The 111,380-nt window shown below is 70.8% G+C and carries 109 protein-coding genes and 4 tRNA genes (2 of these 113 running past the window's edge); 74 read left to right on the forward strand and 39 right to left on the reverse strand.

The window, feature by feature from the left end:
• A protein-coding gene (locus tag IM770_RS05975) for an FAD-dependent oxidoreductase (RefSeq protein ID WP_203580219.1) crosses the window boundary here: on the forward strand, positions 1-681 show its 3' end. Its footprint begins 693 nt before the window's first position; 681 of the gene's 1,374 nt are visible here — the last part of the coding sequence; its start codon lies beyond the left edge, outside the window; the stop codon is at positions 679-681.
• Positions 682-720: 39 nt separating this feature from the next.
• Positions 721-1,737: an alpha/beta hydrolase gene (locus tag IM770_RS05980; RefSeq protein ID WP_203580220.1), complete on the forward strand. Its 1,017-nt coding sequence runs from the start codon at positions 721-723 to the stop codon at positions 1,735-1,737.
• A 282-nt stretch (positions 1,738-2,019) separates the two neighbouring features.
• On the opposite strand, the gene IM770_RS05985 is transcribed toward IM770_RS05980, so the two are convergent.
• On the reverse strand, positions 2,020-2,499 hold the full coding sequence (locus IM770_RS05985) for a hypothetical protein (protein WP_203580221.1): 480 nt from the start codon (positions 2,497-2,499) through the stop codon (positions 2,020-2,022).
• Positions 2,500-2,626: 127 nt separating this feature from the next.
• On the opposite strand from IM770_RS05985, the gene IM770_RS05990 reads away from it, so the two are divergent.
• A complete protein-coding gene (locus tag IM770_RS05990; protein ID WP_203580222.1) occupies positions 2,627-3,376 on the forward strand; it encodes an EAL domain-containing protein in 750 nt (249 codons plus the stop codon).
• A 57-nt stretch (positions 3,377-3,433) separates the two neighbouring features.
• Here the strand turns inward: IM770_RS05990 and IM770_RS05995 are convergent, their stop codons facing one another.
• Positions 3,434-4,159, reverse strand: coding sequence for a TetR/AcrR family transcriptional regulator (locus IM770_RS05995; protein WP_203580223.1), 726 nt, complete (start codon positions 4,157-4,159; stop codon positions 3,434-3,436).
• A gap of 271 nt (positions 4,160-4,430) precedes the next feature.
• Between IM770_RS05995 and IM770_RS06000 the strand changes: the two genes are divergently transcribed.
• Both IM770_RS06000 and IM770_RS06005 read left to right on the forward strand, forming a co-directional pair.
• Positions 4,431-5,165 (forward strand): alpha/beta fold hydrolase, encoded by a 735-nt coding sequence (locus IM770_RS06000; RefSeq protein WP_203580395.1) that lies wholly within the window; start codon positions 4,431-4,433, stop codon positions 5,163-5,165.
• Positions 5,162-6,529, forward strand: a complete 1,368-nt coding sequence (locus IM770_RS06005) for a GGDEF domain-containing protein (protein ID WP_203580224.1) — start codon at positions 5,162-5,164, stop codon at positions 6,527-6,529. Before IM770_RS06000 ends, IM770_RS06005 begins: the two co-directional genes overlap by 4 nt.
• Positions 6,530-6,583: 54 nt before the next feature.
• Here IM770_RS06005 and IM770_RS06010 read toward each other — a convergent pair whose 3' ends face one another.
• Positions 6,584-7,072 (reverse strand): YajQ family cyclic di-GMP-binding protein, encoded by a 489-nt coding sequence (locus IM770_RS06010; RefSeq protein ID WP_203580225.1) that lies wholly within the window; start codon positions 7,070-7,072, stop codon positions 6,584-6,586.
• A 252-nt stretch (positions 7,073-7,324) separates the two neighbouring features.
• Between IM770_RS06010 and IM770_RS06015 the strand changes: the two genes are divergently transcribed.
• The 8 genes from IM770_RS06015 to IM770_RS06050 all read left to right on the forward strand — a co-directional run bounded on the left by IM770_RS06015 (position 7,325) and on the right by IM770_RS06050 (position 15,307).
• On the forward strand, positions 7,325-8,557 hold the full coding sequence (locus IM770_RS06015) for a sugar ABC transporter substrate-binding protein (RefSeq protein WP_203580226.1): 1,233 nt from the start codon (positions 7,325-7,327) through the stop codon (positions 8,555-8,557).
• Positions 8,558-8,638: 81 nt separating this feature from the next.
• Entirely contained in the window at positions 8,639-10,255 is a 1,617-nt protein-coding gene (gene malF, locus IM770_RS06020) for a maltose ABC transporter permease MalF (RefSeq protein WP_203580227.1), read from the forward strand.
• Between the two features lie 115 nt (positions 10,256-10,370).
• Entirely contained in the window at positions 10,371-11,267 is an 897-nt protein-coding gene (locus tag IM770_RS06025) for a sugar ABC transporter permease (protein WP_203580396.1), read from the forward strand.
• 138 nt (positions 11,268-11,405) lie between these two features.
• Positions 11,406-12,317 (forward strand): bile acid:sodium symporter family protein, encoded by a 912-nt coding sequence (locus IM770_RS06030; RefSeq protein ID WP_239065800.1) that lies wholly within the window; start codon positions 11,406-11,408, stop codon positions 12,315-12,317.
• A gap of 86 nt (positions 12,318-12,403) precedes the next feature.
• Positions 12,404-12,904, forward strand: coding sequence for an FBP domain-containing protein (locus IM770_RS06035; protein WP_203580228.1), 501 nt, complete (start codon positions 12,404-12,406; stop codon positions 12,902-12,904).
• Positions 12,901-13,812, forward strand: coding sequence for a PfkB family carbohydrate kinase (locus IM770_RS06040; protein ID WP_203580229.1), 912 nt, complete (start codon positions 12,901-12,903; stop codon positions 13,810-13,812). The genes IM770_RS06035 and IM770_RS06040 overlap by 4 nt, the downstream gene beginning before the upstream one ends.
• Positions 13,813-14,036: 224 nt before the next feature.
• Positions 14,037-14,121: transfer RNA gene (locus IM770_RS06045), tRNA-Tyr, on the forward strand.
• A gap of 130 nt (positions 14,122-14,251) precedes the next feature.
• Positions 14,252-15,307 (forward strand): hypothetical protein, encoded by a 1,056-nt coding sequence (locus IM770_RS06050; RefSeq protein WP_203580230.1) that lies wholly within the window; start codon positions 14,252-14,254, stop codon positions 15,305-15,307.
• Between the two features lie 150 nt (positions 15,308-15,457).
• On the opposite strand, the gene IM770_RS06055 is transcribed toward IM770_RS06050, so the two are convergent.
• Positions 15,458-17,056, reverse strand: a complete 1,599-nt coding sequence (locus IM770_RS06055; protein ID WP_203580231.1) for a phytoene desaturase family protein — start codon at positions 17,054-17,056, stop codon at positions 15,458-15,460.
• Positions 17,057-17,153: 97 nt separating this feature from the next.
• On the opposite strand from IM770_RS06055, the gene IM770_RS06060 reads away from it, so the two are divergent.
• The 5 genes from IM770_RS06060 (at position 17,154) to IM770_RS06080 (ending at position 21,362) form a co-directional block, all read left to right on the forward strand.
• Complete coding sequence (locus tag IM770_RS06060; RefSeq protein WP_203580232.1) at positions 17,154-17,957, forward strand: inositol monophosphatase family protein; 804 nt, start codon at positions 17,154-17,156, stop codon at positions 17,955-17,957.
• 349 nt (positions 17,958-18,306) lie between these two features.
• Positions 18,307-20,211, forward strand: a complete 1,905-nt coding sequence (locus IM770_RS06065; RefSeq protein ID WP_307785384.1) for a M23 family metallopeptidase — start codon at positions 18,307-18,309, stop codon at positions 20,209-20,211.
• 64 nt (positions 20,212-20,275) lie between these two features.
• A tRNA-Thr gene (locus tag IM770_RS06070) sits at positions 20,276-20,347 on the forward strand.
• Between the two features lie 23 nt (positions 20,348-20,370).
• Positions 20,371-20,444 (forward strand) — tRNA-Met (locus IM770_RS06075).
• Between the two features lie 96 nt (positions 20,445-20,540).
• Positions 20,541-21,362, forward strand: coding sequence for an alpha/beta fold hydrolase (locus tag IM770_RS06080; protein WP_203580233.1), 822 nt, complete (start codon positions 20,541-20,543; stop codon positions 21,360-21,362).
• 58 nt (positions 21,363-21,420) lie between these two features.
• On the opposite strand, the gene IM770_RS06085 is transcribed toward IM770_RS06080, so the two are convergent.
• Positions 21,421-21,972 carry an AAA family ATPase gene (locus IM770_RS06085; RefSeq protein WP_203580234.1) on the reverse strand — a complete coding sequence of 184 codons (552 nt, stop codon included), beginning with the start codon at positions 21,970-21,972 and terminating at the stop codon, positions 21,421-21,423.
• Between the two features lie 94 nt (positions 21,973-22,066).
• Complete coding sequence (locus IM770_RS06090) at positions 22,067-22,486, reverse strand: Lrp/AsnC family transcriptional regulator (protein ID WP_203580235.1); 420 nt, start codon at positions 22,484-22,486, stop codon at positions 22,067-22,069.
• A 70-nt stretch (positions 22,487-22,556) separates the two neighbouring features.
• Between IM770_RS06090 and IM770_RS06095 the strand changes: the two genes are divergently transcribed.
• Positions 22,557-23,189, forward strand: a complete 633-nt coding sequence (locus IM770_RS06095) for a LysE family transporter (protein ID WP_203580236.1) — start codon at positions 22,557-22,559, stop codon at positions 23,187-23,189.
• A 221-nt stretch (positions 23,190-23,410) separates the two neighbouring features.
• On the opposite strand, the gene IM770_RS06100 is transcribed toward IM770_RS06095, so the two are convergent.
• The 5 genes from IM770_RS06100 to IM770_RS06120 all read right to left on the reverse strand — a co-directional run bounded on the left by IM770_RS06100 (position 23,411) and on the right by IM770_RS06120 (position 28,371).
• Positions 23,411-24,298, reverse strand: a complete 888-nt coding sequence (locus IM770_RS06100; RefSeq protein ID WP_239065876.1) for a nucleoside hydrolase — start codon at positions 24,296-24,298, stop codon at positions 23,411-23,413.
• 15 nt (positions 24,299-24,313) lie between these two features.
• Entirely contained in the window at positions 24,314-25,168 is an 855-nt protein-coding gene (locus tag IM770_RS06105) for a carbohydrate ABC transporter permease (RefSeq protein ID WP_203580238.1), read from the reverse strand.
• Positions 25,165-26,019: a carbohydrate ABC transporter permease gene (locus tag IM770_RS06110; RefSeq protein ID WP_203580239.1), complete on the reverse strand. Its 855-nt coding sequence runs from the start codon at positions 26,017-26,019 to the stop codon at positions 25,165-25,167. Before IM770_RS06110 ends, IM770_RS06105 begins: the two co-directional genes overlap by 4 nt.
• Positions 26,020-26,096: 77 nt before the next feature.
• Positions 26,097-27,392, reverse strand: coding sequence for a sugar ABC transporter substrate-binding protein (locus IM770_RS06115; RefSeq protein WP_203580240.1), 1,296 nt, complete (start codon positions 27,390-27,392; stop codon positions 26,097-26,099).
• 37 nt (positions 27,393-27,429) lie between these two features.
• Entirely contained in the window at positions 27,430-28,371 is a 942-nt protein-coding gene (locus IM770_RS06120; RefSeq protein ID WP_203580241.1) for a ribokinase, read from the reverse strand.
• Positions 28,372-28,501: 130 nt separating this feature from the next.
• On the opposite strand from IM770_RS06120, the gene IM770_RS06125 reads away from it, so the two are divergent.
• Complete coding sequence (locus IM770_RS06125; RefSeq protein ID WP_239065878.1) at positions 28,502-29,497, forward strand: LacI family DNA-binding transcriptional regulator; 996 nt, start codon at positions 28,502-28,504, stop codon at positions 29,495-29,497.
• Positions 29,498-29,553: 56 nt separating this feature from the next.
• On the opposite strand, the gene IM770_RS06130 is transcribed toward IM770_RS06125, so the two are convergent.
• The 11 genes from IM770_RS06130 to IM770_RS06180 form a co-directional block, all read right to left on the reverse strand.
• Positions 29,554-31,764 carry a S9 family peptidase gene (locus tag IM770_RS06130; protein WP_203580243.1) on the reverse strand — a complete coding sequence of 737 codons (2,211 nt, stop codon included), beginning with the start codon at positions 31,762-31,764 and terminating at the stop codon, positions 29,554-29,556.
• Positions 31,761-33,479 carry a DUF885 domain-containing protein gene (locus IM770_RS06135; RefSeq protein ID WP_203580244.1) on the reverse strand — a complete coding sequence of 573 codons (1,719 nt, stop codon included), beginning with the start codon at positions 33,477-33,479 and terminating at the stop codon, positions 31,761-31,763. The genes IM770_RS06130 and IM770_RS06135 overlap by 4 nt, the downstream gene beginning before the upstream one ends.
• Positions 33,480-33,566: 87 nt before the next feature.
• A complete protein-coding gene (locus tag IM770_RS06140) occupies positions 33,567-34,778 on the reverse strand; it encodes a PucR family transcriptional regulator (RefSeq protein WP_203580245.1) in 1,212 nt (403 codons plus the stop codon).
• A 38-nt stretch (positions 34,779-34,816) separates the two neighbouring features.
• Positions 34,817-36,781, reverse strand: coding sequence for a S9 family peptidase (locus IM770_RS06145; protein WP_203580246.1), 1,965 nt, complete (start codon positions 36,779-36,781; stop codon positions 34,817-34,819).
• An 11-nt stretch (positions 36,782-36,792) separates the two neighbouring features.
• Complete coding sequence (gene solA, locus IM770_RS06150) at positions 36,793-37,998, reverse strand: N-methyl-L-tryptophan oxidase (RefSeq protein ID WP_203580247.1); 1,206 nt, start codon at positions 37,996-37,998, stop codon at positions 36,793-36,795.
• The gene (locus IM770_RS06155) at positions 37,995-38,870 is read right to left on the reverse strand and encodes an alpha/beta fold hydrolase (RefSeq protein WP_203580248.1); all 876 of its coding nucleotides are present in this window, start codon (positions 38,868-38,870) and stop codon (positions 37,995-37,997) included. Before IM770_RS06155 ends, solA begins: the two co-directional genes overlap by 4 nt.
• A complete protein-coding gene (locus IM770_RS06160; protein ID WP_203580249.1) occupies positions 38,867-40,345 on the reverse strand; it encodes an MFS transporter in 1,479 nt (492 codons plus the stop codon). The genes IM770_RS06155 and IM770_RS06160 overlap by 4 nt, the downstream gene beginning before the upstream one ends.
• 124 nt (positions 40,346-40,469) lie before the next feature.
• The gene (locus IM770_RS06165; protein WP_203580250.1) at positions 40,470-42,449 is read right to left on the reverse strand and encodes a prolyl oligopeptidase family serine peptidase; all 1,980 of its coding nucleotides are present in this window, start codon (positions 42,447-42,449) and stop codon (positions 40,470-40,472) included.
• Entirely contained in the window at positions 42,446-42,940 is a 495-nt protein-coding gene (locus IM770_RS06170; protein WP_203580251.1) for a GbsR/MarR family transcriptional regulator, read from the reverse strand. Before IM770_RS06170 ends, IM770_RS06165 begins: the two co-directional genes overlap by 4 nt.
• Before the next feature lie 171 nt (positions 42,941-43,111).
• Positions 43,112-43,393 carry a helix-turn-helix domain-containing protein gene (locus IM770_RS06175; protein WP_203580252.1) on the reverse strand — a complete coding sequence of 94 codons (282 nt, stop codon included), beginning with the start codon at positions 43,391-43,393 and terminating at the stop codon, positions 43,112-43,114.
• Positions 43,393-43,878, reverse strand: coding sequence for a DUF2975 domain-containing protein (locus IM770_RS06180; protein WP_203580253.1), 486 nt, complete (start codon positions 43,876-43,878; stop codon positions 43,393-43,395). Before IM770_RS06180 ends, IM770_RS06175 begins: the two co-directional genes overlap by 1 nt.
• A 250-nt stretch (positions 43,879-44,128) precedes the next feature.
• On the opposite strand from IM770_RS06180, the gene IM770_RS06185 reads away from it, so the two are divergent.
• The 4 genes from IM770_RS06185 to IM770_RS06200 are packed head-to-tail and all read left to right on the forward strand — an operon-like array spanning position 44,129 to position 47,845.
• Positions 44,129-45,040, forward strand: a complete 912-nt coding sequence (locus IM770_RS06185) for an ABC transporter ATP-binding protein (RefSeq protein ID WP_203580254.1) — start codon at positions 44,129-44,131, stop codon at positions 45,038-45,040.
• Positions 45,037-45,846 carry an ABC transporter permease subunit gene (locus IM770_RS06190; RefSeq protein ID WP_203580255.1) on the forward strand — a complete coding sequence of 270 codons (810 nt, stop codon included), beginning with the start codon at positions 45,037-45,039 and terminating at the stop codon, positions 45,844-45,846. The genes IM770_RS06185 and IM770_RS06190 overlap by 4 nt, the downstream gene beginning before the upstream one ends.
• A gap of 17 nt (positions 45,847-45,863) precedes the next feature.
• A complete protein-coding gene (locus IM770_RS06195; RefSeq protein WP_203580256.1) occupies positions 45,864-47,150 on the forward strand; it encodes a sensor histidine kinase in 1,287 nt (428 codons plus the stop codon).
• Positions 47,147-47,845 (forward strand): response regulator transcription factor, encoded by a 699-nt coding sequence (locus IM770_RS06200; RefSeq protein WP_203580257.1) that lies wholly within the window; start codon positions 47,147-47,149, stop codon positions 47,843-47,845. The genes IM770_RS06195 and IM770_RS06200 overlap by 4 nt, the downstream gene beginning before the upstream one ends.
• 18 nt (positions 47,846-47,863) lie before the next feature.
• Here the strand turns inward: IM770_RS06200 and IM770_RS06205 are convergent, their stop codons facing one another.
• Positions 47,864-48,058, reverse strand: coding sequence for a hypothetical protein (locus tag IM770_RS06205; protein WP_203580258.1), 195 nt, complete (start codon positions 48,056-48,058; stop codon positions 47,864-47,866).
• A 113-nt stretch (positions 48,059-48,171) separates the two neighbouring features.
• A complete protein-coding gene (locus IM770_RS06210; RefSeq protein ID WP_203580259.1) occupies positions 48,172-48,648 on the reverse strand; it encodes a winged helix-turn-helix transcriptional regulator in 477 nt (158 codons plus the stop codon).
• A gap of 95 nt (positions 48,649-48,743) precedes the next feature.
• On the opposite strand from IM770_RS06210, the gene IM770_RS06215 reads away from it, so the two are divergent.
• From IM770_RS06215 to IM770_RS06235, 5 genes are all read left to right on the forward strand, one after another.
• Positions 48,744-49,265 (forward strand): SRPBCC domain-containing protein, encoded by a 522-nt coding sequence (locus tag IM770_RS06215; RefSeq protein WP_203580260.1) that lies wholly within the window; start codon positions 48,744-48,746, stop codon positions 49,263-49,265.
• Between the two features lie 130 nt (positions 49,266-49,395).
• A complete protein-coding gene (locus IM770_RS06220; protein WP_203580261.1) occupies positions 49,396-50,301 on the forward strand; it encodes a zinc-ribbon domain-containing protein in 906 nt (301 codons plus the stop codon).
• 50 nt (positions 50,302-50,351) lie between these two features.
• On the forward strand, positions 50,352-50,552 hold the full coding sequence (locus IM770_RS06225; RefSeq protein ID WP_203580262.1) for a hypothetical protein: 201 nt from the start codon (positions 50,352-50,354) through the stop codon (positions 50,550-50,552).
• 72 nt (positions 50,553-50,624) lie between these two features.
• Positions 50,625-50,858 (forward strand): hypothetical protein, encoded by a 234-nt coding sequence (locus tag IM770_RS06230; protein ID WP_203580263.1) that lies wholly within the window; start codon positions 50,625-50,627, stop codon positions 50,856-50,858.
• Positions 50,859-51,010: 152 nt separating this feature from the next.
• Positions 51,011-52,384, forward strand: a complete 1,374-nt coding sequence (locus IM770_RS06235; RefSeq protein WP_203580264.1) for an MFS transporter — start codon at positions 51,011-51,013, stop codon at positions 52,382-52,384.
• 80 nt (positions 52,385-52,464) lie between these two features.
• Here IM770_RS06235 and IM770_RS06240 read toward each other — a convergent pair whose 3' ends face one another.
• Positions 52,465-52,881: a hypothetical protein gene (locus tag IM770_RS06240; protein WP_203580265.1), complete on the reverse strand. Its 417-nt coding sequence runs from the start codon at positions 52,879-52,881 to the stop codon at positions 52,465-52,467.
• 4 nt (positions 52,882-52,885) lie between these two features.
• Positions 52,886-53,638: a CDP-alcohol phosphatidyltransferase family protein gene (locus IM770_RS06245; RefSeq protein WP_203580266.1), complete on the reverse strand. Its 753-nt coding sequence runs from the start codon at positions 53,636-53,638 to the stop codon at positions 52,886-52,888.
• A 20-nt stretch (positions 53,639-53,658) separates the two neighbouring features.
• Between IM770_RS06245 and IM770_RS06250 the strand changes: the two genes are divergently transcribed.
• From IM770_RS06250 to IM770_RS06285, 8 genes are read left to right on the forward strand one after another with little or no spacing between them, the layout of a single operon-like run.
• Positions 53,659-54,690, forward strand: coding sequence for a zinc-dependent alcohol dehydrogenase (locus IM770_RS06250; protein ID WP_203580267.1), 1,032 nt, complete (start codon positions 53,659-53,661; stop codon positions 54,688-54,690).
• Positions 54,687-55,082, forward strand: a complete 396-nt coding sequence (locus tag IM770_RS06255; protein WP_203580268.1) for a 6-pyruvoyl trahydropterin synthase family protein — start codon at positions 54,687-54,689, stop codon at positions 55,080-55,082. Before IM770_RS06250 ends, IM770_RS06255 begins: the two co-directional genes overlap by 4 nt.
• On the forward strand, positions 55,079-56,089 hold the full coding sequence (locus tag IM770_RS06260; protein ID WP_203580269.1) for a glycosyltransferase family 4 protein: 1,011 nt from the start codon (positions 55,079-55,081) through the stop codon (positions 56,087-56,089). The genes IM770_RS06255 and IM770_RS06260 overlap by 4 nt, the downstream gene beginning before the upstream one ends.
• A complete protein-coding gene (locus IM770_RS06265) occupies positions 56,086-56,922 on the forward strand; it encodes an SAM-dependent methyltransferase (protein ID WP_203580270.1) in 837 nt (278 codons plus the stop codon). The genes IM770_RS06260 and IM770_RS06265 overlap by 4 nt, the downstream gene beginning before the upstream one ends.
• Positions 56,910-57,863 carry a lysylphosphatidylglycerol synthase domain-containing protein gene (locus IM770_RS06270; protein ID WP_203580271.1) on the forward strand — a complete coding sequence of 318 codons (954 nt, stop codon included), beginning with the start codon at positions 56,910-56,912 and terminating at the stop codon, positions 57,861-57,863. Before IM770_RS06265 ends, IM770_RS06270 begins: the two co-directional genes overlap by 13 nt.
• Positions 57,860-58,615 (forward strand): RibD family protein, encoded by a 756-nt coding sequence (locus IM770_RS06275; protein WP_203580272.1) that lies wholly within the window; start codon positions 57,860-57,862, stop codon positions 58,613-58,615. The genes IM770_RS06270 and IM770_RS06275 overlap by 4 nt, the downstream gene beginning before the upstream one ends.
• Positions 58,612-60,246, forward strand: coding sequence for an alkaline phosphatase family protein (locus IM770_RS06280; protein WP_203580273.1), 1,635 nt, complete (start codon positions 58,612-58,614; stop codon positions 60,244-60,246). Before IM770_RS06275 ends, IM770_RS06280 begins: the two co-directional genes overlap by 4 nt.
• Positions 60,247-60,269: 23 nt before the next feature.
• Complete coding sequence (locus IM770_RS06285; protein ID WP_203580274.1) at positions 60,270-60,761, forward strand: GNAT family N-acetyltransferase; 492 nt, start codon at positions 60,270-60,272, stop codon at positions 60,759-60,761.
• A gap of 2 nt (positions 60,762-60,763) precedes the next feature.
• On the opposite strand, the gene IM770_RS18160 is transcribed toward IM770_RS06285, so the two are convergent.
• Entirely contained in the window at positions 60,764-62,146 is a 1,383-nt protein-coding gene (locus IM770_RS18160) for an alpha/beta fold hydrolase (RefSeq protein WP_307785385.1), read from the reverse strand.
• 154 nt (positions 62,147-62,300) lie between these two features.
• Between IM770_RS18160 and IM770_RS06300 the strand changes: the two genes are divergently transcribed.
• The 6 genes from IM770_RS06300 to IM770_RS06325 all read left to right on the forward strand — a co-directional run bounded on the left by IM770_RS06300 (position 62,301) and on the right by IM770_RS06325 (position 68,329).
• Positions 62,301-64,538, forward strand: coding sequence for a heavy metal translocating P-type ATPase (locus tag IM770_RS06300; RefSeq protein WP_203580275.1), 2,238 nt, complete (start codon positions 62,301-62,303; stop codon positions 64,536-64,538).
• Between the two features lie 64 nt (positions 64,539-64,602).
• A complete protein-coding gene (locus IM770_RS06305) occupies positions 64,603-65,430 on the forward strand; it encodes a DUF2510 domain-containing protein (protein WP_203580276.1) in 828 nt (275 codons plus the stop codon).
• Positions 65,427-66,302 (forward strand): sulfite exporter TauE/SafE family protein, encoded by an 876-nt coding sequence (locus IM770_RS06310; protein ID WP_203580277.1) that lies wholly within the window; start codon positions 65,427-65,429, stop codon positions 66,300-66,302. The genes IM770_RS06305 and IM770_RS06310 overlap by 4 nt, the downstream gene beginning before the upstream one ends.
• Before the next feature lie 9 nt (positions 66,303-66,311).
• Positions 66,312-66,761 (forward strand): FAS1-like dehydratase domain-containing protein, encoded by a 450-nt coding sequence (locus IM770_RS06315; protein ID WP_203580278.1) that lies wholly within the window; start codon positions 66,312-66,314, stop codon positions 66,759-66,761.
• On the forward strand, positions 66,758-67,189 hold the full coding sequence (locus tag IM770_RS06320; RefSeq protein ID WP_203580279.1) for a MaoC/PaaZ C-terminal domain-containing protein: 432 nt from the start codon (positions 66,758-66,760) through the stop codon (positions 67,187-67,189). The genes IM770_RS06315 and IM770_RS06320 overlap by 4 nt, the downstream gene beginning before the upstream one ends.
• Positions 67,190-67,192: 3 nt before the next feature.
• Positions 67,193-68,329: a UDP-N-acetylmuramate dehydrogenase gene (locus IM770_RS06325; protein WP_203580280.1), complete on the forward strand. Its 1,137-nt coding sequence runs from the start codon at positions 67,193-67,195 to the stop codon at positions 68,327-68,329.
• Positions 68,330-68,353: 24 nt separating this feature from the next.
• Here the strand turns inward: IM770_RS06325 and IM770_RS06330 are convergent, their stop codons facing one another.
• Positions 68,354-68,530 carry a hypothetical protein gene (locus tag IM770_RS06330; protein WP_203580281.1) on the reverse strand — a complete coding sequence of 59 codons (177 nt, stop codon included), beginning with the start codon at positions 68,528-68,530 and terminating at the stop codon, positions 68,354-68,356.
• A gap of 117 nt (positions 68,531-68,647) precedes the next feature.
• On the reverse strand, positions 68,648-69,850 hold the full coding sequence (locus IM770_RS06335; protein ID WP_203580282.1) for a pyridoxal phosphate-dependent aminotransferase: 1,203 nt from the start codon (positions 69,848-69,850) through the stop codon (positions 68,648-68,650).
• A gap of 149 nt (positions 69,851-69,999) precedes the next feature.
• On the opposite strand from IM770_RS06335, the gene IM770_RS06340 reads away from it, so the two are divergent.
• The 5 genes from IM770_RS06340 to IM770_RS06360 all read left to right on the forward strand — a co-directional run bounded on the left by IM770_RS06340 (position 70,000) and on the right by IM770_RS06360 (position 74,276).
• A complete protein-coding gene (locus IM770_RS06340) occupies positions 70,000-70,350 on the forward strand; it encodes a hypothetical protein (protein ID WP_203580283.1) in 351 nt (116 codons plus the stop codon).
• Between the two features lie 109 nt (positions 70,351-70,459).
• Positions 70,460-71,392 (forward strand): ABC transporter ATP-binding protein, encoded by a 933-nt coding sequence (locus IM770_RS06345; RefSeq protein WP_203580284.1) that lies wholly within the window; start codon positions 70,460-70,462, stop codon positions 71,390-71,392.
• The gene (locus IM770_RS06350) at positions 71,389-72,276 is read left to right on the forward strand and encodes an ABC transporter permease (protein WP_203580285.1); all 888 of its coding nucleotides are present in this window, start codon (positions 71,389-71,391) and stop codon (positions 72,274-72,276) included. The genes IM770_RS06345 and IM770_RS06350 overlap by 4 nt, the downstream gene beginning before the upstream one ends.
• Before the next feature lie 102 nt (positions 72,277-72,378).
• Positions 72,379-73,647: a sensor histidine kinase gene (locus IM770_RS06355; protein ID WP_203580286.1), complete on the forward strand. Its 1,269-nt coding sequence runs from the start codon at positions 72,379-72,381 to the stop codon at positions 73,645-73,647.
• Positions 73,644-74,276 (forward strand): response regulator, encoded by a 633-nt coding sequence (locus tag IM770_RS06360; protein WP_203580287.1) that lies wholly within the window; start codon positions 73,644-73,646, stop codon positions 74,274-74,276. Before IM770_RS06355 ends, IM770_RS06360 begins: the two co-directional genes overlap by 4 nt.
• 10 nt (positions 74,277-74,286) lie before the next feature.
• On the opposite strand, the gene IM770_RS06365 is transcribed toward IM770_RS06360, so the two are convergent.
• The 3 genes from IM770_RS06365 to aceB all read right to left on the reverse strand — a co-directional run bounded on the left by IM770_RS06365 (position 74,287) and on the right by aceB (position 78,065).
• On the reverse strand, positions 74,287-74,607 hold the full coding sequence (locus tag IM770_RS06365; protein ID WP_203580288.1) for a hypothetical protein: 321 nt from the start codon (positions 74,605-74,607) through the stop codon (positions 74,287-74,289).
• A gap of 101 nt (positions 74,608-74,708) precedes the next feature.
• A complete protein-coding gene (locus IM770_RS06370) occupies positions 74,709-76,304 on the reverse strand; it encodes an isocitrate lyase (protein WP_203580289.1) in 1,596 nt (531 codons plus the stop codon).
• A gap of 120 nt (positions 76,305-76,424) precedes the next feature.
• Positions 76,425-78,065, reverse strand: coding sequence for a malate synthase A (gene aceB, locus IM770_RS06375; RefSeq protein WP_203580399.1), 1,641 nt, complete (start codon positions 78,063-78,065; stop codon positions 76,425-76,427).
• A 229-nt stretch (positions 78,066-78,294) separates the two neighbouring features.
• Here aceB and IM770_RS06380 point away from each other — a divergent pair, with 229 nt between their 5' ends.
• Positions 78,295-79,773, forward strand: a complete 1,479-nt coding sequence (locus tag IM770_RS06380) for a helix-turn-helix transcriptional regulator (RefSeq protein WP_239065801.1) — start codon at positions 78,295-78,297, stop codon at positions 79,771-79,773.
• 280 nt (positions 79,774-80,053) lie between these two features.
• On the opposite strand, the gene IM770_RS06385 is transcribed toward IM770_RS06380, so the two are convergent.
• Positions 80,054-81,469, reverse strand: coding sequence for an NAD(P)/FAD-dependent oxidoreductase (locus IM770_RS06385; protein WP_203580290.1), 1,416 nt, complete (start codon positions 81,467-81,469; stop codon positions 80,054-80,056).
• Between the two features lie 242 nt (positions 81,470-81,711).
• On the reverse strand, positions 81,712-83,253 hold the full coding sequence (locus tag IM770_RS06390; RefSeq protein ID WP_203580291.1) for a PucR family transcriptional regulator: 1,542 nt from the start codon (positions 83,251-83,253) through the stop codon (positions 81,712-81,714).
• A 92-nt stretch (positions 83,254-83,345) separates the two neighbouring features.
• On the opposite strand from IM770_RS06390, the gene gabT reads away from it, so the two are divergent.
• Genes gabT through IM770_RS06420 form a run of 6 tightly spaced genes read left to right on the forward strand, consistent with a single transcriptional unit; the run spans position 83,346 to position 90,080 of the window.
• Positions 83,346-84,707, forward strand: a complete 1,362-nt coding sequence (gabT, locus tag IM770_RS06395) for a 4-aminobutyrate--2-oxoglutarate transaminase (RefSeq protein ID WP_203580292.1) — start codon at positions 83,346-83,348, stop codon at positions 84,705-84,707.
• Positions 84,707-84,853 carry a hypothetical protein gene (locus IM770_RS06400; RefSeq protein WP_203580293.1) on the forward strand — a complete coding sequence of 49 codons (147 nt, stop codon included), beginning with the start codon at positions 84,707-84,709 and terminating at the stop codon, positions 84,851-84,853. Before gabT ends, IM770_RS06400 begins: the two co-directional genes overlap by 1 nt.
• Positions 84,850-86,229, forward strand: a complete 1,380-nt coding sequence (locus IM770_RS06405; protein ID WP_203580294.1) for a flavin monoamine oxidase family protein — start codon at positions 84,850-84,852, stop codon at positions 86,227-86,229. Before IM770_RS06400 ends, IM770_RS06405 begins: the two co-directional genes overlap by 4 nt.
• Positions 86,226-87,110, forward strand: coding sequence for a universal stress protein (locus tag IM770_RS06410; RefSeq protein ID WP_203580295.1), 885 nt, complete (start codon positions 86,226-86,228; stop codon positions 87,108-87,110). Before IM770_RS06405 ends, IM770_RS06410 begins: the two co-directional genes overlap by 4 nt.
• Positions 87,107-88,675 carry an APC family permease gene (locus IM770_RS06415; RefSeq protein ID WP_239065802.1) on the forward strand — a complete coding sequence of 523 codons (1,569 nt, stop codon included), beginning with the start codon at positions 87,107-87,109 and terminating at the stop codon, positions 88,673-88,675. The genes IM770_RS06410 and IM770_RS06415 overlap by 4 nt, the downstream gene beginning before the upstream one ends.
• A gap of 40 nt (positions 88,676-88,715) precedes the next feature.
• Positions 88,716-90,080, forward strand: coding sequence for an NAD-dependent succinate-semialdehyde dehydrogenase (locus IM770_RS06420; RefSeq protein ID WP_203580296.1), 1,365 nt, complete (start codon positions 88,716-88,718; stop codon positions 90,078-90,080).
• Positions 90,081-90,263: 183 nt separating this feature from the next.
• Here IM770_RS06420 and IM770_RS06425 read toward each other — a convergent pair whose 3' ends face one another.
• Positions 90,264-90,872: a hypothetical protein gene (locus IM770_RS06425; protein WP_203580297.1), complete on the reverse strand. Its 609-nt coding sequence runs from the start codon at positions 90,870-90,872 to the stop codon at positions 90,264-90,266.
• A 64-nt stretch (positions 90,873-90,936) separates the two neighbouring features.
• Here IM770_RS06425 and IM770_RS06430 point away from each other — a divergent pair, with 64 nt between their 5' ends.
• From IM770_RS06430 to IM770_RS06475, 10 genes are all read left to right on the forward strand, one after another.
• Positions 90,937-91,374: a pyridoxamine 5'-phosphate oxidase family protein gene (locus tag IM770_RS06430; RefSeq protein WP_203580298.1), complete on the forward strand. Its 438-nt coding sequence runs from the start codon at positions 90,937-90,939 to the stop codon at positions 91,372-91,374.
• A gap of 188 nt (positions 91,375-91,562) precedes the next feature.
• A tRNA-Trp gene (locus IM770_RS06435) sits at positions 91,563-91,635 on the forward strand.
• Positions 91,636-91,725: 90 nt separating this feature from the next.
• On the forward strand, positions 91,726-91,998 hold the full coding sequence (gene secE / locus IM770_RS06440) for a preprotein translocase subunit SecE (RefSeq protein ID WP_045300625.1): 273 nt from the start codon (positions 91,726-91,728) through the stop codon (positions 91,996-91,998).
• An 83-nt stretch (positions 91,999-92,081) separates the two neighbouring features.
• Positions 92,082-93,203, forward strand: coding sequence for a transcription termination/antitermination protein NusG (gene nusG, locus IM770_RS06445; RefSeq protein ID WP_203580299.1), 1,122 nt, complete (start codon positions 92,082-92,084; stop codon positions 93,201-93,203).
• A gap of 216 nt (positions 93,204-93,419) precedes the next feature.
• On the forward strand, positions 93,420-93,851 hold the full coding sequence (gene rplK, locus IM770_RS06450; protein WP_076679785.1) for a 50S ribosomal protein L11: 432 nt from the start codon (positions 93,420-93,422) through the stop codon (positions 93,849-93,851).
• Between the two features lie 14 nt (positions 93,852-93,865).
• Entirely contained in the window at positions 93,866-94,558 is a 693-nt protein-coding gene (gene rplA / locus IM770_RS06455) for a 50S ribosomal protein L1 (protein ID WP_203580300.1), read from the forward strand.
• A 221-nt stretch (positions 94,559-94,779) separates the two neighbouring features.
• Entirely contained in the window at positions 94,780-95,826 is a 1,047-nt protein-coding gene (locus IM770_RS06460) for an NAD(P)H-dependent flavin oxidoreductase (protein ID WP_203580301.1), read from the forward strand.
• A gap of 145 nt (positions 95,827-95,971) precedes the next feature.
• Positions 95,972-96,778, forward strand: a complete 807-nt coding sequence (locus IM770_RS06465; protein WP_203580302.1) for an amino acid ABC transporter substrate-binding protein — start codon at positions 95,972-95,974, stop codon at positions 96,776-96,778.
• A gap of 72 nt (positions 96,779-96,850) precedes the next feature.
• Entirely contained in the window at positions 96,851-97,582 is a 732-nt protein-coding gene (locus tag IM770_RS06470) for an amino acid ABC transporter permease (protein ID WP_203580303.1), read from the forward strand.
• Complete coding sequence (locus IM770_RS06475; protein ID WP_307785386.1) at positions 97,569-98,513, forward strand: amino acid ABC transporter ATP-binding protein; 945 nt, start codon at positions 97,569-97,571, stop codon at positions 98,511-98,513. The genes IM770_RS06470 and IM770_RS06475 overlap by 14 nt, the downstream gene beginning before the upstream one ends.
• A gap of 23 nt (positions 98,514-98,536) precedes the next feature.
• On the opposite strand, the gene IM770_RS06480 is transcribed toward IM770_RS06475, so the two are convergent.
• Positions 98,537-98,812, reverse strand: a complete 276-nt coding sequence (locus tag IM770_RS06480) for an acylphosphatase (protein ID WP_203580304.1) — start codon at positions 98,810-98,812, stop codon at positions 98,537-98,539.
• Positions 98,813-98,871: 59 nt separating this feature from the next.
• Between IM770_RS06480 and IM770_RS06485 the strand changes: the two genes are divergently transcribed.
• Positions 98,872-99,225, forward strand: a complete 354-nt coding sequence (locus IM770_RS06485; protein WP_203580305.1) for an iron chaperone — start codon at positions 98,872-98,874, stop codon at positions 99,223-99,225.
• A 69-nt stretch (positions 99,226-99,294) separates the two neighbouring features.
• Here the strand turns inward: IM770_RS06485 and IM770_RS06490 are convergent, their stop codons facing one another.
• Complete coding sequence (locus IM770_RS06490; protein WP_203580306.1) at positions 99,295-100,029, reverse strand: LysE/ArgO family amino acid transporter; 735 nt, start codon at positions 100,027-100,029, stop codon at positions 99,295-99,297.
• A 71-nt stretch (positions 100,030-100,100) separates the two neighbouring features.
• Here IM770_RS06490 and IM770_RS06495 point away from each other — a divergent pair, with 71 nt between their 5' ends.
• Positions 100,101-100,991 carry a LysR family transcriptional regulator ArgP gene (locus IM770_RS06495; RefSeq protein ID WP_203580307.1) on the forward strand — a complete coding sequence of 297 codons (891 nt, stop codon included), beginning with the start codon at positions 100,101-100,103 and terminating at the stop codon, positions 100,989-100,991.
• Positions 100,992-101,017: 26 nt separating this feature from the next.
• On the opposite strand, the gene IM770_RS06500 is transcribed toward IM770_RS06495, so the two are convergent.
• The gene (locus IM770_RS06500) at positions 101,018-102,043 is read right to left on the reverse strand and encodes an NADP-dependent oxidoreductase (protein WP_203580308.1); all 1,026 of its coding nucleotides are present in this window, start codon (positions 102,041-102,043) and stop codon (positions 101,018-101,020) included.
• A 250-nt stretch (positions 102,044-102,293) separates the two neighbouring features.
• Positions 102,294-103,487, reverse strand: coding sequence for an ROK family transcriptional regulator (locus tag IM770_RS06505; RefSeq protein ID WP_203580309.1), 1,194 nt, complete (start codon positions 103,485-103,487; stop codon positions 102,294-102,296).
• Positions 103,488-103,601: 114 nt separating this feature from the next.
• On the opposite strand from IM770_RS06505, the gene IM770_RS06510 reads away from it, so the two are divergent.
• The 7 genes from IM770_RS06510 to IM770_RS06540 form a co-directional block, all read left to right on the forward strand.
• Complete coding sequence (locus tag IM770_RS06510) at positions 103,602-104,708, forward strand: Gfo/Idh/MocA family protein (protein ID WP_203580310.1); 1,107 nt, start codon at positions 103,602-103,604, stop codon at positions 104,706-104,708.
• The gene (locus tag IM770_RS06515) at positions 104,705-106,450 is read left to right on the forward strand and encodes a sugar ABC transporter ATP-binding protein (protein WP_239065804.1); all 1,746 of its coding nucleotides are present in this window, start codon (positions 104,705-104,707) and stop codon (positions 106,448-106,450) included. The genes IM770_RS06510 and IM770_RS06515 overlap by 4 nt, the downstream gene beginning before the upstream one ends.
• A complete protein-coding gene (locus tag IM770_RS06520) occupies positions 106,447-107,547 on the forward strand; it encodes an ABC transporter permease (protein ID WP_203580311.1) in 1,101 nt (366 codons plus the stop codon). The genes IM770_RS06515 and IM770_RS06520 overlap by 4 nt, the downstream gene beginning before the upstream one ends.
• Complete coding sequence (locus IM770_RS06525) at positions 107,544-108,623, forward strand: ABC transporter permease (RefSeq protein WP_203580312.1); 1,080 nt, start codon at positions 107,544-107,546, stop codon at positions 108,621-108,623. Before IM770_RS06520 ends, IM770_RS06525 begins: the two co-directional genes overlap by 4 nt.
• A gap of 2 nt (positions 108,624-108,625) precedes the next feature.
• On the forward strand, positions 108,626-109,837 hold the full coding sequence (locus IM770_RS06530) for a substrate-binding domain-containing protein (RefSeq protein WP_203580313.1): 1,212 nt from the start codon (positions 108,626-108,628) through the stop codon (positions 109,835-109,837).
• 103 nt (positions 109,838-109,940) lie between these two features.
• Positions 109,941-110,798: a sugar phosphate isomerase/epimerase family protein gene (locus IM770_RS06535; RefSeq protein WP_203580314.1), complete on the forward strand. Its 858-nt coding sequence runs from the start codon at positions 109,941-109,943 to the stop codon at positions 110,796-110,798.
• 132 nt (positions 110,799-110,930) lie between these two features.
• On the forward strand, positions 110,931-111,380 hold the 5' end (the start) of the coding sequence (locus IM770_RS06540) for a sugar phosphate isomerase/epimerase family protein (RefSeq protein WP_203580315.1). It continues 558 nt past the right edge of the window; only the first 450 of its 1,008 coding nucleotides appear in the window; its start codon is at positions 110,931-110,933; the stop codon falls past the right edge of the window.

Here is a 111,380-nt window from a genome sequence, read left to right on the forward strand (position 1 = left end):
GCCCGCGCCGCGATCACGAGCAACAAGCAGGTCATGGTCATCGACCGCGTGCTGCAGTCGTGGCGCAAGCGCGACTCGGTGAACAACGCCGGCGGCACGGCCTCTCGACGTCTGCACCTGCATTTCTACGCCAAGCCCGTGGAGGTGAAGACGGATGCCGAGGGCCGGGTGTCGGCTCTCGTCTACGAGCGCACCCGTCCGGACGGCGAGGGCGGGGTCGTCGGCACCGGCGAGCTCCGCGAGGTGCCGATCCAGGCGCTGTACCGCGCCGTCGGCTACTTCGGCTCGCCGCTGCCGGGCGTGCCCTTCGACAAGCGGCACGGGGTGATCCCCAACCGCGAGGGACAGGTGCTGAGCAAGGACTCCAACCAGCGCGTCAACGGCGTGTACGCGACCGGCTGGATCAAGCGCGGTCCGGTGGGACTCATCGGCCACACCAAGTCCGACGCGATGGAGACCGTGCGTCACCTCATCAACGACCAGGGCACCTGGTGGCAGCCGGTCGACCCGTCCGAGGCGGCGATCCCGGAACTGCTCGCGTCGCGCGGTGTGCGCTGGACCGACCTCGACGGCTGGCACCGGCTCGACCAGCACGAGATGGCGCTGGGCGCACCGCACGAGCGCGCCCGTGTCAAGGTGGTACCTCGCGACGAGATGGTGACGATCTCGCGCGGCGAGTGAGCCCGCGGGTTCGGGGGTCTGCGCGCATAGGCTGAGGGCATGGCCGGGCCATCCCTCACGTGGGTCCCCGACATCCTCGGGAAGCCGTTCGAGCAGCTGACGCTGCCGCTCGGGGTCGCGGGCCAGCACGGACCGCTCGTCGCGACGCTGGTGCGCAGCATCCCGAACCCGGTCGCCACGCTTCTCGCCCCGCTGCGCGACGTGGACGTGCTGTACGTGCACGGCTGGTCGGACTACTTCTTCCAGCGTGACGAGGCGCGGTTCTGGACGAAGCGCGGAGCCCGCTTCTACGCGCTCGATCTGCGGCGGTACGGTCGCAGCCTGCGCGACGGTCAGGCCCCCGGGTACGTCGATGCGCTCGACGACTACGACGTCGACATCGAGGCCGCGCTGCACGCGATGGGCCACAGTGCCGAGGCGGCCCCGCCCGACAGGCCCGCGCGGCGCCGTCTCGTACTCGTCGGGCATTCGACCGGCGGGCTCACGCTGGCGCTGTGGGCTGCGCGGCACCCGGGCGTCGCCCACGCGATGGTGCTCAACAGCCCGTGGCTCGAGCTGCAGCTCGGGACGCTGGGGCGTCAGGCGCTCGCGCCCCTGGTCGACATGAGGGCACGGCTGGATCCCCGGGGCACACAGCCTGCCGTCGACTTCGGCTTCTACACGCGCGCGCAGGAAGAGATCGGAAGCCTTCCCGCGGGGGACCAGCGCGCGATCTGGCGACCGGACCGCGGCTTTCCGACGGCGCCCGGCTGGCTCTCCGCGGTGATGGAGGGCCATAGGCGTGTCGCGGCCGGGATCGACGTCGGCTGCCCGGCCGTGGTGCTCCTGTCGACCACCTCGACCGTGCCGCTGTCGTGGAAGGAGTCGATGACGTCGTCGGACTCGGTGCTGGTCGTCGACGACATCGCGAGGGCCGCCACCAAGATCGGCAGGCTGGTGACGATCGCCCGCATCCCCGGCGCGGTGCACGACGTGTTCCTGTCGCGACCCGCCCCCCGCGCCCTGGCGTACCATGCCCTGGACCGCTGGGTAAGCGGGTACATCGCCGGTTCCTGAGCGGGAGAAGGCTGTCCCCCGAAGAGGGGACAGCGCATTTCTCGGCAGTCGGGTTAACCTTTAAGGGAGATGTCCCCAGCATCTCCGGGAAGGCCCTCCCCAAGAATCCTTCCCATCCGTCGTCGAGCCGCGCTGACCGGGGGGTTGGTCGCGAGAGCAGACGACGCCAGGCCCCGGGTGTCCCCAGCACCCGGGGCCTTCACCCGTCTCGGGCCCGGCCCACCCGGCGCAGTGGTCGCCGGGGAGTCGGTCGCCGGTGGGCTCGGCCAGTCGGTGGGCGAGTCAGTCGGTCGTCTTGCGCGCGAGCACCCGGATGAGGAGCACGTACGTCGCGGCCGAGAGCACGTAGCCGAGCACGTAGACGACGAGCTCCGGCGCGAGGAACCGGGCGTAGGAGAACTCGCCGTCGACCACCGCCGGCGCGCTCTGGGCGAGGAGATACGCTGCGGTCTGGCCTGCGGCGAAGATCGCCAGCAGCGCCAGCACGGCGAGGAGGGCGAGCCACAGACGCTTGCGCCACACGCGCGCGGTGGTCGCCATCGCGGTTGCCGAGGTCCACGCCGGAACCTCGGGGTCGAGCCGGCCGTTGAACTTCGGGATCAGGATGATCCCGGCGAGGAACGCCGCATTGAGCAGGGTGCCGCCGATGCCGATGAGCGAGACCGGACTGGAGTCGGCTCGCACGAAAGCGGGGATCAGCAGGACCACGAGCACCGGCAGCGTCGCGACGACGGCCGAGAGCACCGCCCGGAGAAAGCGCATGGCCCGAGTGTAGGGGCCTACCGCGACCACCGCGTCTCGTCAAGATGCCGGGGTCGGCCGCGACCCCTGCCAAGATATCTCCAGCGGGCGTTCTCTGGTCACGTCCGCTGTGAGGTGGAATCCGGCGATGGTCGAGCTCGCGGAGATGGCGCGCGCGCTGCGTGGCGCGTCCAGCCGCGGCGAGCTCTCGGCGTGGTTCCAGCCGCAGATCGATCTGCAGACCAACCGCCTCGTCGCCGCCGAGGCGCTGTGCCGCTGGCATCACCCCGCGTGGGGGATCGTGCCGCCGAACGAGTTCATCCCCATCGCCGAAGAAGACGGAACGATCGGCGAGATCGGCGTCTTCATGGCGACGCAGGCGATGTCGGCCATGACGGCGTGGAACATCGACATCTCGGTGAACGTCTCGCCGGCGCAGCTAGAGGACTCCGGCTTCACCAGGTGGCTGGAGCGGATGATCCGCCGCATCCGTCGGCCCGCGCGGCGGCTGACCCTCGAGATCACGGAGGGGCGGCACCTCGGCGACGTGCCCGCACTCGTCGCCCGCTTGGACCGTTTGCGGGGGCTCGGCGTCGGCATCGCGATCGACGACTTCGGCTCGGGTCAGGCGTCGCTCCTGCAGGCGCGACGACTCCACGCCACCGAGCTGAAGATCGACCGAGCCCTCATCGGCGACGACTCGCCGGAGACCACCCAGGTGGTGGCCGAAGCCGTCGAGCTGGCACATGACGCGCACCTGCGCGTGGTGGCCGAGGGCATCGAGACGGCCGAGCAGCTTGCGAAGGTCACGCGGCTCGGCTGCGATCGCGCCCAGGGGTACCTGCTCAGTCGGCCGGTGCCGCGAGGCGACATGGCGCGCCTCGCAGCCACGGCATGACATCGCTATCCAGCCGCCGGTCCACCGGCTGAGTTCGCGGTCGAGTGCCCGGGCCCGCTACCGGCTGAGTTCGCGGTCGAGCCGGTCCATCAGTTCTTCCAGCGACACCTCGAACTCCTCGTCGCTGCGATCTTCGCTGAGGAGCGGGCGGAGCCGGCGCACCTCGGGTGCGTCATCAAGCGTGGGGCCCGCCGCCGCGGTGGAGCCAGGCGAGTCGCCCTCGTCGATCGGCGCCTCCACCGGCCCGGTCGGTGCCCCCCGGGTCGCCGACTCGAGGAGCAGCTGACCGAGCAGGAAGCTGGTGAAGGATCGGTAGGTGTCGACGGCCTGCTGATCGGTGAAGCCGAATCCGATCAGCGTCGACAGGAACGCATTCACGGCCTCCACGCTGCGCAGCGGCGGACGCAGCCAAGGTGCGGCCGGATGCCGGGTGGCCACGAGGGGAAAGACCCGCGGGTGGTCGACGGCGATGCGCCGGATCTCGTGTGCCGTCGTCTGCAGATACCCCTGCCAGTGGTCGGCAGGATCGGCTTGCAGATTCGACATCAAGTCGCCCATCAGCAGGGCGACGACTCCCTCGAGGAGGTCCTCCTTGCCCTTCACATAGCGATAGAGCGACATCGCCTCGACGCCCAGCTCGTGGGCCAGCGAGCGCATCGACAAGGCGCCCACATCTGCGGCATCGATCTGCTCCAAAGCGGTTGCGACGATGAGCTCCCGGCTCAGCCGGTGCGTCGAGGGCCCCGCTGCCGGCGCCGTGTCATCTTCAGCGCGTCGTGCCATGGCGGCAATCTTCCTCTGCGGAGCGTCGGCACACGAGGGGTTTCCCCATGCGGGGGATGGCACGGTATGATCGCCAGAGGCTTACGCTGTAAGCGGTTGTTCGCGGTTCAGCCCTTCTGCATCGCCTGCTCGAGAGGCCCCCCACCATGCTCGTTCCCCAGATCCGCGACTCGTGACGATCGACTCCGCGGCCGTTTCGGCAGCAGGAGCGGCTGACGTGCTGCGTCGCAACAATGTGACGCTATCAGGTGACCCTTTCGGCCCCGTGGTGATGTTCGCGCATGGGTTCGGGTGCAGCCAGGAGACCTGGAGCCTGATCGCGCCGCGCTTCGAAGCGGACCACCGGGTGGTGCTGTTCGACCACGTCGGTGCCGGTGGCTCGGACTGGTCCGCCTACGACCGCACCCGGTACGGCGAGCTCGACGGCTACGCGCGCGATGTCGAAGAGATCCTCGACGCCATCGGGGCACAGGACGTGGTGTTCGTCGGCCATTCCGTCAGCGCGATGATCGGCGTGCTGGCCGCCAACCTCAACCCCGACCGGTACCGCGGGCTGGTCCTGGTCAGTCCGTCTCCCCGCTACATCAACGACGGGGACTACGCCGGTGGCTTCGAGCACGCCGACATCGACGCGCTCCTGGACTCGCTGGACGCCAACTACCTGGGGTGGTCGCGGCAGACCGCGCCGATGATCATGGGAACGCCGGACCGGCCGACGCTCGGAGACCGTCTCAGCGACAGCTTCTGCAGCGTCGATCCCGAGATCGCCCGCCATTTCGCACGGGTCACGTTCACCTCCGACAATCGACGGGACCTCGGCCGCGTGTCCGTCCCGACGCTGGTCCTGCAGTGCCGCGACGACGTGATCGCGCCGGTCGCTGTCGGCAGGTACGTGCACGCCGCGATTGCGGGCAGCCGGTTCGAGATGCTCGACACGACCGGCCACGTCCCGATCCTGTCCGCGCCCGATGACGTCGCGTTCCACGTGCGGCGGTTCCTCTCGTGAGTCCCTCCGCCGACAGCGCATGGTTCCAGTTGGCGCCGTGCGGTCTCATCGCGACGTCGCCGGACGGCGCGATCCTCGACGCGAACGACACCTTCCTCTCCTGGACCGGCCACACGCGCGGCGAGCTGCTCGGAGCCTCATTCGTCAGCCTGCTCGACGGCGGCAGCCGACTGTTCTTCGAGACGCGTCACCGCCAGGTCCTCCACCTGCAGGGCGCCGTCCACGAGATCGCCCTCACCCTGCGCACGCGGGACGGCGCCGAGCTGCCCGTCCTGCTGAACGCCTCGCAGGACGACGAGGCCGGTGTCGTCCGCTTCGCGATCTTCAATGCGACCGAACGCGTCCGGTACGAGCGGGAGATCCTCGCGGCACGGCGCGCGGCCGAACAGTCGGAGCAGCGGGTGCGCGTGCTGCAGGAGGTGTCGACCATGTTCGGTGTCAGCGCCACCGACGAGGAGGTCGCCCAGTCGTTCGCGGCCGTGGCCGGCGATGCCTTCGCGGCGAGCCACACCGCCGTGCTGCTGCGGCAGGAAGACGGCCAGCTCCTGCTGACCGGCGGCACCAATCCGCTGGAAGGGCGGGTGGCGCCCGTGCCGCAGCTGCGGGAGACCGCCGATGTGACGGTCGTGCGGGACGACGACACCGAGTACCCGGACCTGAGCGCCGCGATGCGCGCGAACGGCATTACCGCGCTGAGTGTGACCCCGCTCATCGCGGATGGCGAGCGGCTGGGCGTGCTCGTGTGCTTCTTCTCCGAGCGCGTCGAGTTCGACTTCCACTTCTTCGATCTGCAGCAGGCGCTCGGGCGGCAGGCGTCCCAGACCCTCGTCCGCGTGCGGCTGCAGCGCCGCCTGGCGCTTCTGGCCTTGCACGATCAGCTCACGGGCGTCGCGAACCGGCAGCTGCTGCAGATGACCCTGGACGATGCCATCACGGTCGCCGCGACGGCGGGCGAGCCCTTGGCGGTGCTGTTCCTCGACGTCGACGACTTCAAGAGCATCAACGACGCGTTCGGTCACGCCGCGGGTGACACCGTTCTCGTGGAGCTCGCATCGCGTCTGCACGGGGGTGTGCGCGCGGGCGACATCGTCGGCCGGATCGGCGGCGACGAGTTCGTCGCGATCTGCCCGGGAGCCGACGCGCACGCCGCGGAGAGCATCGCCGACCGCACCCTCGAGCTGTGCCGCGTGCCGGTCGCCGTGCCGGACGGCGTCGTCTCCGCGTCGGTGAGCGTCGGGATCTCGCTCTACCGTCCCGACGTCGACCCCCACCCGTCGGCGCAGCAGCTGCTCGTCCGCGCCGACGCCGCCATGTACGACGCCAAGCGCGCCGGCAAGGACCGCGCCACGCTCGACGTGCACTGAGCGTGACTCCGCGCTGGCCAGAGCGGATGCCGCGGGCCGCGGCATCCGTCCGCGTCAGCGGTAGTTGACGAACTGCAGGTCGACGTCCAGGTCGGCAGCCTTCAGCAGGCGCTGGACCTCCTGGAGGTCGTCGCGCGACTTCGACTGCACGCGCAGCTCATCGCCCTGGATCTGCGACTTGACCGACTTGGGGCCCTCGTCGCGGATGATCTTCGAGATCTTCTTCGCGTTCTCGGACGAGATGCCGTCCTTGATCGTCGAGACGATCCGGTACTCCTTGCCGCTGGCGAAGGGCTCGCCCGATTCGAGGCTCTTCAGCGAGATGCCGCGCTTGATCAGCTTGGACTGGAAGACGTCCAGCACGGCCTTCGCGCGCTCCTCGGTGCTGGCCTTGATCAGCACGGACTCGCCACTCCACTCGACCGAGGCGCCGGTGCCCTTGAAGTCGTAGCGCTGCTCGATCTCTTTGCGCGCCTGGTTGAGGGCGTTCTCCGCCTCCTGGTGATCAACCTTCGAAACGATGTCAAAACTCGAGTCCGCCATGGCAGGCAGTCTATCGGCGGCTCCCCTCGGAGGACGAGAAGCGGATGCCGCGGCCGCGGGCCTGCGCTTGCAAGCGGTTCCATAACGACCGTGATAGTCACGGGCAGATATCGATCATCGCGCCCGTGTTGCCATACAACGTCTGCCGATGCAGAATGTAAGCGCTTGCAATCGCAGGCGAGAGTCGACCCGCACCGTCGCGACGACAGGTGCGGTCGGACTCACTACGCACTCCAGAGAGGCACTGCACCGATGAAGGTGAACAAGAAGAGCTGGATCGCCCTCGGCGGTCTCGCCGTGGCGTCGATCGTCCTCGCCGGCTGCGCGGGCAGCGGCAACGACACCGCTGAGAACGAAGAAGGCGGCGACGCCAGCACGACCCTGACCGTCTGGGTCGACACCGAGCGCGTGGACGCCCTGCAGGGCGCCGCCGACGCGTACAGCGAGAAGACCGGTGTGGAGGTCGACCTTGTCGGCAAGGACGTCGCCGACATCAAGGACGACTTCATCCAGCAGGCGCCGACCGGCAAGGGCCCCGACGTGGTCATGGGCGCGCACGACTGGCTGGGCGAGCTGTCGACCAACGGCGTCGTCGCTCCCATCGAGCTCGGCGACACCTCGGGCGACTACCTCCCCGTCGCGCTGCAGGCCTCGACGTACGAGGGCACGACCTACATGCTCCCGTACGCGGTCGAGAACATCGCGATCCTCCGCAACGCCGACCTCATCCCCGAGCCGGCCGCCAGCTTCGACGACATGATCGCCAAGGGCCAGGCCGCGGGCCTCACCACGCCGTTCGTCGTGGAGCAGGGCGCCGAGGGCAACCCGTACCACCTGTACCCGTTCCAGACGGCGTTCGGCGCCCCGGTGTTCGGCACGGACGCCGAGGGCAACTACGACCCGACCGACCTGCAGCTCGGCAGCGAGGGCGGCTTCGAGTTCGCCAGCTGGCTCGGCGCGCAGGGCGCGGCCGGCAACTTCAACACCGACATCGACGGCGACATCGCCAAGACGATGTTCCTCGACGGCGAGGCGGCCTTCTGGCTCACCGGTCCGTGGAACGTCGGCGTCGCCACCGACGCGGGCGTCAACGTCGTGATCGACCAGATCCCCAGCCCGACCGACGCTGTCGCGTCGCCGTTCGCCGGCGTCAAGGGCTTCTTCGTGAGCTCGGAGTCCGACAACAAGGTCGCCGCGAACGACTTCCTCGTCAACTACATCGGCACCGAGGACGTGCAGCTCGAGCTGTTCGAGGCGGGCAACGTCCTTCCCGCCCTGACCGCCGCCGCTGACACCGCGGCATCCGACCCGATCATCGCCGGCTTCCAGGCCGTCGGCGCCGACGCGGTGCCGATGCCCGCGATCCCCGCGATGGGCTCGGTGTGGCAGTTCTGGGGCGTCGCCGAGGCCGCCATCATCAACGGCGCCGACCCGGCCGCCACGTGGCAGAAGCTCGTCGACGACGTGACCTCCGCCATCCAGTAACACCCTGCGGTCCGACGACCGCGACCGCGACCGGGACGGATGCCGAGGCATCCGTCCCGGTCCCGATGATGAGGACGACCCATGACAGACACTGTCCACGCCGACACCGCTGAGGCGCCGCCGCAGACGCCGCGTCAGCGCAGCGCAGCGCGCATCGCGGATGCCGCGTCCGGCCGGACCCGCTGGCTCCTGCTGAAGATCGCGCTGCTCGCGATCGTCGACGCGATCGCGCTCTACGCCGTCTTCGTCCTCTTCCTCAACAACGAGTGGATCGTGCTGGCGCTCGTCGCGGCGGTGACGATCCTCGTCAACTGGATCTACTTCTCGCGCAAGCAGATCCCCGGCAAGTACCTCGCGCCCGGCATCATCCTTCTTGTCGCGTTCCAGATCTTCACGCTCATCTACACCGCCTACATCGGGTTCACGAACTACGGCACCGGCCACAACGGCAGCAAGGACCAGGCGATCGCCTCGCTCATGCGGTCGTCGCTGGTGCGCGTCGAGGACTCGCCGACGTACGACGTCACCGTGATCGAGCGCTTCAACGAGCTGGGCCTCCTCGTCACCGATCCCACCGACGGCGAGGCCTCGCTGGGCACCAACACGCAGCCGCTCGAGCCCGTCGACGCCACGATGGAAGGCGGCAAGGCCGTCGCGGTGGAGGGCTGGACCACCCTCACCTTCGCCGACGTCCTGTCGCGCAGCAACGAGGTCGAGCAGCTCGCCGTGCCCTACAGCGACGACCCCAACGACGGGGCGATCCGCACGCAGGACGGCCAGAAGGGCTACCTCTACACTTCGACGCTGGAGTACGACCCCGCGGCCGACACGATGACCGACACCACGACGGGCACCGTCTACGCCGACAACGGCGACGGCGCGTTCACGTCGGAGTCCGGCGAGCAGCTGATGCCCGGCTGGCAAGTGTTCGTCGGATTCGACAACTTCGTGCGGGCGCTGACCGATGCCTCGATCCGCGGCCCGCTGCTCGCGGTGACGGCGTGGACCTTCGTCTTCGCCACGCTCTCGGTCGCGTCGACGTTCTTCCTCGGCCTGCTGCTCGCGCTGGTCTTCCAGAACAAGCGGATGCGGTTCAAGAACGGCTACCGGATCATGCTGATCCTGCCGTACGCGTTCCCCGCGTTCCTGTCGGCGCTCATCTGGGCCGGCATGATGAACGAGAGCTTCGGGTTCATCAACCAGGTGCTCTTCAACGGGGCGTCGATCCCGTGGCTCACCGATCCCTGGCTGGCCAAGCTGTCGGTGCTGATCGTGAACCTGTGGCTCGGTTTCCCCTACATGTTCCTCGTCTGCATGGGCGCCCTGCAGGGCATCCCGGAGGAGGTCAACGAGGCCGGCGTCATGGACGGCGCCAACCCCTGGCAGATCTTCCGGCGCATCAAGCTTCCGCTGCTCCTCGTGACCGTGACCCCGCTGCTGATCGCCTCGTTCGCGTTCAACTTCAACAACTTCAACCTGATCTACATGCTCACCGACGGCGGCCCCCGCTTCGCGGATGTCTCGCTGCCGGTCGGGCACACCGACATCCTCATCTCGATGGTCTACAAGGTGGCGTTCACCGGGCAGAACCGCGATTACGGACTCGCGTCGGCGTTCACGATCCTGATCTTCATCGTGGTCGCCACCATCGCGATCATCAGTTTCCGCAAGACCAAGGCACTCGAGGAGCTGAACTGACATGGCTGAGCCCCAGGACCGCCTCCCTCACCCTGAGAAGACGATCGCGCAGAACACGACGCTGGCGCTGTTCGCCGGCGGAACCGCCGAGCAGTTCGAGTCCGCCGCGTCGGGCATGGGCGCATCGCCCCGCCCCGAGAAGCCGGCCCGGCGCCGGTCGTTCGGGCGCTGGTTCGCCGACACCGGCTGGCGTCACCTCGTCGCGATCGTGGTGTCGATCTTCGCGATCTTCCCGCTCCTGTACGTGCTGTCGGCCTCGCTCAACCCGCGCGGCACGCTCACGGGCAGCAACCAGCTGTTCTCGCAGATCGGCTTCGACGCGTACGTGCGCATCCTGACCGATCCCAAGGTGCCTTACCCGCTGTGGTTCCTGAACACGCTCATCGTGGCCACGGTGACGGGCTTCGTGATGGTGTTCATCGGCGCGCTGGCCGCGTACGCGTTCTCGCGCATGCGCTTCACCGGGCGCCGTGTGGGCCTCGTGACGATCGTCGTCGTGCAGATGTTCCCGCAGCTGCTGGCGGTCGTGGCGATCTTCCTGATGTTCAGCGCGATCGGCGACTGGTTCCCCGCGATCGGTCTCAACACACTGAGCGGCCTCATCCTGATCTACCTCGGCGGTGCGCTCGGGGTGAACACGTACCTCATGTACGGCTTCTTCAACACCATCCCGAAGGAGCTCGACGAGGCCGCCAAGATCGACGGCGCCGGCCACGCCCGCATCTTCTTCACGATCATCCTGCGTCTGGTCGCGCCGATCCTGGCCGTCGTGGGCCTGCTGTCGTTCATCGGCATCGTCAACGAGTTCGTGATCGCGAGCGTGATGCTCATCGATCCCGAGAAGCAGACGCTGGTCGTCGGACTCACGAAGCTCGTCTCCAACCCGCGCTACGCGGACTGGGCGGCCTTCTCGGCGGGCGCCGTCATGGCGGCCATCCCGGTCGTCGTGCTGTTCCTCTTCCTCCAGAAGTACATCGTCGGCGGGCTCACCGCGGGCGCCACGAAGGGCTGAGGCCAGCGTTTCGAATGGGCGGAGCGGATGCCGTGGCATCCGCTCCGCCCTTTCGCGCTGTTCGGCCCACCCGATGCCGTGGGGCGCGCTGTGGAGAACGGGTGACACGCGGTCGCACCATCCTGCACACTGAGTCCCATGTCAGAGTTGACCACCATCGGCCTGCCCGTGGCCCTCGGAATCATCATGTTCGGGCTCGGCCTGAGCCTCACCCTCGGCGACTTCGCCCGCGTCCTCAAGCAGCCCAAGGCGGTGATCGTCGCGCTGGCCTGCCAGCTCGTGCTGCTGCCGCTCGTCTGCTTCGGCCTGGTCCTGGCGTTCCAGCTGCCGCCGATCCTCGCGGTGGGCATGATGATGCTCGCGGCGTCGCCGGGCGGCACCACCGCCAACCTCTACAGCCACCTGTTCCGGGGCGATGTGGCCCTGAACATCTCGCTCACGGCGGTGAACTCGGTGATCGCCGTGTTCACCCTGCCGCTCATCACGAACCTCGCGATCCTCTACTTCAACCCGTTCGACGACCAGCTGGGGCTGCAGTGGGCGAAGACGCTCGAGGTCTTCGCGATCGTGCTGCTGCCGGTCGCGCTCGGCATGATCGTGCGGCGCTTCTGGCCGAAGTTCGCCGACGCCATGGACAAGCCCGTCCGCATCGCGTCGGTCATCATCCTCGTCGTCGTGATCGCCGGTGCCGTCGCGCAGAACTGGACGCTCCTGCTCGAGAACTTCGGCCGCCTGTCGCTCATCACGATCGTGTTCTGCCTCATCAGCCTGACGATCGGCTACTTCGCGCCGCGCCTGGTGAAGGTGGGCAAGCGGCAGTCGATCGCGTCGTCGTTCGAGATCGGCATCCACAACGCCACCCTGGCGATCGTGATCGCGCAGAGCGTGCTCGGGTCGGAAGAGCTATCGCTGCCGGCGGCGGTGTACGGCGTGCTGATGTTCTTCATCGCCTACGGCTTCGGGTTCCTCATCCGCGATCGCTCGCGCGCGGCCGGGGACGCGGCATCCGATCCGGCCGAAGACTCCGCCACGCCCGCGGCCTCCGCCTGATCCGGGGCCGATGCCTCCGCCACCCGCCGCGCAAGCGGGTGGCGGAGGCATCCGTCATTCGTAGACTGGGCGGGCGAGGAGGTGCCATGCGCCCGCTGACCGAAGAAGACGTGCGTTCGTCATTCGTGAACGCTTCCCCCGATGAGCTGCGGCTCGTCACCCTGCCGGCCGATTTCGTCCTCACCGACTGGGATCACCTCGACTTCCTGGCGTGGCGCGACCCGCGCACGCGGGGTCGCGGCTACCTGGTCGCCGAGATCGACGGCGAACCCGCCGGCATCGTGCTGCGTGGCGCCGAGGGCTCGTCGCGCGCCCGCGCGGCGCTGTGCAACCTGTGCCACACGATGCAGCCCGCCGATCAGGTCGTGATGTACACAGCCCGCAAGGCGGGCGACGCGGGTGCACAGGGCGACAGCGTCGGCACCTACATCTGCGCCGACCTGTCGTGCCACGAGAACGTGCGCCTGGCGCCGCCCCTCGCGCCGAACGAGGTGCGGGCGAGCGTCGACCTCAAGATCGACGGCACGCGCCGGCGCACCGAGGCCTTCGTCGGTCGGGTGCTCGAGACCGCGGGCGTCTCGCGATGAGCGTCGTGGTGGTGGGCGACGCCCTCATCGACGAGCTGCGCGACGACCACGGCGTGCGCGAATTCGTCGGCGGCGCGGCGCTGAACGTCGCCGTAGGTCTCGGACGCCTCGGAGTGCCGACGACGCTCATCGCGATGCTCGGCGACGACGAGCCGGCGTCGCGCGTCCGCCACTATCTCGCCGATTTCGGCGTCGACCTCATCGCCACCCCGTCGCTGCTCGGCACCGCCCGGGCCGTCAGCACGCGGTCGGGCGCGGGGGAGCCGGTCTACGAGTTCAACGAGGCGTCGCAGCAGCGGCGGATCAGGTTCGGCGACGCCGAGCGTCAGGCGATGACGGATGCCGACCTCGTCGTCGTCAGCTGCTTCGCGTTCGACGACCCCGAGCAGGCGGCCGAGCTCGCCGAGGCCATCGAGGCGACCGGCGCACCGGTCGCGATCGACCCGAACCCGCGGACGGGCATGATGCGCGACACGGCGGAGTTCGTGCGCGGCTTCGAGCGGCTCGCCGCGGAGGCCGTGCTCGTCAAGATCGGCGAGGACGACGCCTCGCTGCTCTACGACGACCGGCTCGATGCGCTCCGTGCGCGTCTCGTCGACCTCGGCGCCCGGGCGGTACTGGCGACCGAAGGCGCCGCCGGAGCGACGATCGAGGCGGGCGACGTGGTCGTGACGCGGCCGATCTCGAACCTGCCCGGACGCATCGTCGACACGATGGGCGCCGGGGACGCGGCCTTCGCCGCGACTGTCGCGGGGATCGTGGCCGGCCCGCCGCTCGCTGCCGAGGAGTGGGAAGAGGTGCTGCGCACCGCGATGGACACCGCGGCGGCGACGTGCCGATTCGAGGGCGCGCTGCTGCGTACCCCAGACGCCCTCGGCGGGCTCGACCTCGACCGCATCGGCACCTGAGGTCGGGCGTCGCCGGTGCAGTCGGGCCCCGGGCGCGTGGCGGCCGCGCATCGTCGTTCGTGTGTCACGACACGCGGGATCGCGGCGCGGATTCCGCGTGTTGCGACCACCGACGGCGGGCGCCGGGGTGGCATGCGTGGCGCCGATTTCTGACCTCGGCGATGTACGCGTAAGATGGTGGATCGCGCCTCCGGTCGTCTGGAAAAGTCGGACGGGCGCGCACTGGCGAGTTACCCAAGCGGCCAAAGGGATCTGACTGTAAATCAGCCGTCTTAGACTTCGGGGGTTCGAATCCCTCACTCGCCACCATGCGAAAGCGCCCCGCACTGCGGGGCGCTTCGTGGTTTCGGGGGTCTGGCGGCGCTTCGTCACGGCCCACACGGGCCGCCGGTCGCGTGTCAGGATGGGCGTGCAGGCACCCCGCCACGAGAGGACCGCCATGACCGCGCCCGACCCGCATGCGACGCCCGACTCGTACCCGCCGGCGGCCCCGTATGGGACGCCTCAGCAGGCGCGGGCGGATGCCTCGACCTCGCCGCTGCTGCGCGCCGCGATCTGGGTGGCGATCGGGGCGCTGATCGCCGCCGCCATCGTGTGCGTGGTGTGGGTGCTGATCGGCAGCCAGAACGGCCTCATCGGCCGCGCGTTCCTGACGATCCTGCTGCTCGTCGCGTTCGCCGGTGTCGCGATCCTCGATGCTCACCTGGCCCCGCGCCGGCCGGCCTGGTTCGCCCTGGCCAGCATGGCCTCGTGGATCATCGCGCTGCTGCTCGGCGCCGTCATGATCTGGATGCCGGAGCGGTACCACTGGCTCGGGTTCTCGCGCTTCATCAGCTTCCTGCTCATCGTGCTCATCCTCCAGTTGGTGCTGCTGCACGTGCGCTTCTACCTCAAAGCGCTCCAGCGCTACGACACGCCCTTCACCCGCACCGTCGCGATCGTCACCATCGTGCTGGTGCTCGCACTCGCGACCCTCCTCATCATCCCGCTCGCGTTCTGGGAGTGGCTCTACCTCACCGACCTCTACTGGCGGATCGTGGTCGCGGTCGCGATCCTCGCCGCGGTGGGTACCGCGCTCCTTCCCCTCGTCAACGTGCTCTTCGCGCCCAAGAAGGTCCGCTCGCACGCGCCGCTCGCTGCCGGTGCGGCGGCACCGGCGTCGGCGCGGGCGCTGCCCGCGTCGCCCACCCAGGAGCTGCTGCCCTGGCCGACGTTCGTGGACGGCGTCACGCCGCTGCCGATGCTCCCGGACGGGTCGCCGGACTGGAACGCCTACTACACCGGCTACCCGTCGCCCGGCGCCCACGTCTTCACGCCCACCGCCGCTCACGCTGCAGCGCCTACCACCCCGCACGTCCCGGCGCCCCCCGCTCCGCACGCTGAGGCGTCGGCCGCTCCCACGCCCCCGGTACCGCCCGCGACCCCGCAGACACCGTCGTCGGCTCCCGGCTACGAGGGCTACCCGCCGCCCCCGCCCCTGCCGCCGCGTCACTGATTCCGGGGCCTGTGCTCCCGGCATCCGCCGACCCCTTCCACAGGAGATCCGGGCGTGTGCAGGAGGTTCTCGGCCTGGGGCGATCCGGTAGATCCGGGGTTCTCCTGTGCGGGCCTCGGCGCGGGCCGCGCAGCGGGCGCCGGGGCCGGGTCAGCGGGCGAGCAGCTCGAGCGCGGCCATCGCCGCGTTGTGACCACCGAGCCCGCTGACGGCTCCACCTCGTCGCGCGCCCGACCCGCACAGCAGCACGTTCGCGTGCGCCGTGGCGACGCCCCAGCGCTGCGCGGGCGTACCGAGCGGCTCGTCGGCGGTCGCCCACGGCCACGACAGCGCGCCGTGGAAGATGTCGCCGCCGATCATGCCGAGCGACCGCTCGAGGTCGGCCGTCGTCCGCGCCTCCACGCACGGGCTGCCGTCGGGCGCGACGTACAGGCAGTCGGCGAGCGGCTCGGCGAGCACGCTGTCAAGCGAACGCTGGGCCGCCTGGAGCAGAGTCGTGCGCGCGGCATCCGTCTCCTGTCCTTCGACCAGACGGTGCGGCACCTGCAGGCCGAAGAGCGTCAGCGTGTGCGCGCCGGACGCGCGCAGCTCGGGCCCGAGGATCGACGGATCCGTGAGCGAGTGGCAGTAGATCTCGGCGGGGAGCGGGTCGGGGATGCCGCCGGCGCCGGCCGTCGTGAACGCCCGGTCGAGCTGCGACATGGTCTCGTTGACGTGGAAGGTGCCCGCGAACGCCGCCTCGGGCGCCACACGGTCGTCGCGCAGGCGGGGGAGGCGTCGCAGCAGCATGTTGACCTTGAGCTGCGCGCCCTCCGGCGCCTCCGAGGAGGCGCCTGAGTCATCCGCCGGTGCTCCGCCGGCGGCCAGCAGGCGGGCCAGCAACGCCGGACCCACGCCGCTCAGCACCAGTCGGGCGTGGACGACTCCGCCGTCGCCCAGCGTGGCCTCGCCGTCCGGGCTCACCGCCACGACTTCGGCGTCGGTGCGCAGCTCGGCGCCCGCGTCGGACGCGGCTCGAGCGAGCTCGGCGGTCACTCGGCCCATACCGCCGACCGGCACGTCCCAGTCGCCGGTGCCGCCCCCGATGACGTGGTACAGGAAGCAGCGGTTCTGCCGCAGGCTCTCGTCGTCGGCCGAGGCGAAGGTGCCGATGAGCCCGTCCGTGAGCGCGATGCCGCGCGCGATGTCGGTGTCGAGGGAGGACCGCAGCAGCTGCCCCAGCGGCCGCTCGACGAGGTCCGCCCACAGCCGGTCGTCGCCGACGGCACCCCGCAGCTCGCGGTCGCGCTGGAGGGGCGCGGTCATCGAAGGAAACAGCAGCCGGGCGACGGGGGCGATCCGCTCGTAGAGGTCGGCGAGCCGCACCGCCTCCGCCCGGGATCCCGTCACTCGGGCGAAGGAGTCGGCGGTGGTGGCGGCATCCGCCGTGTCGATGAGGAGCCCGCGCGACGGATCGGCCGGATCGGGCGTGTAGGAGGAGTAGCGCCGGCGGGCGAGACGGATGCCGAGCCCCAGGTCGTCGATGATGCGCCGGGGCAGCAGGCTCACGAGGTAGGAGTAGCGCGAGAGGCGCGCGTCGACGCCCGGCCACGGCCGCTCCGACACCGCCGCACCGCCCACGTGGTCGAGTCGCTCGAGCACGACGACCGAATGGCCCGCCTTCGCCAGGTAGGCGGCAGCGACGAGCGCGTTGTGTCCGCCGCCCACGATGACGACGTCGTAGGCGGGGGAGGGGACTGCGGCGGCCATGGGTTCACGCTACCCACCTTCGCCATGACGGCCTTCCCGCCCTGTGCCGATCGCCGTCCATCGCTCGGCGCGCCGCCCGACGGATAGCGTGGGAGTCATGAGCCTCGAGCACGATCTCGTCACCCTGGCCATCGACATCGCGCGCGAAGCGGGTGAGCTCGCGCGCACGCGCCGCGACGCGGGGGTCGCGATCGCGGCGACCAAGTCGGCGCTCGCCGACATCGTCACCGAGGCCGACCGCGAGGTCGAGGCCCTGATCCGCACGCGCCTGAAGGAGGCGCGGCCCGACGACGGCTTCCTCGGCGAGGAGACCGGCGGCGGGGACGGCGCGTCCGAGATCACCTGGGTCGTGGACCCGATCGACGGCACCGTCAACTACGCGTACGGCATCCCGACCTACGCCGTGAGCATCGCCGCCGTCCGGGGCGAGCCGACGCCCGGCGCCTGGGAGGCCCTGGCCGGCGTCGTCTACACGCCCGTCGTCGGCGAGCTGTTCCACGCCGCCCGCGGCGAGGGCGCATGGCTCGGCGAGAACCGTCTGGCCGTCAACGCCGAAGTGGGGCCCGCGGGTGCGCTCCTGGCCACCGGATTCGGCTACGACCCGGCGACTCGACCCGGCGACCTCGAGATGATCGCCCGGGTGATGCCCGGCCTCGCCCGTGACCTTCGTCGCGGCGGGTCGGCGGCCCTCGATCTGTCGTACGTCGCCGCGGGTCGATTCGACGGGTATTTCGAGCGAGGCCTCGCCCCCTGGGACCTCGCCGCCGGCTCTCTGCTGGTGACCGAGGCCGGCGGCCGGTTCGGCCGCGCCGAGCCCGGTGACTCGCCGCGCGCGCCGCTGATCGTGGCCGCCACCCCGGCGATCTTCGACCGTCTCGCGACCGCGGCCGGGCTCGTCTGAGCGCGCTCTCATCGAATTTTCACGAAACGATCCCCCCGAAATGCGAGCCGCACATGGCATTCCCAGGACGCTCGGGATAGTGTTTACCCGATCGTTACCTTCGCCGCCCGAACGGCGAGGGTGGTCATAGCCCGAACGACCGCCTTGCCGCGTACACCCCCCTCGCGGCACGACCCGAGAGCCTTCTTCCGCTTTGCCTTTCGACGCCCCCCAGGCTGAATCTGCGCCCACGCGCCGCTCCAGTCGCACCTCCGCCACGCCTGTCCAGGCGACGCCGGAGACCACGGGGGCCGGCCGTGCCACGGCGCGGCGGCAGGCGGCGAGCACCGCTCCCGAGCGTCCCGCGGTCGTGTGGGGTCGTTCCGCAGAGCTGAAGCGGACGGATGCCGCGCCCGCCCCGTCGGCGAAGCCCGAGGCATCCGCGTACCTGACGCCGATGGCGTCGTCGACGCAGCCCTCCACGCCGGCCGCCGATCCTGCGATCCCCGCTGCCACCTCCTCTCTCCCGGAGACGTCCGCACCCGCACCCGTTGCTTCCGCACCGGCGGAACCCGTCGCCCCGGCTCCCTCGTCGGTCGCGCTCCCCGCGGCCGCCGCCGTGCCAGTCGTCGAGCCCGTCATGCCCCGTGTGCGCGCCCGCGGCGGGGCTGCGGCATCCGTCACCCCTCCGGCGCCGTCCGCGGAACCGGTGAGCCGTCGCTCCCGGCGTGCGCAGACCGCCGAACAGCCCGTCGTGGTCGTTCCGCCCATCGCGCCGGTCGCTCCCGCCGAACCCGAGCGGCCTGCGGCCGCCTTCGCGGCCCACCTGCCGCAGGAGGAGCCGGCACCGCTGCTCGACACCGTGCTCGCTCCCGCCGAGCCGTTCGAGCTGCTCGAGCCCGTCGTCGCCGACGACGCCTCCGCGATCAGCACCGTGGCACCCGCCGCCGCTCCCACCGCGTCGCCCACCGCCTCGACGTGGATGGCCGACACGTTCGCCAAGATCATCGCCGCCGAGGCAGCCGCCGCCGCCGCGACGACCGCGCCGCTGGTCGAGACCGGCGCTTCTCAGCCGGTCGCGCCGCGCGCGGTCGAGGCGGAGGGCGCCGTCCCCGCGGTCACGGACGAGACCGCTGCGGCGGCGCGCACGAACGCGCGACGGGCTGCCGCGGCTCGCGCCGCTGCCGCGCGCGCGGCAGAGGTGGAGGCGCCGGTCGCCGCCGAGCCGGCTGTCGCTGAGGAGCCGGCTGCGGCTGACACCGCGACGTCGCGCCCTGCCGAGGAGTGGACGGCGAGCGAGCACGCAGGGCGTCCCCGCACCGAGCGGGTCGAACCCCTGACCGGCCCGATTCCGGCGCCCGCGGCATCCGGTGTCGACGAATTCGAGGCCGCGGCGCGCCTCTTCGCCTTCACGGGCGAGACCCCCGTCCAGCAGGCGGCCACCGCCGAGCAGGCGACCGCGCCCGAGACGGATGCCGAGGCCGAGGCTCAGCCCACACACACCGCTCCGCGCCGTTCGCAGTCCCGCCGTGGTGCCTCGTTCAAGCGGGCCGCGACGGCGTCGTTCTCCGTCGGCGTCTTCGGCATCGTCGGACTCATGGCCGTCGGCATGACCACCTCGGCCGAGGCCGTCGCCGCCGTCACCGGCGGCGAGCCGCCACTGGCTGTCATCGCAGCGGCGGATGCGGCATCCGTCATCGACGAGGACGAGATCCAGGCGTACGTCGCTCCCGGCGACGCGCAGAGCGACAGCCTGCAGCGCACCGAGAGCTACTCGACCGCGAGCACGGCACAGCTCGCATCCGAGGCCGGCATCAAGAACTTCTCGAACCTCTTCCGCAACAACCCGAACTCGAACATCCAGTGGCCCTTCACTGTGGGTGTCACGATGTCGTACGGGTTCGGCATGCGCTCCGGCCGCATGCACGAGGGCATCGACTTCACGCCCGGCACCGGTGCGCCGATCCAGGCGATCGCCGACGGCACCGTCCGCATCGCCTCCGAAGCCGGCGGCGCCTACGGCGTGCACGTGATCATCGACCACATCGTCGACGGCGAGCTCGTGTCCAGCCACTACGCGCACATGCAGTACGGCTCGATGCAGGTCGTGCCGGGTCAGCACGTCACCGTCGGCACCGTGATCGGGCACACCGGCAACACCGGACGCTCGTACGGCGCCCACACGCACTTCGAGATCCTGGCGAACGGGACCACGGCGATCGACCCGTGGCCGTGGCTGCAGGAGCACACCGACGGAACCCACACCGTGGGGTGACCTCGGTTCGGAAGGATGCCGCGCCTCTGGTATCCTCTTCTAGTTGCCTGTTCGCAGGCGGCACGCCCCGATAGCTCAGTGGCAGAGCACTTCCATGGTAAGGAAGGGGTCGTCAGTTCAATCCTGACTCGGGGCTCGCAGCATCGTCAGATGCGACGCGGCAGGGTAGCTCAGTTGGTGAGAGCGCACGACTCATAATCGTGAGGTCGCGGGTTCAAGCCCCGCTCCTGCTACAGATCAAAAGCCCCGGTGAGCCGGGGCTTTTGTGTTGCCGCCATCCCGCCACTCCGGCCTAGTGAGTCGCGCGCTGGGCTTGGCATCATTGGGACATGACGCGAACAGTTCAGCTGAGCGAGACGGCGTCGCTCGGATACGACGCTGTCGGATCCGGCATTCCCCTCATCGCGCTCCACGGCGCATACTCCGCGCGGGGCGAGGTGAGGGGGTTCCTCGAGCCGATGATCGACGCGCGTGCGGTGCGTCGGGTCTACGTCGATCTGCCCGGTCACGGCGACTCCCGCCCCTCGTCCGGGGTTCGGCGACCAGATGACGTGCTGGACCTCATCGACCGCCTCCTTGACGTGGAGGCAGCGGATGCCAGGTTTCTCGTGCTCGGGCATTCGTATGGTGGACACATCGCGCGCGCGATCGCGGCACGGCATCCTGAGCGGGTCGCTGGGATCGCACTGATCTGCCCGGCCGTTCCCGGTGAGCGAAGTGCCCCCGCGCCGGCGGTGGTTCGGGACGATGACGTGTCCACCGCGCTGGAGCCTGGTGAGCAAGCGGAGTACGAGGGGTACTTCGTCGTCCGAACCGCGGAGACCCTCGAGCGATTTCGCCGCGCGGTGGTGCCCGCCACCGGAGAGGTCGACGAGGAGACGCTGGAGACAGCGATCACTCTCGGTCCGCATGCCGCGGATCCCGACGCGGTGGCTGTCGGCTCACCCGTGCTGGTGATCTCGGGCAGACACGACCACTGGGTCGGGTGGGAACCGCAGCAGCGCCTCGGTGATCGATACGCGCGCGCCACCGTGGTCACCGCCGCCGACGCCGGGCATGCACTTCCTCACGAGCGTCCCAATCTCCTGGCAGCACTTCTCTCCGATTGGCTGGACGAGATCTGCATCCCCGCATCCGACGCCAACCGATGATCCCTGCGCGCTCGCTCGCGCATCGGTTCGGGCGCGGCCGCCGCTCCCCAGGGACGTGTCAGCGGACCTGATCGTTGGCGAAAGACTCGAGGAGAGCCAAGCGCTCGTTCCTCTCGCCGGTGATCTCTACGACGCGCGCACGTTCACCCACGATCTCGGGGTCGTCGATGAGCTCGACGAGGACGTCGTTCATCGCCTCCCTCAAGGCCAGGTGCTCGTCGACATCGGCCATGATTCCATCGGTCTTCGAGAGCGGCAGTACGACGAGAAGGTCCACGTGCTCCAGCGCCCGCCGGGTGATCGCCGTCGAACGCTCCAGGAATTCCGGTGGGATCGATGCTCCCGTCAGATCGTCCAGTGCCAAGAGGTAGGCGAGAAAGTCGATCGGGCCACGCTCGGCGATGAGGTGCTGAGCAGACTGGCTCGGATCGAGGCGGGCTGCGGAGATGCGAAGCTGCGCGGCGAACAAGGCCGCCGTCGGGCTGTCCCACGCCTCGTCCACCAGCTCGAACGGGTCGGTCAGCACCACGAACTCCGGGTGGCGTCGAGCGAAATCTGAGATGAGGGTGCTCTTCCCGCTCGCGTGGGTTCCCGAGACGACGATCCGCATGACGCGACTCTAGATCCCCGACCGAACGAAGCCTCGACCGGCAGGCACCTGGCGTTCGAGTGCGCGGCCGGGTGGCGATGACGGTCGGGGATCGCTAGCGCAGTGCGAGCCGCGTCTGCGTCTGCCCGGCACCGCCCTCGGCCTTGAGGGTCTGCAGCAGCCGGTTGAGCGACTGCGTGTCCTGGACGCGCACGTGCAGGAGGTAGTCGTACGGACCTGTCACGTGGGCCGCATCCCAGATCTCGGGCACCGTGCGCGACCATGACAGGAAGCGCTCGGAGTCGTGGGCCTGCTCCAGCCGGACATCGATGAAGGCTTCGAGGCCGGCTGTATCTTCCGCAACCTCTGCGGCCAGGACGACTCGGTAGCCGAGGATCACCCCGGCCTGCTCCATGCGTCTCACCCGGGCGGCCGCGGCATTCGTGCTCAGGCCGACCCGGCGACCCACTTCACTGAACGATGCGCGCCCGTCCGCGCGAAGTACGTCCAGGATCTTGTCGTCCACAGCGTCCATGCTGCGAATTCTGTCAGTCTGACTGAGGAAACGCACAGGAGCCGACGATCAGGTTCCGCATCATCGACGGATGGATGTCCTGCTCACTTTCCCGGTCGGTGTTCTCGCCGGACTGGCTTTGGCGGCCCCGCTCGGTGCGATCGGAGTGCTGCTGATCCAAGAGGGGCTCGGCTGCGGTCTGCGCAACGGGCTGTCGGCCGCCGCAGCGGTGGCCACGGTCGACACCGTCTACTGCACCGTCGCCGTCAGCGCCGGCACTCTGGCAGCTCCCGTCGTCGCTGGGTGGGCGCCATGGCCGCAGCTGGCCGGCGGCGCGATCCTGGTCGTGATCGGCGCTCGTGCGTTGGCGAAGCGCAGGAGATCGCCGGCTGCGGAAGCGCCGGGGCTCGCGCCGTCGACCCGAGGTCGATTTCTGCTCTTCCTCACCCTGACCGCGATCAACCCGGCGACGCTCCTCTATTTCGTCGCGATCCTCCCAGCGCTGCATGACGTCGCGACGTCGATTCCGGCGCAGGTCGCTTTCGTCGCGGGCGTGGCCGCAGCGTCGTTCGGCTGGCAGGCTGCGCTCGTCGCGGTCGGATCGGTTCTGCGGCGCGGCACCGGCCCGAAGTTCCACGTCTGGACGGCGATCATCGGCAACGGCGCGGTGATCGTCTTCGGCATTGCGATCATCGTCCAGGCCGTGTGGTCGCAGCGCGGGTGACCCAGCCGGCAGCCGGACGCACGCTGTCGGACGCTGCGGGCGATCTCGCCGGGCAGCAGCCGGATCTGCACGCCCTCGGCGGTGTCGGTCACCGTGAGCTGGGTGAGGACGGGTGCGATCGCGTCCGCGGTGCCCAGGTCGCCGGGATCGTGGGAGCCGGCGCGAGGCAGTCGGGGCTGTGGCCGCTCCGCGAGGTGAGGTGTCGCGCTGGGAACCGGCGATCAAACCCTGAGGCCGGTGATGCTCTCGGCTCCCGCGCACACTCGCCGCATCAGCTCGTCCTTCACCACGTCGATGCGCTCCGCGTCGAGGATGAGCACGTTGCCCGCCGGATCGACGGTTTCGCTCGTCATGCCGTCGTCGTCGACCTCGACCGTGGCACGGGTGGCCGTGAACAGGTCGGGGCGCGCGAGGTACAGCGCCAGAAGCGGGTCGTGAGGGGTGTTGCCGTCCGCTTCGGTGAAATTCCACCATGACGTCATCTCTCGGGCGAGCACCGCACCGAGAGCGCCGGCGCCCTCGATGACATCGACGTCCCGCGAGTCGAGCCAGAACCTGGTCGTGAGCTCCAGCCCTCCTACGTGGATGTCGAGTCCCGACGCGAAGACACGACGCGCGGAGTCCACGTCGCTCTTGATGTTGTGCTCAGGTATACGTCGGTGCGGGCGGAAGTCTGCTCCCATGATGACCAGCCGACGCACGTTCGATTCGAACGAGGGATCCGACTCCAGCGCCGCGGCGATGTTCGTCAGAGGGCCGATCGCGAGGACATCGATCTCGCCGCGGTGCCGGGCGACAGTCTCGGCGAGCAGGCGAACCCCATCCGGATCGACACGCTCATCGGCGAGGTCTTCGAAGAGCGCGCCTTCGTGTCCCGGCCACCAAACTTCGCGACCGCTGAGGGGGACTTCGGTACCCGCGGCGATGGGGATCTCGGCGTTCCGACCGGCGATCCTCAGGTACCTGCGTGCCAGTCGCGCACGCAGCGCGGTGTCGCCGTACACGGTCGAGATACCGGCGAGCTCGAGCTCGGGCGAGCCGGCGATGAGCGCCAGCGCGAGCGCGTCGTCGACGTCGGTGCCGATGTCGGTGTCGAGGAAGAGAGTCATCGTGTCCACATCTGTTCAGCCCTTGCTGCCCGTGGAGGCCAGGGACGCGGTGAAGTGACGCTGGAAGATCACCAGGAGAACCAGCGGCACGACGGTCAAGAGGACGGCGCCGGCGAAGATGGCGCCGAAGTCGACACCCTGCGCTGTCGCGAGATTGCTCAGGGCGATGGGCCCGAGCATGACGTCGGGGCGCGTGGCGATGAGGAGCGGCCACAAGTACGCGCCCCACTGGAAGAGGAACAGCGTGAAGCCGGCGCCGATGAGTGCGGGCTTGGACAGCGGGACGTAGATCCTCCAGAAGACGCCCCACCAGGAAAGTCCGTCCATCCTTGCAGCCTCCGAGAGCTCCATCGGGATTCCGAGGAAGAACTGGCGGAGGACGAAGATGGCGAACCCGTTGACGATGCCCGGGAGGATCAGGCCCACGTAGCTGTTGGCCAGGCCCCAGTCGCGGAACAGGCTGGCCAGTGGCACGGCGATCGCATCGAACGGAATGAGGAAGCTCAGCACGATGACGGCGAACACGAGACCCGCGCCCCGGAACTTCAACTGAGCGAGGGCGAACGCTGCCATCGCGCAGAGCAGGAGCCCCACCAGTACCGTGATGGCGGTGACGAGGATCGAGTTGAAGACGCTCACGCCGAAAGGCCCGCTGAGCAGCCTGGTGTAGTTCTCGAGCGTGAAAGTCCTGGGGACGAAGATGTGGGGGTTGAACGGATAGACCGACGTGAAGATGTCGCTCGTGGTGCGGAAGCTCCCGGCCAGCATCCACAGGAGCGGCAGCGCGAAGAGGACGGCGACCAGCCAGGCGACGACGGTGACGGCGATCCGGCGGGGCCTCGTCGTGCCGATTCTGTCGGGAAGCGTCATGACTCCCTCTCCCTGCCGAGAAGCCGGAACTGCAACGCCGTGATGACGATGAGCACGAGCAGGAGGATCGTCACCTCGGCCTGGCCGAGATTCACGTCGCCCAGGACGAAGGTGTTGTTGTACGTGTCGTACATGATCAATCGGGTGCTGTCCGCGGGGCCGCCGCGGGTGAGGATCGCGACCGGGACGAACGCGATGAGGCTGGACACGGTGTTGGCCACGACCACGAAGGCGAGCGTGCGTCGCAGGTTGGGCAGCGTGATGGAGAAGAAGCAGCGCCACCATCCCGCGCCGTCGATGGATGCTGCCTCATAGAGGTCGCGGGGGATGTCCTGCAGGCCGGCGACCAGGAACAGGGTCCAGTAGCCCACCCCGATCCACGACATCAGGACGATGATCGCGAGCAGGGCCTGGTCAGGCGAGGTGAGGAAGGGCTGACTCGGGAGCCCGGCCGCCTCGATCACCGCGTTGATGGGCCCCTGCGGCTGGAAGGCCACCCCCCAGACGACGGTGGCGACCGCGGCCGGCGCGGCGACCGGCACGAAAATGAATGCCCGTGCCGCGCCCAGGCCCGGGAAGCGTTCGTTGAGCAGCAGCGCGAGGAACACGGCCGAGATCACCTGGAAGGGGATGATGATCAGGATGAAGAGCCCGGTGACCCCGAGCACCTGCAGGAAGCCGTCGTTGGTGAACAGCGCGACGTAGTTGTCGAGCCCGACCCACCTGGGTTCGGCGATGCGGCTGGCGCGGCGCTGGAAGCTCTCGATGAGCGCCTGCACCGTGGGGAGGACGCGGAGCACGAAGAGCAGGACGAACGTGGGGGCGAGGAAGGCCAGAGCGACTTTCCCCACGGCCGATCGGCGGCGGCGGGGGACCCGCGAGGCGGGCGTGACCCCCGCCTCGCGGACCACCGGTTCTTCAATGAGCGTCACTTCAAGCGATCCCAGAGGCTCTGCAGTTCGTCCTGCGCGTCATCGAGGGTCGTCTGGACGTCCTGCCCGTTGCGGATGTCCTCGAAAGCGCGACCAGTGACGTCCGTCATCTGAGTGAAGCCCGGCGAGTTCGGCCGGTTCACGGCGATGTTGTTCAGCTGGTCGGACGTCAGCACGCCCATGCCGGCCGTGTTCTCTCCGTCCAGAGTGTCGAGGCCCTCGATGAACAGATCGAAGGAGGCGTTGAACGTCGGCGCTGTTCCGTTGACCGAGGCGGCAGCGGTGTTTCCTTCCTCCGACTGGCTGAGGAACCGGATGAGCTCCTTCGACGCATCGAGGTCGTCGGTGGCGGGATTGATGCCGAGATTCCACGAGCCCGTGGCCATGGCGGGAGCGCCGCCTTCCCAGACCGGGTTGGGTGCCACGCCGTAGCGGGCGAGGCCGGCCTTCTTGTTCGTCGTGACCAGCCAGGGGCCGGCCACGATGTACGCGGCCTGGCCGCCCGCGAACAGTTCGGCCATCTGCTCGGTGGCGATGCCACGAGGCGCGACCTCATCCGCGAAGAGGGCGGAGTACCAGGACATGGCATCGACCCAGCCCTCGTTGTTGATGTCGGCGGTCAGCAGATCAGCGCCCGTCACGCCCGATCCTCCTCCGGCCGACTCGATGAGCGGCTGAAGCTGGTAGTAGCGGTTGATCTGGTCGAACAGAAAGCCCCACGTCGCTCCGGCGGCCTGCGCCGCTTCGCCGTTCTCGGCCAGCTCTTGGTAGGTCAGCGCTTCGTCGAGGCTCTCGGACGGGTAGGCGATGCCGGCGGCGTCGAGCAGATCCTTGTTGTAGTAGAGGTACTGCAGCGAGGTCCACAGCGGGACCGACCAGAGCTTGCCGTCGAAGGTGTTGGCGTCGCTCGTGGCCGGCAGGGAGCCGGACTCGACGTCATCGGCGAAGTCGTCGGTGAGGTCGACCAGGTATTCCTTGGTGGCGAGCGATCCCACGGCCCCCGAGTCGACGGCGTAGACGTCGACGCCGGCGTCACCGCCCCCGACGCGCTGCTCGATCAGGTTGTTGTACTGATCGAACGGCACGTACTCGTACTCGACGATGATGCCGGAGTTTGCCGCCTCGAACGCTTCGAGTGCCGGCTCCAGGTTCTCGGGCGGATCTGCCATCAGCAGTGTGATGGTGGTCGGAGCGGCGCCCTCGCCTTCTGCGCCGCCCGAGCACGCGGTGAGCGATCCGGCGATGGATGCCGCTGCGATGGCCACGGCGATGTAGCGATAGTTCTTTCGCATGTTCCTCTCGTTCCTCTTCGATTGCAGGGTCTCGGTTTCAGCGCACACCGGCTTGGGTGCTCCGAGTCTTGAAGCCGTCAGTGATCGCCGACAGCGGGGCGCGTGCACCGCGCACGGTCACGGACACGGCCGCGGCCTCGTTGGCCGTCGTCACGGCCTCGTCGAGGTCGGCGCCCAGAGCCAGGGCGGCCGCGAGGGCGCCGATGAAGCTGTCGCCGGCGCCGGTGGTGTCCACGACCGGAGCGGGCGGACGGGCGGCAGGGTGCGAGCGCGTTCCCGATTCGTCGGCGAGCACCGCTCCGCGGGAGCCGAGCGTGACGATCACGGACCGGCACCCGAACAGCTCGCGGAGCCGGCCGGCGACCGCCGGGTCCGGACCTGCGGGGGCCTGACCTCCCAGAAGCTCGAGCGCCTCGTGCTCGTTCACGACCAGGGGGTCCGCGTACGACAGTGCCGCGGCGCTGAGCTCGACGACAGGACCGTCGTTCAGGACGAGGCGCGCGCCGGTCCGCTCTGCGAACTCGGAGAACGCTTCGATGCTGATCGTGCCGAGCTCGGTCTGGGCGACCGCGACGCTCGGGCGCTGCGCCAGGAGGAGGTTGGACGGGGAGACGAACGCGTTCGCGCCGAGACCGACGACGATCGTGTTCTCCCCGTCCTCGGTGACGCAGATGTATGCGCGCCCGGTCGGCGTGTCGACGACCCGCTTGACGAGCGTCGTGTCGACACCGGCCGATCGCAGCGACTGCAGCGCGAGCGTGCCTGCCGCGTCGTCGCCCACGGCGCCCGCCATCTGAACGGTCACCTGCGCGCCGCCGACGACGGCGGCTGCGTACGCCTGATTCGCGCCCTTGCCGCCCGGGAAGAGCTCGATCGAGTCGGTGACCACGGTCTCGCCCGGCAGGGGGTGACGCGCGACACGGGCCACTTCGTCCTGATTGATCGCGCCGAATACCAAGATCGATCGTGGGCTGGGCATGATCCTCCTCGGATGTCTATTGGAGTAGATGCTCGTGAAGTCTACTGGAGTAGATTGCTCCGCAATGTCTATCACGACCCCGACTTCGCCACAACACCCCGCCGCCGGTGGCGGCACCTATGGTTGTTCCATGCCCAGAGCCAATCGCACCGACGTCGCGAGACTCGCGGGCGTGAGCACCGCGGTCGTCAGCTACGTCCTCAACGACGGCCCGCGCCCGGTGGCGGATGCCACCAGGCAGCGAGTCCTGGCGGCGGTCGAGCAGTTGGGCTACCGGCCGAACGCTTCGGCTCGCGCGCTGAAGCTGTCGCGGACCGATGTGCTGGGCCTGATGGTGGATGACATCACCAACCCCTTCTTCTCGGAGATCGCCGCGCACGTTCAGAGATTCGCCCACCAGCACGGATACGGCGTGATGATCGGCGGCGAGCATCGTGAGGGCGTCGAGCAGACCACCGAGCTGCAGAACATGGTCGCCCGCGAAGTCGATGGCATCGCGATCTTCGGAGCGCGCCGGCAGGAGACCCTGACATCGATCGCTCGGGCCGGCATCAAGGTCGTCTCGATGGACTGGAATCTCACGGCGGCCGAGATCCCCTCCGTCGGCATCGATGACTACGGCGCGACCCGCCAGGGCATCGACCACCTCCTCTGGCACGGTCACGAGGAGGTGGCGTTCATCGCCGGGACGCACGACGTCAGCCTCAGACGGCGGGCGTGGATCGACGCCATGACGCCGCGCTGCTCCCCGGAACGACTCGAACAGCTTCAGGCGGCGGGGGATTTCACTCGAGAAGGCGGCTACGCCGCCGCGAAGCAACTGCTCGAGCGGCCGGATCGACCCACCGCGGTCTTCGTCTCGTCGGACGTGCAGGCATTCGGCGCATTGCGCGCGGTGCAGCAGTCAGGGCTGCGCGTGCCGCAGGACATCGCGATGGTGTCCCTCGACGGCACCAACGCATCCGCGTTCACGTGCCCCTCGCTGACCGCCATTCAGCTTCCTCTCGAGACGATCGCGCGCTGCTCGGTTGAGAAGCTGATCAGCGAATCGTCCGGCGATCTGCACCTCACCGTCCCGCACGCGCTCGTCATCCGTGAGAGCTGCGGCTGTCAGCCCGCATCCTGATCCCGTCCCGATCGGCGATCCGGCCTCGGCGGCGGTGCGTTCCCGGCGCAACGCGCCTAGGTCCGACCCGACGCGTCCGGTGCGGGAACGAACTCGCGGGGCGGGTGCTGGTCGAGGAGGCTCCACACGAAGTGGTCCCAGAAGGTCATCTGCGCGTACGGGCTGACGCGGTAGTGGTTCACGCCGGGCCACACCTTGAAGTCGAACCGCTTGCCGGCGCGGATGAGCGCGTCGGCGAGCGCGTAGGAGTGGTCGATCGTGGCGTTCTCGTCGATCTCGCCGCACGCGATCAGCAGGTCGCCGGCCAGCCGATCGGCCAGCTGCACGTTGCCCAGACCGACGTATTCGTCGCTGTCGCGGTCGACCCCGGGGCCGAGGTGCCAGTCCCAACGTCCGAACGGCATCTTCTTCGCGACGTGCACGCCCGCACTGCTCACGCCGGCGCGGTAGAACTCGGGGAACATCAGCAGCATGCGGGCGGAGTTGTACCCGCCGTAAGAGTGCCCCACGACGCCGACGCGCGTGAGATCCAGTTCAGGATGCCGCGCTCCGAGCTCCGTGACGGCCGTGACGTGATCGGCCAGTCCACGGTCGGTGTGGAAGTGTCGGAACGTCCACTGCCGGAAGGAGCGCTCGCGGCCGGGGGTTCCGCGGCCGTCGAGCATGACGGCGGCGAAGCCGAGGGCGTTGTACGACGGCAGGTACACCTGGCGCGCCGCCAGCTTGCTGGCGCCGAGGTACGCGTGCGGCGCATGCGTCGTCTGGTAGCCGGCGTAGACGTCTTCGATGACGGGGATGCGGGACGGGTCCAGCGGATGGCGGGGGAGTGACAGCACGCCCCACAGGTCGGTGACCCCGTCGTCCGCCTTGACGCAGAACGCCTGCGGCTCGACGTAGCCGGCGCCGAGAAGGCGGCTGACGTCGGTGCGCTCGAGCTCGAGCACGACACGGCCGCCGTCATCGGCGTCGCGCAGCAGGATGACGGGAGCATCGCTCACGGTCGATCGGTGGTCGACGAAGTAGCGCCCGCTGGGGCTGATGCTCCGGACCGGAGGCAGCCCCTGCCCGAACACGAGGTGGAAGAACTGGGGCTCGGGCGCCACGAGCTCGTGGTCGGCGGGCTCCGGCGTCAGCAGGCGCTGCGTGCCGCCGTCGATGCCCGCTCGGTAGACACGGCGCCAGTACGGGTTGCCGCCGTCTGCCGCGGTCCCGGCGAGGTACGTGACCTCCCGCCGTTCGGCGTCGACGTGCAGGATGTCGCGCACGACGAGGTCGCCGTCGCTCACGCGGTTGCGGTGCTCGCCCGTCGCGAGGTTGTAGCGGTGCAGGTGCCCCCATCCGTCGTGCTGCGAGAACAGCACCGCCTCGCCGGAGTCGGGCAGCACCCACACGAGCGGCAGGCTGTAGAGGAACTGGTTCGGCTCGTACAGCGATCCGTCGTCGAGCACGACGGCGTCGCGGCGCTCGCCCGTTCGGGTGTCGACCTCGACGAGGGCTGCGCGTGTGGCGCCCTGCCGGTGGTGCAGAAGGTAGAGGTGCTCTTCGTCAGAGGACCACGTGACCTCGCTGCTGCCGTTGACCATGAGCTGCGACACGAGGCCGTCCGTGGCGTCGACGACGACCCACTCGCCCGTGTCGAGGTCGATGATGCGGCATTCGAGCGGCGGTGGCTCGCCTTCGTCATCCAGCTGGACTCGCCACTCGTGCACCTCGGGGCGAGCTGCGCCCGACGGTGAGATGTTCTCGACCATCCGCTTGATCGGCATCGCGCGCTCGTCGGCGCGGATCGTGATGACGCGGCGACCGGTGGGCGAGTGGACGGTGCCGATGGGCGGCAGATCGAGGCCCATCCGGCGGAACGGCACGACCATGTTGTTGTCGGCCGAGATCGCACCCCACGCATAGTCGACCTCGCCGTCGAACGTCAGCCGCGTCTCGGCGTCGCCGTCGACGAGCCAGAGATCGTGATCCCGGCGCCGCAGCCCTCTGCCGTCAGGACCGGGAAGGATGCCGGGCCGCACGTCGGTGGGCACGTCGGCGATGCCCAGTTCGGCGCGCGTCGCCGCGACCGTGCGCGTCGCGGCGCCCGGGTCGACGCGGACGAACTCCTCGCCCTCGTCGGTCTCGCGGCGGTACCAGAACACGTCGTCCTCGCCCGTCCAGAACGGAGAGATGCGGCGATTGCGCATGAGCCCCGCGAGCTTCTCGGGGGCCAGCGCTGCCGCCTCGCGGTACCGCTCCAGCATCGTCGGCGTCTCACCGTTCACGCGAGCTCCCGCCTTACGAGGTCGGCGACGACGGGCAGCGGCAGCCCCGCCGCGCGAAGGACGGCGTCGTGGAAGTCAGCCACGTCGAATCGCTCCCCGATGTCGGCGCGAAGGCCTTCGCGGAGTTCGTGGAGGAAGTCGTCGCCGAGTTTGTAGGCGAGGGCCTGACCGGGGATGTCGCAGGAATACCGCAGCGTCTCGGTGTCGATCTCGGTCGGCCCCATGAACGCGTGCTCGCGCATGTAGTCTCGCGCGCGCTCGAGCGTCCAGCCGAACGCGTTCATGCCGGTGTCCACGACGAGGCGCGACGTGAGGAACGCCTCCATCACGAGGCGTCCGAACCGCTCCTGCGGCTCGCGGTACATGCCCACCTCGCCCGCGAAGCGCGCGGCGTACTCGGCCCAGCCCTCGGTGTACGCCGTCGCGGCGGCGAACTGGCGGAGCGGGTGGGCGTGCTCCGTCTCGTGCTGCAGCGAGAGGTGCAGGTGGTGGCCGGGCACGAGCTCGTGGTAGTTCAGCGCGGCGATCATCGGCAACGCGGTCTGGGAGAGATTGACGCCGTTGAAGAAGTACAGCCCGAGGTCGCGGTCGGGTTGAGGCGGCGAGTAGTAGCCGAACGTCATCGCCCCCGAGATCTCCGCCGGCAGCGGGGCGACGTCGTACGGAGCGCGGGGCAGCACGCCGAAGGAGGACGCGGCGACGGGCGCGAACCGGTCGATGTAGCGCCGGAAATGCGCGGCGATCTCATCGTCGGTCGACGCACGCCACGCCGGGTCGTCGGCGAGTGACGCGAGGTACTCCGCGGGAGTCCCCTCGAACCCCGCGTCGGCGAGGAGCGCGCGCATCTCGCCCTCGATGCGCGCCATCCGCGCGTGCCCGCGGTCGTGGACCTCCTGCGGCGTGAGGTCGAGAGTGGTGTGCAGAGCGACGAGGCGCTCGTAGATCTCGGCACCGCCCGGATAGCTGCCGAGGCCGACCGCGTCGGGTGCGTTCGCGATGTAGTCCGCGCTGTCGAGCAGCTCGAGCAGCGCGTCGTAAGCGGGCTCGACCTCGGCGGTGATCCGCGCGTCGATGCGGCGCAGCGCGTCCGTCGGCACGGTGTCGGCCGCGCGCGACGCCACGTGCAGCGCGTCGAGTCCGACCTGCCGGAGGCCGGTCACGAGCGGCACGGCGCCCTCGAGCTGACGAGCCGGCATGAAGATGCCCCGCTCCGCCTGCCCCCGCGTGCGATCGCCGAGCTGGCGGACGAGGCGAGCGTACTCGTCGATCACGGCGAGGTGGGCCGCGGCATCCGTCTCATCTGTCAGCTCCACCGCAGCCAGCGCCTCGTGCACGATGTTCAGCACGAAGGCGCCCGAGTACGCGGAGGGCGCGAACATGCTGAAGAATCCTTCGCCGAGCGGGTCGAACGCGAGCCAGTACCACTCCTCCTCCCGCGCCCAGCCCGACGCAAGGGTGCGAGCGGCCGCGAGTGTCGCCACCACGTCCGTCGGCAGCACCGACGTGTCGAGCGCGTCGATGCGCGCGAGGATCTCCTTGCCGTCGCGCGTCCGTCGTGCCACGGCCTCGAGTCCGATGTCGGGCATCTGCTCGAGCACGCGGCCGAGATGGCGCGCGACGACGGGCGTCGCCGAGATGATGCTCCATGCGGCGTCGACGACCGAGCGGGCCTCGATCTCGACCGGGTCGAGGGTGTCCGTGCGGCGTTGCTCCATGTCCACCACGCTAGGAGAGGGTGGGCGTGCGGTCTTCGACGAACGGTCGCAGAGCGGGGGCGGGGATTTCGGCAGCTGTAGAAACCGTCAGTCCTCGTGGATCCCGGTCAACCGGGCGATGCGCAGACCGAGGTGCGCGATGAGCCGGTCGTCGCCGTCCGAGAGATCGAGACCTGTGAGCTCCTGGATGCGGCGCAGCCGGTAATAGAGGCTGGTCCGGTGCGCGAACAGCCGCTCCGACGCGGTTTTCACGTCGCCGGCGCTGTCGAGGAAGACCTCGAGTGTGTGGACGAGCGAGTCGGTGCGGGCACCCTGCGACATGAGCGAGAGGAGGCCGGGGTGCACCATGGCGCGCAGCGCGTCGTCGGGCACCTGATCGAGGAGCTCGTACACCCCGAGAGCCTCGACACCCGTGACCTCTTCGACGGTCGGCACGCGCCCCGCGATCCGGGCGGCGCGCGCCGCTTCGTCCGCGCCCCGACGCGCCTGGGCGAGATCGCTGCGGGATCGGCTGATGCCCACCCGGCAGTGCGGTGCGTCCGTCTTCGCCAGCACCGCCTCTCGCAGTGAGCGGCCGACGGCGAGGAGCTGCTCGCGCGCGCCCGATGCCAGAGGCTCTGCGACGATCAGCACGGCGTGGTCGCGCCGTTGCAGCGACAGGACGCCTCGCGACCCGCGACGACTCCGCACGGCGGCGACGGCCTCCGAGATCGCGAGGGCGTCATCGTCCGTGGTCCGCTCGCCGGGTCGCTCGACGTCCACGACGACGACGCAGTACGTGCTCGCGGTGAAGAGGCCGTCCTCGCGGATCGCCGTGGCGGCGTCCGCACGTGCGCTGTCGTCGCCGCCCAGCAGCCGCTCCACCAGATCCTGCTCCCGAGCGCGGGCGGTTGCGGAGCGCAGGTGCTCGCGGTGCAGGATGACGGCGGCTTCGGCCGCCGACCGGGTCGCGGCATCCGTGTTCTCCTCGTCGACGTCGCCCTCGGGGCCCAGCAGCCAGAGGAACCCCATGAGGGCGCCATGGTGGCGGATCGGAAAGCCGATGCGCACGTCGTCGAGTCCGAGCTCGGGACGCGGCGTCACGACATAGCGCTCACCCGCCGCGTCGGCGCACGCGTAGACGTGGTCCACCACCTCCTTGGAGACGGCCCGACGGAGGATCGACTCCGCCCGCGCCGCGTCGACCTGGCCGCGATGCGGACTGTGGGCGAGCAGATGCAGTCGCGCGTCGTCGATCGCGACCGAGCGGTCGAGCCGGTCCGCGAGGCCCTCGACGAGCTCCTGCAGGTTGGCCGCCATTGCGCGATCCTATCGCCGCGGCATCCGCGCCCCGGCGGTCACGCGGGCATGTGCCGCTCGAACCACAGCAGCACGCGAGTGAGGAAGTCGGGCATCACCGAGAAGCTGCGCACGCCGTGGCCCTCTTCGGGATAGATCACGAGGCGGGACTCGACGCCGTGTGACACGAGCGCCTGATGGAACTCCCGCGCCTGCTCCGGCGGCGTGCACCGGTCTCGCGCGCCCGCGACGTTCATACACGGCGTGCGCACCTTGCTCGCATGGAGGACGGGGCTGCGCGAGTGCACGGCCGATCCCGGCACCTCGGGATCGGCGCGGAGGAAGGCCTGCCCCCAGCCGGCGACGTTGCTCGTGAACGACTGGCTGTACCAGTCCGTGACGGGCGAGATGGGCACGGCCGCGGCGAACCGCGAGTCCTGCGTCACGAGCCACGACGACATGAAGCCGCCGTAGCTGCCGCCGATGAGCCCGATCCGCGCCGGGTCGACCAGTCCGCGAGCGACGAGAGCGTCGACGCCCGAGAGATGGTCGAGCGTGTCCTCGCCACCCATGTCGCCGACGACCCGGCCGGCGTACTCCTGCCCACGTCCGCCGCTGCCGCGGGGGTTGGGGCTCAGGACCGCGTAGCCGCGCGAGACCAGCAGGGGCACCCACGGGTAGTTCATCGACCACGACTCCTGGAAGGCCCAGACAGGTCCGCCATGGATGCTGACGACGAGCGGATGCGGACCATCTGCATCGGGCAGCGCGAGCACCCCTTCGATCTCCGTGCCGTCGGGTGCGTCCCAGGAGACGGCGACGGCCCGGCCGCACACCTCCAGCATGCGGTCCGTTCCGGGGTGGCGCACGGATGCGAGCACCTCGGCCCCATCCGGGCCGATCCTGACGAGCTGGTGCGGCACCCGATAGGCGTCCTCGACGACGAGCGCATCGCCGGAGGCCGTATACGCGGCATCCGGGTATCGATAGCCCCACGAGCGCGGTGCGCTGTGGCGCTCCTCCACGAGACCGGATGTCGCGTCGAAGACCCCGAGCACGGACTCGAGGCCGCGCTGACCGACGAATCCCAGCCTGCGGTCGGCGAACCATCGCGCCGACGTGACGTCGGTGCCGAGAGTGTCGAGGCGCAACGGATCGCCCGTGCTCCGGTCGATGACGAGCAGGTCGCCCGCGACGATCTGCCGGTCGCTGCACACGGCCTCCACGATGCTCACGAACCGTCCGTCCGGCGACGCGGAGGGCAGCGCCAGTTGGACCTCGCTTCGCAGGAGCGTCCTGGCCGTGCCCGCTTCGGGGTCCAGGAGCGACACCGCCGCGGCGTACCAGGAGTCCTCGTCGGGGGCCGTGCTCGTGACGGCGACGATGCGATCGCTGCCGCACCAGCTCGCCTCCCAGCAGTTGACGCCCTCGGGTGAGACCCGTGCGACCGTTCCGGCCTCGACGTCGTATACCCACACCGTCCGCCAGCCGTGGTCGGGTACACCGGTCTCGACGAGCGGATGCCACGACGGCAGGTCGTCCGCGGGGGTCGAGTGCGTGCCGGAACCCTGGCCGCCGGCGAGGTCGGCGCCGTGACCCGCGACGCCCAGCAGCACCCGACCGCCGTCGGGCGACCATTGGAGGTACTCGACCGTGCCGTCGACCTCCGCGCCGGCGGCGGCATCGGTGCCGTCCGCGGCGGCGAGGTGCAGCTGGAACACGCCCGTGTCGTCGGGATCGGCGAGGAACGCGACGCGCTGCCCGTCAGGGGAGAAGCGGCCGCAGCGGGATGCGCCCGGCATGCCGACCGCGGGCGCGAGCTCGCCCGCCGTGGCCGTGAACAGACGAGACTGCGGCACACCCTCGAGCGCGTCGATCACGGAGGCCGTGACCAGCACCCGCGCGCCATCGGGTGCGATCTCGGGCTCCGACAGCGCGTGCGGCCGACCGAACGCGGGAGCGTGCCACTGCCGAAGCGTCTCTTCGACGGCACGGTATTCGTCGAGGTGCCTGATGTCGTGCATTCCGCTGCTCCTCAGCCGCGCACCGGCGCGGCCTCCGCGATGCCGAGCCGGAACACAGGCACGAAGTCGGGGTCGACGATCGCTGGTCGTGTGAGGCGGAACGCCGAGACGTCGTGAGACGTGCGGCCGACCGTCAGCAGGTCGGCGATGATGCGTCCCATGAGACCGGCGAACTTGCCGGCGTGCCCCGCACCGTTGAACACCGCGACATGCGGATGCCCCGGCACGGTGTCGAGCACGAAATCGCGGTCGGCGGGCATGTCGTAGACGCACGTCTTGGTCGCCAGCAGCGAGCCGGCCGCGTCCGGAAGGTACCGCGCCAGGAATGCCTGCAGGCGCAGCGGCTCATCGGCGTCGCCGTCGAAGACGCGCTCGTCGCTGGAGATGAACCGCCCGCGCATGTCGCGGGCGAGCTTCACGGCCGCCTCGCCATAGATCGGGAAGCCGTAGTGCACCTCGGCTCCATGATGGATCCAGATGGGGAACCGGTCGGGGGTGAATGCCGCCGCGGTGCGCGGGGCGAAGTAGGCCACCTGCTCCTGCGACAGGGTGAGGGCGAACCGAAGGCCGAGGTCGGGCATCAGCTCGCCGAGCCATGACGCCGCGGCGACGACGAGGTGATCCGCGTGGACGACCGAGCCGTCACCCAACCTGACCGAGACGCCGCGTTCGCCGATGCCGACTCCCACCGCACGCGTCCGAGGACGGAACTCGACCCCCGCGGCCATCGCCAGCGCCGTGTGCGCCGACACCGACCGGCGGATGTCGAGGATGCCGCCATCCTCCTGGTACAGCCCGACCGTGTCGTCGGCCACACGCCACTGCGGGTAGCGCTCGCGGATGTCGTCGACCGAGAGGTCTTCGTATGCGATGCCTGCGGCGTCCATCGCGCGCCGGTACTCGTGCACCTCGTCGGCCGCACGGCCCTCGGCAGGCGAGAGATCGAGACCGCCCGTGCGCGTGTAGACCTGCAGCCCGGCGCGCTCTTCGAGGTGCGCCCACGCGTCGAACATGGCGTCGGTGAGCTTGGTGTAATCGGCGCGGTGGTAGGCGCGGCGGATGATGCGTGAATGGTCGCCCGACGAGCCGAGCGTGTTCACGAGGTCGAACTGCTCGAGCACGAGCACGCGCTCTGCGCCCGCCTGCGAGAGCCAGTATGCGGCGGCGGAGCCGATCGCGCCCGCGCCGATGACGATGTGCGAGTAGCCCGTGGTCACGTGTCTCCTCGATGCAGGTGGCTGGCGATGACGTCGACGATCCGCCGGCGAGCGTCGGGGTGCGAGAAGCCGTTGTGGCCGTACGCGAACTCGTGAAAGCGAGCATCGGGATTGCGCTCGGCGAGCACCCGGGCGAAGGGGCCCTGCACATCGCGCTCGCCGCAGAAGAAGTCGAGCGGCACCGGGATCGTGTAGTGGTCGAAGCCCCACGGCGCGGTCGCCCACCGCAGCTCGGCGATGAGACCTTCCCTGCTCGCGCGCTCGATGTCCATCCGGCGGTGCAGGGCTGCGACATCCGGCTCGGTGCCCGGCGGCGGCCCGATCAGATCGCTGTCGACGGCGCTCTTTCCGACCGAGCGCTCAGCGAGCCACACGACGAGGCGGGGCGTCCACTGCATGAGCCGGTATCCGACACCGGCCGATGCCGGCGAGGCGCGTCGCGCGAGGGGATCGAACCAGGGCACGGTCGGGTTGATGGGCGCCGCGCCGAGCACACGGTCGGGCATCGAGGCGGCCGTCGCCATCGTCATCATGCCGCCGTTGGACTCGCCGAAGCAGGCGAACTCGTCGACGCCCAGCACGTCGAGCAGTTCGCGGAGGTCGTCGGCATACGCCACCACGGGGCGACGGGGTGAGAGCGTCGATCCGAGCGCGCCCGGCCGATTCGTCGCTATGAGCCGGATGCCCGTCCTCACCGCCTCTCGGTGGAAGATGCCGCCCTCGATGCTCGTGCTGCCGCCGCCGTGGAAGTACAGGGCGGGCCGCCCGCCGTCGGCGCCGAACTCCTGCCAGGTCAGCGTACGACCGTCGGCCAGGGTCAGCGACCGCACAGGGGGGTCGATCAGCACGACGTCGTGCTCCGCGGCGGTCATGCGTCGCTCCGTCGGGCATCGGCATCCGTCGCCGTGGGCCCGGTGACCGCCGGCAGCTCTCCGCGCTCGGCGAGCTCGGCCTGGATCTCCTGGATGCGCGCGCGGTTGAGCGGATAGTTCCAGATGATGAGGGCCGCCACGAGCAGGCCCAGGGCGGGCAGCACGGCGAACCCGAGCTTGAGCCCGATGACGGCGGACGTCGTCTGTTCGACCGCGGTCGCGTCGAAGCCGCAGAAGGCCACGAAGGCGAGGCCGAGCGCGCCCGCAACCCCCACGATCGACTTCTGGAGGAACGCGAACAGCGAGCCGTACAGACCGCTGTGGTCCTCGCCCGTCTTGAGGCGCCCGTAGTCGACGATGTCGGCCGACATCGTGTAGACCGCGATCGAGCCGCTGACCACGAGGGTGACGATCGGCAGCAGCACGAGGCTGGCGGCAGCGGCGCCCGGTCCGGGTGAGACGAGGACGAACGACGCGTACGCGAGCGAGCCGAGGATGAGGGCGATCGCCCACACGCGGTGCCGCTCGAACCGGCCCGAAAGGGCGGTCCAGATCGGGATGCCGATGATGCTCGTCAGCAGGGCGAGTCCCATGATGGCGGGGAGCTCGGCGCCGATGCCGAGGTAGATGTCCATGTAGAGGTAGGTGAGGCCCGAGCTCATGCCCGTGAGGAGATTGACGGGGAGGAAGGCGGCGAGGAGACGCAGCAGCGGCGGGTTGCGGCGGACGGCCGTCCAGAGCTCGCGCAGGCGCCGGCGCGGCTCGCGCACCTCGGGCTCGATCGGACGCTCGACGCCCCGTGACGGCACACGCAGGATGAACAGCAGCGTCGCGATCGGCAGGGCGACGGCGCAGATGATGGCCACGAGGCGAAGGCTGCGGAAGTCCACTTCCGTGCTGTCGGTCATGCCCAGCTGCATCGCGAGGAACGGGATGACGAAGAACAGCAGCTGTCCCACGATCTGCGCCATGCCGCGCCATCCCTGCACGCGGGCGCGCTGGCCGTAGTCGGTCGACAGGCCATAGCTCCACGCCTGGATCGGGATCTCCATGACCTTCCACCCGAGGTACGTCACCGCCATCCAGAGTCCGAAGTACACGACGCCGACGTCGTCGGGCGGGCTCAGCAGGAACCACACACCCGCGACCGACAGCGCGCAGCCGGCGATGAGCCAGCTGCGGCGCGTGCCGGTGCGGGCGTAGGTGAGGTCGGACAGCCAGCCGATGAGGGGATAGGTGAAGGCGTCGAAGAGCTTGGTGACGAGCACCGCGATCGCGAGGGCGCCGAGCGAGATGCCGGCGTGCTTCGCGTACACGCCTTGAAGGATGCCCTCGGGGCCGTGCATGACCCCGAGGATCACCGTCGGCAGGGCGAATGCGATGAGCAGGTCCCGCCGCAGCGGCGGCGCACCGCCCGCGGCGGCTCGTCGCTGCGCGCGGCTCGTGCGTGGCGCCCGACTGGTGCGGTGCGGCATGTGGCCTCCCGGCTCGGCGATCGTTGATCGGTTTCGGCAACCGTAGGCGCCGCCTGCGAAGGTGCGACAGCGCAGTCCGTGGAATGCGGATGCCGCACCTTCGACTGATGTCGAAAAGCCGCCGTCAGCCCGCGACGGCGGCGGGCTGCGGCATCCGCAGACCCGCGTGGAACGCGGCGAAGGCGAGCCAGTCGGCGTGCTTCGCCGACGCGGCACCGAGCCCCGCCGCGCCGTGCCCCTGGTCGGCATAGACCTTGAGCAGGATCGGCGCCTCGCCGTTCTGCGCCGACTCGAGCGCGTCGACGAACAGGCGCACGTGCCACACGGGGCACCGCGGGTCGTTGGCCCCACCGGTGACGAGGGTGGCGGGGTAGTCGGCGGGCCGGACGTTGTGGACGGGGCTGATCGCCCGCAGCCATTCCGCCTCGGTCTCGTCCAGCGGGTCGCCGTACTCCAGGCGGCCGATCGCGTAGGTCAAGGGGTCGCGGTGGTACTCGAGCAGATCGAGCAGGGGCACGTCGCTCACGACGGCCGCCCACAGATCGGGTCGTTGCACGAGAGCGACGCCCGTGAGGAGGCCCCCGTTGCTCTCGCCCTTGACGACCAGTCGATCGGTCGTGGTCCACCCCTCGGCGACGAGCTGCTCGGCGACGGCGTAGAGGTCGTCGAACGTGAGCTGCTTCGTGTCCCGGGTGCCCTGGCGCCACCAGTCGGCGCCGAACTCACTGCCGCCGCGGAGATGGGTCAGAACGAAGACGCCCCCGGCGTCTATCCACGCGTTGAAGGAGGGGTCGAACGCGGGCAGGAAGGCGAGGCAGAACCCGCCGTAGCCGTAGACGAGCGTCGGCTGCGGCACCGATCGGTCGACATCGGCGCGGTGCACGACATGGGCGAGCACCTCGGCGCCGTCGCTCGATGTCGCCGTGACGGTCGAGATGACGAGGTCGTCGCGCTCGATCTCGGCGGGGGCGAGCACCTCGAGGCGACGCTCGCTGACGACATAGCGATAGATGGCCCACGACGAGCCGAAGGTCGAGCGCACGAACGACACCTCATCCTCGCCCGTCACGAACATGGGCAGTCCGGGGTGCGACGCCCCGACCGGATATGCGCCGATCGAGCCCGGCTCGCCGAGATCGATCTCGTCGAGGAGCGAGCCGTCGCGGTCGAGGATGCGAAGCCCGCTCGCCGCATCGCGCAGATACCCGAGCACGATGACGTCGTCCACGATGCCGACCTTGCGCAGGACGTCGGAGGACTCGGGCAGGAGCTCGATCCACGTCGAGGTGTCGCCGGCGGTCGCGACCGGGATGCGCACGAGGCGTCCGCGCGGCGCGCCGTCGTCGACGATCGCGATGAGGTCGTCGCCGTGGAACTCGCCCATCACCCCGCCGGGGACGTCCTTCAGGAAGGGGAGGACTTCGCCGTCGCGGATGATCCAATCGAGGCGCTGCTCGGTGTTGCCCGATCGCAGCGCCGCGTAGGTGTCGTCGGGCGACACGACGATGCCGGGGTCCATGATGCCGGCCGGGGCCGCGAGCGGCGTGCCGGGCGCCTCGCCGAGACGGTGGTGGCGCAGCGGGAACTCGAAACGCCCGTCGATGACCTCGCGGCCCGAATACCAGAAGCCCGTCGAGTCGGCGCGCCAGGTGAAGTTCTGGATGCTCGCCTCGATGCCGTGGTCCACCACCTCGCCGGTTTCGACGTCGAGGATGCCGAGCTCGTTGATCTCGGTGCCGGCCTCCGCCACCGCGTAGGCGAGGAACCGGCCGTCGGGCGACGGCCACATGTCCACGAGGGCGACCATCGCGCCGCGCTGCGCGCTCAGCTCGTTCGGATCGACGAGGACGCGCGGCGCTCCCGTGGGGGAGGCGAGCACGGCGACGACCGGCTGGTCGGCGTCGGGACGGAGCAGTCGACGCTGGAACCACCGCGCGCCGCGGCGGATCACGGGGTATCGGCGCGCGTCGGCGATGCCCGCCGCAACCCGTCGCTCGAACTCGGCTCGTGCGTCGAGGCCGGACAGGTGCCGGTCGGCGGTCTCGACCCGTGTGGCTTGCCACTCGAGCGTCTCGGGCGTGGTGTCGTCTCTCAAGTCCATCATCGGGCTCCTGTCTCCAGCTGTCGGGTCTCGTGCGGGGCGTGGTCGGGCGCGTCGTGCGAGGTCGTCTGTTCGAGGCTGCCGGCGAGGCGACCGTAGACGTCGGCCATCAGCCGGAGGCTCTGCGCGCCGGGCGTGGTGGAGCCGGGCAGGAGCTCGACCCCCTCGACCGCGAGCGCCTCGAGCGCGCGGCTCGCCGCCGCCGCACGCTCGATCATGCCGCGCGCGGCGGCGGGGTCTGCGGCATAGTGCTCGCGCCGGGAGCCGGGCACCAGCACACGCGAGATCAGCCCCATGTCGATGAGCCGGCGTGTGTTCGTGCTGATGCTGCCGCGGCTGACGCCGAGCTGCTCGGCCAGCTCGGCGAGGGAGAGATGCGGCTCGTCGGCCGTCGCGAGATGCGCGAAAATGCGCCCCGCGATGCGGGGCTCGCCCTGCGCTTCGAGCGTACGAGCCCATCGCTCGACGTATTCGGCCCTGACCTGAGAGTCCACATCAACTCCTCGTGCATAACGTTCAGTACAAACTAAACAGTCTGCGCGGGGACGTCAACAGTGGACTCGCCTACTTTCGACGGAACACGCACAGCCCGGCCGATCGGCAGTGTCGCGATCGGCCGGGCGACCCGCGAGATCCGGGGTCGACCGGATCCCCCGCAACCCCGGTCAGTCGCTCGGCCCGGCGGGGTCGGCGGCCCCGCTCGCCCCGGCGGGTTGCCCGGGCTCGCCCCCAGCCTCGAGCGGCCCCGGCTCCCAGCGCAGCAGATCGCCCGGCTGGCAGTCGAGCGCTTCGCACAGCGCGTCGAGGGTGGCGAACCGCACGCCTCGAGCCCGGCCGTTCTTGAGCGACGCGAGGTTGGCGGGGGTGATGCCGACCCGGTCGGCGAGAGCGCCGACGGCCATCTTGCGCCGGGCGAGCATCACATCGATATCGACGACGATGGGCATCAGATCATCTCATCCAGCTCGGTGCGCAGCGCGCTGGCTTCGACGTCGCGCTCGATCGCCTGCCGGAGCAGGTTCTTCATCACGACCACGAGGAGCGCCATGCCTCCCAGTACCAGCGACGCTCCGCAGACCAGCCCGACGATGCCCGGCGCGGTCGTCCCGAGCGCGAGCAGCACGGCCATCGCGAACGCCAGCACAGCGGCTGCCGCGATGGCCCAGACGATGATGTCGACGTACCGGAACGACGACTCGGAGAACACCGATCCCTTCCGCACCTTCGTCAGCAGCAGCCACACGCAGACCGCGAACACCTGCATCGTCACCACGCCCAGAATGATGAGGGTGACGAAGGTGATGCGGGCCCACAGCAGCTCGCCCTCCAGATCCCGCCAGATCGCGGGAACGATGAACGCCTGCACCACCAGCGACCCCGCCAGTGCGAGGGCGATCACCACCCGCAACGCCCAGATTGTTGCTTTCGCCATTCCTGTGCCCTTCTCGTCGAACAATCGAAATCTATCGTTTGACGATAGATTCTACAAGTAGGGCGATCGATCGCGCGGATCACCGGCGACTGCGCGGCGGTCGGTCGCACGGCAGAGCGGATGCCGCGGCCCGGCGCACGCGCGCCGGGCCCCGGCATCCGTCATCTCGGCACCGCGGTACCACCGCCGCACGCCGGGTTCATCCCACGGGCGGACGCGCCCGACCGGGGTGCGCCCATAGCGTGGGGGCATGATCGTTGCAGAACAGCTCACGAAGCGCTTCGGTGACAAGACCGCGGTCTCGCAGGTCTCGTTCACCGTGCAGCCGGGGAAGGTCACCGGGTTCCTCGGCCCCAACGGCGCCGGGAAGTCCACCACGATGCGCATGATCGTCGGCCTCGACCGGCCGACCGCGGGCATCGTCACGGTGAACGGCAAGCCCTACGCCCAGTTGCGCGCCCCGCTGACCGAGGTGGGCGTGCTCCTCGACGCCAAGGCGGTGCACACCGGCCGTTCGGCGCGCAACCACCTGCGGGCGATGGCCGCGACCCACGGCATCGGACGCGCGCGCGTCGACGAGGTGATCGAGCTCACCGGCCTCGCCTCCGTCGCGAACAAGCGGGCGGGCAAGTTCTCGCTCGGCATGGGGCAGCGCCTCGGCATCGCCGCGGCGCTCCTCGGCGACCCGCACACGGTGATCCTCGACGAGCCGGTGAACGGCCTCGACCCGGAGGGAGTGCGCTGGGTGCGGCAGTTCGTGCGGCACCTCGCCGGCGAGGGGCGCACCGTGCTGCTGTCGAGCCACCTCATGAGCGAGATGTCGCAGACGGCCGACCACGTCATCGTGCTGGGCCGCGGCAAGGTGCTCGCCGACGCCGAGCTGTCCGAGCTCGTGAGCGCCTGGACGAGCAACACCGTCCGCGTGCGCTCGCCGCGCCTGGCAGAGCTGGTCGCCGCGGTCGCCGGCCCCGACGTCACCGTGACCGCGACCGAGCCGGGCCTCGCCGACATCAACGGCGTGACGGCGGCGTCGCTCGGCGACCTCGCAGCCTCGCTCGGCATCCCCGTGCACGAGCTCACCCCGCGCACCGGCTCCCTCGAAGAGGCGTACCTCGCCCTCACCGGCGAAGCCGTCGAGTACAAGTCCAAGGAGATCGCATGACCGCCCTCGCCACCGAACCCGCGCTGCGCTCAAACGCCGGTTCGTCGTCGCCCTACCGTCTGAGCTTCGGCCGCGTGCTGCGCAGCGAGGCCATCAAGGTGATCACACTGCGCTCCACCTGGTGGTCGCTCGGCGTCGCCGCCGTCCTGTCGATCGGCATCTCGATGATGATCGCGGCCGCCTCAGAGAGCTTCGGCGGGGGCTTCCCGGCCGTCAACGCGATCCTCTCGCCGACGCAGTTCACGATGCTCGTCGCCGGCATCCTCGGGGCGATCGTCATCACCGGCGAATACTCGACGGGCATGATCCGCTCGACGCTCACGGCCGAGCCGCGGCGCGGCACGGTCGTGCTGGCCAAGGCCGTGGTGGTCGCGGCGCTCATGGCGGTCACCACCGTCGTCAGCTACGCGATCGCGATCGCCGCCACGGCGCCGATCCTCAGCGAGGGCATCGACTGGTCCGAGCCGGCGCAGTCCGTCGTGCCGCTGGCCTACGGCGTGCTGTCCATGGTGGTCTTCACGCTCCTCGGGCTCGGCTTCGGATTCATCGTCCGCAACGGCGCAGGCGCGATCGCCGCGACGGTCGGCGTGCTGTTCGTGCTGCCCATCGTGTTCAGCCTGTTCTCGATGGCCGGCGAGAGCTGGCAATGGATCGTCGACCTGGGCCAGTACCTGCCGATGAACGCGGCTTCGACCCTGACCGCGCCCGGCAACGAGGAGGTCCTGCCGGCGCTGCTCGCGCTCGCCGGGTGGACGATCGTGCCGCTCGTGCTCGGATGGGGCGTCCTGCGCACGCGGGATGCGTGACGCGTAGAGTCGATCGGATGTCCCGCAGAGGCGACCAGCCCGTCGTCGGTGCCGCTCCCGGTGCCGACGACGGGCTGCTGCTTCCCCGCCCGCCGGGCGTCCTCCGGCGCTTCTGGGCGCGGCATCCGCGTGTCACCGACGCCCTCGTCGCCGGCGTCGCGCTGCTCCTGTCGCTGCCGGCGGCCACGTTCCGCTCCGGCTTTCCGACGCAGCCCACCGCCACCCAGACGTGGCTCGCGGTCGTGCTGGTCGTGCTCGCGTGCGCGGCGCTGCTGTTCCGCCGTCGCCGACCGCTCCTCGTCTTCGCCGCGTGCGCGCTCCCGGCCGTGGTGCTGCCGCCGAGCCTCGTCCCGGTCACGCATCTGCTGCCCGCCTTCGCGCTCTATGCCGTCGCCGCGTACCGCTCGGCCCGCGCCTGCTGGACCGCCTTCGGCATCGCGTGCGCCGCCTTCACGCTCGCCACCGCCGTCGCAGCGATGGCTGCCCCTGCCGAGTTCAGCCTGCTGGTGACGTCGCTGGTCTCGGGCGTGGTCGCGATGCTCGTGGGCGCGCTGCTCGGCACCAACGTAGGCAACCGTCGCCGCTATCTCGAGGCCCTGATAGACCGATCGCGCCAGCTGCTCGTCGAGCGCGATCAGCAGGCCCAGCTCGCCGCCGCAGCCGAGCGCACGCGCATCGCGCGCGAGATGCACGACATCGTCTCGCACAACCTCACCGTGGTCGTCGCGCTCGCCGAGGGCGCGACGGCGACCCCCGATCCCGAGCGGGCACGAGTGGCGACGCAGCAGATCGCCGACACCGCCCGTGGCGCGCTCGCCGAGATGCGCGCGATGCTGGGCGTCCTGCGCGATCCCGACGCGCTGCCGGGTGCGCTGCTCGCGCCCCTGGAGTCCGCGACCATCGCCGACGCCGTCGAGGCGGCCCAGCGCGCCGGATTCCCGGTGGTGCTCCACACCGAGGGCGCGCTCGACGCGCTGCCCGCAGACCTCCGGCTCGCGACGACCCGCATCGTGCAGGAGTCGCTCACCAACGCGATGCGCCACGCGCCGCTCGCCACCGTCATCGCGGCGCGGGTCGCCGTGGGCGAGGCATCGGTCGAGATCACCGTCACGAACGACGGCGTCGCATCGAGCGGCGCGGGCGCCGAGGCAGGCTCGCGCGGCGGCTACGGCATCCCCGGGCTCCGCGAACGAGCCGCCCACGTCGGCGGCACCCTCGCCGCGGGCCCCGTCGATGGCGGACGCTGGGTCGTGCGGGCCGAGCTTCCCCTGCCCGCAGCGCCGTCCGAGGAGCGTGCACCATGACCGACAGCATCCGCGTCCTGCTGGTCGACGACCAGGAGCTGATCCGGCTCGGATTCCGACTCGTGCTCGAGGCCGAGCCCGACATCGAGGTCGTCGGCGAGGCGGCCGACGGCGACGAAGCGGTGCGCGCCGTCGCCGGCCACCGTCCCGACGTGGTGCTGATGGACATCCGGATGCCGCGCACCGACGGGATCGCCGCCACCCGCGCCATCGTGCACAGTCACCCGGCGACCCGCGTGCTCGTGCTCACGACGTTCGACCTCGACGAGTATGCGTTCGGGGCATTGGATGCCGGGGCCAGCGGCTTCCTCCTGAAAGACGCCCAGCGCACCGAGCTGACCGCGGCGATCCGCGCGGTGCATCGCGGCGACGCCGTCCTGGCGCCGGCGGTGACACGGCGCGTGATCGAGCGCGCGCGCACCGCCGCGGGCGCGGCGCCGTCGACGGCCGCGGGACCGGATCCGCTCGCGGAGCTCACCGAGCGGGAGCGCGAGGTGCTCCACGCGATCGCCGAGGGCCTGACGAACGCCGAGATCGCGCAGCGCCTCTACCTCAGCGAATCGACCGTGAAGACGCACGTCGGCCGCGTGCTCGCCAAGATCGGCGCGCGTGATCGCGTGCAGGCCGTCATCGTGGCGCACCGCCACGGGCTGGTCGACCCGAGGGCAGCCGACGCGGGCGGCGCTGCGACCTGATCGCGGCGCCGGCTTCCGCTACGCCGGGGAGTCCGACGTGGTGCCGTCGGGGGCGTCGGCGGAGTGGTCGCGCACGTCGGGCTCGGCCCGCAGCGCGTCGGCGATCTCCTCCTCCGGACGCGGGGCGATCGTCTCGTCGACCTCGAGCTCGGGGATGCTCGGCTCGCCGGGGGCCGGAATGTGCGGCTGCCACGAGTGGTCTTCGCTGGACACCTCGAGTCCTTCCGTCGGCTCAGTGCCAGCGTACGACTCGAGGGCCGCGAGTGGGCGCGGTGCAGGGGCTGGTCTCGCTGGCGCGCCCGTCGGGCAGAAGCCCGCGCCGCCGGTCAGCTGCGGGCCCGATTGCCGCCGCGCCGGCCGGCGAGATACTCCTCGGGCATGCCGGGGCCGATGCGGATGGCGACCTCGTCGATGGCGACGGTGCCGCACCGGTCGCACACCGTGGCCGCGTGCACCGAACTGTCGCACGCCGAGTGCCGGTACAGGATCGGCGGATCGATCGGCGAAGCCCAGTCGTCGCCCCACTCGGTGAGGGCGATGAGCGCGATCGCGAGGGCGTGGCCCTTCTCGGTGAGCACGTAGTCCACGGCGCCCTCGCGGGCCATGATGCCGACGGCGACGAACGCGTCGAGTCGCGAGGAGAGGACATTGGTCGCGATACCGAGATTGTGCTGGAAGTCGCCGAACCGCGTCACGCCCGCGAAGAGGGCGTCGCGGATGATGAGCAGGCTCCAACGCTCGCCGACGAGCTCGAGCGATCGGGCGATCGAGCACACCTGCGTGTCATACGTCTTGCCCAGCATGGATCGAGCCTAACACTTGCGTGATGCAAGTCAGAGGTCTATCGTCGCTTGCATCACGCAAGTCACCTCGATGAGGGCGAGCAAGGGAGCAAGGTATGAGTGCGGACTTCACGACCACGATCACGGTCGACGCGACGACGCAGCAGGCGTTCGACGCCATCAACGACGTCGCCGGGTGGTGGGGGCGGATCACGGGAACGACGACACGCGTCGGCGACGAGTTCGTCTACGTCGTCCCCGGGCTGCACTACAGCGGTTTCCAGGTCGTGGAGCTGCAACCCGGACGCAGGGTCGAGTGGCGGGTCACCGGCAGCTACCTCGACTTCGTCGACGACCACCTGGAGTGGACCGGAACGAGCGTGCGGTTCGAGATCGAGGAGCAGGCCGGGGGCGCCCGCATCACGTTCACCCACGACGGGCTCGAGCCCGAGGATCAGTGCTACGAGGTGTGCTCGAACGCGTGGAGCATGTTCGTCAACGGCAGCCTCAAGTCCTTCATCGACACCGGCGTGGGCGCCCCGTACACGTTCGGCGGCGACGAGGCTCTGAGCACGGCGGATCACGACGAGCTGCATCGCCAGGTCGTTGCGGCGGCCGGCGGCCGGGCCGACGGCTGAGGACCGCCCGTCGGCCGGGCCGGCGACGCTCGAGGCGCGTCCATCGGCGGGGAAGCCCGAGGAACGTGCGCGGCGAGGGTGCGGTCGTCGACTCCGGGTGGATGTCGTGGGTCGCGCATAGAGTGCGCGCATGGCGGAGCGGGTGGAGCTGTGGTGGGCACGACGCCAGTTCTCCAAGGGCGCGGAGGTGCCCTACCCGGTCGGCTCGTACCGGTCGGCATGGGCGTCGTACCCCGCCCTCGTCCGTCAGTATCATCCGGAGCTCAACGCCGGGATCACTCTGACGCAGATCCCACCGGCGGCGGACGTGCTCCTGCTGTGGGAGTGCGAGGCGGGCCACCGGTTCGCCGCGACGCCGTCGGAGCAGCGTGCCCGGCCGGGGCGGGAGCGCCGGCGGTCGGCCTGGTGTCCCGAGTGCTCGGTGCTCGCGCGGCCTCCCAGGGCGAGCCTCGCCGTTCCGACGGTCGCCGCACCGGCCGTCCCCGTCCCGGCGGTCGCCGCACCGGCGGTCGCCGCACCGACGCCCCCCGCCCCTCCCGGGGCTGCACCCCGTCGTCGCAGACCCACGCGCAGGCTGTGCGGTAAGACCCCCGATCTTCCGGTGGGAGAGGCGTTCCTCAGCGCCTGCGCGCCGAAGCCCGCCTCCGCAGCCGAGGCTCGTCTGCGCGCCGATCTGTTCGAACGCCTCGCAGTGACCCCCGGGCTCAATGCGATCCGGACCTCGCGACCGTTCTTCGACCACCTCGAGGTGTGGCCGGACATCCTGCTGCCCGAGCTGCGGATCGCGGTGGAGTACGACACCGTGGGCAAGCACGGCCTGGAGCACGTGGGCAGGCGCGAGGAGGCCGACCGCAGAAAGGACCGTGCGCTCCGGGCCTCGGGCTGGGAGGTCGTGCGGCTGCGCATGGGAAAGCTCGAACCCCTGGGACCGTTCGATCTGCAGCTGGCGTCGTGGACCAAGACCGGTCGCGCGCGGCTGCTCGACGTTTTCCGCGAGATCCGCGGGTCTCTGCTCATCGACGCATACGTCCGCTGAGCGGCACCTCGGTGTCGGACGCGGTCGCTACGGTGAGTTGCGGAGGGCTCATGAAGACCAAGGGATTCCCGCGCGCGTCGGCGCAGCTGCCGCGCCGCGGCCATGTGCTGGTGACCATCACGGTCGTCGACGAGAACGGCTTCACGTCGCAGTACGAGACCGTCGAGGCGCCTGTCGGCGCCCTCCGCGACGGCGTCGCCGCGATCCATCTGGCAGCCGCGGACGCGGCCGCCGAATCGCGTTCCGCCTAGCCGCCCCACGACCCTTGCGAGTCGGGCGGGCACCGTCTAGCATCGAACATACATTCGAAATAGGAGGCTGCCATGCAGATGACGGTGCGTGAGGATGTTCAGGTGTGGTGCGAGCATGAGCGGCCGGTCAGGCTGGTGGTCGGCGGCGAGCGCTGGCGCATCATCGATGTGCCGACCCGGTCGGACGGGGGCCGCCTGTTCCAGAGCTGGCGCTTCACCGCCCGCAGTGACGTCGATCACCGCACCCGCGTCATGGACGTGGAGGAGGTCGAGGGCCACTGGTCGCTCGTCGCGGCGTGGGATTGATGACGAACGGCGCCGTTGTGCGCAGTGTGAAGATCGGCGGAACTTCGCTGCGCGAGGGCTGTCGATCCTCTTGAGACCTGAATCGCTCGTCAGGTATGGTCGCGCAGTGCGGTTCTTCGGCCGCGCACGCGCTCTACAAGGAGGTCCAGCGCATGGCATCAACAGCACCTACGTCCGACGCGCCGATGAGGCAGTCGAGTCTGCGACGCGTCGTCACGGCGTCGATGGCCGGAACGGTCGTCGAGTGGTACGAGTTCTTCCTCTACGCCACGGCGGCGACGCTCGTCTTCAACAAGATCATGTTCCCGCCGTCGGACGACCCGTATGCGCCCATCATCGCGGCGTTCGTCACCTACGCCGTCGGGTTCGTCGCGCGGCCGCTCGGCGGCATCGTGTTCGGTCATTTCGGCGACAAGTACGGTCGGAAGAAGCTGCTCCAGTTCGCCATAATCCTGGTCGGCGTCGCCACGTTCCTCATGGGCTGCCTGCCGACGTTCGACGCCATCGGCTACTGGGCGCCCGCGCTCCTGGTCGCACTGCGCTTCGCGCAGGGCTTCGCGGTCGGCGGGGAATGGGGCGGAGCGGTGCTGCTCGTCTCGGAGCACTCGCCCGACAAGACCCGCGGTTTCTGGTCATCGTGGCCGCAGGCGGCGGTGCCCATCGGAAACCTGCTCGCGACGGTGGTGCTGCTCGTGCTCAGTCGCACGCTGAGCGAGGAGCAGTTCCTCGCGTGGGGCTGGCGCATCGGGTTCTGGCTGTCGGTCGTGATCGTCGCGATCGGCTACTACGTGCGCACCCGCGTCACCGACGCTCCGATCTTCCTCGAGGTGCAGCAGCAGATCGAGCGTTCCAAGGCCGCTCGCTACGGCGTGCTCGAGGTCCTCAAGCGCTACCCGCGCGGCGTGCTCACTGCGATGGGACTCCGCTTCGCGGAGAACATCATGTACTACCTCGTGGTGACCTTCTCGATCACGTACCTCGCGGTGGCGCTGGAGGTCGACACCGCCGAGATCCTCGGGCTGCTGGTGATCGCCCACATCGTCCACATGATCGTGATCCCGCTGATCGGCGGTCTCACCGATCGGCTCGGACGCAAGCCGGTGTACCTCATCGGCACGCTCGGAGCGGCGGCGTGGGGCTTCATCGCCTTCCCGATGTTCGACACCCGCAACCCGGCGATCATCGTCGCGGCGATCTGCCTCGGCCTCTTCATCCACGCCTTCATGTACGCGCCCCAGCCCGCGATCATGTCGGAGATGTTCCCGACGCGCATGCGCTACTCGGGCGTCTCACTGGGCTACCAGGTCACCTCGATCGTCGCCGGCTCGCTCGCGCCGATCATCGCGACCGCCCTGCTGCGGGAGTACGGCTCGTACATCCCCGTGGCGGTGTACCTCGCGATCGCCGCGGGCGTCACGCTGATCGCCGTCATCTCGATGCGCGAGACGAAGGGATCGTCGCTGCACGAGCTCGACCGCCTCGACGAGGAGAAGCTCGCCGCTGACGGGGTCTCGACGCGCGCCTGAGACTTCCGATCGCGCAACCGCCCCGTCTCGGCACCCCGTGGCGGGGCGGTTCCTGCCTGTGCGGTCGCTCCCGCGCGGTGTCAGACGCCGCGCCGTACGGCGCCGCGCGTCTCGGGCTGCAGCCGCAGCACCATCACCGTGGTCACGGCGAGGATCACGATCCCGAGGGACTCGATGATCACCGTCTCCGGTACGAGGGTGAAGTTCCAGTCCTGGTGGATGCCGAAGAGCCCCACCGTCAGCGCCAGGACGAGCGCGCCGAGCGTCGCGATCAGGAACAGCAGGCTGAGCACGGTCGCGAGCTGGAGCAGACGCCCGTGGAGCACGAGCATCCCCACCGCGAGGACGAGTGCCGCGATGGCGTTGAGGACGAAGAACACGCCGAGGATCCCGCCCACGCCGTTGAAGACGAGGAAGAGATGGATGCCGCCCGCGGCGAGGAGGGCGATCGCGCTGAGGATGCGCATGATCCACAGCGCGCGGCTGCTTTCGGTCATGGGTCTACCTGCTCTCTTGCTGAGGTGCGATGGTCGACGCCTCCTCGAGGGAAACGAGGGCGGCGCCGCGCCGGTTCAACCGCGCGAGCCACAGCACGTCGCGCCCGAACGATTCGAGCACCACGATGAGCGCGAGGCCCGCGACGACGACGCCGGCGATCGGTGGCAGGAGCTGGGAGGCGACGATCGTCAGCGCGACGCCGCATACGGCGGTCACCACCTTTCGCCAGTACCGGGGCGGAAGCGGGCGACGCATCCACGGCAGCAGCCAGCCGGCGACCACGAACGCGTATCGCAGCAGTCCGATGACGAGCACCCACCATCCGACCAGACGCACGTCGTAGACGCACAGCACCAGCAGCAGGTACGCGTCGACCTCCATGTCGAAGCGCGCGCCCAGTTCGCTCTGCGTCGCGGTGCGCCGTGCGACGTACCCGTCGACCCCGTCGAGCGCCAGCGCGACGGCGGCGAGGGTGACCAGAAGGGGAGTGGATGCCGCACCCTCCAGCGCCGCGACGACCAGCGCGGTGATGATCCCCACCATCGCCGACCGTGTCGCGGTGACGGCGTTGGCGGCTCCGAAGCGGTCGGCCCGCCGACGACGCAGGCCGCGGGTCAGCAGGACCGTCGAGACGACGAGGTATCCGGCACCCGCCGCCCACGCCGCTGCCGACAGTGGAACGAACCGCCCGACGATGAGCAGACCGGCGACCCCGGCCACCGCCCACCACCACGGCACCCACTGAACTTTTCCCATGTGCGCTCCGTTTAGTCCCTATGGCGGTCACCGGGAACACGACGCAGGTACCCGCCGGAGTTCACCCCGAGGTTCCGGACGCCGCGATCGCGTGGTGGACCGTCGGTCCCGGGCAGGGCGAATTCCGGCTCGAGGATGTCGGCGAGCCGTCGGGTGACGAGGCCTCGGTGCGGACGCTGTGGACCGGCGTGAGTCGCGGCACCGAAGCGCTGGTGGCACGCGGCGAGGTGCCTGACTCGGAACGCGAACGCATGCGAGCGCCCTTTCAGGACGGCGCTTTTCCCTTCCCCGTGAAGTACGGGTACCTCAACGTCGGCACCGTCGAGAGCGGCCCGCGAGCGCTGCAGGGGCGCACGGTGTTCGCGCTGTATCCGCACCAGTCGCGTTTCGTCGTCTCCGCCGACGCGCTCGTCGCCGTCCCCGAGTCCGTGCCGCCCCGGCGCGCGGTGCTCGCGGGCGCGATGGAGACGGCGGTGAACGTGCTGTGGGATGCCGGACCCACGGTGGGCGACCGGGTGACCGTCGTCGGTGCGGGCATGATCGGCGGTGCGATCGCGCGCCTGGCGAGAGGCATCCCGGGTTGCGAGGTGACCCTCGTCGACGTCGACGCGGGGAAGGCCGCGCTGGCCGACCGGCTGGGCGTCGCCTTCGCGGCCCCCGACGACGCGCCTGCGGCAGCGGACGTGGTCATCGAAGCCAGCGGCAGCGGCGCCGGCCTGCAGCTCGCGCTGCGGGTCGCGCCCGACGACGGCGAGGTGGTCGTCGCCAGCTGGTTCGGCAACGGCGTCGTCCCCCTCGAGCTCGGCGCGGACTTCCACGCGCGCCGGCTCACGATCCGCTCGAGCCAGGTCGGCGCGGTCTCGACCCGTCGTCGCGCCCGCCGTACGACGCGCGACCGCCTGACCCTAGCGCTTCGACTGCTGGAAGATCCAGCCCTCGACGCGCTGCTCGGCGGCGCCTCATCATGGAGGCAGCTGCCGGAGGTCACCGCCGCCCTCGCCGCGGGAACGGCGGGTGCACTCTGCCACACGATCGATTGGAGTGCCGCATGAGCTTCAGCCTCACCGTCCGCGACCACCTGATGATCGCACACAGCCTCAAGGGCGACGTGTTCGGTCCGGCGCAGCAGCTGCACGGTGCGACCTATCTCGTCGACGCGACCTTTCGCGCGGAGGCGCTCGACGACGACGGCGTCGTCGTCGACATCGGCCGCGCCGGCGACGCGCTCCGCGAGATCGTCGGCGCGCTGACCTACCGCAATCTCGACGACGAGCCCGACCTGCAGGGTGTGAACACCACGACGGAGCGGCTCTGCCAGATCATCGGCGACCGCCTGGCCGACCGGGCACGGACCGGCGCCCTCGGGACGGCGCGCCTGAGCGGGATCATCGTGACGCTGCACGAGTCGCACGTCGCGTGGGCGTCGTACGAGGTGCCGTTGTGACCGACGGACCGCCGGTCCGCTTCCTCGTCCCCGCCGGGGTCGACGATCCCCGTCGCGTGAGCGGGGGCAACGTCTACGACCGGAATGTCCGCGACGGCCTCCGTGGGCTCGGCTGGATCGTGTCGACCGTCGAGGCGGCGGATGCCGAGGCTGCGGCATCCGCTCTCCGCGACGCGCCGGACGGCGAGCTCGTCCTCATCGACGGACTCGTGGCGGGGTGGGCGCCGGACGCCGTCGAGGAGGCGGCACTGCGCGTGCGCCTCGTGGTGCTGACGCACATGCTGGTGGCGGCCTTTCCGGATGCGACGGAAGCCGCCCGCGACGCCGAGCGGCGGACGTGCGCGGCGGCGATGCGCGTCATCGCCACGAGCCGGTGGACCGCCGACGAGCTCGCTCGCCGCGGGCTGGTCGAGCCCGGCCGGGTGGCCGTCGCGACGCCGGGCGTCGCGCCGCGGGACGTCGCCCAGCCGCGCGGGGACGGCGACCTGCTGTGCGTCGGCGTCATCGCCCCGCACAAGGGCCAGGACACGCTGCTCGCGGCCCTCGGCGAGCTGGACCGGCGCGACTGGAGCTGTGCGATCGTCGGCTCGGAAGACACGTATCCCGAGTTCGCCGCGGCGATCGGGCGCGCGGCCCGCGGGTTCGGCGGACGCGTGCGGCTCACCGGCACGCTGGATGACAACGCCCTCGCGGACGAGTACCGCCGCAGCGCGCTGCTGGTCGCGCCGTCGCGCGTCGAGGCGTCGGGTATGGCGATCGCCGACGCACGCGCGTGGGGTATGCCGGTGGTGGCCGCGGCCACCGGCGGCATCCCCGACACGCTCGCCGGCGGGGGCGTGCTCGTCGAGCCGGGCGACGCTCACGCGCTCGCCGCGGCGCTCCGCTCGTGGATGACGGATGCCGCGCTCCGCGACCGGCTCCGCCGCGAGGCGCTCGCCGCCCGCCCGACGCTGCCGACGTGGGAGCGGACGGTGGCGGACGTCGCCGAGACGCTGGAGGCGGCATGACCTCCATCTCCACCGCGACCCCCGGCTGGCTCGCCCTGCGCGCGCCCGCCGACGACGGCGCGCGGTCGGCGGACCTCGCGCACGAGCTCGCCCGGCTGGTCGGCCGCGGCGCCACCGGAGCGCCCCTGCTGCTGCACGACCTCGGCGCCGGTACGGGGTCGATGACGCGGTGGCTCGCCCCGCGCCTGCCCGGGCCGCAGCGATGGGTGCTGCGCGACGGCGACGCCGACATCCTCGAGCATCTGGACCTGCGCACGGTGGCCGATGCGGACGGCGCGGCGATCGAGTCGGAGGTCGTCGTGGAGGACCTCGAGCACCTGCCCCGCGACGCGTTCCACGGCGCGGCGGCGGTCACGGCATCCGCTCTCCTCGACGTCCTCACCGAGGCTGAGGCTGCGCACATCGCCGCCGCCTGCATCGCGGCCCGAGCACCGGTGCTCTTCAGCCTCACGGTGACCGGCGACGTGCGCGTGCGGCCTTCCGCGGGGCACCAGGGTCTCGAAGACGTGCTCGCCGCCGCCTTCGACGACCACCAGCGGCGCGACGCGGAGGGGCGACGGATGCTCGGGCCCGATGCGGTCGCCGCGGTCGCGGCGCTGTTCGCCGACGCCGGCTGGCAGGTCCGGCGGGCTGCGACGCCGTGGCGTCTCCGGAGATCGGACGCGCCGCTGGCTGTGGAATGGCTCGAGGGATGGGTGCGCGCAGCGGTCGAGCAGCGACCCGACCTGACGGAGCCGGCGGGGGAGTACCTGCGCGAGCGGCTCGCGCACGGAGCTGCCGGACGCCTGCGCGTGACCGTGTCGCACGAGGACCTGCTGGCGTGGCCGGGCTGAGCCGTCTTCCGATGCGCGTGCGGTCCGGAGCCCGGGTCGCCGCCGCACTCGCCATGGTGGCCGGCACGATCGCCGTCGTCGGCACGGAGCCCTTCGCGGCGGGCCTCGCGTCGATCTCGCCCCCGACGATCTTCGCGGCCGCCGTGCTCGCCGCCGTCGCGACGGCGGCGGCGGCCTGGCGCTGGCGCGTCGTCTGCGCCGGCTTCGGGCTCTCCCTCCCGTGGGCCGAGGCCTTCACGGCCTACTACCGCTCGCAGTTCCTCAACACCGTGCTTCCCGGTGGGGTTGCCGGCGACGTCCACCGTGCCTACGTCCACGGGCGGCGCATCGACGGCGTCGGCCTCGCCGCGCGCGCCGTCGTCGCCGAGCGCGTCGCCGGGCAGGTCGTACAGCTGGTGCTGACGCTGGCGTTGCTGCTGCCGCTCGGAATCACGTCGCCGCTCGCGCCGCTCGCCCTCGCGACGGCGGTCGCCGCGGGCGTGGTGGCCGTCGCCCTGGCGGCCGTCGTCGCGCGCCGTCGGGGGAGGGAGCTGCTGCGCAGGGAGCTCCGGATGCTGCGACCCCTGCTCGCCACTCCGCTCAGGCTCGTCGCGATCGTCGCCGCGTCGGTGGTGGTGATCGCCGCGCACACCGGCACGTTCGTCGTCGCGGGCCTCGCCGTGGGCGTAACGGCGGCTCCGCAGGACCTCGCCGTCGTGGCTCTCCTCGTGCTCGCCGCCGCGGCGATCCCGCTGAACGCCGGCGGCTGGGGGCCACGCGAGGCGGTCGCGGCATCCGCGTTCGCCCTGGCGGGCCTCGGGGCCGGAGCCGGACTCGCGGTGTCCGCCGCCTTCGGCGTCCTCACCGCACTCGCCGTGGCGCCCGGCGCGCTGACGCTGCTGGGGGGCCGCTTCCGTTCCCCTGCGCCGAGGGGCATCATCGGGAAGAGGAGAACCGCATGAGCGAGCGACCGTACGTCACGCTGAGCTGCGCGATGTCGATCGACGGCTACCTCGACAGCGCCGAGCCGCACCGGCTCGCGATGTCGAATGCCGCCGACCTCGACCGGGTCGACGCCGTGCGCGCCGACCACGACGCGATCATGGTCGGCGCTTCGACCGTGCGGCGCGACAACCCGCGGCTGCTGGTGCGGGATGCCGCGCGGCGCGAACGCCGGCTGGCTTCGGGCCGTCGCGAGTCCCCGGCGAAGGTGACCGTGACCGCGAGCGGCGAGCTCGCCCCGGAGGCCGCGTTCTTCACCGCGGGCGACGGGCCGCGCATCGTGTACTGCCCGGTGGACCGCGTGGAGTCGTTGCAGGCGCGGCTCGGCGATCGCGCCGTCGTCGTCGGCCTCGGCGAGGACTGCGTGACCATGACCGCGCTTCTCGACGACCTGGCCGCGCGTCGCGGCGTGCGCAGCCTGATGGTCGAGGGCGGCGGCTCGGTGCTGACCCAGTTCCTGGGCGCCGACCTCGTCGACGAGCTGCACCTGGTGATCGCGCCGTTCTTCGTGGGCGAAGCCGGCGCCCCGCGCGTGGTCCGGCCGGGGGCCTTCCCGTGGACGGCGCATCGCCGTGCGCACCTTGCCGAGACGATGCAGATCGGCGACGTGGTCCTGCTGCGCTACGCCCTGTCGGAGCGGTTCGGCACGCGCGACGGCGACGGCACGAGCGCCCGCGCGGGATGGGAGACCGTCGCCGTCGAACGGCCGTGAACGCCGCGACCCGGCAGGCGCCGGGCTGGCGCCGCCGCCTTGCCGACGGGTGCGCGGTCGCTGTGCTGATCACGCTGCCGCTGGTTCCGGGCGTCTTCGCCGACGGATCGGCGTGGAGCCTGATCCGCCTCCCGGCCGAGTCGATCCTGATCCTCCTGATCCTGGCGCTGGTGCCGTGGCGGATGCCGCGCATCGCGCTGGCGACCGGCTTCGGGGTGTTCGTGGGCATCGCCATCCTGCTCGCCGGCATCGATTCCGGCTACGAGGCTGCGCTCGGCATCCGCTTCGTGCCCCTCGACTGGCCGCAGCTGGGGGACGCATACGGCGTCGTCGCCGCGGCGATCGGATCGGCGCCCGCGAGCGTTCTCTTCAGCACCGCGGCCGCGCTGATCCTGGCGGCCTCGGCCGCCCTGGCGTGGTCGGCCCTGCGCGTGGACGCACTGGTGCGCGGCGGTCCGCGCCATGGACGCACGGTGCTCGCCGCGGTCACCGCGGGCTGGGTGACGATCGCCGCAGGGGCGGTCCCGCTCGGCGTGACCGACCCGGCGGCGGCCGCGGCATCCACCCGCTCCGTCGGATCAGCCGTCTCGAGAGCCGTGTCGGCGCTCGAGACGCGCGCGGCCGTGGCGCGTGAGATCGCGGCCGATCCGTTCGCCGACGCCGACACCGTCGCGCTGCTGTCCTCGTTGCGCGACAAGCACGTCGTGATCGTGTTCGTCGAGAGCTACGGGCGGGTGGCGGTCGAGGGCGGTGCGTTCGCGACGGGGGTCCGCGAGGTGCTGCGCCGCGGCGATGAAGAGCTCGCGGCCGACGGCTACCTCGTGCGGAGTGCGTGGCTCACGTCACCCACCTTCGGCGGCGTCAGCTGGCTCGCCCACGCGACGCTGCAGTCGGGGATCTGGACCGACTCGCAGTCGGTGTACGACCAGGTGGTCCGCAGCGACCGGCTGACCCTCAGTTCGGCATTCGGCCGCGCGGGGTGGTTCGCCGTCAGCGATGTGCCCTCGAACACGCGCCCGTGGGATGTCGGCAAATCGTTCTACGGCTACGACCTGCTCCTCGACGCGACCAACGTGGGCTATCGGGGCCCGTCGTTCGGCTACGCCCGCATCCCCGACCAGTACACCCTGAAGCACTTCGCCGACCGCGTGCTCGCCGAGGCGGACCGCCCGGTGATGGCCGAGATCGACCTGGTCTCGTCGCACACGCCGTGGACGCCGCTGCCGCAGCTGGTGCCGTGGGACCAGGTCGGCGACGGATCGGTCTACGACCGCCAGCCGGCTCTCAGCCCGGCGGCGGCCGAGGTGTGGCAGAGCGAGGCGGAGGTGCAGCGCCACTACGGGCTCTCGATCGAGTACGCCCTGGGCTCGCTCCTGGCGTTCCTGCAGAACCACGACGACCCCGACCTCGTGGTGATCGCATTGGGCGACCACCAGCCCGGGGCGATCGTGAGCGGAGCGGATGCCGGCCGCGATGTTCCCGTCAGCATCATCGCGAAGGACCCCGCGGTGCTCGACGCGATCGCCGGGTGGCGCTGGCAGGACGGCCTGCGCCCCGACCACACCGCGCCGGTGTGGCGGATGGACGCGTTCCGCGACCGCTTCTTCGCGGCGTTCGGCTCATCGGGGTGAGTCCGGCCTGGCAGGATGACGGCATGACGTTCACCGTGCGCGAGCCCGAGCCGCCGGACGCCGCCGAGATCGCCGACCTCCATGTCGTCACGTGGCAGGAGACCTACTCGCACCTGCTCCCCGCTGACTACTTCGACGCCGCGTGGGTGGAGGATCGTCACCGCATGTGGACCCGACTGCTCGAGGGCGGGCGCGACCGCCGCGTGCGCATCGCCGAGGAGGACGGACGGGTGATCGGCCTGGCGCTGTCGGCGCCGAGCACCCCGCAGGGCGACGACACGCCGCCCCGCGAGCGTCAGCTCTACATGCTGTACGTGCTCGCGGCGGCGCACGGACGCGGCGTCGGGCAGGCGCTGCTCGATGAGGTGCTCGGCGACGAGCCGGCGGTGCTGTGGGTCGCGAAGGAGAACCCTCGGGCCATCGCGTTCTACCGCAAGAACGGGTTCGAGTTCGACGGACCCGAGCAGACCTATCCCGGCGCGCCGACGCTCGTCGATGCCCGGATGGTGCGCTGAGCTCAGCGGGTGTCGTCGGAGTCGTCCGTCCAGGCCAGGATGTCGACCCCGTGGTTGTCGGGTGAGGTGAGCGTCCACCACTCCGGCGCGTGCGAGTCGTCGGCCAGCCGCCCGCCCGCCGCGAGCGCGGCCGCGACCCGCGCGTCGACCTGGTCGCGCGGCACCGAGATGTCGACGTGGGTCCGCCCGCGCCCCGACTTCGCCGGCTCCAGCGGGTGGAACCATACGTGCGGGTTGCGCCGCAGCGGATCGACGGCGTCGTCGGCGCCGAGCGGTTCGTAGCCCAGCGCGGCGGTCCAGAACGGACGCACGTGGGCCTCGGGACCCTGCGCGACGGCGATGCCGATGACGGTCAGCGCCGACGGGTCGGCTTCGAGGCCGAGCTCGCGCGCCGCGCGGGAGACGGATGCCGCGAGCTCGGCATCCGCTCGGCTGAGCCCGCCGTCCCGACGACTGAAGCTCTTCACGAAGACCCCCTCGGGGCGCAGGTCGATGTCGGGGAAGTGGCCCTGCTCCTCGGCGATCGCGACGATCGCGGCCACGAGCCGCGCGCCGTGCGACAGCGAGTCCGCGCGGAAGAAGGCGTGGGCGCCCCAGTACAGCACCCGCCAGTCCTCGACCCCCGCCGACGCATGGAACGCGGCGGCGCTGATCGTCTCGGCCTCGCGCTGGATCGTGCCGTCGCCGAGCGGCGGCTGCGCGAGGATCACCCGCGCGAGCTCATGCGGCTGGGTCAGCTGCGGCCAGTGGCCCGTCGGCAGATCCACGTACGTCACATCGGTGAGCCGCGTGAACTCCTGCACCGGCTCGGCCCCCGCCGCGATCCAGCTCTGCAGATCCGCGACGGAGTACTCGGACGCGACGGCCGTCACCGGGATGTCGTGACGGCGGTCGTCATGGAGATGCTGGATGCCGGTGACCACTCCCGCCGGAGACGGGACGGCGTATGCACGGAACGCGGTCATGCCGCCGTCGCCGAGATCCCGGAGGTCGGCCTCGTCGAAGTCGGCCCAGTCCGGCAGGGGCAGGTCGGCGCCCCGCGGTTCGTACCCACGCAGCAGCGGATCGCCGTCCGCCGTCGGGAATCCGCCGATGAGGATCAGGCGCGCGACGCGGTCAGGCCGGGCGTCGGCTGCCGCGTAGACGATGCCCGCGCCGGCGGAGTGGCCCACCAGGATCACCTGCTCGCCGGGGGCGGCGTCGATGGCGGCCACCACGGCCTCGACGTGATCCGCGAGCTGGATGCGCGATCGATCGGCGTCGGCAGACTCCATGCCCGGAAGCGTGAGCGGCACAGGTCGGTGGCCGGCCCGCTCGAGCGCGGGTGCCACCTCGTACCAGGCCCACCCGCCCATCCAGAGACCTGCGACGAGGATGATGTCCATCTCTGCTCCTCCGTGCCCGCGTGCTGTCAGTGTGGCCCCGGCCGCCGACATCCGCCACCGCCTCCCGGGCCGAGGGAATACGCCCACTCCGACCACGGTTGTGGATGGTACCCCGGGGGGGTATAACAGAGCCATCGTTCGACGAGGAGACGCCGTGACCGATCCGCATCACGACCAGAGAGCAGGGGTCGCCGCGAACGACCGGGCCGCGCGCACCGACGGCGACGCCGGGCATGACGGGCACGCCGAGCATGACGCACACGCGGGTCACGACGCCCACGCCTCGGGTCACCGCGACGCCCGGCATGACGCCCCCGGCGGCCGGACCGCTTCCGACCCGCACGCCGACCACGCCGCGCGGAACGGCGCGCACGCCGATCACACCGCCCACGCCGGCCACGTGGGGCACGGCGCCGATCACGTCGCCGCCTTCCGGCGGCTCTTCTGGATCAACCTCGTGCTCGCGGTGCCGGTCGTGGCGTTCTCGGGGATGTTCGCGATGGTCCTCGGGTACACGCTGCCCGACGCGCCGTGGGTGCCGTGGGTCTCGCCGGTGCTCGGCACCGTCATGTACTTCTGGGGCGGCCGGCCGTTCCTGACGGGCGCCGTGTCGGAGCTGCGCGCACGCAAGCCCGGCATGATGCTGCTCATCGGCCTCGCGATCACGGTGGCCTTCTTCGCCTCGTGGGGCGCGAGCCTCGGCCTGCTGCACCACGAGCTCGAGTTCTGGTGGGAGCTGGCGCTCCTGATCGTGATCATGCTGCTCGGCCACTGGATCGAGATGCGCTCGCTCGCGCAGACGACGTCGGCGCTCGATTCGCTCGCCGCGCTCCTGCCGGACGAGGCCGAGCGGGTCGAGGGCGACCGCATCGTGATCGTCGCCCCCTCCGCACTGCGCGTGGGCGACGTCGTGGTGGTGCGCCCCGGCGCGAGCGTGCCGGCCGACGGCCGCGTCGTCGACGGTGCTGCCGACATGGACGAGTCGATGGTCACGGGGGAGTCCCGGCCCGTCGCGCGGGGGGTGGGCGACCAGGTCACCGCCGGCACGGTGGCGACCGACTCCGGGCTGCGGGTCGAGGTGACCGCGACCGGCGACGACACCACGCTCGCCGGCATCCAGCGTCTCGTCGCCGACGCGCAGAACTCGACGTCGCGTGCGCAGCGACTCGCCGACCGCGCCGCGGGCTGGCTGTTCTGGTTCGCCCTGGGCGCCGCCGTCGTCACGGCGATCGTGTGGAGCGCCGTCGAGATGCCGGATGAAGCCGTCGTGCGAACGATCACGGTGCTCGTGATCGCGTGCCCCCACGCCCTGGGGCTCGCGATCCCGCTCGTCGTGTCGATCGCCACCGAGCGGGCGGCCCGGGGCGGCGTGCTCGTCAAGGACCGCCTGGCGCTGGAGAGCATGCGCACGATCGACGCCGTGCTGTTCGACAAGACCGGCACGCTCACCAGGGGCGAGCCGACGGTCGTCGACGTATCGGCGGTCGGCGGACTCGACGCCGACGACGTGCTCGCGCTCGCCGCCGCGGCCGAAGCCGACAGCGAGCACCCGCTCGCGCGCGCGATCGTCCGGGCCGCGCAGGAGCGCGGTCTGCCCGTGAGCACCGCCGGCGGCTTCCGGTCCTCGCCCGCGGTCGGCGTGACGGCGACCGTCGCCGGCCGCGTGATCCGGGTCGGCGGGCCCCGCCTCGTCGATGAGATCGGCGCCACCGACGTCGCGGCCGCCGAGAGCTGGCGCGAGCAGGGCTCGATCGTGCTGCACGTCGTGCGCGACGGCGAGGTCATCGGCGGGCTCGCGCTCGCGGACGAGATCCGGCCCGAGTCGCGCGAGGCGGTCGACGCGCTCCACAAGCTGGGCGTCGAGGTCGTGATGATCACCGGGGATGCCGAACCCGTGGCCCGCTCGGTCGCCCAGGCGCTCGGCATCCGTCGCGTCTTCGCCGGTGTGCGTCCGGAGGACAAGGAGCGGAAGGTCGCCGAGCTGCAGGGCGAGGGCCTCAAGGTGGCCATGGTCGGGGACGGCGTGAACGACGCGCCCGCGCTCGCCCGGGCCGACGTCGGCATCGCGATCGGCGCCGGAACCGACGTGGCGATCGGGTCCGCCGGGGTGATCCTCGCCTCGAGCGATCCGCGCTCCGTGCTCTCGGTCATCGAGCTGTCGCGGGCGAGCTACCGCAAGATGACGCAGAACCTGTGGTGGGCGGCCGGGTACAACCTCGTCTCGGTGCCGCTCGCGGCGGGGGTGCTCGCCCCGATCGGGTTCGTGCTGCCGATGTCGGTCGGCGCGATCCTCATGTCGCTGTCCACCGTCGTCGTGGCGCTCAACGCGCAGCTGCTGCGGCGGCTCGATCTGACACCGGAGCGCAGCGCGCGGGCGGTGCTCGAGCGCTGAGCTCGCGCGGGGTCGCGGCATCCGTCCCCCCGTCGGTGACCGTGCGCGGGGATAGGGTTTGAGCATGACGACTCCTCCCGGCTGGTACGACGACGGACACGGCGCGCTGCGCTGGTGGGACGGGGCGCAGTGGACCGAGCACGTCGCTCAGCCCGACCCCGAGCCGTCGCCGGCACCCACGGAGGCCGAGATCGTCGCCCAGCTCGGGTTCGAGCAGCAGGCCGCGCCGGCGCCCGTGGCCGCCGCGGGCGACGCCGCGCCCGGTGGGGCGTCGCAGCCCGAGGTCCCCTCGCAGCCGGCGCATCTCGCCGCGCAGCAGTACGCCGCGCAGCCGGGACACCCGGGGGGACCCTATCCCGGCCCGTCCGCGGGAGGCGGCTTCACCGCCGCGACCGAGCCGCGCAAGTCGAGGCTGTGGATCCTGTGGGTCGTGCTCGGCGTGGTGCTGCTCGGCATCGTGATCGCGGCGGCCGTCGTCATCCCCTTGCTGTTCCTGTCGGCGACCACCGCCGGCGGCGTCGCGCAGACCGACGACGAGCGTGCGGCTGTCACCGCCGTCGAGCGCTATGACGACGCCTGGCAGAACGGGGACTGCGACGCGCTGGCGTCCGCGACGACCGAGGACTTCCGGACGGACCAGGGCCTCACCGACTGCGCCGCGTTCGAAGACCAGACGGTGTCGTTCGGCGCGGGCGTCGAGGACTATACGGTGCAGATCGCGGACGTGGAGACCATCGACGACGTGATCCTGGTGGCCACGAACGAGACGTTCACGCAGCTGCTGGACGCGGACGGGCAGCCGATCGAGCCCACGCCCGGGTCGGCTGTCTACCAGTACACCGTCATCGCCTCCGACGGAACGTGGCTGATCGACGACATCGCCGCCGAATGAGCCGGCCCGAAACGGCCGCGCTTCCGCCGCGCAGCACCCGGTTCTACGTCACCTGCGTGGGGATCGGGCTGCTGGCGGGCGTCCTCTCGGGGCTCTTCGGCGTCGGGGGCGGCACGGTCATCGTGCCCTTCCTCGTGCTGTTCCTCCACTTCGATCAGCGTCTGGCCGCGGGCACCTCGCTCGCGGCGATCGTGCCGACCGCGGCCGTCGGGGTGATCTCGTACGCCGTGCACGGCTCGGTGGCCTGGATCCCGGCGCTGCTGCTCGCGGCCGGAGCCGTCGTCGGAGCCCAGATCGGCACGTGGCTGCTGCCGCGGCTGTCGCTCACCGTGCTGCGATGGTCGTTCGTCGGCTTCCTCGTCGCGGTGATCGTGAGCCTCTTCATCGTGATCCCGTCGCGCGACGCGGAGCTCGTCCTCACCTGGCTCAACGGTGCCGGGCTGGTCGTGCTCGGCGTGGCCACCGGCATCCTGTCGGGTCTCATCGGCGTCGGCGGAGGCATCATCGTCGTGCCGGCGCTCATGGTGCTCTTCGGCACCAGCGACCTGGTGGCCAAGGGCACCTCGCTGCTCATGATGATCCCGACTGCGGTGTCGGGCACGATCGGCAACCTGCGCCGTCGCAACGTCGACCTCGTCGCGGCGGCGATCGTGGGCCTCGCGGCGTGCACCACGACGGCGCTCGGCGCGTGGGCGGCGACCCTCCTCGACCCCTTCGTCGCGAACGTGCTGTTCGCCGCGTACCTGGTCATCATCGCGGTGCAGATGGGGCTGCGCGCCTGGCGAGGCCGTGCGCGGCCGGCCGGACCGGCTGGCGGCGGGCCGGTCGGCGACGACCGGCCGTCCGGGGAGCGGACACCGCCCGCTCGGTAGGATGGCCTGGTGCCAGTGAACCCCGAGCTCGTCGGCCGAGACTTCCCGCCGACGGCCCCCTACCTCGTGGGTCGCGAGAAGGTGCGCGAGTTCGCGCGCGCCGTCTTCGCCGACGACCCGCAGCACACCGACCCCTCGGCCGCCGGGGCCCTCGGCTACGCCGACGTCGTCGCGCCGCCGACGTTCGCGATCGTCGTCACCGACGCCACGCTGCAGCAGCTCCTCGCCGAGCCCGACTCGGGCATCGTCCTGCAGAACGTGCTGCACGCCGAGCAGAAGTTCCGCTACACCCGGCCGATCGTGGCGGGCGACGAGCTGACCGCCAAGCTGGCGGTCACCGGCATCCGTGCCATGGGCGCCGCGGCGATGGTCACGAGCGAGTCCGAGATCACGGATGCCGCGGGCGCGCACGTCGTGACCGCGACGTCCGTCCTGCTCGTAGGGGAGGGGGACGCATGAGCGCCGCTTCGACGGGCTCTGCGACCGGTCCGCTCACCGTCGGCGACGTGGTCGCCGAGCGCACCGTGCATCTCACGCGCGAGTCGCTGGTGCGCTACGCCGGCGCGTCGGGCGACTTCAACCCGATCCACTACCGCGACGACGTCGCCGCCGCCGTGGGCCTTCCCGGTGTGCTCGCCCACGGCATGCTCACCATGGGCCTGGCCGTGGGCACGCTCACGCCGTGGCTCGGCGACACCGGCCGCATCCTCGACTACGGCGTGCGGTTCACCAAGCCCGTCGTGGTCGACCCCGACAAGGGCGCCGACGTGACCGTCGTCGCGAAGGTCGGCGCCGTCGACGACGAGTCCGCCCGCATCGACCTCACCGTCTCGTACGAGGGCGCCACGGTGCTCGTCAAGGCGCAGGTGCGCGTCCGGACCGTCTGACGCATGCCCGAAGTCACTCCCGTACCGCTCTCGCGGCTCACCACGCTGCGCACCGGCGGCGTCCCCGCGCGCATGGTCGACGCGCACACGACCGACGAGCTCGTCGATGCCCTGCGCGACGTCTGGGCGTCGGGCGACGACTGGCTCGTGCTGGGCGGCGGCTCCAACCTCTTCGTCGGCGACGACCCGTTCGACGGCACCGTCGTGCGCGTGCTGACGAAGGGCATCGAACGGATGCCGTCACCCATGCCGGGACGCGCGCGCCTGCGCGTGCAGGCGGGGCACGACTGGGACGACCTCGTCGCCTTCGCGGTGGCCGAGGGCCTCGGCGGCCTGGAGGCGATGTCGGGCATCCCCGGGACGGTCGGCGCGGCTCCCGTGCAGAACATCGGCGCCTACGGCCAGGAGATCGTGCAGACCCTCAGCGAGGTCGAGCTCCTCGACGAGTCGACCGGCGACGTCTCGACGGTGCCGGCGGCCGAGCTCGGGCTCGGCTTCCGCACCTCGGTGCTGAAGCACCACTACGGCTCGGTGCCCACCCGTCGCGCGGTGATCCTCACGGTCACCCTCGACCTGCCCGAGATCGGGCCCGGCGCGCGCCGGATCGCCGGCGACCAGCTCCGCACCGCGCTGCGCCTGGGACCCGAAGACGAGGCCACCCTCGCGTGGGTCCGCGACCGCATCCTCGAGACCCGCCGCAGCAAGGGCATGGTGCTCGACGGCGACGACCCCGACACGTACAGCGCGGGGTCGTTCTTCCAGAACGCGGTGGTGTCGGCATCCTTCGCCCGCACGCTCCCCGACGCGTGCCCGCGCTGGCCCGTGCACCCCGACCTCGACCCGGTGCTCGTCATTCCCCTGGCGAACTTCGACGGCTACGTGCCGCCGCCGACGACCGTGCCGTCCGACGTCAAGGTCAGTGCCGGGTGGCTGATCGAGCACGCCGGCGTGCGCAAGGGCTTCCGGCTGCCGCGATCGCGCGCGGGCCTGTCGACCAAGCACGCGCTCGCGCTCACCAACCGCGGCAGCGCCACCGCGGCCGAACTGGCCGAACTCGCCCGGTTCATCCAGGGGCGCGTGCAGTCCGAGTTCGGCCTGATCCTCCAGCCCGAGCCCGTGCTGCTGAACGTCGAGCTCTAGCCCGCTTCGTCTCGCTTCGCTCGCTCAACGACCGGTGCCGTGGTCTCGGTCGTCGAGCGAGGAGCGCAGCGACGAGACGAAACGCTCGGGGTCGTCCCGACACCCCTGGCCGGCGTGCCCGAGCAGGTTCGCGCGATGCGCGGGCGCCAGGTTCGCCAGCGCCGCAGCCAGTTCCATCACGATGGCCAGTCGTCGTCCCATGGATCATCCCTTCGTTCATCCTCAACGGGGACGACGAACGGGACAGGGTCGAATCGACGAAAGACGGAACGCGGATGCCCCGGGCCGGGGCATCCGCGTTCCGTGAGGCGCGTCGGGTCAGGAGGCGAAGAGGCGCTGCAGGCGCTGGACGCCCTCGAGGAGCGCATCGTCGCCCAGCGCGTACGACAGGCGAAGGTACCCGGAGGGGCCGAAGGCCTCGCCGGGCACCACGGCGACCTCGGCCTCTTCGAGGATGAGGTCGGCGAGCTCCAGCGAGGTCGTCGGCGTCTTCCCCGCCCACTCGCGGCCGAGGAGGCCGCGCACGTCGGGGTACGCGTAGAACGCGCCGAGCGGGTTGGGCACCTCGACGCCGTCGATCTTCGACAGCTCGGCGACGATGGTGCGCCGGCGGCGGTCGAACGCGAGGCGCATCTGCTCGACCTCGTCCTGCGGGCCGGTGAGGGCGGCCAGCGCCGCGCGCTGCGCGATGTTGTTGACGTTCGAGCAGAGGTGCGACTGCAGGTTGCCGGCGATCTTGATGGCGTCCTTCGGCCCCACCATCCAGCCCAGCCGCCAGCCGGTCATCGCATAGGTCTTCGCCACCCCGTTGACGAGGATCGTCTGGGCTGCGGCATCCGGCACCGCCTCCACGATCGAGACCGCACGCGCGCCCTCGTAGACGAGGTTCTGGTAGATCTCGTCGGAGATGACCCAGATGCCGTGCTCGACCGCCCACTCGCCGATCGCGGTGGTCTCTTCGAGCGTGTAGACCGAGCCGGTGGGGTTCGACGGCGACACGAACACCAGCGCGGTCGTGCGGTCGGTGCGCGCGGCCTCGAGCTGCGCGACGGTCACCTTGTAGTCCTGGTCGGCGCCGGCGAACACCTCGACCGGCACGCCGTCGGCCAGCGCGATGGCCTCGGGGTAGGTGGTCCAGTACGGGGCCGGAAGCAGCACCTCGTCGCCGGGGTTCACCACGGTCTGGAAGGCCTGGTACACGGCCTGCTTGCCGCCGTTGGTGACGATGATCTGCGACGGGTCGACCTCGATCCCGGAATCGCGGAGCGTCTTCGCGGCGATCGCCTCGCGCAGCACCGGAAGGCCGGCCGCGGGGGTGTAGCGGAAGTTCGCCGGGTCGCTCAGCGCCACGTCCGCCGCGTCGACGATGAACTGCGGGGTGGCGAAATCGGGCTCGCCCGCCGCGTACGAGATGACGGGCCGGCCGGCGGCCTGCAGCGCCTTCGCCTTGGCATCGACCTTGAGGGTCGCTGACTCGGCGATGGCGGAGAGTTTGCGGGAGAGCGGTGCGCGTTCTGTCACGCTTCGAGCGTAGTCGGCGCGCGCCGTGCGGTCAGCCGCCGATCACGCACCCGTTGCCTGCGACCGTGCGGGATCCGCCGCGCGGGGGACGGACCGTCCGGCGCGGCGGCCATTCCCCGCCGGCCCTCCGCGGGAGTACCCTGTCGCTCGTGGACGAATGGGTCTGGGGAGCCGTCGTGCTGGCGGTCGTGCTGATCGGGGCCGGCGGCATCGCCTGGTGGCTGGCGCGCGGCTGCGTGCTCACGATGATCGGCGCGGCGGGCGCCGTCATCGGCGGCGTCGTGGCGCTCATCAGCCTCGCGGTGCTGCTCGACCTCGACACCGGCCTGCGGGTCGCCTTCATCGTCACGGTGGTCTCCGGTGTCTGGCTGCTCGCGTGGGCGCTCGCGGGCGGCATCCGCGGGCAGCGGCAGCTGCGTGCCGAGGAGCGAGCGGATGCCGCATCCGGCGCCGTGGTCGTGCCGTCCTCGATCGCCTCCGGCCGGATCCGCAGCCTCTGACCGAATCTCCGCCGGCGTCTCGGCGGACCGCGGCATCCACCGAATGGGGGATGCCTCCTCCTGCGGATGACCGCTGGGTGCGGCATCCGTTCACCGCCAGGCTGGAAGCATGCAGACTCAGGCGGTGCGGGTGCGGAACCTGCGCAAGACATACGGCGACCGGGCCGTGGTCGACGGGGTGTCGTTCGAGATCGAGCGGGGCGAGACCTTCGCGCTCCTCGGCCCGAACGGCGCCGGCAAGTCGACGACGGTCGAGATCCTCGAGGGGTATCGGCGCAGAAGCGGCGGCGACGTCGACGTGCTCGGCGTCGACCCGGGCACCGGCGGCCTCGACTGGAAGGCGCGCCTGGGCATCGTCCTGCAGTCCACGGGGCAGTCGGGGCTCGTGACGGTGCGCGAGCAGCTGCGGCAGTTCGCCGGCTTCTATCCGGATCCGCGCGACGTCGACGAGGTGATCGCGGCGGTGGGACTCGAGGCCCAGTCGAAGACCCGCATCTCGAAGCTCTCGGGCGGCCAGCAGCGCCGCGTCGATGTGGCCCTGGGCATCATCGGACGTCCCGAGCTGCTCTTCCTCGACGAGCCCACCACGGGCTTCGACCCGCACGCCCGACGCGAGTTCTGGGACCTCATCCGCCGGCTGCAGGCCGAGGGCACGACCATCGTGCTCACCACGCACTACCTCGACGAGGCGGCTCAGCTCGCCGACCGCGTGGCCGTCATCGCCGCCGGCCGGCTGCAGGCGATCGGCCCCGTGGCGGGCTTCGGCGGCGAGGCTGCGCGCGTGCCGATCGTCAAGTGGGCGGAGGACGGGATGCCGCGTCAGGAGCGCTCCGACGACCCCTTCGCCTTCGCGACGGCACTGGCCGCGCGGCTGGGTCGCGCGCCCGCCGACCTCGAGATCGTGAGGCCGAGCCTCGAGGACATCTATCTGGGGCTCGTCGCAGAGGCCGACGAGAGCGGCGAGGGCGGCGCGGGGCGCGCCGGCGAGGGCGCCGCGGGGCGCGCCGGCGGGGGCGCCGCGGCGAAGGGAGCGGAGCGATGAGCGTCACCACCGACCGGACGCCGCGTGAGCGGAGCGCCACCGCGGGTCGCGGCATCCGTTCATCCGCTCGTCGACGGAACCTGCTGGCCGTCGGACTCTGGCGCGCGCGCTTCGAGCTGGTGCAGTACTTCCGCTCGGGCGACACCCTGTTCTTCACGTTCCTCTTCCCGATCTTCATGCTCGGGCTGTTCAGCGTCGCGTTCGGCTCCGACGGCGACGTGCAGGTCGCGCCGGGCGTGCCGGCGATCTCGATGGCCGAGCTGTACCTGCCGGGCATGCTGGCGGCGGGCCTCCTGCTGTCGGGATTCCAGAACCTCGCGATGGACATCGCGGTGGAGCGCGGGGAGGGCATGCTGAAGCGCCTGGGCGGCACACCGCTCTCGCCGGTCAGTTACTTCATCGGCAAGATCGGGCAGGTGCTCGTCACGGGGGTGCTGCAGGCCGCGCTGCTGCTGCTGTTCGCCGTGACCGTGCTCGACGTCGAGCTGCCCACCTCGGTCGAGAGCTGGACGACGTTCGCCTGGGTGTTCGTGCTCGGGATCACGACGTCGGCACTCCTCGGAGTGGCGCTGTCGTCGGTGCCGCGCACGGCCAAGAGCGCGACGGCAGTGGTCGTGCCGATCGCGCTCGCCCTGCAGTTCGTGTCGGGGGTCTACCTCACGTTCTCGCAGCTGCCGGAGTGGCTGCAGAACCTCGCGGGGCTGTTCCCGCTGAAGTGGATGGCGCAGGGCATGCGCGCGGTCTTCCTGCCGGACGAGTACGCGGCGCTCGAGCAGAACGGCGAGTGGAACCTCGCCGGCGTGGCGATCGCCCTGGGCGTGTGGCTCGTCGTGGGACTCGTGCTGTCGCGGCTCACCTTCCGGTGGATCCGGCGCGACGCGTAGCCTGCCGGTGGGGCAGGGCCGCGCCCGGCGGCTTCCGGCCCCGGTGGCGCGCGTGCGCCGGCGACCGGGCGCCGGGGCCGAGACGGAAGGGATGAGGGGACGATGCTGACGAGACGCGGCTGGGACGCGATCGTGTCGATCGTGTCGGCCGTCATCGCGATCGCCCTCGTCTTCCTGTTCCCGCCGGCCGGCACAGCCCGCACCGTGATCGCGCTCGGAGCGATCGGGCTGTTCGTGCTCGGCTACGCCCTCATCGGCCGCGACGCGATCGAGCCGCCGCGGGCCGCCTGGCGGTACCCGGCATTCCTGTCGGTCGCGGCCGTCGCCGCAGGCGTCGGCGCAGGGGCGGCGCCGTTCATGGCGATGCTGCAGACGCTCGCGTATCCCTTGGTGTGGGTCATCGGCGATTCGCGGCGCCGTGGCGTCGGCGGGTCGGCGGTCATCGCCGCGAGCGTCTTCGTCGGCGCGAGCTTCGGCTACGGCCCGACCGTGGACTCCCTTCTCGCCGGCGGGACCACCGCCGTCTTCTCCCTCTCGTTCGCGATCGCCATCGGGCTGTGGATCGCCCGCATCGCCGAATACGGCGAAGAGCGCGAGCGGCTCCTCGCCGAGCTGACGGCGGCGCAGAGCGAGGTCGAGGCACTCAGCCGGGAGCGGGGCGCCTCGGCCGAGCGCGAGCGCCTCGCCCGCGACATCCACGACACGCTCGCGCAGACGCTGGCAGGACTCGTCATCTTCGCCGAGCGGGCGGGGCGGCAGTCGAGAGAAGGACAGACGGATGCCGCGGCCGCGACGATCGCCACGGTCGAGCAGGTCGCGCGCGACGCGCTCGCCGAATCGCGGGCTCTCGTGGCCCGCACCGCGGCGGTCCCCGGCGAGCCGGCCTTCGGGGCGGCGGTGGAGCGGCTGGTCGCACGGTTCCGTGAGCACGGCACGACGCGTATCGCGCTGGACGCCGACGCCGTGGCCGGCGAGCTCGATCGCGAGGCGCAGGTGGTGCTGCTGCGGTGCCTGCAGGAGGCGCTGTCGAACGTGACCAAGCACGCGGCCGCCGCGAACGTCGCGGTGCGCGTGGAGGTCGGCGCCGACGGCGCGGCCGCTCTCCTCGTGAGCGATGACGGGCGGGGCTTCGACCCGTCACAGGGCAGCACCGGTTTCGGGCTGGAGGGCATGAGCGGTCGCGTGGCGCTCGCCGGGGGCACGCTCGACGTGTCTTCGACGCCGGGGCGGGGGACGACCGTGACCGTGCGGCTGCCGGGATCGACCGAGTCCGGCGCCGACGCGGCGGAGGCGGCGACGGCAGGGCCGGTCGCGCTCGCGCCCGGACAGCCGGTAGCCACCGATCTGCCGACGAAGGGAGCCCCGGCGTGATCCGCCTGCTGATCGCCGACGACCATCCGGTGGTGCGCGCCGGCCTCTCCGGCCTGCTGTCGGACGAGCCCGGCTTCGAAGTCGTGGCCGAGGCGTCCGACGGCGACGAAGCCGTGCGGCTGGCAGCCGCCACGCGCCCGGACGTGGTCCTGATGGACCTCCGCATGCCCGGCGTCGACGGCGTGGCGGCGACGATCCGGCTGGTCGGCGGCGAGGCCGGCAGCCCGCCGCCGCGCGTGCTGATCCTCACCACGTACGAGTCCGACGACCAGATCCTCGCGGCGATCGAGGCGGGAGCCTCGGGCTACCTCCTCAAGGCGGCCCCGCAGGCCGAGATCGTCGCCGGCATCCGGTCGGTCGCCGCGGGCCAGTCGGCGCTGTCGCCGCAGGTGGCGGTGCGCCTCGTCGAGCGGATGCGGCGGCCCGAGCCCGAGACCGTGCTCACCGCGCGCGAGCTCGACGTGCTGCGGCTCGTCGCGACGGGGCACAGCAACAAGCAGATCGCCGTCACGCTCGGGATCGGGGAGTCGACCGTCAAGACGCACCTGCTGAAGGTGTTCGACAAGCTGGGCGTCGCCGACCGCACCCGCGCGGTGACCCTCGCGATGGAGCGCGGCCTGCTGAGCTGAGAGACGCCGCTCAGCGCGACATGCCACCGGCGACCCAGAGGAAGCCGATGAAGCTCAGCACGCACGCCGCGACGCCGAGGCTGACGGGAAGCGCCGGGCGGGACGCACCCGCACCCAGCGCGGCCGCTGTGATTCCGAGGATCAGCCAGATCCACCATGTGACGAAGATCCCCACCATCGGGAGCACCCCGACCATGCTGGTGGCGCCGGTCACCGTGAGCTCGATGAGCACGAGCGACCCGAGCAGCAGCCCGATGCCCGCGAGCGCGATCCAGCCGCACGTCAGCGCTCCCGCGCGTCGGCGGGCGTCGAGGGGCGAGGGGGAGGCCATGCCCTCAGCCTAGGGTCGACGCCGACGGACATGACGGATGCCGCGACCCGGCGCTGTGGGCCGGGCCGCGGCATCCGCTCGCTGCCCTGAATCGATCCGGCTCAGCCGAACTGGTTCATCGTGTTGTGCTGTCCACCGGCCTTGAGGGCCGCGTCGCCGGCGAAGTACTCCTTGTGGTTGTCGCCGATGTCGCTGCCGGCCATGTTCTGGTGCTTCACCGTGGCGATGCCCTCGCGGATCTCGCGGCGCTGCACGCCCCTGACGTAGGCGAGCATGCCCTCGTCGCCGAAGTAGCCCTTGGCGAGCGTGTCGGTCGAGAGCGCCGCCGTGTGGTATGTCGGCAGGGTGATGAGGTGGTGGAAGATGCCGGCGCGGGCCGACCCGTCGCGCTGGAAGGTGCGGATCTTCTCGTCGGCCAGCCGCGCGAGCTCGGTGTCGTCGTACTCCACGCTCATCAGGTCGCCGCGGTCGTAGGCCGAGACGTCCTCGCCGCGCTCTGCGAGCAGGTCGTAGGCCTGCTGGCGGAAGTTGAGCGTCCAGTTGAACGACGGACTGTTGTTGTACACCAGCTTGGCGTTCGGGATCTCTTCACGGATGGCGTCGACCATGCCGGCGATCTGCTCGACGTGCGGCTTCTCGGTCTCGATCCACAGCAGGTCGGCGCCGTTGCGCAGCGACGTGATGCAGTCGAGCACGACGCGCTCCTCACCGGTGCCGGCGCGGAACTGGTACAGGTTGCTCGGCAGTCGCTTCGGGCGCAGCAGCTTGCCGTCGCGCTTGATGACGACGTCGCCGTTGCTGAGCTCCGCGTCCGAGATCTCGTCCGCGTCGAGGAAGGCGTTGTACTGGTCGCCGAGGTCGCCGGGCCGGTGGGTCACCGCGAGCTTCTGCGTGAGGCCGGCGCCCAGCGAGTCGGTGCGCGCCACGATGACGCCGTTGTCGATGCCGAGCTCGAGGAACGCGTAGCGCACCGCGTTGAGCTTGGCGATGAAGTCCTCGTGCGGGACGGTGACCTTGCCGTCCTGGTGGCCGCACTGCTTCTCGTCCGACACCTGGTTCTCGATCTGGATGGCGCACGCGCCCGCCTCGATCATCTTCTTCGCGAGCAGGTAGGTGGCCTCGGGGTTGCCGAAGCCGGCGTCGATGTCGGCGATGATCGGCACCACGTGGGTCTCGTGGTTGTCGATCTGGGACTGGAGGAACTCGGCCGCGGTCTCGTCGCCCGCCGCCCGCGCCTGGTCGAGCTGCGTGAAGAGCAGGTCGAGCTCGCGGGCGTCGGCCTGGCGGAGGAAGGTGTACAGCTCCTCGATGAGCGCCGGCACCGAGGTCTTCTCGTGCATGGACTGATCCGGGAGCGGACCGAACTCCGAACGGAGCGCGGCGACCATCCAGCCAGACAGGTACAGGTAGCGCTTGTTCGTGGATTTGAGGTGCTTCTTGATCGAGATGAGCTTCTGCTGCCCGATGAAGCCGTGCCACACGCCGAGCGACTGGGTGTAGACCGAGGAGTCGGCGTCGTACTCGGCCATGTCGCGGCGCATGATGTCGGCCGTGTACTGGGCGATCTCGAGTCCGGTGCGGAACCGGTTCTGCGCCCGCATGCGGGCGACGGACTCGGGGTCGATGGAGTCCCAGCTGGAGCCGTGCTGCTCCTTGAGGGTCCGGATGGCGTCGATGTCGTCCTGGTAGGCGGTCATGTCGTGTGTCCTTCGTAGTGGGGTGTGTTCGTGTCCCGAAAACCGGTCCCCATGTCCCGATCTCCACCGCTCAGCGGGTCGCCTGCGGTGGAAATCGGGACATGGATGACGGATGCCTCGTCAGTCGGTCTCCGTCAGGAAGCGGGAGTACGCGGGCAGGGTCAGGAAGGCCGGGAACTCCTGGCCGAGCGCGACGTCGCGGAAGATCCCGGCCGCGTCGTCGAACCGATCGCCGTCGCGGCGGTCCGCCTCGGTGAGCACCTGGTCGATCAGGCCCTCGACGTACTCGCGCGTGATCGGCGTGCCGCCTTCGGTCGTCTGGTCCTGATGGATCCACTGCCACACCTGCGAGCGCGAGATCTCGGCGGTGGCGGCATCCTCCATCAGGTTGTCGATCGCCACCGCGCCGAGGCCGCGCAGCCACGCCTCGATGTACCGGATCGCCACCGACACGTTGCCGTGCACGCCGGCCGCGGTGATCGGGCGGCCGATGTGGACGTCGATGAGGTCGGCGGCCTTCACCTCGACCTCGGGCCGCTGACGGTCGAGCTGGTTGGGCCGGTCTCCGAGCACCGCGTCGAACTCCGCGCGCGCCACCGGGATCAGGTCGGGGTGGGCGACCCACGTGCCGTCGAAGCCGTCGCCGGCCTCGCGCTTCTTGTCGGCGGCCACCTTCTCGAACGCGCGCTGGGTCACCTCGGGGTCGCGGCGGTTCGGGATGAACGCGCTCATGCCGCCGATCGCGAAGGCGCCGCGCTTGTGGCACGTCTTCACCAGCAGCTCGGTGTACGAGCGCATGAACGGCACGGTCATCGTGACCTCGCTGCGGTCCGGCAGCACGAAGCGCGCCCCGCGGCCGCGGTAGTTCTTGATGATCGAGAAGATGTAGTCCCAGCGGCCGGCGTTCAGGCCCGCGCAGTGGTCGCGCAGCTCGAAGAGGATCTCCTCCATCTCGAACGCCGCGGGCAGGGTCTCGATGAGCACCGTCGCGCGGATGGTGCCGTGCGGCAGGTCGAGGTGCCGCTCGCTGAAGGTGAAGACGTCGTCCCACAGCTTCGCCTCTTCGCTCGACTCGAGCTTCGCGATGTAGAAGTAGGGGCCGCGGCCGTTCGCGATCAGGGCCTTCGCGTTGTGGAAGAAGTACAGCCCGAAGTCCACCAGTGAACCCGACGCGGCCATCGTGCGGCCGGTGCGGTCGGTGAAGCTGATGTGCTGCTCGGGCAGGTGCCAGCCGCGCGGGCGCATCACGATCGTCGGCGTCTCGGTGGCCGTGACCTCGTAGCGCTTGCCTTCGGGGCTGGTGAACGACAGCTCGCCGCGGATGGCGTCGCGCAGGCTCAGCTGGCCCTCGATGACGTTCTTCCAGGTCGGGCTGGTGGCGTCCTCCTGGTCGGCGAGCCACACCTTCGCGCCGGAGTTGAGCGCGTTGATCGTCATCTTCGGGTCGGTCGGACCCGTGATCTCGACGCGGCGGTCTTCGAGGCCGGGGCCGGCGCCGGCGACCTGCCACTCGGCGTCCTCGCGGATGTGCCGGGTGTCGTCGCGGAACTGCGGGTCGTGCCCGTTGCCGATCTCGAAGCGGCGGCGCAGGCGGTCGGCCAGCCGGTCGTGACGGCGGGCGCCGAAGCGGTGGTGCAGTTCGGTGAGGAACGCCAGTGCGTCGGGCGTGAGGATCTCGTCGTATCGGGGACCGATGCGTCCGGCGACCTCGATCGAGGGGTCGTGGGTCAGGGTGGGGATGGCCCCGGTGCGCGTACGCATCGGGGTGGCGGTCGCAGGTGTCATGTCCCTGTCTTCCTGTGAGCGATGTGCGTGAGGTGAGGGATGCCTCCACCCGGCGTGTGCGTCGGGTCGCGGCATCCCGTGATCCGCGTTCTGCGTCGATCGTCGGTAGGTCGTGGAACCACTCTGCGGTGAAGTTCCTGCATCAACCCGACGGATTCAGGTGTGAAGTTTTCGGATATTTCTGCTTTCGTGACAGAATCGCGCCATGACGACGACGTTGACCTCCGATCTGCGTGGTGAAGTCCCGGACGATGATGAGGTGGATCCGCTCACCATCGGCCGCCGCATCCGGCAGCTGCGCACCGATCGCGGCATGACGCTCGAAGAGCTCGCCGCGGCCGTCGAGCGCGCACCGAGCCAGCTGTCGATGATCGAGAACGGGCGGCGCGAGCCGAGGCTGTCGCTGCTGCAGGCGATCGCGCGGGCGCTCGGGTCGTCGATCGACGCGATCCTCGAATCCGAGCCGCTCGACGAGCGCGCCACCCTCGAGATCTCGCTCGAGCGCGCCATGCGGGGGCAGACGTTCCAGGCGCTCGGCATCCCGCCGTTCCGCATCGGCAAGACCGTTCCCACCGAGGCGCTGAAGGCCATGCTGGCGCTGCAGGGCGAGATCGAGCGGCTGCGCGACGAGCGCGCGGCGACCCCCGAAGAGGCGCGCCGCGCGAACGTGGCCCTGCGCAAGCTCATGCGCACGCAGAACAACTACTTCGCCGAGCTCGAAGAGCAGGCGCGGCGGATCCTCGACGCCGTCGACCACCCCGGCGGTCCGCTGACTCAGCGGACGGCATCCGACATCGCCGCCCACCTGGGCTTCACGCTGCACTACGTGCCCGACCTGCCGCAGACAACGCGGTCGGTCGCCGACATGAAGAACGGCCGGCTGTACCTGTCGAGTCGGCTGACCACGAAGGGCGACCCGCGCACGGCCGTGCTGCAGGCGCTGTCGAGCCGCATCCTCGGCCACCGCGAGCCGACGTCGTACGCCGACTTCCTGCGGCAGCGGGTCGAGACGAACTACCTGACCGGGGCGCTCCTCATCCCCGAGGGCCACGCGGTGCCGTTCCTGCAGGAGGCGAAGAAGGACCGCTCGATCTCCATCGAAGACCTGCGCGACGCCTACTCGGTGTCGTACGAGACGGCGGCGCATCGCTTCACCAACCTCGCGACGGTGCACCTCGGCCTGCCGGTGCACTTCTTGAAGGTGCACGAGTCGGGCGTCATCACGAAGGTCTACGAGAACGACGACGTCAACTTCCCGACCGACCGCCTCGGCTCGATCGAGGGGCAGATGTGCTGCCGCAAGTGGACCTCGCGCGTCGTCTTCGACGTTGACGACCACTTCAACCCGTACTACCAGTACACCGACACCGGCAACGGCACGTACTGGTGCACCGCGCGCGTCGAGCTGTCGAGCGAGGGGGCCCACTCGATCAGCGTGGGCGTGCGCTTCGACGACACCAAGTGGTTCCTGGGGCGCGACACGACCAACCGCGGGGTGTCGAAGCATTCGGTCGAGGTCTGCTGCCGCCGTGCGCCCGCCGAGCTCGAGGCATCGTGGCGGGAGCAGGCATGGCCGAACGTGCGCACGCCGCGCACCCTGCTCGCGACGCTGCCCACCGGGTCGTTCCCCGGCGTCGACACCACCGACCTGTACGAGTTCCTCGAGGCGCACGCCCCGCGCTGAGCTCGGCCGCGTCCCTCGTTCGCTGTGAGCTCTGCGACCCGGCGAGAGTTCCCCGGCGGTTTCGAATCGCGCGCTTTGCAGTCCGCGACCGGTGAAAACTGCAAAGTGCGCGATTCGAAGGCACAGAGCGCTCGGCGGGGCGGCGCTCGCGGGTGCGGGTGCGGCTGTCCCGGGTGCGAGTGCGGCGGTTTCCTGCGACTGCTGCACAGATCGACGCAGCACTCGCAGGAGAGTGCAGCGGTCGGCCGCTGCGCCGCGCTGCGCCCGCCCGGTGCCCGGGTCAGCGGCGGCCGGCGACCCAGTCGGCGACGTGCGCGGGCCACGCGGTGCGGGAGGAGGAGGCGGATGCCTCGACCCGGTCGGCGAGCCGATACGCGCTGTAGATCGCGTTCACGGCGGTCCAGCGCAGCGGCTCGACCTCCCAGCGCTTCGCGCGGTGTCCGACCCAGGGGAGTCGCGTGAGCTCGGTGTCGCGTTCGAGCACGAGATCGGCGAGCGTCCGGCCGGCCAGGTTCGTCGCGGTGACACCCGTGCCGACGTAGCCGCCCGCCCAGCCGAGACCCGTCGGCCGGTCGTGCGCCACGGTCGCAGCCCAGTCGCGCGAGACGCCGAGCACACCCGCCCACGCGTGTGCGATCGGGGTGGTGGCGGCACCCGGGAAGAACTCGTGCAGAAGCTGCGTCAACGAGTCGATCGTGCGCTGCTGCGTCCGCCCGTCGGTGTCGACGCGCGAGCCGTAGCGGTACGGCACCCCGCGGCCGCCGAACGCGATGCGGTCGTCGGCCGTGCGCTGGGCGTACATGTAGACGTGCGCGAAGTCGCCGAGCGTCTCACGGCCCTCCCAGCCGACCGCGCTCCAGAACGACGCGGGCAGCGGGTCGGTCACGATCATCGACGAGTTCATCGGCAGCCACGTGCGGTGCTCGCCGCGCAGGTCGGGGGTGAAGCCCTCGGTGGCCCGCAGCACGTGCGTCGCGCGCACGGTGCCGCGATCGGTCGCCGCGCGGCCCGGCGAGATCTGGCGGACGTGCGTCTGCTCGTAGATCGGCACGCCCAGCCGCTCCACGGCGTCGGCGAGCCCGCGCACGAGCTTGGCCGGATGGATGCGCGCGCAGTGCGGGTGCCAGACGGCGCCGAGCGCCCCGGCGATGCGGAGACGGGATGCCGCGGCCCCGGCATCCATCATCTCCACATCCGTGTGCGGCCAGGACTGCTCGTCGGCCGCGCTCGCCCGCAGGCGCGCGAGCTGCGCGGGTGTCCTGGCGATCTCCAACTCGCCGCCCTTGACGATGTCGGCGTCGATGCCCTCGCGCGCGGCGACGGCGATGACCTCGTCGACGGTGTCGTTGAGCGCCCGTTGCTGCGCGATCGCCGCGTCGCGGCCGTGGGTCGCGGCGTAGCGCTCACGGCCGCCGGTGACCGTGTTGGTGAGCCAGCCGCCGTTGCGGCCGGAGGCGCCGAAGCCCGCGAACCGCTGTTCGAGCACGACGACCCGCAGGTCGGGCTGGGCGCGCTTGAGGTAGTAGGCGGTCCAGAGTCCGGTGTAGCCGGCGCCGACGACCGCGACGTCGGCGTCGAGGTCGCCCGGCAGGGGAGCACGCGACGCCGGCGCGCCGCCGAGGCTGCGCCACCACCACGACACCTCGCCGTTGCGGACCTGGGCGTCCTGTGGGTACGTGCCCGGCCGTGCGGTCATGGGCCCATCCTGCCCCGGCGGCGGTCGGGCGGTCCGACACGGACTGTTTCGGATGCCGCGCGCGTCGGACTGTCCGTGCGCTCATCTGTTTTCGGACGATGAACCTCCGGTTCACGAAGGTCGAGTGGGGTGGCGAACTTCCGGTTCACACGAGTGGCGTGGGGCGTGCGCAGCGCGAGTCGCGCCCGGCGCGCCGCGCGACGCACGGCGCGAGGCGCCAGGCACCGCGCCCCGCGACCTGATCAGGCCGACGGATCGAGGGCGCGCAGCGCCGCCCAGAGCTCGGCGCGCGTCGCGAACGACGACAGGTCGCGGCCGAGTACGCGCTCGATGAGGGCGAGCCGCGTGCGCACCGTGTGACGGTGGACGCCGAGGGACTGGGCGGATGCCTCGTGCGAGCAGTCCTCGTCGAGCCACACCTGCAGGGTCTCGACGAGACGGGTGCCCTGGGCCGCGTCGTGGTCGAAGAGCGGCGCGAGCTCGGCGCGGGCCAGGGAGCGCGCCTCGTCCGTCAGTGCGGAGAGGACGCCCGAGCGCGCCACCTCGCCGAACTCGGTGACGGGCCGGACGCCACGGTCCCGCGCGACGCGCGCCTGGCCGAGGGCCGCGGCGAAGCCGTCGTACCCCGACGGCTCCGACAGGCCGACCCGCACGTCGAAGCGGTCGACGAGCTCGTCGACGCACGAGCGGTCGCCGGCCGGCACGACCAGTACGAGCCCGTCCTCGCCGCGACCGAAGAACAGCGCACCCCGCTTCTCGTCGGCCCACAGCTCGAGCAGCTCGGCGATGCCGTCCACGCGCGCGGCCGCGGCATCCGTCACCCCCACCACCACCGGGGCGGAGGGGAGCGGCCCCCACAGCTCGCGCGAGGTGCGCCGGGCGAGGGCCGGGTCGCCGGTGAGCAGAGACTGCACGAGACCTGCCCGAAGCGCGCTGCGCGCGCGGCCCAGGCCCTGCTGCTGCTCGAGTGCGAGACCTGCCATGGCGATCACGGCGGTGACGACGACGCGGCCCTCCTGGTCGAGATCTCCGGCGGCGATCGCGATCACGCCGCGCAGGTGCCCGCCCCGGCCGAGGGTCTGCAGCGAGAACGGCGTCTCGCCGATGTGCAGCGACGAGCCGGCGCGCGCGCCGCGGTGCAGCACACCGGTGACCTCGCGCTGCAGGGCCGCCGCCGTCTCCGCGCCGAGGCCGCCGACGGGATGCTCGCGCGCGAGCTCGCCGGCCGCGTCGTACATGCCCACCCAGGTGTCGAGCTGCTTGGCGAGCTCGGCCACGGTCGCCCCCAGTCCGTCGGGCCGGAGCGCGGCGAGGGCGATCGCGCGCTGCGCGGCCAGCGCCCAGCTGCGGCGCGCGTAGGCCTCCGCGGCGATCGCCTCGGCGTTCGCGCGGGCCACGGCGATGAACGGAGTGCGATACGGCACCTCGAAGAGGGGCATCCGCGCGTTCCGGCAGGCGTCGACGAGGGCGGGTGGGATGCCGGCGCGCGCCACCTCGGTCCCGAAGCCGAGGCCGACGACACCGCGCGCCGCGAGGCGCTGGACGTACGCGCGGTACGGCTCCGGCGCATCGGCATCCGGGTCGTCGCCCGAGGGGAACTGCGTGCCCGTGGTCAGCAGCACGAGCCCCTCGGACAGGAACGGAGTGGGGTCGGCGAGGTCCGAGCTGTGCACCCACCGGATCGCGCGGTCCAGCGCGCCGGCGTCGAGGTCGTCCGCCGCGAGCGACAGCTTCAGGTCGCGGCGGGCGAGCAGCGCGCGGAGGGTGGGGGCGTCGGCGTCCATGGTGCTCGAGTGTACGGGCCGTACAGCGGGGCCGACACAATGTACGCGGGGGAGGGTGCGGGCCCTCTGTACGGCGGCATACGCTCCCCTCCATGAGCAGCGCAGCCGACACCCTCACCAGCACGCCCCTGGGCGGCCCGACGCTTCCGCAGGAGCGCCGCCTGGTCACCAGCATCCCGGGTCCTCGCTCGCAGCAGCTGATCGACCGCAAGGCCGACGCTGTCGCCGCCGGGGTCGGCCACACCGCACCGGTGCACGCCGTCGCCGCGGGCGGGGGAGTCGTCGTCGACGCCGACGGCAACTCGCTCATCGACCTGGGCTCCGGCATCGCCGTCACCACGATCGGCAACGCGCACCCGAAGGTCGTCGCCGCGGTTCAGGAGCAGGTCGCGCAGTTCACCCACACCTGCTTCATGATCGCCCCGTACGAGTCATACGTGTCGGTGGCCGAGGCGCTCAACCGCATCACGCCGGGCGATCACGCCAAGAAAAGCGCGCTGTTCAACTCGGGCGCCGAGGCGGTGGAGAACGCCGTCAAGATCGCCCGCAAGTACACCGGCAAGCAGGCGGTCGTCGCGTTCGACCACGGCTACCACGGCCGCACCAACCTGACGATGGCGCTCACCGCGAAGTCGATGCCCTACAAGAGCGGCTTCGGTCCGTTCGCGTCGGAGATCTACCGCGCACCGCTGTCGTACCCGTACCGCGACGGCCTCACCGGCGCCGAGGCGGCCAAGAAGGCCATCTCGATGATCGAGAAGCAGGTCGGCGCCGACAACCTCGCCGCCGTCATCATCGAGCCGATCCAGGGGGAGGGCGGCTTCATCGTTCCGGCGGACGGGTACCTGCCGGCTCTCGTCGAGTGGTGTCGCGCGAACGACGTGGTCTTCATCGCCGACGAGATCCAGACCGGCTTCGCTCGCACGGGCGAGATGTTCGCGAGCGACGTGTTCGGCATCGTGCCCGACCTGATCACGACCGCCAAGGGCATCGCGGGGGGCCTGCCCTTGGCGGCCGTGACGGGCCGGGCCGAGATCATGGACGCCTCGCACGCGGGTGGCCTCGGCGGCACCTACGGCGGCAACCCCATCGCGTGCGCCGCTGCGCTCGCCGCGATCGACGTGTTCGAGAACGACGGCATGATCGAGCGGGCTCGTGAGATCGGGACTGTCCTCACGGGGCGACTGTGCGAGCTGCAGGCGGCCGACCCCCGGATCGGCGACGTGCGCGGCCACGGTGCGATGATCGCCGCCGAGTTCGTCGACCCTGCGACGGGGGAGCCGGATGCCGCGCTCACCGCCGCGGTCGCGAAGGCGTCCATCGCACAGGGCGTCATCGTGCTCACCTGCGGCACGTACGGGAACGTGATCCGTTTCCTGCCGCCGCTGTCGATCACCGACGACCTGCTCCACGAGGGCCTGGACGTCGTCGCGGCAGCACTCGCCGCCAACTGATGACGGATGCCGCGGCCCGGCGCACCCGCGCCGGTCGCGGCATCCACCTCCACCCGGTCGCTGAGCCTGTCGAAGCGGCCCACCCGTCGCGGGCCTTCGACAGGCTCAAGGACCGCACCTCTGCACTGACGAAGGAGTCCGAATGACCGAGCTGACCCGCGACGTCGTCATCGTCGGCGCCGGCGCCGCCGGCACGACCGCCGCCAACGAGCTGAAGAAGGCCGGCCTCTCGGTCGTCGTGCTCGAGGCGCGCGACCGCGTGGGCGGGCGCCTGTGGACCGACGTGGTCGACGGTGCCATGCTCGAGATCGGCGGCCAGTGGGTCTCGCCCGATCAGGACGCGCTCAAAGAGACCCTCGCCGAGCTGGGTCTCGAGACCTACAGCCGCTACCGCGAGGGCGAGTCGGTCTACATCGGCAAGGACGGCGAGCTCACGCGCTTCACGGGCGAGATCTTCCCGGTCGCGCCCGAGACCGAGAAGGAGATCGTCCGGCTCATCGAGGTGCTCGACGGGCTCGTCGCGCAGATCGACCCCGACAAGCCGTGGGAGCACCCCGATGCCGAGGCGCTCGACCGCATCTCGTTCGAGGCGTGGCTCGAGGGGCAGACCGACGACCAGGAGGCGCGCGACAACATCGCGCTCTTCATCGCCGGTGCGATGCTCACCAAGCCGGCCTACGCCTTCTCGGCGCTGCAGGCACTCCTCATGGCGGCCAGCGCGGGGAGCTTCTCGCACCTCGTGGACGCGGACTTCATCCTCGACGAGCGGGTCGTCGGCGGCCTGCAGCAGGTGCCGCTGCTCCTCGCCGAGCGCCTGGGCGACGACGTCATCCTCGACCAGCCCGTCACGGAGGTGCACTGGTCGGACCCCTCGACGGGCGACGGGACCGGCGTGCGGGTCGTCACCGACAACGGGCTCGAGGTGCGCGCGCGCTTCGTCATCCTCGCGCACGCGCCGATCCTCTACCCCTGGATCGAGTTCCAGCCCGCCCTGCCGCGCCTCAAGCAGCAGATGCACCAGCACATCTCCATGGGCTTCGTCATCAAGGTGCACGCCGTCTACGACCGCCCGTTCTGGCGGGAGCAGGGCCTCTCGGGCACCGCCTTCAGCCCGTACGAGATCTCGCACGAGGCGTACGACAACACCAACCACGGCGATGAGCGCGGGACGCTCGTCGGCTTCGTGTCGGACCGCAACGCCGACGACCTGTTCCGCGTGTCGGCGGAGGAGCGCAGGGAGCGCATCCTCGAGTCGCTGTCGCACTACTACGGTCCCGAGGCGAAGAACCCGCTGGTGTACTTCGAGAGCGACTGGGGCGCCGAGGAGTGGACCCGCGGCGCGTATGCCGCCAGCTTCGACCTCGGCGGACTCGCGCGCTACGGCGCCGACCTCCGCACCCCCGTCGGCCCCATCCACTTCGCGTGCAGCGACATGGCGGGCGCCGGCTACCAGCACGTCGACGGCGCGATCCGCATGGGTCGCCTGGTCGCGGCGAACATCGTCGAGGCGGCCCGCCGATGAGCGCGCGCATCGTCGTCGGCTATACCGCGACGGAGGCCGGCGCCGACGCGGTCGCGGTCGGCTCGCGTCTGGCGGCGGCCCTGCGCGCCCCGCTCGATCTGGTGCTCGTGCTCCCGGGCGAGGACCGCAGCGTCATCACCCCGCCGGACGCCGGCTACGACCGCTACCTCGTGGGACAGGCGGAGTCCTGGCTCGCCGACGCGTCGACGACGATTCCGGATGCCGTGGCCCACGCGACGCACGTGCGGTTCGGCGATTCCTTCGCCGAGGGCCTGATCGTCGCGGCGCACGAGCTGGGCGCGTCGCACATCGTGGTCGGCGCCGCCAACGGCGGACTGCGCGGGCGCCACCGCCTGGGAACGGTCGCCAACGAGCTGCTGCATTCCTCGGACGTTCCCGTCGTGCTGGCTCCCGAGGGGTCGCGACGCCACGAGGCGACCGCGGTGACGCGCGTCACCGCAGCCATCGGCACGCGCCCCGGCGCGAGCGCGCTGCTCGACGAGAGCATCGCCCTCGCAACGGGCATGGGCGCCGAGCTGCGTCTGCTGTCGCTCGTGTCGGTCGACCTGCCGGCCACCGTCGACACCGGGGTCATCCGCATCGCGGGTGCCGCCCATGCCGACGACGTGCTCGGCAAGGCCCTCGACGCCCTGCCCGACGGCATCGACGCCGACGTCGTCGTCGCCCGCGGTGACAGCATCGAAGACGCCGTCGCGCACCTCGCCTGGGAGCCCGGCGAGCTGGCTGTCGTCGGCTCCAGCCGGCTGGCCCAGCCCCGGCGCCTGTTCCTCGGCTCGACCGCAGCGAAGATGCTGCACGAGCTTCCCGTCCCGATGGTCGTGGTGCCCCGCACGCACGGCAAAGAAGGAGAACGCGCATGAGCGCCTCCCAGAACTCCGCGGCCGGCGCGCCGTTGGCTCCCGCCGCCGGCTCGCACGCCGGCGAGCTGTCGAAGAAGGGCCTGAGCGCCGGTGCGGTCGGCGTCATCGGCGCCGTCGTCATCGGCATCTCGACCATCGCCCCGGCGTACACGCTGACCGCGTCGCTCGGCCCGACCGTCGCCGTCGTCGGCACGCAGGTGCCGGCGATCATCCTGGTCGGCTTCATCCCGATGCTGTTAACGGCATTCGGCTACCGCGAGCTCAATCGGGCGATGCCCGACTCCGGCACCTCGTTCACGTGGGGCGTCCGCGCCTTCGGGCCGTGGATCGGCTGGATGACGGGATGGGGCCTCGTCGCTGCCACGGTCATCGTGCTGTCGAACCTCGCGGGCATCGCGGTGGAGTTCCTGTTCCTCCTCATCTCGCAGCTGACCGGCAACGAAGAGATCGCGAACCTCGCCTTCAACCCGTTCATCAACGTCGTGGTGTGCCTGCTGTTCATGCTCGGCGCCACGCTCGTGTCGTACCGCGACATGCAGACGACGCAGAAGTTCCAGTACGTGCTGGTGAGCTTCCAGGTCGTGGTGCTCGTGCTCTTCGCGGTCGTCGCGATCGTCAAGGCGGTCGACGGCGAGGCGCCCGACCCGACCGCCTTCTCGTGGTCGTGGTTCAACCCGTTCGAGGTCCCGACGTTCAGCGCGTTCGCCGCGGGCCTGTCGCTGTCGATCTTCATCTTCTGGGGATGGGATGTCGTCCTCACCATGAACGAGGAGACCAAGAACCCCGAGAAGACCCCGGGTCGCGCGGCGATGCTCACGGTCGTCATCGTCGTGGCGCTGTACCTGCTGATCTCGATCGGCCTGATGATGTTCGCCGGCGTCGGCGACGGACCGCTGGGCCTGGCGAACGAGGAGATCTCGGCGAACGTGTTCTTCGCGCTCTCCGACCCCGTGCTCGGACCGCTGGCGTTCCTGGTGTCGCTCGCGGTGCTCTCGAGCTCGGCTGCTTCTCTGCAGTCGACGGCCGTCGGCCCGGCGCGGACGCTCCTGGCGATGGGGCACTACGGCGCCCTGCCGTCGAAGTTCGCCCGGGTGAGCCCGCGGTTCTTCACGCCGGGCTACGCGACCGTCGTCTCGGCCATCGTCGCGTCGGTGTTCTACGCCGTGATGCGCGTGGTGAGCGAGAACGTGCTGACCGACACGATCCTGTCGCTCGGCATGATGATCTGCTTCTACTACGGGCTGACCGCGTTCGCGTGCGTCTGGTACTTCCGCAAGCAGTGGTTCGACTCGGCGCGGAGCTTCTTCTTCACGTTCCTGTTCCCGCTGGTCGGCGGCGCCATCCTCGCGGTGCTGTTCGTCACGACGCTCATCGACTCGATGGACCCGGCGTACGGCAGCGGCTCGAGCATCTTCGGCCTCGGCCTGGTGTTCGTGCTGGGCGTGACCATCATCCTCGCCGGCGTTGTCATCATGATCTGGCAGGCGATCAAGCGTCCGGCGTTCTTCCGCGGTGAGACACTCGGTATCGATGCGCCCGAAAGCCTTCGACGCGCTCGCCGCTGACCGGCAGACTGTCCACCATCCATCCGAACGGAGAGGAAGCATGACCGACTACGCCGTCGTCAACCCGGCCACGGGAGAGACCCTGGCCACCTACCCGACCATCACCGACGAGGCTCTCGAGACCGCGATCGCGAGGGCGGATGCCGCCTACCGCGCGTGGCGCGACCAGCCGGTCGCCGAGCGCGCGGCCGGCCTCCGCAAGGTGGCGGAGCTGCACCGCGAGCGTCGCGACGAGCTCGCCGCGATCATCGTGCGCGAGATGGGCAAGCCGCTGTCGGCGGCGGTCGCCGAGGTCGACTTCGCTGCCGACATCACGGAGTACTACGCCGACAACGCCGAGAAGGTCACGGCCGACCAGCCGATCGACATCCTCGGTGAGGGCACCGCGGTGATCCGCCGCACGCCGCTGGGCGTGCTCCTGGGCATCATGCCGTGGAACTTCCCGTACTACCAGGTCGCCCGGTTCGCCGCCCCGAACATCGTGGTGGGCAACACGATCCTGCTCAAGCACGCGCCCCAGTGCCCCGAGTCCGCCGCGGCGATCGAGCAGATCTACGCCGATGCCGGACTCGGCGACGGCGTGTACACCAACGTGTACGCGTCGAACGACCAGGCGGCGACGATCATCGCCGACCGGCGTGTGCAGGGTGTGTCGGTCACGGGATCCGAGCGCGCGGGATCGGCCGTCGCCGCCCTCGCCGGACAGAACCTCAAGAAGGTCGCCCTCGAGCTCGGCGGCTCGGATCCGTTCATCGTCCTCTCCACCGACGACCTCGACTCCACGGTCGCCGCGGCGGTCGAGGCGCGCATGGACAACAACGGACAGTCCTGCAACGCGCCCAAGCGCTTCATCGTGCAGGAGGGTCTGTACGACCAGTTCCTCGACAAGTTCACCGAGGCGATGCGGGCGTCGAAGATGGGCGACCCGTTCGCCGACGACACCGTCCTCGGCCCGCTGTCGTCGCTCGCGGCGGCGGAGCGCCTGCAGGAGCAGGTCGACCGCGCCGTCTCGCAGGGCGCGCGGCTCGTCGCCGGCGGCACGCGCGACGGCGCCTTCTACGAGCCCACCGTGCTCACGGACGTCACGGCCGACATGGACGTGTACCGCGAGGAGCTGTTCGGCCCCGCGGGTGTCGTCTACAAGGTGGCCGACGAGGACGAGGCGGTGAAGATCGCCAACGACACCAGCTTCGGCCTCGGCTCGTACGTGTACACGACCGACCCCGAGCAGGCCGAGCGCATCGCGAACAAGATCGACGCCGGCATGGTCTACGTCAACATCGTGCTCGCCGACTCGCCGGAGCTGCCGTTCGGCGGCGTCAAGCGCTCGGGCACCTCGCGCGAGATGGGCCTGCTGGCCGCCGACGAGTTCGTCAACAAGAAGCTCATCCGCATCGCCGGCTGAGGTCTCCTCGCGAGTCGCAGGCGTTTCGTCTCGCTCGTTCCTCGCTCGCTCAACGGCCGGTGGTCTCGGTCGTTGAGCGAGCGAAGCGAGTCGAAACGCGGTGGTCTCGGTCGTTGAGCGAGCGAAGCGAGACGAAACGCGGTGGTCTCGGTCGTTGAGCGGGGCGAGGCGAGCCGAAACGCGCTACAGCGCGGCGCGGGCCTCGGCGAGGGCCTCGTCGGCCCACTGCACCTGCTGCGGCGTTCCCCAGCGGGTGGCGGCATCCCACGCCCGCTCGAACTCCGAGATCGCGTCGGCGACCCGTTCCGCGTCGAACAGCCGCCAGCCGGCGTTGTTGTGGAGCGAGACGCGCCAGCGGAGCGTGCGGGGGTCGTCGACGCCGTCGAGCACCGCCAGCGCGGCAGCCGTCCACTCCTCGGCCTGGTCCGGCTCGGCGATCGCGAGCATGTGCAGTGCGTCGACCTGCAGGAACGCGATCCCGGATGCCGCGTCCACCGCCGCGAGGAAGTACGGCACCGCCGCCTCGGCGTCGCCCGCCGAGTTGCGCAGCCGCCCGCGTTCGAGCGCCGCACGTGCCGCCACGGCGGCCTCGTCGATCGACACGCGGTCGAGCACGGCGTCGGCCTCGGCGAACCGCTCCTGCAGCCCCAGGGCACGGGCGACCTGCGTCTCGAGCTCGGCGCGGGTCGCGGCATCCGTCTCCTGCGCGGCGGCCTCACGCAGCCGACGCTCCGAGGCGGGAGCATCGGCGAAGTCCCACAACTCGTCGAGGCGGGTCTGCGCAAGCGTCATGGCGGAATGCTAATCCGGTCTTCCGGGGGTGTCGCGGGCCGGGCGGGCGGGACAGGATGGAGTCATGGCTGACACACCGGACCCCGTCGTCGCCCTCTCCGATGAAGAGTGCTGGGAGCGCCTGCGCACGCAGGAACTCGGGCGGCTCGTCACGCACGTGGGCGACGTGCTCGACATCTTCCCCGTGAATTACGTCGTGGACGGCGAGAGCGTGCTCTTCCGCACCGCGCAGGGGAGCAAGCTGTTCGAGCTGACCGTCAACGACGAGGTGCTCTTCGAGGTCGACGACCACACCGACCGCGACGCGTGGAGCGTGATCCTGCGAGGCCGCGCGCACCCCCTCGACCGCTCGGCCGACGTCGAGCGGGCGGACGGGCTGGGCCTGCGCCCCTGGATCCCGACGCTCAAGTACACGTTCGTTCGGGTCGAGCCGACCTCGCTCTCGGGACGGGCTTTCGAGCGCTCGCCGGAGCCCGACCGCTACGGCGTCCAGCAGTACTGATCGGGGCAGGGATGCAGGCGTCGACACGCCCGCCGGTCCGGCCCCGGTTCGCGGGGCTCGCGGGCATGCCGTACACTGGATCATGCAGTTGAAGTCTGCATTCTTTCGCCGTGCCCGGTGTCCGGGAGCGGATCCTCAAGCCGTGGTGAGAGGGGAAGAGTGCGGGCTTCAGAGACCTCCGGGTCTCTAGGGCGGTAGCTCAATTGGCAGAGCAGCGGTCTCCAAAACCGCAGGTTGCAGGTTCGATTCCTGTCCGCCCTGCGCGTCAGCGCAACACCGGCCACATGCCGGTGGTTGACAACACAGTGTGCCGACCCGTGTCGGCTCACGGAAGGTAATCAGGTGGCATCGATGGTTCAGGACGAGCCGAAGGGCGAAGTCGTCCCCGCTGAGGGAACGGCCGCACCTCGCGAGAAGAAGCCGAACGTCTTCGCTCGTATCGCCCTGTTCGTCCGTCAGGTCTTCGCCGAGCTCCGCAAGGTCGTCACGCCGACGCGCCAGGAGCTGCTGAAGTACACGGCGGTGGTGCTGGGCTTCGTCGTCGTGATGATGGCGCTCGTCTATGGCCTGGACGTGCTGTTCGTGTGGATCACGTCGTACGTCTTCGGAGTGCCCGGCGCCTGATCCCGACGTCCCCGGCTCGCAACGGGGGCATGACACGGGGCGGACCGCAGGTCCGGCAGCGGACGGAACGGAAGAGAACTCACGTGACTGAAAGATATGTCGACGACGCCGATTGGGCGCCGGCAGCCGAGCAGTCGTCGGAGGACGACGAGGCGCAGGAGGGCAACGTCCTGGCGGCCGAGGAGCGGTCGGTCGAACCGGCCGAGCACCTCGCCATCCACATCGTCGACGACGTCGACGAGGACGACGCCGATCTGGACGACATCGACATCGACGACCCGGAGGCGGACGCGATCGTGAACGACGCTCTGAATCTTGACGAGACCGCAGAGACCGAGGCGGCGGCCGAGGTGATCAACGACTCCATCGCGGAGGAGGTCGCCGAGCGCGAGGCCGAGGCGGCCGACGAGGTGACCCCCTACGACGGTCCCGACGTGAACGGCGACGAGGACGAGCCCGTCCTCGACGAGGACTTCGTGGCGGACGTGGATGCCGCAGCCGGCGTCGTGGACGAGGTCGAGGCCTCCGTCTCCCCGGCCGACGCCGCCGAGGCGCCCGAAGGCGACGAGGACGACGAGGACGAGGACCCGTACGAGGCGTACCGCGCCGAGCTGCGGACCCTCCCGGGCAAGTGGTACGTCATCCACTCCTACGCCGGGTTCGAGCGCAAGGTGAAGGCCAACATCGAGCAGCGCAAGTCGACGCTCGAGGTCGAGGACGACATCTACCAGATCGAGGTCCCGATGGAGGACGTCGTCGAGATCAAGAACGGCCAGCGCAAGATGGTCAACCGCGTGCGCATCCCGGGCTACGTGCTCGTGCGCATGGAGCTCAACGAGGACACCTGGTCGGTCGTGCGTCACACCCCCGGTGTGACCGGCTTCGTCGGCAACGCCCACAACCCGACGCCGCTGCGCTTCGAAGAGGCCTTCAACATGCTGAAGAGCCTCGTCGAGGTCAAGGAGGTCGCCGGCGCGAAGGGCGGTGCGGCCAAGAAGGGCGCGGCCGCCGCGGCGCGCGTCATCCCGGCCGAGGTCGACTTCGAGGTGGGCGAGACCATCACCATCAAGGAGGGCTCGTTCGCGGGCCTGCCCGGCACGATCAGCGAGATCAAGCCCGAGAGCGGCAAGCTCACGGTCCTCGTCTCGCTCTTCGAACGCGAGACCCCGGTCGAGCTGTCGTTCGACCAGGTCACGAAGCTTTGACGCGGGTCGGATCAATGCGAGCGCCAGCGAGCGTTGATGCGATCCCGGGTAAAGGTTGAGCGAGCGAAGCGAGTCGAAACCCCAGCGAAATCGCTGGTAGACTCTGCAGGTTTGCGCGCGCGCTGAGCGCGCGCGATCGACACCGCGGTCCGGAACGGCCGGATTCGCGGGAGAACCGGATGCCCCGGCATCCGTGGTTCGACGAAAGGAAGAAGAATGGCACCGAAGAAGAAGGTGACCGGCCTGATCAAGCTTCAGATCAACGCCGGTGCAGCCAACCCGGCGCCGCCGATCGGCCCCGCGCTCGGTCAGCATGGCGTCAACATCATGGAGTTCTGCAAGGCGTACAACGCCGCGACCGAGTCGCAGCGCGGCAACGTCATCCCCGTGGAGATCACCGTCTACGAGGACCGCAGCTTCACGTTCATCCTGAAGACCCCGCCGGCCGCTGAGCTCATCAAGAAGGCTGCGGGCGTCCAGAAGGGCTCGAAGACGCCTCACACGGTCAAGGTCGCCAAGCTCACCAAGGAGCAGGTGCGCCAGATCGCCGAGACGAAGCAGCCCGACCTGAACGCGAACGACCTCGAGGCCGCCTCGAAGATCATCGCCGGCACCGCCCGTTCCATGGGCATCACGGTCGAGGACTGAGGGGGAGAATAACCATGGCTACCAAGTCCAAGGCCTTCCAGGCCGCTGCCGCCAAGATCGAGGCGGACAAGTTCTACACGCCCACCGAGGCTGTCGCCCTCGCGAAGCAGACCGGATCGGCGAAGTTCGACTCGACCGTCGAGGTCGCGCTCAAGCTCTCGGTCGACCCCCGCAAGGCCGACCAGATGGTGCGCGGCACCGTCATCCTCCCGCACGGCACGGGCAAGACCGCCCGCGTCATCGTGTTCGCGACGGGTCCGGCCGCTGAGGCCGCGATCGCCGCGGGTGCGGACGAGGTCGGCGGCGCCGAGCTCATCGAGAAGGTCGCCGGCGGCTGGACCGCGTTCGACGCGGCCGTCGCGACGCCCGAGCTCATGGGCCAGGTCGGTCGCCTGGGCAAGGTGCTCGGCCCGCGCGGCCTCATGCCCAACCCGAAGACCGGCACCGTGACCCCCAACCCGGCCAAGGCCGTGGAGGAGATCAAGGGCGGCAAGATCGAGTTCCGCGTCGACAAGCACGCCAACGTGCACTTCGTCGTCGGCAAGGCCTCGTTCTCGGCCGAGCAGCTCGACGAGAACCTGAAGGCCGCGCTCGAAGAGATCGTGCGCCTCAAGCCGTCCAGCTCGAAGGGCCGTTACATCCAGAAGGGCGCCGTGTCGACCACGTTCGGCCCCGGCATCCCGCTGGACGTCAACACGCTCGTCTGACGCTTCGACAAGCTCAGCGACCTTTCACCGGTCGCACCGAAGGCCCCACCCGCTCGGGTGGGGCCTTCGTCGTTCGACGACGCGTCGTGCACAGAATCGGAATTGCGGGGCCGACACGCCGGATGACGGATGCCGCGGCCCGGCGTGTCGAGCAGAACTTCCGATTCTGTGCGCCGCCCCGCCGTCGCCCGGGGCGGCGGGGCGGGAGTAGCGTCGGACGCATGGTCGCCACGCTCCAGGATCTGTTCGGCATCGACGCGCCGATCGTGCTCGGTCCCTTCGGCGGTCTCTCGTCGATCGAGCTCGCGGCGGCGGTGAGCGATGCCGGGGGCCTCGGCTCGTACGGACTGTACGGCTATGCGGCCGACCGCATCAGCGACACCATCGCGGCGCTCCGTTCGGCGACCTCGCGCCCCTTCGCGGTCAACCTGTGGCTGCCGACCGGCGACGAGATCACCCCCGGCGAGGTCGACCTCGCGCCGGCGATCGCGGCGGTGGCGCCGCTGTTCGACGAGCTGGGCCTCGCGCACCCCACGCCGCCGATCGAGTTCCTGCCCGACCTCGACTCCCAGCTGACGGCCGTGCTGGATGCCGCGCCCGCGGCGCTCAGCGTGGTCTTCGGCGTCCCCTCCGAGCGGCTGGTCTCCGCGGCTCACAGCCGCGGCATCCGGCTGATCGGCACTGCGACCACGGTGGCGGAGGCGGTCGCCCTCGATGCGGCCGGAGTGGACGCGATCGTGGCGACCGGCGCCGAGGCGGGCGGGCACCGCGTCTCGTTCCTCCGGCCTGCGGAGCAGTCGCTCGTCGGAACATTCGCACTGGTGCCCCAGGTGGTCGACGCCGTCGACGTGCCCGTGATCGCGGCCGGCGGCATCGCCGACCGGCGCGGCGTCGCCGCGGCGCTCGCGCTGGGTGCGTCGGGCGTGCAGGTCGGGTCCGCCTTCCTGGGGACGAGGCAGTCGGCCGCGACCGAAGCGCACCGGCAGGCCATCGCAGGCGCCGCCGACACCGGCACCGTGCTCACGCGGGCGATGAGCGGAAGGCTGGCGCGCGGCATCCCCAACCGCGCGATGCGTGAGATCGAGACGACCGGCGTGATCCTCCCGTTCCCCGCCCAGAACTGGCTCACCGGGCAGTTCCGCGCCGAGGCGGGGCGCCGCGGCGACGGCGACCTGGTCTCGCTGTGGGCCGGCCAGGCGGCCGCGCTTTCGACGAGCGACGACGCCGCCGAGGTCTTCGCCGAGCTCGCGGCGGGACTCGGAGGGTGAACCTGCTTCCGCTCCTGCGGAAGCAATGCGGCGTAACGAAGCGACCTCGAGCGGCGAGGGCCGTGTTTGACTGGAGAGTCACCCCGGCGCCGCGCCCGATCGGCGCAGCGCCTTGCACACACGCCACCCCACCAGGAACAGCACCATGTCACGCCGCAGCATCTCCCTTCTCGCTCTCGCCGCCACCACCGCGCTCGCCCTCACCGCCTGCAGCTCGGCAGCGCCCGAGCCGACCGAGTCCGCCGCCGCGGGCGACGACTTCGGCCTCGTCACCGACGGCACGCTGACGGTCGCGACCGAGGGCACGTATCCTCCCTTCACGTTCCACGACGAGTCCGGCGACCTGGTCGGATTCGACGTCGAGATCGCCGAGGCGGTCGCCGACAAGCTCGGCCTCGAGATCGTCTTCCAGGAGACGCAGTGGGATGCGATCTTCGCGGGGCTGGACGCCGGCCGCTTCGACGTCATCGCCAACCAGGTCTCGATCAACCCGGAGCGCGAGGAGAAGTACCTCTTCAGCGAGCCGTACACCGTGTCTCCCGGCGTGATCGTCGTGCCCGAGGACGACGACTCGATCTCGAGCTTCGACGACCTCGCAGGCAAGACGACCGCCCAGTCGCTCACGAGCAACTGGTACGAGCTCGCACAGACCAGCGGCGCCAACATCGAGGCCGTCGAAGGTTGGGCGCAGGCCGTCGCGCTGCTGCAGCAGGGCCGCGTGGACGCCACGATCAACGACAACCTGACGTTCCTCGACTACGAGAAGAACGAGGGCCCGACGGGTCTCAAGATCGCCGCCGAGACCGACGACCCCGCGTACAACGCGTTCGCCTTCACGCAGGACAAGGAAGCGCTCGTAAAGGCCGTCGATGAGGCGCTGGCCGAGCTGCGCGAAGAGGGCGTGCTCGCCGAGATCAGCGACACCTACTTCGGCGCAGACGTCACGCAGTAGACCTCGAGCCGTCGCCCGCCCTACCGTGGGGCGGGCGACGGCGTTCTCCGACGCCCGGAGGGAGGACCCTCGATGACTTCGTTCTCGACGCTGCTCGTCCCCGCGCTCGCAACGATCGCGGCGGCCGACGTCGATTCCGGCAACGAGATCTGGAATCTCGTCGTCGACTCGTTCTGGCCGTTGCTGCTGGCGGGACTGACGGGCACGATCCCGCTCGCGCTCTCGTCGTTCGCGATCGGCCTCGTCCTCGCGCTGCTGGTGGCGCTGATGCGCATCTCGTCCAACCCGGTCGTGTCGAACATCGCGCGCTTCTACGTCTCGGTGATCCGCGGCACGCCGCTGCTCGTCCAGCTCTTCGTGGTGTTCTACGGGCTGGGGTCGATCGGTCTGGTCATCGATCCGTGGCCAGCCGCGATCATCGCGTTCTCGCTCAACGTCGGGGGCTACGCGGCCGAGGTCATCCGCGCGGCGATCCTCTCGGTGCCCAAGGGCCAGTGGGAGGCGGGGCACACCGTCGGGTTCTCGCACACGACGACGCTGCGACGGATCATCCTGCCCCAGGCGGCTCGCGTGTCGGTGCCGCCGCTGTCGAACACCTTCATCTCGCTGGTCAAGGACTCCTCGCTCGCGTCGCTGATCCTCGTGACCGAGCTCTTCCGCCGCGCGCAGGAGATCGCCGCGTTCACGTACGAGTTCATGGTGATCTACCTCGAGGCGGCGCTCATCTACTGGCTCTTCTGCCTCGTGCTGTCGTCCGGCCAGAGCGCCATCGAGAGGAGGCTCGACCGCTATGTCGCCCACTGATCCCCACGAGCCCGTCGACCCGCGCGAGCCCGTCGACCCGCGTGAGCCCGTCGACCCGCATGAGCCCGTCGACCTGCATGAGCCCGTCGACCCGCGTGAGCCCGTCGACCGCTCCCCGCACGTCGATCCGGCTGCGGGCGACGCGCTCGCGCCGCCCACTCCGGCGGACGACCGGGCCCTCCTGCGCGTCGCGGGGATCACGAAGAGCTTCGGCACGAACCGCGTGCTCGACGGCGTCGGTTTCGAGGTGCGCCGCGGCGAGGTCGTGGTGCTCATCGGGCCGAGCGGCTCGGGCAAGACCACCGTCCTGCGCTCGCTGAACGGACTCGAGACGCCTGATGCGGGCACCCTGAGCTTCGACGGCGGACCCGAGATCGACTTCTCGGCCAAGGTCTCGAAGGCCGACCGCCTCGCGCTGCGGGATCGCTCGGCGATGGTCTTCCAGCATCACAACCTCTTCCCGCACCGCACGGTGATCCAGAACGTGCTGGAGGGTCCGGTGTACGCGCACCGTGTGCCGAAGGCCGAGGCGACGGCTCGCGCCGAGGCGCTGCTGGAGCGGGTCGGGCTGGCCGAGAAGCGGGACGCCTTCCCGTTCGAGCTGTCCGGCGGACAGCAGCAGCGCGTCGGCATCGTCCGCGCCCTCGCGCTCCAGCCGTCGCTGCTGCTGTTCGACGAGCCCACCAGCGCCCTCGACCCCGAGCTGGTGGGCGAGGTGCTGCTGGTGCTCAAGGAGCTCGCCGACGAGGGCTGGACCATGGTGATCGTCACGCACGAGCTCGGGTTCGCGCGGCAGGTCGCGGACGAGGTGCTCTTCTTCGACGAAGGGGCGATCGTGGAGCGTGGCACGCCGAAGCAGCTCTTCACCGACCCGCAGCACGAGCGCACCCGCCGGTTCGTCGACCGCATCCTGCGTCCGCTCGAGGAATGACGACCGGTCGAGCACGCGGCCGGTCACGCCGTCGGTCGCACCTCGAAGCCGCGTTCGCCGGTGGGCGCGGCATCCGTCACCGTCGCCTCGGCGACGCGCGAGCCGGGCGGCCCCTCCGCCATCCAGGCGAGCACTTCGTCGACCGCGGCGTCGGTGCCCTCGACCTCGGCCTCCACCGACCCGTCGCGGCGGTTGCGCGCCCAGCCGGCGGCTCCGGCCTCGCGCGCCACCATGCGCATCGTGTAGCGGTAGCCGACGCCCTGCACCTCGCCCCGGACGATCACGTGCACGCGTCTCATGGCTCCATCGTGCACCGGCGGGGCTGTCGCGGGCGAGTGCCGGATGCCAGGATGCGTGCATGGGAACCGTCGACGAACTCCTGGCCGGACTCGATGACGCCGACCGGCCCTCGGTCGAGCGCATCTATGCGATCGCGCGCGAGGAGGCGCCCGATGCTGAGCAGGGACTCGGATACGGGATGCCGGCGCTGGTGTACCACGGAAAGCCGCTGGTGTCGGTGATGAGGGCGAAGAAGCACATCGGCGTGTACCCGTTCAGCCCGGAGGCGGTGTCGGCGGTGGCCGGGGCGCTCGACGGTCATCCGGGAATCGGGCTCGACAAGGGCACGATCCGCTATCAGCCGGAGCACCCACTGCCCGACGGTGTCGTGCGCGCGCTCGTGATCGCCCGCAAGGAGCAGATCGAGCGCTGACCGCGCTGACCCGCTGACCCCGCTGGCCCGCTCTCCTCGGCGCGAGCGTGGTGCGGGCGCCTGTCCGGATCAGGCGACCGTCGGCAGCACCAGAGAGACGCCCAGCGCGATCATGACGACCGCGATGACGCCGTCGAGGATGCGCCACGCGCGAGGGGTCGACAGCCAGCGTCCGAGCAGACGCGCGCCGAACGCCAGTCCGAAGAACCAGAGCACGCTCGCCGACATCGCGCCGGCCGCGAACAGCCAGCGGTCGTCGCCGTGCGTGTTGGCGACCGTGCCGAGCAGGAACACGGTGTCGAGGTACACGTGCGGGTTGAGCCACGTGAGGGCGAGGCACGTCAGGATGACGGGCAGCAGGCGGGTGCGGGTCGACGGCGTCGCGGCCGTTCGGACATCGCTGCGCACACCGGATGCCGCGGCTTCGGGCGCGACGAAGGCGCCCACACCGCCGTCAGCGTGAGCCGCGGCGCGGTCCGCGTCGCGAGGCACGTCCTCACCGGCACCGAGCACCTGTCCCGACGGCTTCAGCGCGCGGCGCGCCGCGAGCACGCCGTACGTGACGAGGAAGAGCGCGCCCGCCCACCTCACCGCGTCGACCAGCCACGGCACCGCCTGCAGCACGAAGCCGACGCCCGACACCCCCAGCAGGATGAGCAGCGCGTCCGAGATCGCGCAGATGGCCGCGACCGCGAACACATGCTCACGGCGCAGACCCTGCCGGAGCACGAAGAGGTTCTGCGCGCCGATGGCGATGATGAGCGAGAAGCCGAGGCCGAGGCCGGCCAGAACGGGGGTGAGCACTCTTCGACGCTAGGTTCGGTACCACCCGTAGTCCAGCTCATGGATCTTCAGTACCATTAGCCGGACTGAAGATGCGGATCCCGTTCGAGCTCGCCGAGACCCTGGCCGTCGTCGTCGACGAGGGCACCCTCGATGCGGCCGCCCGGCGGCTGCACGTCACCCCCTCGGCGGTCAGTCAGCGCATCAAGGCGCTCGAGGAGCAGCTCGGCCGGCTCGTGCTCGTGCGCTCGAAGCCGGTGCGCCCGACCGAGGCGGGCATGTCGGTGATCCGGCTCGCACGCCAGACAGCGCTGCTCGAGCACGACGCGCTCGCCGAGCTCGGGGCCGACAGCGAGGACGCCGCGCTCACGAGCGTGGCGCTTGCGGTCAACGCCGACTCCTTGGCGACGTGGTTCCTCCCGCCCCTCGCGCGCCTCGCGGAGCGGCATCCGGTGGTCTTCGACCTCCACCGCGACGATCAGGACTTCACCGCGGGCCTGCTCGAGTCGGGCACCGTGATGGGCGCCGTGACCTCGCGCGCGGCGCCGGTGGCCGGGTGTCGCTCGTCGGTGCTGGGCGCCATGCGCTACGAGGCTGTGGCGACGCCGGCGTATGCCGAGCGGTGGCTCGCCGGAGACCGGGAGGCGGCACTGAGCGAGGCGCCGCTGGTGGACTTCGACCGGCGCGACGACCTGCAGAACGAGTGGCTGTCGCGGCAGGGCGTCGATCCGGCGCGGCCGCCGCGGCACTATGTGCCGGCGTCGAACGACTTCGCCACCGCGGTCCGACTGGGCCTCGGCTGGGCGATGCTGCCGCGGTTCCAGTCGCACGAGGCGCTCGAGCGCGGCGAGCTGGTGCTCCTCGGCGGTCCGCCGGTCGATGTCGTGCTGCACTGGCAGCAGTGGAACCTGCGCTCGCCCCTCCTCGACGCGATCGCCGACGCGATCGTGGCGGAGGGCCGCCGCGTGCTCACCTCCACGTGAACCGAGGACGGGCGGGGCGCGGGGGATCAGCCGTCGCTGACCCGCAGCACGACCTTGCCGCGCGTGTGGCCGGTCTCGATCGCGCGATGCGCATCGGCCGCATCGGCCAGGTCGAACACCTGCTCGATGTACACCTGCACCGATCCCGAGTCGAGCAGCCGGGCGATGGTCGCGAGGGCTCCGCCGTCGGGGATCACCTTGTACGACGTCGCCCGCACGCCGGCGTCCGCGGCGGCTTCGGCGTAGCCGGGCCAGGAGCCGGTCGGCACCAGCACGTAGAGCCCGCCGGGCCGCAGCACTTCCAGCGACCGCGTGCCGGTGTCGCCTCCGACGTTGCCGACCAGGTCGATCACGGCATCCACTTCGCCGACCACCTCGTCGAACCGCGTCGTCGTGTAGTCGATCACGACGGCGGCCCCGAGCTCGCGCAGCCACGAGGCGTTGCGCCCCGATGCCGTCACGGTGACGTGGGCGCCGAAGTACGCGGCGAACTGCACGGCGAAGTGCCCGACGCCGCCGCTGCCGGCGTGGATCAGGATCCGCTGGCCCTCGTGCGCGTGCGCGGTCTCGACGACGAGGCCCCACGCGGTCAGCGCGGCCAGCGGAACGCCGGCCGCCTCGACGTGCGAGAGCGAGGCGGGCTTGCGCGCGACCGACAGCGACGGCGCCACGACGTACTCGGCGTACGAGCCTGACGTGCGCGGGAACGACGCCATGCCGAACACCTCCGTGCCGGCCGGAAACTGATGCGCCTCGTACGGGCTCTTCACCACGATGCCGCTGAAGTCGAAACCGGGCGTCGCGGGGTAGCGCTCGATGGCGGCCGAGACGCCGGCGCCGCCGCGCGTCTTCGCGTCGATCGGGTTGACCCCTGCCGCGACGACGCGCACGAGCACCTCGCTGATGACGGGGGAGGGGACGGAGACGGATGCCGCGCGCAGCGCGTCCGGATCGCCCGGCGCGTCGAACGCCACGGCCCGCATCTCGGCGGGCGGCTCGGCGACGGGCACCAGGGTCGACTCGGGGGTCGATCGCAGCGGTCGGATCCTCATCGCACTCTCCTTCCGCGGGCGCACCGTCATCGGCACAGAACTGAACCCCGTGAGGACAGTCAACCGTGCGTTCGTCTCGGCCGTGTTACGCCGGTGCTACGTCCCTGACCCGTGCGCGCTGGGATACCAGACATCGCACTCCGGCGGAAAGCGCACAGCGGGTCGCGCACCGCGGGGCGCGGCATCCGTCTCCGTCCCGCGGCCCGTCATCGGAGAGTCGTGCGGGCGCCGGAGCGCCGCGACCGCGGAGTCAGGCGCGCGCGGCGCGCAGCTCGACCGCGGCGGGGGACAGCACCTGCTGCGTGACCATGATGGCCGCTCCCAGCACGCCGGCGGTGTCGTCGGCCTGGGACTGGACGATCCCCAGGTGCTGCGTCGCGAGCGGGATGGAGCGCCGGTACACGACCTCGCGGATGCCCGCGAGCAGGTGCTCGCCGGCGCGCGCGACACTGCCGCCGATCACGATCACCGAGGGGTTCAGCATGTTGACGACCGTCGCGAGCACCTCGCCCACCTCGCGGCCCGCCTGGCGCGTCGCGGCGATGGCGGCCGGGTGGCCCGCCCGCACGAGTGCCACGACGTCGGAGCTGCCGGTGGCCTCGATGCCCTGGGCCCGGAGGTCGGCGGCGATGGCGGTGCCGCTCGCGATGGCCTCGAGGTCGCGCTGGTCACCCGGAGGACGAGGGGAGTCGCGGCTGTAGGGCACCTGGACGTGGCCCATGTCACCTGCCGAGCCCTGCGCGCCCCGCTGCAGGGCGCCGCCGGAGATGAGGCCGGCGCCGATGCCCGTCGACACCTTGACGAAGATGAGATCGGCGACGCCCGGCCAGCTGAGCGCCTGCTCGCCGAGGGCCAGGATGTTCACGTCGTTGTCGACCAGCACCGGCACGTCGAAGGTGCGCTGCACGTAGTGCGGCACGTCGAAGCGGTCCCAGCCGGGCATGATCGGAGGATTGGTGGGGCGACCTGTCGAATGCTCGACCGGTCCCGGCACCCCGATGCCGATCCCCATCACCTGGGAGGCCGCGATGCCCTGGCGCTCGAGCAGGCTCGCGCCCTCGGCGATCACCGAGTCGAGCACCGGCTCGGGGCCTTCGGCGATGTCGAGCGGATGGGTGTTGGCGGTGAGGATGTTCGCCGCGAGATCGGCGACGGCGACCGTCGCGTGCGTCGCGCCGAGATCAACCGCGATGATCACGCCCGCCAGCGGGTTGAAGGCGACTCGGGCGGGTGGCCGTCCTCCGGTCGAGGCGGCTTCGCCCGCGGGGCGTACGAGACCCGCGGCCAGCAGCGCGTCCACCCGACTCGACACGGTCGAGCGGGCGAGCCCGGTGAGGGTCGCGAGCTCGGCCTTCGTGCGCGCGCGGCCGTCGCGGAGGATCTGGAAGATCTCGCCCGCTCCGGTGCTGCTCGCGGCTCCGCTGCCGCGCATCGCGTCGACCATGGCGACAGTAAAGCACAGGCCTTCTGCCCATCGGCGTGGCGACTTAAGATCACGACCAGATCACTTTTGACGAAGCACTAGCAAAAGTCGGCGGTTGCGTGACATGATCGCGGCATGACTACGGAAGTCATCGACATCGGCGTCGGCACCGTTCGCACGGGATTCGTGGGCGGCGGCTTCATGGGGCGCGTCCACGCCGCGGCGGCCCGCCGCGCAGGCGCCCGCCTCACCGCCGTGGCCTCCTCGAGCCGCACACGGGCCGAAGCCGTGGCGCGTGAGCTCGGGGTGGAGCGGGTGGAGGATGACGCCGACGGCGTGTTCGCGGCATCCGATGTCGACGTGGTGCACATCTGCACGCCCAACGCGACCCACGCGACGCTCGCCGCGGCGGCGCTCGCCGCCGGCAAGCACGTCGTGTGCGAGAAGCCGCTGGCGACCTCCGCCGCCGACGCACGAGACCTCGCGCGCGAGGCCGAGGCGTCGGGCGTGGTCGCCGCCGTCCCGTTCGTCTACCGCTACCACCCGATGGTGCGCGAAGCCCGCGCCCGCATCGCCGACGGGCGCATCGGCACCCTCCTCACCCTGGACGCCGCGTACCTGCAGGACTGGATGCTGCGGCAGCAGGACGACGACTGGCGGGCGGATGCCGCAGCCGGCGGTCCGTCGCGCGCCTTCGCCGACATCGGCTCGCACCTGTGCGACCTGATCGAGTTCGTCACCGGCGAGCGGATCGTGCGCCTGTCGGCGCGCACCCGCCGCGTGTTCGACGAGCGCGCGGGCCGGACCGTCTCGAACGAGGACGCCGCCGCGCTCCTCGTCGAGACCGAGTCGGGCGCGCTGGGCACGCTGCTCGTGTCGCAGATGGCGCCCGGCCGCAAGAACGCGCTGGTGCTCGAACTCCACGGCACGCGTCGCAGCATCCGCTTCGACCAGGAGCGGCCCGAGGAGCTGTGGATCGGAGCGCGCAAGGGTTCGCGCCTGGTGCTGCGCGACCCGGCGACCGCCCGCGCCGACTCGGCTCGTCTGCAGTCCGTCCCCGCGGGGCACCCGATGGGCTACCAGGACGCGTTCGACAACTTCGTGGCCGACGTCTACGCCGCCATCGGCGGCGCCGAGCCCGACGGCCTTCCGACCTTCGCCGACGGCCTGCGCGCGGCGGTCCTCACCGAGGCCGTGCTCGAGTCGGCACTCACCCGCGACTGGATCGAGGTGCCGGCATGACCGACACGATGCTCGCCGACACCCCGGTGCCTCCCACCGGCCCCGACGTCGTGCTCCGCGCACGCGGCGTCTCGAAGTCGTTCTTCGGCGTGCGCGTGCTGTCCGACATCGACCTGGACGTGCGTCGCGGTGAGGTCCACGGGCTGGTCGGCGAGAACGGCGCGGGCAAGTCCACGCTGATGAAGATCCTGGCCGGCGTCCACGACGCCGACACGGGCTCGGTCGAATTCGAGGGCCAGCCCGTCGCCTTCCACCACCCGCGCCAGGCGATGGACGCCGGGCTCGTCACGGTCTTCCAGGAGTTCAACCTGCTGCCCGAGCGCACGGTCGCGCAGAACGTCTTCCTCGGGCGCGAGCCTCGCAAGGCGGGCTTCGTGGACAAGAAGGGCATGGAGCGCCGCACCCGCGACCTGCTCGAGGGACTCGGCGTCGCGTTCATCGATCCGGGCGCCCGGGTGGGCTCGCTCACCGTGGCCGAGCAGCAGATCGTCGAGATTGTGAAGGCGCTGTCGTTCGACGCCCGTGTCATCTCGATGGACGAGCCCACGGCTGCCCTCAGCGACCACGAGGTGGAGCTTCTCTACGCCATCGTCCGCAAGCTCACGGCGCGCGGCGTGGCCGTCATCTACGTGTCGCACCGGCTGAAGGAGATCTTCGATCTCTGCGACACCATCACGATCCTGAAGGACGGCTCGCTGGTGTCGACGGATGCCGCAACCGCCCTCACCGACGCCGAACTGGTCCGTCGCATGGTGGGCCGCCCGCTGCAGTCGTACTTCCCGGGCCCGGTCGAGGGCACCACGCTCGGCGAGCCGCGGCTGCAGCTCGAGGGCTGCGGCAACGAGTACGTCGACGGTGTCTCGCTCACCCTCCGCGCGGGCGAGATCGTGGGGCTCGCGGGTCTGCAGGGATCCGGCCGCACCGAGCTCGTCGAGGGCGTCTTCGGCGTCCACGGCTTCACGCGCGGGTCGATGATCATCGACGGCCGCTCGGTGAGCTTCGCCAGCCCGAGGGCCGCCGTCAAAGCCGGGCTCGCGCTCGTCACCGAGGACCGCAAGGCGCAGGGCCTCGCGCTCGGCCAGTCGGTGCTCGACAATGCGCTCCTCGTGGTCCGCAGCGTGTTCGCGGGCCGCACGGGCGCGTCCCGCCGAAGCGTGCCCGGCATCCTCAGCTCGCTCGAGGTGTCGTCGCGCGGCGTCGACCAGGAGGTGCGCTTCCTTTCCGGCGGCAACCAGCAGAAGGTCGTGCTGGCGAAGTGGCTCGTCACCGATCCGCAGATCGTGCTGTTCGACGAGCCGACACGCGGCATCGACGTCGGCGCGAAGGTCGCGGTGTACCAGCTCATGCGCCAGCTCGCCGCCGAGGGCAAGGCCGTGCTGATGGTCTCGAGCGAGCTGCCGGAGGTCATCGGCATGAGCGACCGCATCCTCGTCATGCGCGACGGTGAACTCGCCGCCGAGCTTCCCGCGGGATCGGCCGAGCACGAGGTGCTCGCCGCCGCCACCGGCTCGGCGCCGGCGCCCGCCGGCACCGACTCCAGCCCGGCGCCCGCCGGCACCGGCACGGCGCCCGCCGCCACCGGCCCGGCGCCCGCCGGCTCGGGCCCGGCGCCCGCCGCCACCGGCTCGGCGACGGCACCCACCGGCACCGACTCGGGCCCGGCGCCCGCCGGCTCGGGCGCGGCAGCGCCCGGCGCCGACATCGCCGATCCGCGCCTCGACGACGACGGGAGCAGGCCGTGAAGCGCCTCCGCATCGACTCCACGGTGATCGTGCTCGGCATCCTGATCCTCGTCATCGCGGTCGGAGCCGTCCTCGTCGCCACCGTGGGGCGCAACTTCTTCAGCCCCGGCAACATCCGCGACATCCTCACGGGCATGAGCGTGCTCGGCCTGGTCGCCATCGGTCAGACCCTCGTGATCCTCGGGGCGTCGCTCGATCTGTCGGTGACGTACGTGATGAGCCTCGCGAGCCTCATCGCCGCCACCACGATGAACGGCAACGCCGCCAACATCCCGTGGGCCGTCACCCTCACGCTGCTCGTGTGCGCGGCCATCGGTCTCGCCAACGGTCTCATCGTGACGGTGCTCAAGGTGAACGGCTTCATCGCGACGCTCGGCGTCGGGCTCATCCTGCAGGGGGTGCTGAACACGAACTTCCAGGGGAGCGCCGGGTCGGTGCCGTGGGCCTTCCAGCTCATCGGCGCGTCGGGCGTCGGGCCCATCCCGGTCTCGACGATCATCATGATCGCCCTCGCGGTGCTGGTGTGGTTCCTCCTCGACCGCACGCGCACCGGAGCCCACCTGTTCGCGGTCGGGGGCGACCCCGAGGTCGCGCGCCTGTCGGGCGTGCGCACCCGCCCGCCGCTGATCGCCGCACACGTGCTGTGCTCGGTCTTCGCGGGCCTGGCCGGCCTGCTGCTCGCGAGCCGTCTCGGTGTCGGCAGCCCGACAGTGGGTCAGCAGGGCGGCTACGCGCTGCTGTCGATCGCGGCCGTCGTGCTCGGCGGCACCCTGCTGCTGGGCGGCCGCGGCTCGGTGTGGGGCACCATCGGCGGCGTCGCGATCTTCGCGGTCGTCGACAACGTGATGAGCGTCATGCAGGTCAACCCGTTCCTCAAGGACGTGGTGCGCGGCGTCGTCATCGTCGCGGCGGTCGCCGTCTACAGCCGCCGTGCGATCGTGCGCCGCCGCACGCGGTTCGGGCCGGGCGGCACCAGGACGGGCGGAGATGCCGAGGCCGAGGCGGCCGCACCGGCGATGGCCGCGGCATCCCACGCCCTCGAGGCGGAGGCCGATGCGGCCGAAGGCGGCGCGGCGACGCGAGGAGGCGCGCGATGAGGTTCTTGAAGACTCTCGTGAGCCCGCGCGGAGCGGTGTTCCTGCTGCTGGTGATCCTGCTGATCGCCATCATGGTGCTGAACCCCAACTTCGCCGATCCGGGCCAGATCATGCGCTACATCCAGCGCGTGGCACCCGTGGCCATCGTCGCGATCGGACAGTACTTCGTCATCATCGCGGGGGAGTTCGACCTCTCGCAGGGCTCCCTGATCACCGCCCAGGTGATCGTGGCGGGCAACCTCGTCGGTCAGGATGACGCCCGCACCGTGCCGGTGCTGTGCCTCATGATCGTGTTCGGCCTGTTCATCGGGCTGGTGAACGGGCTCCTGACGACGCTGCTGAAGGTCCCCTCGTTCATCGTGACGCTCGGCATGATGCTCGCCCTCCTCGGCCTGGTGCTGTGGTGGACGGGCGGCGCCGCCACCGGCAACCCCGCCGACAGCTTCCGCCAGATCGGCCGCGGCGGCATCCGCGACCTCCCGCTCATCGAGTTCCTGCCGTGGTCGGTGCTCATCCTGGCCGCCTGGCTCGCGCTCGGCATCTGGGTCACCAAGCGCCCGCTCGGCAAGCTTCTCATCGCGATCGGCGACAACGCGCGCGCGACTCGCTATTCGGGTGCACGGGACTGGTGGGTCACCACGCAGGCCTTCATGATCTCGTCGCTGTCGGCGACCGTCTCGGCCGTGCTGCTCGTCGGGTACGCCGGCGTGCACCCCTCCGTCGGCCGCGGCTACGAGTTCGTCGCGATCACGGCCGTCGTGCTCGGCGGCGTGGTTCTCGGCGGCGGCCGAGGCTGGATCGTCGCCGCCGTCGCGGGCGCCTTCGTGCTCGAGGCCCTGTTCCTGCTGCTGAACATCGCCGGCGTCCCGGCGTCGCTGCGCGACGCCGTCCAGGGCGTCATCATCATCGCCGCCGTCGCGTACTCGGGTCTGGTCTTCCGGTCCCGCAGGCGTGGCGGGGCCCCACCGACCTCTCCCTCCCTGGGGAAGGAACCCGACGCGCCCGATGGCGCCGAGGAGTCGTCCGCAACACCGGCCCTCGCAGGCGAGGGCGCCGCACAGAACGACAGGAGCTAGCAATGCGACGATCAGTGAAGATCGCCACCACCGCGGTGGCGCTCGTCGGTCTCTTCGCCCTCGCCGGGTGTACGACCGACCCGAACGTGGCCCCACCCGACTCCACGGCCGAGCCGACCGAGGACGCCGGTCCCAACGAGTGGTTCGACCAGGAGCTGTTCGACACCCAGATGGCCCAGCGCGAGGTCGTGCCCGAGGGCCCCGAGGACGAGCCGTACCTGCAGTACATCGACGCCGAGATGGTCGACACGGCGCAGTACGCGAGCACCGGTGCCAAGAAGGCCTGCTTCGCGAACGCGTCGATCTCGAACCCGTGGCGCCAGACCGGCTGGATCACCATGAACCAGCAGCTCGAGGTGCTGCAGGAGCAGGGCGTCATCAGCGAGATGGAGACGCGTGACGCGCAGGACTCCGACGACACGCAGATCGCCGACATCGACTACTTCATCGCCGAGGGCGGCTGCGACGTCTTCATCATCTCGCCGAACAGCACGGCCGCGATGACTCCGGCGGTGGAGCGCGCGTGCGACACCGGCAAGCCGGTGATCGTGTTCGACCGCGGCGTCGAGACCGACTGCCCCGTCACGTTCATCCACCCGATCGGCGGATTCGCGTGGGGCATCGACACCGCGCAGTTCCTCATCGACAACCTCGAGGAGGGCGACAAGGTCGTGGGCCTGCGCATCCTCCCGGGCGTCGACGTGCTCGAGCAGCGCTGGGCGGCGGCCGAGAAGATGTTCGCCGACGCGGGCATCGAGGCGGTCGACTACTTCACCGGTGCCGACCCGGCCGAGATCAAGAGCATCATCAGCGACGAGCTCGCGAAGGGCGACGTGGCGGGCATCTGGATGGATGCCGGTGACGGCGCCGTCGCCGCCATCGAGGCGTTCGAGGACGCCGGCGTGGACTACCCCGTCATGACGGGTGAGGACGAGATGAGCTTCCTGCGCAAGTGGAAGGAGACGGGCCTGACGGGCCTCGCTCCGGTCTACTCGAACTTCCAGTGGCGCACCCCGCTGCTGGCGGCGCAGAAGATCTTCGCCGGCGAGCAGATCCCGAAGGAGTGGGTGCTCCCGCAGAGCCCGATCACGGCGGAAGAGGTCGACCAGTACCTCGAGGCCAACGACGGCATGCCCGACGGCCACTACGCCAAGTTCGGCGGCGAGAACCTGCCGGGCTACCCCGAGGTCTGGCAGGAGCGCCAGATCCCGTAACCCCGGCGTTTCGTCTCGCTCGTTCCTCGCTCGCTCAACGACCGGTCTCGGTCGTTGAGCGAGCGAAGCGAGACGAAACGCGCCGTCTCGGACAGGAGCACGCATGCAGCGCACGATCGGCGTCAACACCTGGGTGTGGACCTCGCCGCTGACCGACGAGTCGCTGGCCGCGCTCGCGCCGAAGATCGCCGGCATGGGATTCGGTGCCATCGAGCTGCCGCTCGAGAACGCGGGGGACTGGGATGCCGCACGTGCGCGTGATCTGCTCACCTCGCTGCAGCTGCAGCCCGTGGTGATCGGCGCGATGGGGCCCGGACGCTCGCTGGTCGACCGGGCGGGGAACGTCCCCGCCACCCAGGCGTATCTCCGGACGTGCCTGACCGCGGCGCGCGAGGTGGGGGCATCCGTCGTCGCCGGACCGTTCTATTCGCCCACCGGCGTGACCTGGCGCATGACGCCCGACGAGCGCACCGATGTGGTCGCGCAGCTGCGCCGCAACCTCGAGCCGCTCGTCGACGAGGCGGCGGCCGACGGCATCGCGCTCGCCGTCGAGCCGCTCAACCGGTACGAGACCAGCGTCATCAACACCGTCGAGCAGGCGCTCGAGGCGCTGGCACCGCTCTTCGGAGCCGGCCTCGGGCTGGCACTGGACACCTATCACCTCAACATCGAGGAGAAGCGACCGGATGCCGCGATCCGGGCCACCGCCGGGCGCATCGCCCACGTGCAGGTGTGCGGCAGCGACCGCGGCGCCGTCGGCGACGATCACACCGACTGGCCTGGCACTCTGGCGGCGCTCGACGACGCCGGGTATGAAGGCATCCTGGGGCTGGAGAGCTTCACCGGCGAGAACGCCACCATCGCCGTCGCGGCGTCGGTGTGGCGCCCGCTGGCGGCGAGCCAGGACGATCTGGCGGAGCGGTCGCTGCGGTACCTCACGGGACTGCAGAACGGTCACTGACCGCTCCGCAAAAACCCGATCGATCCCCGGACCGAACGACCCGAGGTGTCGCGATACGGGCGCAGAGCGCCCGCGACAACCGGCCGCAACCGGCGTATGCGAAGATCACGACCAAGCAAGGGAGCTGAGATCATGGCCGAGCACCCCGTCACCCTGTTCACCGGGCAGTGGGCGGACCTGCCGTTCGAGGAGGTGGCACGCCTCGCAGCGGAGTGGGGCTACGACGGACTCGAGATCGCGGCATCCGGCGATCATCTCGATCTGAAGCGCGCAGACGAGGACGATGCCTACGCGGCGTCGCGGCTCGAGGTGCTGGACCGCCACGGCCTGAAAGCCTTCGCCATCTCGAACCACCTCGCCGGCCAGGCGGTGTGCGATGCGCCGATCGACTTCCGGCACCAGGCGATCCTGCGCGACTACGTGTGGGGCGACGGCGATGCCGAAGGCGTGCGGCAGCGCGCGGCGGAGGACATGAAGCGGTCCGCGAGGGTCGCGCGCAAACTCGGCATCGACGTCGTGGTCGGCTTCACCGGCTCGTCGATCTGGCCGTACCTGGCGATGTTCCCGCCCGTGCCCGGCGAG

This window comes from Microbacterium hibisci, from assembly GCF_015278255.1.
GTDB classification, from domain to species: Bacteria; Actinomycetota; Actinomycetes; order Actinomycetales; family Microbacteriaceae; genus Microbacterium; species Microbacterium hibisci.

Coding starts and splice junctions, on each gene's coding strand:
- IM770_RS05980 (WP_203580220.1), top strand. CDS start 721: ATGGCCGGGCCATCCCTCACGTGGGTCCCCGACATCCTCGGGAAGCCG.
- IM770_RS05985 (WP_203580221.1), bottom strand. CDS start 2,499: ATGCGCTTTCTCCGGGCGGTGCTCTCGGCCGTCGTCGCGACGCTGCCG.
- IM770_RS05990 (WP_203580222.1), top strand. CDS start 2,627: ATGGTCGAGCTCGCGGAGATGGCGCGCGCGCTGCGTGGCGCGTCCAGC.
- IM770_RS05995 (WP_203580223.1), bottom strand. CDS start 4,159: ATGGCACGACGCGCTGAAGATGACACGGCGCCGGCAGCGGGGCCCTCG.
- IM770_RS06000 (WP_203580395.1), top strand. CDS start 4,431: ATGTTCGCGCATGGGTTCGGGTGCAGCCAGGAGACCTGGAGCCTGATC.
- IM770_RS06010 (WP_203580225.1), bottom strand. CDS start 7,072: ATGGCGGACTCGAGTTTTGACATCGTTTCGAAGGTTGATCACCAGGAG.
- IM770_RS06015 (WP_203580226.1), top strand. CDS start 7,325: ATGAAGGTGAACAAGAAGAGCTGGATCGCCCTCGGCGGTCTCGCCGTG.
- malF (WP_203580227.1), top strand. CDS start 8,639: ATGACAGACACTGTCCACGCCGACACCGCTGAGGCGCCGCCGCAGACG.
- IM770_RS06025 (WP_203580396.1), top strand. CDS start 10,371: ATGGGCGCATCGCCCCGCCCCGAGAAGCCGGCCCGGCGCCGGTCGTTC.
- IM770_RS06030 (WP_239065800.1), top strand. CDS start 11,406: ATGTCAGAGTTGACCACCATCGGCCTGCCCGTGGCCCTCGGAATCATC.
- IM770_RS06035 (WP_203580228.1), top strand. CDS start 12,404: ATGCGCCCGCTGACCGAAGAAGACGTGCGTTCGTCATTCGTGAACGCT.
- IM770_RS06040 (WP_203580229.1), top strand. CDS start 12,901: ATGAGCGTCGTGGTGGTGGGCGACGCCCTCATCGACGAGCTGCGCGAC.
- IM770_RS06050 (WP_203580230.1), top strand. CDS start 14,252: ATGACCGCGCCCGACCCGCATGCGACGCCCGACTCGTACCCGCCGGCG.
- IM770_RS06055 (WP_203580231.1), bottom strand. CDS start 17,056: ATGGCCGCCGCAGTCCCCTCCCCCGCCTACGACGTCGTCATCGTGGGC.
- IM770_RS06060 (WP_203580232.1), top strand. CDS start 17,154: ATGAGCCTCGAGCACGATCTCGTCACCCTGGCCATCGACATCGCGCGC.
- IM770_RS06080 (WP_203580233.1), top strand. CDS start 20,541: ATGACGCGAACAGTTCAGCTGAGCGAGACGGCGTCGCTCGGATACGAC.
- IM770_RS06085 (WP_203580234.1), bottom strand. CDS start 21,972: ATGCGGATCGTCGTCTCGGGAACCCACGCGAGCGGGAAGAGCACCCTC.
- IM770_RS06090 (WP_203580235.1), bottom strand. CDS start 22,486: ATGGACGCTGTGGACGACAAGATCCTGGACGTACTTCGCGCGGACGGG.
- IM770_RS06095 (WP_203580236.1), top strand. CDS start 22,557: ATGGATGTCCTGCTCACTTTCCCGGTCGGTGTTCTCGCCGGACTGGCT.
- IM770_RS06100 (WP_239065876.1), bottom strand. CDS start 24,298: ATGACTCTCTTCCTCGACACCGACATCGGCACCGACGTCGACGACGCG.
- IM770_RS06105 (WP_203580238.1), bottom strand. CDS start 25,168: ATGACGCTTCCCGACAGAATCGGCACGACGAGGCCCCGCCGGATCGCC.
- IM770_RS06115 (WP_203580240.1), bottom strand. CDS start 27,392: ATGCGAAAGAACTATCGCTACATCGCCGTGGCCATCGCAGCGGCATCC.
- IM770_RS06120 (WP_203580241.1), bottom strand. CDS start 28,371: ATGCCCAGCCCACGATCGATCTTGGTATTCGGCGCGATCAATCAGGAC.
- IM770_RS06125 (WP_239065878.1), top strand. CDS start 28,502: ATGCCCAGAGCCAATCGCACCGACGTCGCGAGACTCGCGGGCGTGAGC.
- IM770_RS06135 (WP_203580244.1), bottom strand. CDS start 33,479: ATGGAGCAACGCCGCACGGACACCCTCGACCCGGTCGAGATCGAGGCC.
- IM770_RS06140 (WP_203580245.1), bottom strand. CDS start 34,778: ATGGCGGCCAACCTGCAGGAGCTCGTCGAGGGCCTCGCGGACCGGCTC.
- IM770_RS06145 (WP_203580246.1), bottom strand. CDS start 36,781: ATGCACGACATCAGGCACCTCGACGAATACCGTGCCGTCGAAGAGACG.
- IM770_RS06155 (WP_203580248.1), bottom strand. CDS start 38,870: ATGACCGCCGCGGAGCACGACGTCGTGCTGATCGACCCCCCTGTGCGG.
- IM770_RS06160 (WP_203580249.1), bottom strand. CDS start 40,345: ATGCCGCACCGCACCAGTCGGGCGCCACGCACGAGCCGCGCGCAGCGA.
- IM770_RS06165 (WP_203580250.1), bottom strand. CDS start 42,449: ATGATGGACTTGAGAGACGACACCACGCCCGAGACGCTCGAGTGGCAA.
- IM770_RS06175 (WP_203580252.1), bottom strand. CDS start 43,393: ATGCCCATCGTCGTCGATATCGATGTGATGCTCGCCCGGCGCAAGATG.
- IM770_RS06180 (WP_203580253.1), bottom strand. CDS start 43,878: ATGGCGAAAGCAACAATCTGGGCGTTGCGGGTGGTGATCGCCCTCGCA.
- IM770_RS06185 (WP_203580254.1), top strand. CDS start 44,129: ATGATCGTTGCAGAACAGCTCACGAAGCGCTTCGGTGACAAGACCGCG.
- IM770_RS06190 (WP_203580255.1), top strand. CDS start 45,037: ATGACCGCCCTCGCCACCGAACCCGCGCTGCGCTCAAACGCCGGTTCG.
- IM770_RS06195 (WP_203580256.1), top strand. CDS start 45,864: ATGTCCCGCAGAGGCGACCAGCCCGTCGTCGGTGCCGCTCCCGGTGCC.
- IM770_RS06200 (WP_203580257.1), top strand. CDS start 47,147: ATGACCGACAGCATCCGCGTCCTGCTGGTCGACGACCAGGAGCTGATC.
- IM770_RS06210 (WP_203580259.1), bottom strand. CDS start 48,648: ATGCTGGGCAAGACGTATGACACGCAGGTGTGCTCGATCGCCCGATCG.
- IM770_RS06215 (WP_203580260.1), top strand. CDS start 48,744: ATGAGTGCGGACTTCACGACCACGATCACGGTCGACGCGACGACGCAG.
- IM770_RS06220 (WP_203580261.1), top strand. CDS start 49,396: ATGGCGGAGCGGGTGGAGCTGTGGTGGGCACGACGCCAGTTCTCCAAG.
- IM770_RS06225 (WP_203580262.1), top strand. CDS start 50,352: ATGAAGACCAAGGGATTCCCGCGCGCGTCGGCGCAGCTGCCGCGCCGC.
- IM770_RS06230 (WP_203580263.1), top strand. CDS start 50,625: ATGCAGATGACGGTGCGTGAGGATGTTCAGGTGTGGTGCGAGCATGAG.
- IM770_RS06235 (WP_203580264.1), top strand. CDS start 51,011: ATGGCATCAACAGCACCTACGTCCGACGCGCCGATGAGGCAGTCGAGT.
- IM770_RS06240 (WP_203580265.1), bottom strand. CDS start 52,881: ATGACCGAAAGCAGCCGCGCGCTGTGGATCATGCGCATCCTCAGCGCG.
- IM770_RS06245 (WP_203580266.1), bottom strand. CDS start 53,638: ATGGGAAAAGTTCAGTGGGTGCCGTGGTGGTGGGCGGTGGCCGGGGTC.
- IM770_RS06250 (WP_203580267.1), top strand. CDS start 53,659: ATGGCGGTCACCGGGAACACGACGCAGGTACCCGCCGGAGTTCACCCC.
- IM770_RS06255 (WP_203580268.1), top strand. CDS start 54,687: ATGAGCTTCAGCCTCACCGTCCGCGACCACCTGATGATCGCACACAGC.
- IM770_RS06265 (WP_203580270.1), top strand. CDS start 56,086: ATGACCTCCATCTCCACCGCGACCCCCGGCTGGCTCGCCCTGCGCGCG.
- IM770_RS06275 (WP_203580272.1), top strand. CDS start 57,860: ATGAGCGAGCGACCGTACGTCACGCTGAGCTGCGCGATGTCGATCGAC.
- IM770_RS06285 (WP_203580274.1), top strand. CDS start 60,270: ATGACGTTCACCGTGCGCGAGCCCGAGCCGCCGGACGCCGCCGAGATC.
- IM770_RS18160 (WP_307785385.1), bottom strand. CDS start 62,146: ATGGACATCATCCTCGTCGCAGGTCTCTGGATGGGCGGGTGGGCCTGG.
- IM770_RS06305 (WP_203580276.1), top strand. CDS start 64,603: ATGACGACTCCTCCCGGCTGGTACGACGACGGACACGGCGCGCTGCGC.
- IM770_RS06310 (WP_203580277.1), top strand. CDS start 65,427: ATGAGCCGGCCCGAAACGGCCGCGCTTCCGCCGCGCAGCACCCGGTTC.
- IM770_RS06320 (WP_203580279.1), top strand. CDS start 66,758: ATGAGCGCCGCTTCGACGGGCTCTGCGACCGGTCCGCTCACCGTCGGC.
- IM770_RS06325 (WP_203580280.1), top strand. CDS start 67,193: ATGCCCGAAGTCACTCCCGTACCGCTCTCGCGGCTCACCACGCTGCGC.
- IM770_RS06330 (WP_203580281.1), bottom strand. CDS start 68,530: ATGGGACGACGACTGGCCATCGTGATGGAACTGGCTGCGGCGCTGGCG.
- IM770_RS06345 (WP_203580284.1), top strand. CDS start 70,460: ATGCAGACTCAGGCGGTGCGGGTGCGGAACCTGCGCAAGACATACGGC.
- IM770_RS06350 (WP_203580285.1), top strand. CDS start 71,389: ATGAGCGTCACCACCGACCGGACGCCGCGTGAGCGGAGCGCCACCGCG.
- IM770_RS06355 (WP_203580286.1), top strand. CDS start 72,379: ATGCTGACGAGACGCGGCTGGGACGCGATCGTGTCGATCGTGTCGGCC.
- IM770_RS06365 (WP_203580288.1), bottom strand. CDS start 74,607: ATGGCCTCCCCCTCGCCCCTCGACGCCCGCCGACGCGCGGGAGCGCTG.
- IM770_RS06370 (WP_203580289.1), bottom strand. CDS start 76,304: ATGACCGCCTACCAGGACGACATCGACGCCATCCGGACCCTCAAGGAG.
- aceB (WP_203580399.1), bottom strand. CDS start 78,065: ATGCGTACGCGCACCGGGGCCATCCCCACCCTGACCCACGACCCCTCG.
- IM770_RS06380 (WP_239065801.1), top strand. CDS start 78,295: ATGACGACGACGTTGACCTCCGATCTGCGTGGTGAAGTCCCGGACGAT.
- IM770_RS06385 (WP_203580290.1), bottom strand. CDS start 81,469: ATGACCGCACGGCCGGGCACGTACCCACAGGACGCCCAGGTCCGCAAC.
- IM770_RS06390 (WP_203580291.1), bottom strand. CDS start 83,253: ATGGACGCCGACGCCCCCACCCTCCGCGCGCTGCTCGCCCGCCGCGAC.
- gabT (WP_203580292.1), top strand. CDS start 83,346: ATGAGCAGCGCAGCCGACACCCTCACCAGCACGCCCCTGGGCGGCCCG.
- IM770_RS06400 (WP_203580293.1), top strand. CDS start 84,707: ATGACGGATGCCGCGGCCCGGCGCACCCGCGCCGGTCGCGGCATCCAC.
- IM770_RS06405 (WP_203580294.1), top strand. CDS start 84,850: ATGACCGAGCTGACCCGCGACGTCGTCATCGTCGGCGCCGGCGCCGCC.
- IM770_RS06410 (WP_203580295.1), top strand. CDS start 86,226: ATGAGCGCGCGCATCGTCGTCGGCTATACCGCGACGGAGGCCGGCGCC.
- IM770_RS06415 (WP_239065802.1), top strand. CDS start 87,107: ATGAGCGCCTCCCAGAACTCCGCGGCCGGCGCGCCGTTGGCTCCCGCC.
- IM770_RS06420 (WP_203580296.1), top strand. CDS start 88,716: ATGACCGACTACGCCGTCGTCAACCCGGCCACGGGAGAGACCCTGGCC.
- IM770_RS06425 (WP_203580297.1), bottom strand. CDS start 90,872: ATGACGCTTGCGCAGACCCGCCTCGACGAGTTGTGGGACTTCGCCGAT.
- IM770_RS06430 (WP_203580298.1), top strand. CDS start 90,937: ATGGCTGACACACCGGACCCCGTCGTCGCCCTCTCCGATGAAGAGTGC.
- secE (WP_045300625.1), top strand. CDS start 91,726: ATGGTTCAGGACGAGCCGAAGGGCGAAGTCGTCCCCGCTGAGGGAACG.
- rplK (WP_076679785.1), top strand. CDS start 93,420: ATGGCACCGAAGAAGAAGGTGACCGGCCTGATCAAGCTTCAGATCAAC.
- rplA (WP_203580300.1), top strand. CDS start 93,866: ATGGCTACCAAGTCCAAGGCCTTCCAGGCCGCTGCCGCCAAGATCGAG.
- IM770_RS06460 (WP_203580301.1), top strand. CDS start 94,780: ATGGTCGCCACGCTCCAGGATCTGTTCGGCATCGACGCGCCGATCGTG.
- IM770_RS06465 (WP_203580302.1), top strand. CDS start 95,972: ATGTCACGCCGCAGCATCTCCCTTCTCGCTCTCGCCGCCACCACCGCG.
- IM770_RS06470 (WP_203580303.1), top strand. CDS start 96,851: ATGACTTCGTTCTCGACGCTGCTCGTCCCCGCGCTCGCAACGATCGCG.
- IM770_RS06475 (WP_307785386.1), top strand. CDS start 97,569: ATGTCGCCCACTGATCCCCACGAGCCCGTCGACCCGCGCGAGCCCGTC.
- IM770_RS06480 (WP_203580304.1), bottom strand. CDS start 98,812: ATGAGACGCGTGCACGTGATCGTCCGGGGCGAGGTGCAGGGCGTCGGC.
- IM770_RS06485 (WP_203580305.1), top strand. CDS start 98,872: ATGGGAACCGTCGACGAACTCCTGGCCGGACTCGATGACGCCGACCGG.
- IM770_RS06495 (WP_203580307.1), top strand. CDS start 100,101: ATGCGGATCCCGTTCGAGCTCGCCGAGACCCTGGCCGTCGTCGTCGAC.
- IM770_RS06500 (WP_203580308.1), bottom strand. CDS start 102,043: ATGAGGATCCGACCGCTGCGATCGACCCCCGAGTCGACCCTGGTGCCC.
- IM770_RS06505 (WP_203580309.1), bottom strand. CDS start 103,487: ATGGTCGACGCGATGCGCGGCAGCGGAGCCGCGAGCAGCACCGGAGCG.
- IM770_RS06510 (WP_203580310.1), top strand. CDS start 103,602: ATGACTACGGAAGTCATCGACATCGGCGTCGGCACCGTTCGCACGGGA.
- IM770_RS06515 (WP_239065804.1), top strand. CDS start 104,705: ATGACCGACACGATGCTCGCCGACACCCCGGTGCCTCCCACCGGCCCC.
- IM770_RS06525 (WP_203580312.1), top strand. CDS start 107,544: ATGAGGTTCTTGAAGACTCTCGTGAGCCCGCGCGGAGCGGTGTTCCTG.
- IM770_RS06530 (WP_203580313.1), top strand. CDS start 108,626: ATGCGACGATCAGTGAAGATCGCCACCACCGCGGTGGCGCTCGTCGGT.
- IM770_RS06535 (WP_203580314.1), top strand. CDS start 109,941: ATGCAGCGCACGATCGGCGTCAACACCTGGGTGTGGACCTCGCCGCTG.